The sequence below is a fragment of the Thalassospira sp. GO-4 genome (genome assembly GCF_023588965.1).
GTDB classification, from domain to species: domain Bacteria; phylum Pseudomonadota; class Alphaproteobacteria; order Rhodospirillales; family Thalassospiraceae; genus Thalassospira; species Thalassospira povalilytica.
In genome coordinates this window covers 1,383,015-1,498,357 of record NZ_CP097807.1, presented here as the reverse complement: position 1 = coordinate 1,498,357, position 115,343 = coordinate 1,383,015, and the positions used below count along the sequence as shown (strand labels likewise).

Genomic DNA, 115,343 nt, shown 5'->3' with positions numbered 1-115,343 from the left:
AGGGTAGTCACATTGTGGTGCCAAAGCTGTTTGATCATGATTATTGCTATATTTTCCAGAATGGCGACGGGCGCATTGTCTTTGCCATTCCCTATCAGGATGACTTTACCCTGATTGGCACCACCGATGTTGATTTCACCGGCGATCCGGCCAAGGTCAAAATTGATCAGAACGAAATCGATTATCTGTGCAAACTGGCCAGTGGCTATTTCAAAAAGCAGGTGGCATCCGACGATGTCGTCTGGACCTATTCCGGGGTGCGGCCGCTTTATGCCGGCAATGGCGAAAGTGAAAATGCATCCAAGGTGTCGCGTGACTATACCCTGAAACTCGAAGCCGATAGTGGTGCGGCCCCGGCCTTGCATGTTTTTGGCGGCAAAATCACCACCTATCGCAAGCTTGCCGAACATGCGCTTCAGATCATTACCCGCCAGCTTGGCACCCGCGATGCGCCCTGGACGGCCAAAGAACCGCTTCCGGGCGGGGATTTCCCCAATGCATCCTTTGATGATGCATTTGCCCATTATGCCAAACGATATGACTGGATGGATCACGGTTTGTTAAAGCGCCTGCTGCGCGCATATGGCACACGCATCGACATGATCATCGGTACTGCGACAAAGATCGATGATCTTGGTGTCTGTTACGGCCATGACCTGTATGAAGCCGAATTGCGCTATCTGATTGATCATGAATGGGTAAGCAAGATTGATGACCTGATCTGGCGGCGGTCCAAACTTGGCCTGCGTCTGTCTTCCGAACAGATTGCCGCGCTTGAAAACCGTCTGGCACAGATCGACGCCGATCCCAGGTCGGTCGCCGCCGAATAGGACGGGCTTTGAACGCGGATATCAGGACTGCGCGTTTGACAGTTCTTCACGCAATGTGTCGAGTAACGTGCGCAGTTCCTGTTTGCGGGCAGGCGTGATATCGCGCCAGTCCCGGTCATGGATCGCACCTTCAAGCGCATAAAGGTAGTTCAGGCTGATTTTCCTTTCACCGCCAAAGCGAAACAGCAGGCGGCGCGTGACTTCGACGATGCCGGTCGCGATAAGCTGATCGCGGTTTTCAATCCCGATTTCGCGCAGTTCACGTGACGATGTCGGACCGATATTGCGCATGGTTTTCCTTTGTTCGGGGTGGTGCGTGCACATCGCGTTGGGCATGTCTTCACTGGTCGTGCTGGCACCTGACAGTGTGAATAATCTGCTGTATGGTCGGTTTGTTTTCAACCGATTACCTTGACCGGTCCCCTGATGACAGCATTGTTCAAACCCGTTATCGCAAGTGCGATCCTGCTTCTTTTGACCATTCCGGTCGCAAAGGCCGCAGACGATTTTGTGCCGCTTGAAACCGGGGCAATGATGGTCGGGCTGGTTGGCGGTCTGGCACTTTTTCTGTACGGGATGGACCATCTGGCAAGCGCGCTCAAGACCCTTGCCGGGGCGCGGTTGCGATTTATCCTGTCGAAAATGACGCGCAACCGCTTTATGGCGGTGCTTTCGGGCGCACTGGTTACCGGTCTTGTCCAGTCGTCAAGTGTGACCACGGTTCTGGTGGTGGGCTTTGTGTCGGCGGGCCTGATGCCCTTTGCCCAGTCGATTGCCGTGATCATGGGGGCCAATGTCGGCAGTACCCTGACCGCGCAAATCATTGCCTTTCGGGTTGATGCGATTGCACCGCTGGTGATGGCCATCGGATTTGGACTGACCATGATGGCAACCCGCAAACGCGTTGCGATGGCGGGCAAGGCGATCCTTGGCACCGGGATGCTGTTTTTCGGCATGGGCATGATGAGCGATGCGATGGAACCGCTTCGCACCTATCCGCCCTTCATCGATCTGATGGCCGAGATGCAAAACCCGGTTCTGGCAATCATTGTTGCGGCATTCTTTACCGCCCTTGTTCAATCCAGTGCGGCAACCACGGGCATTATCATCGTTCTTGCCGGGCAGGGGCTTGTGACACTTGATGGCGGCATTGCCCTTATTTTCGGGGCGAATATCGGCACCTGTGTCACTGCACTGCTGGTGACAATCGGCAAGGGGCGCGATGCCCTGCGTACCGCCATCGGCCATGTTCTGTTCAATGTCGGCGGTGTTTTCTTGTGGCTGCCGTTTATTGCGCAATTGTCCGAATTTGTGACGGATATTTCATTTGCGACCAATGGCGGGCAAACCGATATCGCGCGCGAAATCGCCAATGCGCACAGCATTTTCAATATTGCCAATGTGATCCTTATGATCGCCTTTGTGCCATGGATCGCCCGTCTGATCGAAAAGATCGTGCCACCGGAAACGGTGATTGATCCGCCGCTTGATCCCAGCCCGAAATATCTGATGGCAGAAGTCACCAATACGCCGGCGGCCGCGATTGCGCTGTTGCGCAACGAGGTCATCCATATGGGCGACATCGTGACCGATGTGGTGCGCCGCGGGCGCGAAAACATGCGCAAGCCGACCAGCAAGAAATTGCAAAGAATTGCAGAACTTGACGACGGGGTGGACAGCCTGCAGGACGCGATTGCCCTGTTTGCCAGCAAAATGCGCCGATCCGAACTTTTGCCCGGTGAACTTGACCGGCTTCAGAACGAGCTTGAAGTCAGTAACCATCTTGAAGCGGTTGGCGATCTTGTCGCCGAGGAAATGGTCGAACTGGTTTCCGAACTGATGGATTTGCGCCAGATCCCGTCCGAAGAACGCCGCGCCCAGATCACGGAACTGTTTGAAATTGCCGAAAACTGTCTGAAACAGGCGCTGACCGCCTATTCGGGGGATGATATGGAAACCGCAAGGGCGGTTTTGGCCCGTGATCAGGAATTTGGCGCAAAGATGGAAGTGACATTGCACCGGATCAGCGATGCGATCGGACCGCGCGATGTCGATATCCGGTGTTATCGCATCAATGTTGCACTGGTTGAACGGATCAACCGGCTGTTTCAGCGGGCATGCCGCATCGCCCATGTCACGATTTCGGGGCTCGACGGGCACAAGGCTGCTGGCGATGATGGGCAATCACCGCCAACAGTCACATTGCCTGAAACATTCTGATCACGGTTTGGTCAGGGGCAAACCACCCGGTTACAGTTCCGGGCGTTCGATCGGCGGGGTGTCGATGTCCTTTTGCATGACCGTGACATCAAGCGCGCGATAGCCAAGATGGCGATAGAAATCCTGTGTCCTGCTGTTTTCCGAACGCACCATCAATTGCATGCGCCAGACGCCCTGATCGCGCAACCAGCCTTCGCCGATATCCATCAATTTGCGGCCAAGTCCCGATTTCTGAACGGACGGGGCAACCGCCAGATAATATACCCAGCCACGATGACCATCATGACCGGCCATCACCGAACCGATGATGTTATTGCTGTTATCTTCCCAGACGAAAAGTGTCGCGTCCGTTGCCTCGATCGCAAATCGCACATCCCATGCCGGCGGGTTATAGGGGCGATAAAGCCCGGTATCCTGCCAAAGCTGGGTAAGCGCGGGGATGTCTTCCAGGGTTGCGGTTCTCGGGGCGGTTTTGGGATTGGCTGCGGGGGCAGGTGTTTGGTTTGTTTGGGGCGTGGTTGTCATGGTGGTTCTTTCGGGGCGCAGTTTCTAATGGGCAACAATGGGGGCGTTATCAATGGCGGTCAAATGCAAAACCGTTACAGATCAATGTAAAAAAAGGAAACGCCCCCAAGGGGGAAACCTTGGGGGCGCTGGGGAAGTCCGGAGCATCGGTTGGGAATGAAGGCCCCGGACCGGGGTGGGGTCGTTATCTGCGTGCGGCTTAGCTGATCGGGCGGCCGGTCACGCTGCTGAGTTCCATTTCACGAACGATGTCGCCGGCCTGATTGGTTACGGTCGCGGTATAGGTGCCGCGCGGCGTTTCAGCCAGGCCGCCCAGTTTCAGTTCACCATTGCCAAACCGGATCACCATCGCACTGGCCAGAAGGTTCATCTGATCGGCGGTGAATTTGCGGTTGTAACGTTCGGCCTTGTCCGGGCGCGGCAACAATTTGCGCAAATCATGACGTTCATCACGGTCCATGCGCCCGGTTTTGGCATCAAACTTGACCACTTCGACCACGCCGCCTTGTGCATTGACTACAAGGACGTCGATCTTGCCCGGTTCTTCTGCCATCAGGGCATCACCGGTCTTAAGATCAATCGTGCCGGTTTTAAGCAGCATGGCATCAATCAGAATGCGCGCCTCGGCCGGGGTCAGGGGAACTGCGCGTTCGCGATTTTCGCGGTAGAATTTTCCACCTTTGCGATGATCACCGCGGTCGCCATCAAATTTGCCACCATGATGATCACCACCAAACATGGACCATTCACCGGGGCCACCATGGCCACCCTGACCAGCCTGGGCGGCGGCAATCGGGGTTGCGAGCACACCAGATGCGATCAGGACAGCTGCAAGTTTGAGTTTGTTGTTACGTTTCATCGTAAACCTCGTGTCGTTGGGGGATCGTTTGCTGAGGTCCGTTATCACCGATGATTGTCGCGAAATGATCCCCGGTAAACATCAAATTGGTCGCAAGATTTGCCAAAACCGGGAAATGCGACAATTTGATACAAATTGGCGTTTTTGCCCCAATTGCCAACGCGCTAAGGTAAGCTGAGAACACCGTTGCAATGACAGGACCGCATATGAGCGACCAGCCCCACATTCTTGTTGTCGATGACCACCGCGATATTCGCGATTTGCTGGGGCGTTATTTGCGTCAGCACGAATACCGGGTGTCGCTGGCATCGGACGGGCGCGAGTTGCGCAAGATGATGGCTGATGATGTTTCGCCTGATCTGATTGTTCTTGATCTGATGATGCCGGGCGAAGACGGGCTTAGCCTGTGCCGCTGGCTGCGTGAAAATTATGATGTGCCGGTGGTGATGTTGACGGCCCTTGGCGAAGAAACCGACCGGATCATCGGGCTTGAAATGGGGGCGGATGATTATCTGGCAAAGCCGTTCAATCCGCGTGAATTGCTGGCCCGGATCAAGGCGGTGATGCGCCGGGCGCAAAGTCTTCCTGTCGGGCGCAAGGGGCCGCTTCCGGGCGGTGAAGTACGGTTTGACCGCTGGGTTCTGGATCGTACACGGCACGAATTGCGCGATGCCAATGACGTGGTGCTGCCGCTGAGTGCCGGGGAATACGGGTTGCTGTGCGCCTTTGTCGAACATCCCAACATGGTGCTTAACCGGGATCAGTTGCTGGATCTGACGCGCGGGCGCGAAGCCGTACCGTTTGATCGCAGCATCGATAATCAGGTCAGTCGCCTGCGCAAGAAAATCGAGGCAGATGCAAAAAATCCGACCCTGATCAAAACGGTGTGGGGCGGCGGTTATATGTTCACCTGCGAGGTGGTCGAAAAATGACCAAGCGCCGCCTGCTTAAACGTCTTTGGCCGCAAAGCCTGACGGCACAGCTTGTCTGTCTGTTGCTGGGCGCGATCATTCTGACCCATATCGTGCTGGGCGTGATGCTGGCCGATGAACGTCGTGATGCGCTGGCATCGGAACGCCGGGGCAATGCACTGTCGCGTGTGGCGGCAATTTCACGCATTCTGACCACCACACCGCATGAAAACTGGCGTGATGTGCTGCGGGTTGCCCAGTCACCGCAAACCCGTTTGCGGCTGGTTGACGAAACCGGGGTTGTGGCCTCGGACGGGCATATTCCCGACAGCCTGACCAGCCGGTTGAATGAATTCCTTGCCACCGGTTCGGGAACGCAGGCACCTGTGCCCGCCCGGGTCGAAATCCTGACCGAAGACGAATGCTGGCGCGAACGCAAAACATTGCGCAACGCCAAGGAAGCCTTTCTTGATCAGAAACACGATCAGAACCCGGCACGTCCATCGGGCAAAAATGGCGATTATCATTTCCATGACGACCGCGCAGCCCCTTGGGAATTGCGCTATATGGAACGGTTTGACTGCCATGTCGCACCGGTGATGCAGATCGCCGTGCCGATTTTCACCGCGGTCGGATCAACGTCGGAAGACGGCATGATTGATGATGCCCCGACCACAACCGAACCCCCGCAAAACCGCCCGGAAAACGCCCGGCCGCAAGTCTGGCTTGAAGCGATGATTGGCGGGGTGATGCCTCCGCCCTGGTTTGTTTTTGACAATGTGTTGCGGGTTGCCTTGTCGGCCCTTGTCATTGCCGTGATCACATTCTTTATCACCCGGCGGATTTCCCGGTCCTGGGCGCTTTTGGCGCGTGCAGCCGATCGGGTGGGGCGCGGCGATTATCCCGAACCGGTGCCTGAAACCGGGCCGATTGAAATCCGGCGGGCGGCCAAGGCCTTCAATCGTATGACAGCGCGTCTCAAACGCTTTGTCGAGGATCGCACACGCATGCTTGCGGCGATTTCACATGATTTGCGTACACCGATTACGTCGCTTCGATTGCGGGCCGAATTCGTCGATGATCCTGAAAACCGGGCGCGGATCATTGAAACGCTTGATGAGATGGAGCAAATGGTCGAAGCCGCGATGGCCTTTGCGCGCGAGGAAACGGCAAACGAGGACACCCGCAAGATCGATATGACTGCACTTGTGGAATCCGCGGTCGAAGATCTGGCCGAAACCGGGCGGGCGATATCATTTGTCGGGGATGGGGCACCACGGGTTTATCCCTGTCGACCGCTATCGGTCAAACGGGCCTTTGGCAATCTGGTGTCCAATGCCCTGCGATTTGGCAAGCATGTCGAAGTGACCGTGTGTGATGCCGATGATGGCGGTTTATGGATTGAAATTGCCGATGACGGGCCGGGTATTCCGGTCGAAAAACGCGAACAGGTGTTTGAACCGTTCTTCCGGCTTGAAGAATCACGCAATCGTGACACTGGCGGTATCGGGCTTGGTCTGGCAATCGCGCGAACAGCGATCCGGGCCCATGGCGGGGAGATATATCTGGAAGATGCGCCAAAAGGTGGGCTTCTGGCCCGTATCTATCTGCCACCGGCCCGAACCGAAACCGGGGTGTAAATCACGATCGGGCAGCCGGTAATCCAAGCGGTTTCAGAGGGTTAAGAATTTTTGACAATTTGCCCTTGCGTTTTTAATGACCAATAGTCATTTGTGTGCCGGGAAATAGATTGTTTCCAAATCAATAATTGCGAATTGGCATTGCTGTTCTATGTAGGGTTTGCACTTGATCCAATGGCAAAGATGACGTCAGAGCCGTCAAAAGATGATAGGATGCTGTTCGTGCCCGCGATAAAACCGATGCATCCGGGCAAAACACGGCTTTGACGGCCGACAGGTTTCAAGCAGGTCGGATCAAACAGTTTGGCGATCAATCTGGCCTTTGGATGAAGTGCAACCCTGGCGATGCAAAAATAAGCGTGTAAACGGACGGAGCGAACAATGAACAATAACCAGCAGGATTCAGCGGTCGTGACGTCGCTGCCAGGGACCAATTCGGCCCAGGCTGCGCGCGGTTTTGTGCGTTCGGTCAATGACTGGCTGATGGAATGCGCGCTTGATGATACCGACATCAGCGAACTTCTTGCTGGTATGGTCAGTCGCCTTGTCGCATCGGGCATTCCGATTGACCGTGTCATGGTTGCTTTCAAAACGCTTCATCCCCTTTACGAAGGGGTTTCCTATATCTGGAACAAGGAAAGCGGTCAGGTCGAACGCTCAACCCATATGGGGGTTGGCGATCAGGATCAGGATTGGGCCGAAAGTCCGATGAAATGGATGCTTGATAACGATGTCAGCTTCATGCGCCGCCATCTGATCGGGCCAAGTTCGGTGATCGATTTCCCGGTTCTTGAAAGTTTCCGCCGCAATCGTGGTACGGACTATTACGCACTGATGACACCGTTTGTCACAGACCGCGACAGCACGCTTGATAGCAACCGTATCTTCATGACCTATCTTACGCGTCGACCCAGCGGTTTCTCGGACGAGGATCTGGCAATTTTGTCGGGCATCCAGCGCCGCTTTGCCGTGTCGTGCAAAATGCGGATCAACCACGAAGAAACCAGCACCATTCTTGAAACCTATCTGGGGTCTGATGCCGGTGCGCGGGTGCGCAACGGTCAGATCAAACTGGGTGACAGCACCAAAACCCGGGCGGTGATCTGGTTCTCGGACATGCGCAATTCGACCTCGATTGCCACCCATGTTGGCGATGATGCCTTTCTGGGGGAAATGAATGATTTCTTTTCCGCAACCGCGGGGGCGGTGCTTAAACATGGCGGGCAGGTGTTGCGCTATATCGGGGATGCGACCTTGGCGATTTTCCCCATCGGCGATGATGAAAACAATCTTGAAACAGCCTGTCTTGCGGCCCTTTATGCCGCCGCCGAAGCCCAGATCAATATCGATACCCTGAACGCCAAGCGCGAAGAAGAAGGCAAGCCGCCCTTTGATTACGGGCTGGGCATGCATGTCGGTGATGTGATTTACGGCAATGTCGGTGTGTCCGAACGCGTTGATTTCACCGTGGTCGGGCAGGCCGCCAACGAAGCCGCCCGGATCGAACAACTGACCAAGCAGCTTGGCAAACGTGTTCTGGTCAGTCAGACCGTCGCGCGGTTCATTTCCTGTCCGACACAGGAAATGGGGGCTTATGAACTGCAAGGAACCGGTGTCAGCGTCAAGCTGTTTGCCCCGGATTTCGCCGAGGCCTGCCACCGGATCGAATTGATGCGCGCGGGCTAGGCCCGCCCGAATGCGAACATGAAAAAGGCCGGTACATCAATGTGATGAACTGGCCTTTGTCTTTTTCCCCGGATGGAACGCTGTCAGGCAAGACTGTCGAAATCCTTCACAACGCTGCTTGCTGATTCACCGACATTGGAAAATGTCTTTTGGGCATCAGTTACCGCCTGTGTCGCAGCCTTGATGATATCGGCATAGGGCGACACTTCCTTTTTGACCAGCATCTGTTGCATGGCGACACCGGTCGTGGCGGATGCCATTGACATGATATTGCGCAAATAATCGGTGGAATCCTGAACCGCATAGGCCGCGGCTTGGGCGACTTTCTGATAGGCAACACCGTTTGCACCGGGAAATGCCCCGTTCAGAACCGCATGGTTTGTGGTGCCCACCGCCTGAACGATCTGGGGATTGAGTGCGGTGCTGAGCGGCGGGGTGTTGTTTGTGCTGCCTGAACCGCCCTTGTCAGAACTGTCACCCGCATCGCCCGATCCGCCGTCAGCGGATTTGTCGCCGGCGGATTTGTCGCCGGCGGCTTTTGCGCCGCCATTTTCGCCGGCGGGCGGATTTCCGTCCTTTTGGCTGTCCTGACCGGTATCGGCGTTTTTGTCGGCATCTGTGGTTTTGGATGCGTCGGGATTGGTGTTGTCGTCGTCTGCCATCATGAACCTCTTGCGGGGCGAATGAATGCGCCGTTGTTGTCACTAACCGTGGGCATCAGATCCTGCGGGCACCGATCAGGTGCCGCCGCCACCTTTGCCGCCCATGCCGCCGCCGGTACTGTCAAGGATCATGCGACACGCGCTTGATGTGACGGCATTGCCAATCTGTTGCAGCCCGCCCTGGGTTTGCATGGCGTTTTGCATCGACAGACTGATGGAATGGGCCATCGTCTGATACACAAGGCCCATGGCCTGTGCGGGCGCCTCGCCAAGGACCTTGACGTTGGTCTGTGTCACGGCGTCCGTGATTTGTGCATTTACAGGGGTGTTGTCTGCCATTTCACGCCCTCATGTTTGGACCGTTGCCTGGCCGCAGAAAGACCGGGCTGGTCAGGTGCCTAGCGGCGGGTTGCTGCCAAAATAACCAGAAGAGTCAACAAGGCGTCGGCGTTGTCAGACCGGCCAAGTTTGGCGGTGGCCTGGGCGCCGGCCATGGTATTGACCGAATAAAGCTGCATCACGCCCTGATTGGTGGCGGCCTGCGAACAGATCGATGCCTGTTGCTGGGCCTGCACCGCATTCTGGAACAGGATCGAAGTCGAATGTGCGGCACTTTGATAGATCGAGCCCATCGCATTGGCGGGTGCAGATCCAAGAACACTGACCGAGCTTTGGGTAACTGCATCGGTAATCTGACCGTTCACCGGGGTTGGAATAGCCATGATATCCTCCGAAAAGGCGGTCCGGGTGACCGCACATCTTTAGACGCGTAATGCGAAGTTTTGTGACCGGGTTCGAAAGCCTTTTTAAAAGGGGGCCTTGCGAAATGTCGGTTAGCCGGCCTGGGCTGTAATCAGCGCCACCAGTTTCGATGTGGCGGTATTGACGACCTGTTGCATGTTTCCCTGGGTCAGGGTGGCGTTTTCCATCGCAAGACCGGTTGCATGCGAATGCGATTGCAGGGCAATGGAAACCGCCTGTGCCGGGCTTTCGCCCAGAACCTTGACGTTGGTCTGGGTAATGGCATCGGTGATTTGCGGATTGACGATATCACTCATGGTACGTCCTCTTTTTATTCACCGGACTCCTGGGACTGTTCGTTTGTATCGTCCGAACCGTCTTCCCCGTCCTGGGTGCCGTTGCCAAGAAACATCCGGTCAAGATCGCCCCAGTCGGTTTCGTCATCCCAGAACGCGCTTTTCTTGGACGCGACGCCCTGTTGCTCAGGCGGCGGCAGCGGGCTTTCCCCACTCAGCTTTTGTTGTTGGGGTTCGGGCCCTTGCCCTGAAGCGCCTGTGTAAAAAAATTTGGTTTGCTGTCCTGTACGGACAGGGTGGCCTTGGCGCACTCCATCGTGGTTGCAAGGCTGGCAACGGCAAGCTGTTGCTGTTCATTGACCATATTGGCAAACAGGATGCCCTGTGCCTGGGCCTGCGACAGATAGGATTGCATTGCCCCCATTGCCGGACCATTGGCAATGACCGAGGTATTGGTCTGGGTGACGCTGTCGGTAATCTGTTCGTCGACTTCGTTGGGAGTGCTCATCACGGTGATCCTTACTGGTTACGACGATTCATCATCTGCATCACGCTTTGGGTCATGGTGGTCATGCCAATCATTGCGTTTTGCTTTTGGGCGGAAACCATGTTCGCCATCAAAATGTTCTGTGACTGGGTCTGACCAAGCATCGATTGCAGGGCGGCATAACCCGGCCCGGCCCCCAATGTTGCAACATTGGTCAGCGCGACACAGTCCGTGATCTGATCAGAAACAGCGCAGAGATGCTGTTCATCCGCAGCAGCCGTTTGGGTCTGCTGTGAACTGTCGCCGTCTTGCGCAGATGGTGTCGCTGGCATGTCCGTCTCCTTGGCTGGCGTAATTTGTACTTACCGGTATGACGTGCGAACGCCGACTTTGTGACAGAAAAAGCCCGGCAAGCTTGCGCATGCCGGGCGGGGTCGGCGGCGAAACCAATATGGAATTACGACACGGATGTTCCGGTCGTTGCTTTGAGTGCCGTCAAAAGCGACAGCATGTTGTCGGGCACGTCGCTTGCGGCCAGTTTCGAAGTTGCAACCGCACCAGCCATGGTGTCGACAGAATAAACCTGAATGACGCCCTGATTGGTGGCTGCCTGGGAAGAGATGCCGACCTGTTGCTGGGTACTGACGGCGTTCTCGTAGAGAATGCCATGAGAATGCGCCAGCGACTGGTAAAGCGAGCCCATGGCCATTGCCGGCGCATCGCCCAGAACCTTTACGTTGGCCTGGGTGACTGAGTCGGTAATCATGCCATTGACCGGAGTGTTATCAGCCATTGTGTATCTCCTGGTTGCCTAAAGAAGTGCCGGAAGGAAATTGACCCTCGCAACCGGCCCTTTCCGCATGTCTTGCGGTCAGACTTTTGACGGGGGCCGCGGGGTGTTGTGACGCAAAGCGCAGAAAAACTTGACGGGTCGGGCCGGTCTGGATCCCCAACGTAAATCGGGCGGTCGCTGATGGTTGCAACCGCCCGATTTAATGAAGACCTGCTTGGGGATACAGGGATTAGATATCAGCTTTTGACGGCCTGAAGCGCGGTCAGAAGCGAAAGCATGTTGTCGGGAACATCGCTTTTGGCAATCTTGGAGGTCGCAACCGAATCTGCCATCGTATCGACCGAATAGATCTGGATGACGCCCTGGTTGGTGGCGGCCTGCGAGGTGATGCCGATCTGCTGCTGTGCGCTGACGGCGTTTTCATAAAGAATGCCGGTGGAATGTGCGAGGGACTGGAAGATCGAGCCCATTGCCATTGCCGGGGCGTCGCCCAGAACTTTCACGTTAGCCTGGGTGACTGCATCAGTGATCTGACCATTGACCGGGGTCGGAATCGCCATTGTAAAGTCTCCTTCGTGTGCTTGTGCTGTGTGCTGCTTGCTGTTGTGATCTGACGGGGTTTCGCCGTCCCGTATTCAGTCTAAAGACGTTGGCCATATTGGGTTGTGACGCGTCTTTTCATTTTATCTGTTGTTTTTTGCATTCGATGATGCCCGGGGATGTCGGGGGATGCCCGGGGATACCAGGGGATGCCCGGCTGTGCCTTGTTGGCGCAGTCCGGGCCAGGACAGGCAGGCCGATTACTGGATGCCTGCCCCTCTGAGATGTTCGCGCGCCAACTGGACACGTTTGCGCACGGCGCAATTGCTTAGTCCCAATGCTTCGGCAATTTCGTCGTAACTGCGATCCTGGACGCACCGCATCAAAAGCGGTTTGCGCAGTTTTTCCTGCATTGCCATCAAGGCTGTTTCAAGCTGGTCAAGCTGTTCGCCAGCAAGGAATGATTCTTCGGGGCTTGGAATGACCGGGGCGGTCATCGGGGATGCCGGGGTATCGGCACTGCCGTGGGTTTCTTCGCGATATTCCGCCTTGCGCCGGTTCTGACGATGCAGATCGATGCAGGCGTTATGGACAATACGCGACAGCCATGCGCGATGGTTGCGGATTTCGTCCATGGAATCTTCGAATTTTGTCGATGCCTTGACCATTGCCTCGGACAGGGCGTCCTGAGCGTCATCCATATTGCCGGACATCAGTTTCAGGCATTGCTTCAAAAGACTGTCTTGCTGATCGATCCACAGCGGCCAGAAATTCGGTGCCGCGGGGCCTGTTTGCGGATCAAGTGCGGTTTCATGCGCACGGGTCGGATTGGGCCAGGCGGCGTTGCCGGTATCTTCTGACGGGATGTCTTGGGCAGGGGGATAGGTCGGGGTGTCCGGGGCTTGCGGCATATCGCGCATGCCCGGAACCGGCTGGCGCAGATCAGTGCTTTCCGGGGATGTCGGCAAAATGCCGTGCAAGACATCCATCGGTGACAGGCCGGACGTGTTGCCAAAACCCGGCAGGGCGCCTGCGATAATATCTTCCGGGCGTGGGCCGTTGCGGGATGGTTCGAGCCCCGGGAAACCGGCAAGCGGATTGAAATCCGCCGGATAGCCCGGAGGCGGGCTGTATCGATTGGTGGCCGGGGCGGATGCTGCCGGTTGGGGCGCATCGGACTGCACATTGTGCGATTGTGGGGGCGGGGTTTGGCCGTTTGAAAGGTCGGACCGGTTTTCCCCCGGCCGTTCGGATGGGGCCGCAAGATCAGAAGAAATGTGGGCTGCGTGCTGAATGATTGACGCCGCATCCAGTGCCAGGGAAGGGGTGCCTGAACTGTCTGAAAGGTTGCGGTCGGGCGGGGCCGGATTTCGGGTTCCTGCTTCGCTGTTTGTGCCAAGCAACGCGTCGGTAACCGCAAGCCTGCTAAGATAATCTTCGGCAATGCGGGCACGCTGGTCGGGTTTCAATCGCGACCAGATGGAAGTGACGTTATCGCCATCTTCCATCGCCTGGCTAAGAGTTTGATCAAGGCTTTGAACGAAATGCAGCTCGGCCTCTGTAAGGCCAGCCTCTTCCTGTTGGTTGTTTTTTTCGTTCTGCACTATGGACCCCTCCAGTTGATAGATTGCAACCATAGGCTGATTAAGTTGTGCGACGTTTATTATGACGTGATTTCTAAGTGATTGTGAATAAAAGTTATTGCACAATTTTAAGTTGTATCACGGCGCGTATCTTCACAGCCTGCTTCATTCGGGCCAAGAGAGTAGTCGTGCACGTAGTTTTTCTGACTGTGCTGTTGTTTTTCGGGATCTTTGCTTTGATCCGTACGCGTGCCGGTTCGGTCAGGATGCGATGGGCAGATGCCCATGGCGGTTCCCGACCTGTGCCGGATCAACCTGTTTTTGCAGGCTGTGAATTCCTGGGGCTTTCCTTGTCCCCGGCCGGTGGCGCCGGCTCGTTTGAATCCTGTGCGGGAAAAGCATTGGCAAGTGCCGTTTCGACCTTGTCGGAAAGCAGTTGCATCCTGAGATCGATTTCGCGTGTGATGATGTTGCGAATTTCCGTGGCGATATCGAACATGATCTGCTGATCGCCATGGTGGTTTGCCGATGATGTCATTTGCGGAGCACCTTGTGCTGGATAACCTGTTGGGTGCCCGCTGCCCGGACGCGGGGGCAACGGGGCGGTCACGCCCGATTTGACCTGTTCGGCGTGATTGGAAATCGTGTATCGCTGATCAAGAACCTGCTCGCGGGCGCGCTCGGCGGCCTGGGTCATGGCTTTCTGGGTGGCCAGATATTCCTGATTGAATGCCTTGCGCACAGCATCCTTACGATCGCTGGCGGTGGTAACATCCTTATGCGCCTGACCAGACATCAGGTGCCTCCCTTGGTGGAATTGTTCGGGGTGCTGCCTTTGGTGGTGCGCGACGATCCCTTGGTCGATGCCGAACCGTCCGATCCGGTATCCTCACCGGATGCCGGGGCATCCTGATCGGCCGATCCATCGGAGCTTGCGCCACCGGCTTTGGTTCCGCCGGTTTTGGCGGAGGCCGGTTTTGCCGGTGCGGTATCATCGGTGCTGGACGGCAGAACAAAGCCATACGTCGCCAGATCATCCTCGGTCGGGCTTGCGGCAACACCGGTCAGGCTGGTTTCAAGGCGTCCATTGCTGTTAGACACCATGCTTGCAGCCTTGCAGGCGGCATTGTCGCTTTGTGCCGCGCATGTCAGGATGGCGGTCGGCGTGCAGCTGCGCGTATCGGTCAGAAGCTGTGCGGTGACATTGAAACTTGTTTCCTGGTCATAGCGCACAAGGGTGACAAGGCTTGCGCCCTTGTCGCCTTCGCTGGGCGGGGTGATCTGGACCCAGAACGGAATGGTATAGTTCGGCCCGGCCAGGATGTTTCCCCCGACAATCGGGCTTGGCAAGGTTCCGGTATATTCAAACTGCACCGGGATCGGCGCACGGTCGGCAAAGATCAACCGGATCAGCGCAAGGTTGGGGGCGGCATCACCGGGGATTGAACCGACGGCCTGTTCGAGATGCAGGGCATAGGGGCCGCCGCTATAGACCGGGACTTCAGATGTTTGTGGCAGGGTGTCATCCTGTGCGGAGCTGTCAAACAAAAGCGCGCGCAATTGTGAGGGTACTGATGTCGGCACCGATACCGACAGTTCGGATTGCGCATCGGCAGACGGGCCGACATGCAATTTCCAGCTTTTGAGGCTTTCGGGGCTTTCATCGGCAATCAACCGTGCACCGATCGCGGTCTGGGCGGTCGTGCGGCCCGATGACATCGGGTACCCCTGTGCCATTGTGATGGTCCAGTCCGGGGTGTCGGCATCGCTGCTGGCATTCCCGTGCAGACTGGGCATGGCAGTTCTGAACATGTCATCGGCAATTACAGCCCCCTGAAGATCGGTTTTGCTCCCATCCTTATTGATGATGGTGACCCCCCACTGCGCTTGCGAGGTGCTTTCAGAAGAAGTTGTGCTGTCAAAGAAGGAGCTGCTCATTGCGGAGGCCTCGCTGTTTCCTGTTCTGCCGGTCGTCCGGGGGCTTTGTGCGGCTTGGGCGATGACGTGTGTCGGATCGGGTATGGCGCTGTTGAAATTCGGTTTTGGCGCGCCTGAACGGGGCGTGCCCGGCCCGTCGAACAGAAAACGCTGGATGATTTCAAAGGCGGTTTCACCGGGCTCGCTGATTTGGCCACTTTTCGGGGTGGCTGGCCGCGATGCTCCGCCGGGGCTGTTGACCGGGGGGCTGTCAATCAGGCCGAATTCCTGACAAAGGGCGGTCATGATATCGAGTGCGGCCTGCGGCTCGTTCAGTGGGCCGGGCTGGGGCGCAAACGAGGTCTCGGTGGGCTCCTTTAAGCCTTTTTCTGCCGCGGCGGGGCCTGCTTCGTGCAGATTGCTGCTGCCATCAGATGGGCTTGATGCGGATTTGGCCGGATCTGGTTTGGGCGCGTCACTGTCTGTCATGCATGCATTCCCCAGTGTTGCCCTTGTGGTGGATTTTGCGGCCGAAATGGCGGCCGAATTGACCACAAGGATTTAAACGGTTCCGTGCATTCAGACGTTCAAAGGGCGGGAATGTGAAAATATTGCCTCTGTACAATGGGGCGATACGGGGCTTTGAGGCGCAAATCCCGTCTGTAAAAGACCGCGAAAATTCACGAATGTCGCAAGCTTTTCAAAGCCCGGAAAACACAAAACCCGCCGAAAGTGCAGCAAGCTGTACCTTGGCGGGTCTTGGGTTTTACAAAATGGTGCTGGTGATAGGATTTGAACCTACGACCTACGCATTACGAATGCGCCGCTCTACCAGCTGAGCTACACCAGCACGATTCATTTTGTGGCGCGGAAAATACGGACAATCACCAAGCTTGGCAAGTGCTTTATTGTTCTTTTTCCCAACAAGCCATTTGGGCGCAGCCATGCCTTAAAATCAAACCGGCAATAGATAATATCACATTGACCGTACTGTAATTATGCGGCTTAGATGCGTGCTGTTGGAATTCATGCTTTGGGGGCAGGTTATGTGTCGTTGGCTCAGCTATGTTGGTGATCCGGTTTATCTTGAAAAGCTGGTGTTCGAGCCGCGCCATTCCCTTGTCGAACAAAGCCTTCATGCCGAACAGGCCAAAACGCCGACCAATGGCGACGGGTTTGGCATTGGCTGGTATGACGAACGCCCGACCCCCGGGCTTTATCGTGAAATTCTTCCGGCCTGGAATGATCCGAACCTGCGGTCGCTTGCCCATCACATCAAATCGGGGCTGTTTTTCGCCCATGTCCGGGCTTCGACCGGCACGCATACCAGCCGCACCAATTGCCATCCCTTTGCCCATGACAAATATCTGTTCATGCATAACGGCCAGATCGGCGATTACCCGCTGGTGCGCCGGTCGCTTGAAAACATGATCGAGGATGAATTCTATGCCGGCCGGCAGGGATCCACCGATAGCGAGCTGATCTTTTGCCTGATGTTGACGCTTGGTCTGAAAGAAGACCCGCACCGCGCGATCCGCCGCACCATCGAAGTCGTCGAAAATGAAATGAAGCTGCGCGGCGCCAGCGCCCCGTTCCGTTTCACCGCTTGTCTGTCAAACGGTAAAAGCGTCTGCGCCATCCGCCACGCCAGCGACGACAAACCGCCATCCCTTTACTGGCGCAAACGCGACGACCACGTCATTGTCGTATCCGAACCGCTTGATACCGATACTGAAAGCTGGGCCGCTGTCGCACCGAACCATACCCTTCATGTCGAAGGTGGTCTGGTGGTGAGCGAAGAAGCAACCATGGCGTGCCAATAAAGCAGCTTTGTTTCTGCGTCAGTTTACCACGACAATCTGAGACCGCGCTTTGACCAATGCACGTTGCAGGGCATCGCCGGGTGCGCTGTTGAGAAGTACCGTTTGAAAATCGCTGGCGTGGCCGTCACGGCACAGGGCTTTGCGGCCAACCTTTTTCTCGTCGATCATCAGGATCGCGTGATCGCAACAGCTGACAAGTGCGCGCCTTGCGCGGACTTCATCCATGTTGAAATCAAGCAAATCGCCGTCATCGGTCATGCCGCCGACACTGACAATCCCGTAATCGGCGCGAAGCCCGCCAAAGAAGTCAGCACTATCGGCTCCGATGATATCAAGATCACGGGTGCGGACCGTACCACCGGCAAGCCGAAGCGTGACATTGGGGGCGTTTTGCAAGGTCAGCACCACATGCAGGTTGTTGGTCAGTACGGTCAAATTGCGATGCGATGAAAGATGCTGGGCGGCGAGTTCGGCGGTGGTGCCGGTGCCAATCGCAATCGTGCAGCCCTCAGGGATCAGTTCGGCGATCTTGGCGGCAATCGCCATCTTGCCCGATCGGTTCCAGACTTCGCGCTTTTCATAGGCCGAGTTATCCGGATCAGGTGCGGGGCCCGCAAGGCCGTGACGGCGAAACACGCGCCCCTGTTCCTGCAGATCGCGCAAATCGGTGCGGATGGTCTGGACCGATACATTGAACCGGCGCGCCAATTCTTCGACCGCCATGAAGCCACAGGATTTCACAAGGGCGACGATACGGTCACGGCGACGGTCAAGCGGAACAGGATCTGGGATCTCGGACACGTTTATTTCTTTCGTTCGAAAGGCATGGTTTCGTTTGTGTTCCGAGTATAGACGGGCCTGAATGTAACTGAAAAGCCCGGTTTACCTGTTGAAACATTTAATTCTTGGTGTTGTCACACAACTGTTATCGAAATCCATATAGCTTCCGGATCGAAATGTTTTCGAACGAAACCTTCTTTCCGACTAGGGGATGCCGATCATGCGTAACGTTCTTCTTGCTGCTGTCGCGACTGCGGCGATGATGCTGCCGGTTGTTGGCCAGGCTGCGGAAAAGCTTGTTGTCTATACCAGCCAGCCCAACCAGGATGCCCAGACCACTGTTGATGCCTTTATGGCTGCCAACCCGGATATCGAAGTTGAGTGGGTCCGTGACGGTACCACCAAACTGATGGCGAAACTGCGCGCCGAGATCGCCGCAGGCGACCCGCGCCCGGATGTTCTTCTGATTGCCGATACGGTAACGCTGGAAGGCATGAAGCAGGAAGGCCTGCTGCAAGCGTACAAATCGCCGGAAGCCAAGGCCTATGAAGGCGCGCTTTATGATGCCGATGGCTACTACTATTCGACCAAGCTGATCACGACGGGCATTGTTTACAATACCGCAGCCAAGGCACCGAGCTCGTGGAAGGATCTTTCGGATGCATCGGCGAAAAACCAGATTGTCATGCCAAGCCCGCTTTATTCCGGTGCGGCCCTGATCCATCTTTCGACCCTGACCGAGAACAAGGATCTGGGTTGGGATTACTATCAGGCACTGGCCGCCAACGAAGCCCGCGCACAGGGCGGTAACGGTGGCGTCTTCAAGGCGGTTGCATCGGGTGAAAAACCGTACGGCGTGGTTGTTGATTTCCTTGCCATCCGTGGCAAAGCCAAAGGGTCGCCGGTTGATTTTGTCTTCCCGAAAGAAGGTGTGACCTATGTGACCGAGCCGGTCGCGATCATGAAAGACGCCAAGAACGTTGATGCCGCGCACAAGTTCGTTGATTTCGTTCTGTCCGATGCCGGTCAGAAACTTGTTCTTGATATGGGTTATATCCCGGCCCGTAACGACATGGCCCTGCCGGAAGGTTTCCCGGCGCGTAAGGACATCAAACTGATGGACTTCAACCCGGCCATCGCCCTTGAACAGGCTGAAGCGAACAAAAAGAAATTCGCTGATATCTTCGGGGCTGAGTAATGCAGGCAACAGGTCGCCTTCGCGGCGCTCTGCCTGGCATCATGACCAGATCCACAGGCAACCGGTCTTCGGACCGGTTGCTTTACTGGTTGCTGTTGCCGGTATTCGTGATTTCCATTCTGCCGATTGTCCGCCTGGCGTTTGAAGGCGTGTTTGTCGGTGGCGTGCCGTCGCTTGATTATTTCCGCGATGTTCTGGGATCGGGCGCAACATGGCAGGCAACCGCCAACAGCCTTTATACCGCAGGGCTTGGAACGATCATTTCGCTTTTGATCGGGGGGGCATTTGCCTTTCTGGTCGCACTGACCGATGTGCGCGCCAAGGCCGCACTGGTTTTCTGTTTCATGATCCCGATGATGATCCCGCCACAGATCACAGCCCTTGGCTGGGTGCAACTGACCGGGCCAAGCAGTGCGCTTTTAAATGCCTTTGGCATGGCACCCCCCATGGGATCGCCACAGCCGCTTTATTCCGCCGAGGGCATTGCGCTTTTGCTGGGTATCCAGCACGCATCGATCGTGTTTCTGACCCTGCGCGCCAATCTGCGCATGATCCCGCGTGAACAGATCGAAGCAGCCCGGCTTGCCGGTGCGCGCGGCGGGCGTTTGTGGTGGCAGATCATCCTGCCACTGACCAGCCCCGGGCTGATTGCCGGAACCGCGATGGCCTTTGTCACCGCACTTGGCAATTTTGGCATTCCGGCGATGCTGGGCATTCCGGCCAATTACCCGACATTGCCGACCCTGATCTATCAGAAACTGGCCGGGTTCGGCCCGTCGGTTCTGGGCGAAGTATCGGTTCTTGCCATGCTGATTGGCGCGATTGCCATTTGCGGTGTGGCCATTCACCACCGGCTGCTTGCCAACCGCGATTACCGTTTGATGGGGATGGTCGGACGTCCGCTTGATATCCGTCTGGGGGCGCGCCGTTCGTTGGTTGAAACCATCCTGTGGGCGGTTCTGATTGCAATTCTTGTCGTGCCGTTGATGGCGTTGATTGCAACCTCACTGGTGCCGGCCTTTGGCGTGAAGCTTGATTTCACCAATTTCAGCTTTGATGCCTTTAATCAGGTGCTGTTTGTGCAGCCATCAACCATCCGCGCATTCCATAACAGTTTCCTGTTGTCGGTGGGCGCGGCGGTGATGCTTGTTCTGGTGTGCTTGCCGCTGGCCTATCTGATGGTGCGCAAACCATCGAAACTGACCAAGCTGATCAATCTTCTGATCGAAGTGCCCTATGCGTTGCCCGGTGTGGTTCTGGCGATTGCGTGCATCTTGCTGTTCATCAAGATCCCGGTGATCGAAATCAGCCTGTATGGCACGCTTGGCATTATTTTCATCGCCTATCTGGCGCGCTTTCTTGTGATTGCGTTGCGCCCGGTGATGAACAGTTTCACCCAGCTTGACCCGGCCCTTGAAGAAGCAGCCCAAGCCTGCGGTGCCGGAATTGGCCGTCGCTTGCGCGATGTGTTGTTGCCCTTGGCCGCACCAAGCGCAGCAGCCGGGGCTTTGCTGGTTTTCCTGACTGCGTTTAACGAGCTGACTGTTTCGGCCCTTTTGTGGTCGGCGGGCAACGAGACGCTGGGTGTTTTGATTTTCAATCTTGATGACAGTGGCGACACCGTTCTGGCATCCGCCGTGGCGGTACTGGTCGTGCTGGTTGTGATCGCGTTGATGAGCTGTTTTCAGCTTGCATCGCGTCGTTTGCCCAAGGGAGTTGTGCCATGGCAGACATAAATCTTTCGCGCATTACCAAATGCTTTAGCGATTACCGTGCGCTTAATCAGGTGTCGCTTGACATTTCGGATGGGGAATTTGTTGCCCTGCTGGGACCATCGGGCTGTGGCAAGACCACGTTATTGCGATTGCTGGCCGGATTTGAAGAACCGGGCGAGGGGCAAATATCAATCGGCGGGCAGGTGGTTGCCGATCCGGCCAAGGGCGTGATGGTCAGTCCCGAGGACCGCAATCTTGGCATCGTATTTCAATCCTATGCCCTGTGGCCGCATATGTCGGTTGCGCGCAATGTCGGATATCCGCTTGAAGTGCGTGGCATGAACCGTGCAGATCGCGATCGCCGCATTGCCGAGGCACTTGATATCGTGGCCCTTGGCCCATATGCGGATCGCAGCCCCGCTGAACTTTCCGGCGGGCAACGGCAACGTGTGGCACTGGCACGGTGTCTGGTGATGGAACCGCGTGCGGTGTTGCTTGATGAGCCGCTGGCGAACCTTGATGTTCATTTGCGCGAAACCATGCAGCAGGCGTTTCTTGATTTCCATCGCCGTACCGGGGCAACGATGATTTACGTCACCCATGACCAGGCCGAAGCCATGGCAATGGCCGACCGGATCGCGGTGATGGACAAGGGCCATATTCGCCAGATGGCGGCCCCCGAAACCCTGTATCGCGAACCGGCCGATCGCATGGTCGCGGGCTTCGTCGGGGCGGGGTCGGTTTTGCCGATCACCGGGGTTGAGGTCGAAAATGGTGGCACATGTTCGGTGAAGCTTGGCGATACCCGCATTGCCGCACGCGTATGCCCGAAACTGGCCAGTAGCGGGCATATCAATGGGCAGGCGGGCCTTTGCCTGCGTCCCGAAGATGTCTGGGTCGAAGATGAGGCCCCCTTGCGCGGCAAGGTCGAGGATTGCGTTTATCTGGGCGGGCGGTTCCGGCTTTCGGTGCGCATCGATGATGAGCATACCCTGCCGGTCTATGCCAATCGTCGGGCACGGGTCGGGGAGCCGGTCGGGCTCAAGGTTGCCGATGGCTGGGTCTTTGACCGCCTTGCCGGTGAGGTCGCCTGATGTCAGCCCGGATGCGTGTTCTTTCCGGCCTTGGTGAAAAAGGCCCGGCCTGTTTGCGACTGGAATTCTTTAACCGGCGCTGGATGCTTGATTGCGGGGTTGGCCCCGAAAGTGATCAGGGATTTGATCCGGCCTGGCTGAATAAAGTTAACGCCGTTTTCATTACCCATGACCATATCGATCATATCGGTGCGGCCGAGGAAATTGTCGCGGCGGGACTGCCGATCTATTGCACCGAAGTCACCGCGCGTTCCTTGCCAAAGGGCGCGAAAGTCATTCCATTGCCGCCATGCGGGGAAATCCAGGTTGATGGGGTTACCGTCACCACCGGGCGCACCGGCCATTCGTTTGGCGGGGTGTGGCTGCATTTCGAACTGGGTGGCGGGGTGCTGTATTCCGGCGATTTCTGCCATGAGTCCGATTATTTCCTGTATGACACACCGCCCGATGCGGCGACCGTGATGCTTGATGCATCCTATGGCATGGAACAACTGACCCAGCAGGTCCGTATCGACAGTCTTCTGACCACCATGACCAAGCTTGACGGGCAGATACTGTTTCCCGTACCGCCCAGCGGCCGGGCCGCCGAAATGGCCTTGCTGTTTGAAAGCCATGGTCTGACCGACTGGTCGATGGATGATCGCTGTTACGGGCAGGTCAAGCAGGTGCTTGATACCCATGGTTCGGATTATGTGAATGGCGATGCGATCCGCCGTTTGCGCGGTCTTAAGGACAAGGCAAAGCATTTCAATCCGGATGCCAGATTGCTGTTGTGTCATGCGCCGTGCGCGACATTTGGCAAGTCGCGTGAACTGATTGATAAATGGCGTGATGCCGGACGGCTGGGATCAAGTGCGCATGTCATCTTTACCGGGTTCATGCCGATCGAGGCCCGCAAGATGGTTGAAAAAGGCCATGCGCATTTCCGGCGCTGGAACGTGCATCCATTGGCCGGGCACGTGATCGAGCTTGCCAATCAGTGCCACGCCATGCAGGTCGTGCCGCTTTTTACCAGCTGTCCCGAGGATTTTGGTCTTGTCGACGGGTTCGACGGGCGGCTACAGCTTGCTGATCGGTTCTATTTGTAATGGGTTGCGATCCATTTCGACGTTCAAACGGGTGATGCCTGACCATGATTTATGCTGCTGAAAAGTTCGATTTTCCGAAATTGCCGTTTGTGTTCATCCGGCACGGAGAAACCGATGCCAACCGCGCAGGGATCATTGCCGGATCGAATGAACCGCCGCTCAATGAAACCGGCCGCGAACAGGCCCTTGCCATTGCACCATTGATGGCACAGGCAAGCTGGCGCGCAGTTTATGTCAGCCCGCAAGACCGCGCACGCACAACCGCCAACCTTGTTCTGCCTGATTACGAGGCCAGGGTGCTTGACGGTTTGCGTGAACGTCATTGGGGCGATCTTGAAGGTCGCCCGATTGCCGAGCTGTGCCCGCGCTTTGACACCCCGCCCAATGGCGAAGGATTTGATGCCATGTGTCAGCGCGTTTCATTTGCCATGCAACAGGCACTGGCCGAAGTCAGCGACGAGCTCACGGTGATTGTTGCCCATTCCGGGGTGGCGCGCTGCATTCTTTACATGACCGGGTTTGAGGCCGACGGGCCGCGTGTGCCCAATGCCACCCCGATCCTGTTCCGTCCGGTCAAGTCCGGATGGGAATATGAAAATCTGACCGAAACCCTGATCAAGGAGATCTCCGCGTGAATATGGCACAGGCCGATGCGCACCAAACCCGCCCGAATTCAGATGATCTGCGCGATGCGGTGGTGTTTGACATGGATGGAACACTGGCGCATTTCGATGCCGATGAATTGGGGCATCTGGTTCATGGTGTGGAAAAACAGTGGGATGCGTTTTTTGATGCAATGGACCATGCTAAACCGATTGAAAATATCGAACGGCTGTTGCGCATTCTTCATGCTTCCGGGCATGCGATCGTAATCTGTTCTGGCCGCCCGGCGGGCTGGCAACACCGGTCCGAAGCCTGGCTTCGTGCCCATAATATCCCGTTTGACGGCATGTATCTGCGCCCCATCGATGCCGATCACCGCAGTGATGAGGAGGTCAAGGAAGATCTTCTGGCCCAAATCATTGCCGATGGGTTCAACCCGTGGCTGGTGGTGGATGATCGCAGGCGCGTTGTTGATAAATGGCGCGATATGGGCCTGACCTGTTTGCAATGCGCACCGGGTGATTTTTGAAAATCAGTATCTAATTCGACAATCAAAGTCGGCAAGAAGTTCTCTTTTTGGTTGTCGGTTTGATGAATATACAGTCTGCAGTGGTTGCAATTACAAATAAAATTTGTTAACTTGAAGATGACAGGCACGCGCCGGATTTTCCCCAAGTTGCCGACAGGCAGCAGCATTCAGAGCAATGTGGAACAGGGGCCGGGGGCCTGTCATTTTTTTGTTAGGTCGTTGATAAATGCTGTTTGATCTGCGTTTAGCCCACATTGATGAAGTTTCGGAATCAGTGTTAGGCCGCAGTTCAGTGTTCCATGACTGTCTGTGAGATATCTATTTTTCAGTAGCAGACTGTATCGTGGTTCGGTGTAGCCATAATAGTTTGGTTCAAGTGCTGCATATGTCGCACTAGTGACTACATCGGCTATCTGCAGCCCTGCTCGTTTTGAGTGGTTTTCAACAGATATATTGTCAGGCGATAATACTGACCAATTAATTGATCTTATCGGCCGTATGATTTCTTTTCCGTCACGCATGAGGGTTAGATATTCCTTCATGCTCTGATAGTCGGTGCCGCTTCGTCTGGAAAACGTTACGTGCAACTCGGCTCCATTTCTTCCCGACCGTTCTGAAAAATTGCTGCAAGCAGAGGTTACTCTCTCAAGCAAAAATCGGACAAGGTAATTGTATAGATGCCCTTTCTGCTTAAAGACTTCTTTCTTGGGGCTGTCGAGGATTGTTTCTTTCTTCGAGGCAATTACACAAATGCCTAAACGTTTTTTTGATAGGAAGTCACAGGCAAGAATCTTTTGTTCGTGTTGTAACTCACGAAAATGAAGTTCTTTTTTTCTTTTGCTGGGGAACTGTTCGCAAATTTCATTCCGCCAAGCAGGTAGTAAGACGTCATTCTCTTTGCGAACAACAGCGGCCCCGAGGCAAAGCCATCGTGATTGCCCTGAAGAACCTGGAGAGCGGAGTTTACCGAAACCTTCATCTCCAGCTTCGTCAATATATGCATGGAAAACTTCTTTCATGCATATATTTGAAGCAACTAATTGGAGATAAAGTCAAGTTTGGTTTTATGTTTAGTTGTTGTCGGTAGAGAACAGATGGCGGTAATCGCCATATCCTTCGGCCTCAAGATCATCCACGGTGACAAAGCGCAACGATGCCGAATTGATGCAATATCGCAATCCGCCACGATCACGTGGCCCATCGGGGAAGACATGACCCAGATGGCTGTCGCCATGTTTTGACCGGACTTCGATGCGGCGCATGCCGTGGGTATTGTCTTCGCGCGCGACGATATGGTCGCTTTCGACCGGTTTCACAAAACTGGGCCAGCCACAGCCGCTATCGAACTTGTCGTGCGATGTGAAAAGCGGTTCGCCCGATACGATATCGACATAAAGCCCGTCTTCCTTGTGATCCCAGAAATCATTGCGAAACGGCGGTTCGGTGCCGTTTTCCTGTGTCACGTGATATTGTTCCGGGGACAGATCGGCAATCGCATCCGGGTCTTTGTGATATTTGCTCATATTCGGTCACTTCACATCTTTGGTCGTCGGAGTGTTTGATTTGTTGTCCCCAAAGATGGTCGGATTATCGCGATTGTCCAGTGGCTTCACACCAATGTGACGGTCTGACAGGCCAAATTAGACTTAGCCCTGACACCATGGCTGGCGTTTGGTTTTGCCGTCATAGGGGCGGGCAAATCCGTTATCGATCAGTTCAAGATCAAGCGGGCTGCCATCAATGCGGACCGATGCCACCACGCGCCCGCCATAGCGTCCCCATTCCGGTTCGCAAAATTCAACGGCCTTGGCGGTTTTCAGGCGCTTGCGCGCATAATCGCGGGCCTGCTGGGCCAATTGTTTTTCACTTTCGCATTTGCCGCGAATTTCGGGCGTATCAACCCCGCGCACGCGCACCGACATATTGGCAATTTCGCCCGGAAGACCCGGAATGGCGACATAGATGGTGTCACCGTCATAGGCAAATTCGCCGCGATATTCCCGCAAAGGCCAGTCATAGCACGCAGCCTGTGCCATTGGTGCGAGCAGGGTGGTTGCGATCATCGCGGTCATGCCGATGATAGCATGGATGTGGTTGATCTTCAGGGCAGGGCGAAGGCGGGATTTGGTCATCAGATATCGCTTAGAGTTTCAGTCGGGACAGAATTTGGGCGGCGCGCTGTTGAACCGGGCCTTTACGAATTTCGATCAGTTCATGACCGCATTCGATATAGGCCTGGCACAGGCGGACATATGTTTTGACGCTTCTGGCGAAGTCCTGTGTCCGGATTTCGTCGGTATGATAAATTTCCGACCATGGCGGCAGGACAAAGACACAGCGCCGATAGCGATACATCTTGATCGTCCGCATCAGGGCCGCATCATCGGGCAGTTTTGCCAGCCGGCGATGGGCCAGAATATCGGGAAGTGCGCCGTCACAGAAAACGGTGCGCGGGTGGCATTCCATGCCGTTCTGCCAGGCGCGAATGGCCCGCCGGGTCATCAATCCGGCAAAGGCATCATCATCTTCGCCGGGCACGGCATTGCCGCCGCGTTCGCGCTGTTCGGCAATCAGCGGGCGCGCCACATCAGGGCAGATATCATAGCCCTGTGCATGAAGATATTCGATCAGGGTGGACTTGCCAGAACCGGGGCCCCCGGTAATGACAACAAGGTTGGACGTTATAGGCGTTTGCATTCGTGTTTGTCTCCGCGAGCAGGCCTTTTGGTCATGCTTTGCGGCGAGGTGATGGCAATATTGTTGTTGGTTTTTGATCCGCACAGGAGCCGTGCGGAATGCGCTTTTGACGGCGTTGGGGATGCTTGTCAACGCCAAAGGAAAAGCGTCGATCTTTCAATGAATTAGGGGTGGGGAAAACAATGACGGGTCTTCGGGCAGTCGGCCAGTGCCGCCTTTGAAAAAGTCAGGAGCAGCCTTCGACCAGGGTGATGGCCTCGTTCCCGGCATGGATTGCGGTTACAACCCCGTCTTCGTTGAACTCAAACCGGATGCCCCGTGATTTCGCAGCATCGGTCCACCATGTGACATAGCGCGCATCCGCACCCAGATATTCGTGTTCTTCCTCGACCAGTTCGGCATTGCCAAAGGCGGCATGAACGTCCTCGCGGGTCGATCCCAGTGAAATGCCCTGGGACGTGCGCACAAGACTGGTGGCCACATCATATTCATCGGCATAAAGCGAAACACGCGCAAGCTTGCCATCAAGTACCAGATAGCCAAGCCCCGACGGATCAAGATTGCGCTGAAGGAAGGTGCAATTTTCATCGTCACCGGCAATGAACTGATCAAGTTGCGGGCCAAGGGTCTTGCGCAATGTTGCCTGATCCCAGCCGATTTGCACCGGTCCGTATCCCTGTTCGGACAGGGGCGCCAGACGGGTGGCAATCGCATCTGAAATCACAAGTTCGATTGTTGCCGTATCCTGATCGACGGTGATTTTTGTCGGGGTCACGGTTTGATGCAGATGGATTTGTGACCAGGATGTGCCTTCGGGCCAGTCCTTGGGAAAGGCAAGGTTACTGGTCGGATCAAGACAGAGCTGGCTGGCGTTTGCCAGTATCCCCCGGTGACGGGCGCGAACCGGTGACGGAATTTCCATGCAGATGGTTTGCGGAACATCTTCAAGCCAGGAAACCGGATTTCCCGGCCCGTCGCAGATTTGCGGATCGGGGCGCATTTCACAATAGGACGGAACAATATTGTCCATGACGAAATCAAGCCGCATTGGGCCTTTGCCGACCGAACCGATCACGGCATCAAGTGCATCCTCGCTCGGTTCAAGCCATTGATAGGTGCTGATCGCCCACGCCGTTGTGCCGCGCAAATCCATCAGGGCAAAGGCCGGACCGTCTGATTGCGGCTCCTCATTGCCTGATGCCAGAACCGGCGATGCAGCAAGTGCAGCGCAGATTGCGATCAGGGCCCCGGGATTTCGTGTAATGCGCGGCATCTATGCTTCTCGATCAGAACGTATCTTGTTGTGTGACAGGAGTTTACGCGACTTTGACACATCCGCACAGCCATTAACCACAATCACTGTGTTGATATATCGCGCTGATTGGGGCGGGTGACAATATTGGTTTAACTGTTCGGCTTTTCGATCCGGGCCAGCACATGATCGGAAACAAGCTGGGCAGACGGGGATAACCGGTGGCCGCGGGCCGTGATCAGGCTATAGGGTTTGATTTCGATCATGCCGTCAAATGGCAATTCGGTAATCAGGCCGCCGCTTGAAAGCAGGCTTGTGACTTCTTCGGCCATTGGTGCAATGGCATCCGTATCGGCAAGGGTCGCGAGCGTCACCAGCAATGATGCCGAGTTCAGACTTGAATGGGGCAATGGCAGGTGGCGCGAAATAAACACATCCTCGATCGTGCGACGCATCAGGTTGCCCGGCGGGGGCAATATCCATTCAAATTTGGCAAGCCGGGCCAATGTGATCGGGGTTGTTGCATCCAGTAACGGATGACCGGTCCGCACCATCAGGCGGATTTTCTCGCTTCGGATTTCGCGGATATTGAACTGGCGCGGGTCCATATCTTCGGGGACACGCCCGATGACAAAATCATGATCGCCGGCCAGAAGATCCTTGATCAGCAAATTTGACGGACCAACGCTGACATGGGCTTCCAACAGGGAATTGACCGACTGGACACTGCGAATGGCGGGCACAACCAGATCGACAGCCGCGGCCGTCACCGCCCCGACAAAAACGGTGCCGCCGCCATGTTTGATGTCTTCGATTTCACGTTCGGCTTCGCGGATTTCAATCAGCATGCTGCGCGCACGCCGCGCAAGTGCACGCCCGGCATTGGTCATTTCAATGCCGCGCGGGCTGCGCACGCACAGCCGGGCTTCAAGGATGGTTTCCATTTCCGACAGCAACCGTGATGCCGCGGGCTGGGATGTTTTGAGCATGTCGGCAGCCAGACTGATTTGTCCGGTTTCCTCCATCGCGACGATCATGCGCAGGTGGCTGAGTTTCAGGCCACGCTGAAACAGGTTCCCGGACCTGAAAAGCAGGGATTTGGCAGAACTTAGCGGCTGGTTATTGCGAAACTCGGTCATGATGCGCCCCCTCTGTGCCGGGATTTTAGTATATCAATTTTGATATGCAAGTTTCGAAATTACTTATTTGATTGTTATGTTGAGGGTCTGAATAATGTCGCCGTGTCCTTTGGGAAATGGGATGCATTATCAATTGAAAACAAAGACACGACATATTCGGGCGAAATCTGCCTGGGAAAGTCGGGCACAAAAAAAATGGCTGATATGCTGTGTCTTGTAGGGAGGATAGCAATGAAACGTCTCAGTGCCGTAATGGCAGGGGTCGCCTTTGGCGCGGCCGCAATGATGAGCCCGATGATTTCCGGCGGCTATGCACATGCTGCTGACAAAGGCTATGTCGGGATCGCAATGCCGACCAAATCTTCGGCACGCTGGATTTCTGATGGCAATTCCATGGTCGAACAGTTTGAAGCCGCTGGCTATAAAACCGACCTTCAATATGCCGAAGACGACATTCCGAACCAGCTTTCCCAGATCGAAAACATGATCGTCAAAGGCGTTGATGTTCTGGTGATTGCGGCGATCGACGGTACCACTCTTTCGAATGCGCTGGAAAATGCCAAAGCAGCAGGGATCAAGGTCTTTGCCTATGACCGTCTGATCCGCGAAAGTGCGAATGTCGATTACTATTCCACGTTTGACAACTTCAAGGTCGGCGTTCAGCAGGCAACCTCGCTGGTCGATGGTCTGGCCGCTGCGGGTGAGCCGCCCTATAATGTCGAACTGTTCGGCGGATCGCCCGATGATAACAATGCCTACTTCTTCTATAACGGTGCGATGTCGGTTCTTCAGCCGCTGATCGACAGCGGCGATATCGTGATCAAATCCGGCCAGATGGGCATGGACAAGGTCGGCACCCTGCGCTGGGACGGTGCGGTTGCACAGGCCCGTATGGATAACCTTCTGTCGGCTTATTACACCGATGAACAGATTGATGGCGTTCTGTCGCCCTATGACGGTCTGTCGATCGGTATTCTGTCGTCACTCAAAGGTGTGGGTTACGGTTCGGGCGATATGAAAATGCCGGTCGTTTCCGGTCAGGATGCCGAACTGCCGTCGGTCAAATCGATCCTGGCAGGCGAACAGTATTCCACCATTTTCAAGGATACCCGCGAACTTGCACGTGTGACCGTTTCGATGGTTGATGATGTTCTTGCCGGTCGTGAGCCGACCATCAATGACACCAAAACCTATGACAACGGCGTCAAGGTTGTTCCTTCCTATCTGCTTGAGCCGGTGATGGTCGACAAGTCCAACTGGAAAGAAATCCTGGTTGGTTCGGGCTATTACACCGAAGACGAAGTAAAATAAGTCTGCAAATCTCGGTCGAACCCGGTGTGGTGCCGATGGCATCCCGCCGGGTTCCATCGTCTGAAAGACTGTCTTTGCACGGTGGCCGGGCGGCCGGTTTCAAAGGACGATTGCCCATAAGGCTGACCTTTGAAAGGGCCCGGGATTTTTCCTGAAATCCAGGACAACAAAGACCAAGTAGATAAAGGTGCTGTCAGTCCCGTGACAGCAGTGGGAGGACCGGATGGATACCATCCTGGAAATGAAGAACATCACCAAGACCTTTCCGGGTGTGAAGGCGCTGGATGATGTCAGCATCAAGGTTGAACGTGGTGAAATCCACGCGCTTTGCGGCGAAAACGGCGCGGGCAAATCGACCCTGATGAAGGTTCTGAGCGGGGTTTATCCGCATGGGACCTATGAAGGCGATATTCTTTATGATGGCGGCGTTCAGGCATTCAAGGATATCCGCGACAGCGAAGAGCGCGGCATCATCATCATTCACCAGGAACTGGCACTTGTGCCGTTGCTGTCGATTGCCGAAAACATCTTTCTGGGCAACGAAATTGCCGAAAATGGCGTGGTCAACTGGCCTGCGACCTTTGCGCGCACGGGCGAACTTCTTGCCAAGGTCGGGCTTAAGGAAAATCCGGCAACGCTGGTGACCAATATCGGTGTTGGCAAACAGCAGCTGGTTGAAATTGCCAAGGCGCTGTCCAAGAAGGTCAAGCTTCTGATCCTTGACGAGCCGACCGCCAGCTTGCAGGAAAATGACAGCCAGAAGCTTCTCGACCTGTTGCTGGAATTCAAGGCGCAGGGCATCACATCGATCCTGATTTCGCACAAGCTGAATGAGATCAATCGCGTTGCCGACCGCATCACGATCATTCGCGATGGCAAATCGATTTCAACCCTTGATGCGCGGGCCGGCACCATTACCGAAGACGATATCGTCAAGGACATGGTCGGGCGCGATATGGCGCACCGCTATCCCGAACGGACGCCAAATATCAGCACGGAAAAACTGATGGAGGTCCGCAACTGGTCGGCAACCCATCCGCTGCATCCCGAACGCAAGGTCGTCGATAATGTCAGCATTGACGTTGCAGCAGGCGAGGTTGTCGGGATTGCCGGGCTGATGGGGGCAGGACGCACCGAACTTGCCATGAGCATCTTTGGCAAATCCTATGGCACCGACATTTCGGGCGACGTTCTGATCAAGGGCAAACCTGTTGATGTATCGACCGTTGAAAAGGCGATTGCATCGGGGCTTGCTTATGTGACCGAAGACCGCAAGGAAATGGGTCTTATCCTTGATGAAAGCATCACCACCAACATCACATTGGCCAATCTGGGCGGGGTGTCGGAACGGGGGGTGCTCAATGACGGGGCCGAACGATCCGTTGCCGAGGATTACCGCAAGAAAATCAATATTCGCACGCCGAATGTCGGTCAGAAGGTCGTCAATCTTTCAGGCGGGAACCAGCAGAAGGTCGTTTTGTCAAAATGGCTGTTTGCCGCCCCCGAAGTCCTGATTCTGGACGAACCGACGCGCGGCATCGATGTCGGTGCGAAATACGAAATTTATACGATTATCAACCAGCTGGCAGCCGACGGTAAGGGGGTCATCATGATCTCGTCGGAAATGCCGGAGCTTCTGGGCATGTGCGATCGCATCTATGTGATGAACGAAGGTGAGATCAAAGGGCAGCTTGCAGCAAAGGATGCAAGCCAGGAAGCAATCATGCGCATGATCCTGAAAGCGTGAGGAACGGACAATGACGGATACGGATAACAAATCAATCGGCTACTATTTGCGCACCCATATTCGCGAATATGGAATGGTTGTTGCGCTGGTTGCCATTCTTGCTTTCTTCCAGGTTCTGACCGACGGCATCATGCTCAAACCGGTCAACCTGACCAACCTGTTCCTGCAAAACAGCTATATCATCATCATGGCTGTTGGCATGTTGCTGGTGATTGTCGGCGGGCATATTGACCTTTCGGTCGGATCGGTTGTCGGCTTTGTCGGCGCACTTGCCGCAGTGATGATTGTGAACTGGGACCTGCCGACGGCCTTTGTCATTCCGGCCTGTCTGGTGGTTGGTGCGATCATTGGTGCCGCCCAAGGCTATTGGGTGGCCTATTGGCGCATCCCGTCCTTTATCGTTACGCTTGCCGGGATGCTGGTATTCAAAGGCCTGACACTGGCCCTGCTTGGCGGGGCCTCGGTCGGTCCGTTCCCGTCCGAATTCCAGGCAATGTCTTCGGGCTTCCTGCCTGATATTTTTGACGGGTTTATCGAAGGCCGCTTTAACGTCTTTTCGATGACCATCGGTGTGGTGCTGGCGGCGTTGTTGCCGATCCTTGGTCTGCGTGCACGCGCCAAACAGGCAAAGTTTGCTGCGGTGGATGAACCGATGGCATTCTTTATTGTCAAACACGCGGTTGCGGGTTTGGCCATCCTGTTTGTTACCTATCTGCTGTCGACCTATCGCGGTTTGCCCAACATTCTGATCATCATGGCGCTTCTGATCGCGATTTTCACCTTTATCACCAATTCAACGACCCTGGGGCGTCGCATCTATGCACTGGGTGGCAATGAAAAGGCGGCAAAGCTTTCGGGTATCAATACCAAACGCCTGACCTTCTTTACCTTCGCCAATATGGGCATGCTGGCCGCCCTTGCCGGGCTGGTCTTTGCCGCGCGCCTGAATACGGCAACACCGAAAGCCGGTCTTGCATTCGAGCTTGATGTTATTGCCGCGGTCTTTATTGGTGGCGCGTCAATGTCGGGCGGTGTTGGCAAGGTGATCGGGGCTGTGGTTGGTGCACTGATCATGGGTGTCATGAATAACGGCATGTCGATCATCGGTGTCGGTATTGACTGGCAACAGGTGATCAAGGGTCTGGTGCTTCTCGCCGCTGTGATCTTTGATGTCTACAACAAGAACAAGGCCTAACTATACGATGACGCGGAACGGCATATTTCTGGATCATATCTGCCAGCAAGGCCGGCTGGTTGCCAGAATGTGTCGTTCTTTGTCCCCGATGCGGTTTTCCCGGCCGCATGTTTTCGGACCCGTCTCGATAATAAGTCAAAAAGGAATTCGGGCATGACGAAGTTCAAACCGGCACCATGGCCGCGCGTTTTGCGGTCACAAGAAGGTTGGTTCGGCGGAACCAGCAAGGACAATATCTATCACCGCAGCTGGATGAAGAACCAGGGTCTGCCCTCGGACCTGTTTGATGGTCGCCCGGTCATCGGGATTTGCAATACCTGGTCACAACTGACCCCGTGCAATGCCCATCTGCGCGATCTTGCCGAACGGGTCAAACATGGCATTTACGAAGCAGGCGGCCTGCCGCTTGAATTCCCGGTTTTCTCGGCCGGTGAAAGCACGCTGCGTCCGACGGCAATGATGTTCCGTAACCTTGCGGCCATGGATGTCGAGGAAGCCCTGCGTGGTACGCCACTTGACGGTGTGGTTCTGATGGTTGGCTGTGACAAGACGACGCCGTCGCTTCTGATGGGGGCGGCCAGTGTTGATATCCCGGCGATTGTTGTGACCGGTGGGCCGATGCTGAATGGCAAATGGCGCGGTCAGGATATCGGTTCGGGGACGTCGCTTTGGCAGCTGTCGGAGGACCGCAAGGCCGGCAAGATCAGCACCGAAGACTTCCTTGAAGCTGAAATCGCCATGTCGCGTTCGCCAGGATCGTGCAACACCATGGGCACCGCATCGACCATGGCCAGCATGGCCGAGGCCCTTGGCATGGCGCTTTCGGGGAATGCGGCCATTCCGGCTGTCGACAGCCGCCGCCGCGTGATGGCGCATATCACCGGACGTCGCATCGTTCAGATGGTCAAGGATGATCTGAAACCGTCCGACGTCATGACCAAGGAAGCGTTTGAAAACGCCATTCGTGTCAATGGTGCGATTGGCGGATCAACCAATGCGGTGATCCATTTGCTCGCCATTGCCGGACGTGTCGGCATTGACCTTACCCTTGATGACTGGGATCGCCTTGGCCGTGATATCCCAACCATTGTGAACCTTCAGCCATCGGGCAAATACCTGATGGAGGAATTCTTCTATGCCGGTGGTTTGCCGGTTGTGATCAAGGCCTTGGGCGAGGCGGGGATGCTTCACAATGATGCCCTGACGGTATCGGGCGAAACCATGTGGGATCAGGTCAAGGATGTCCGTAACTGGAACGATGATGTGATCCGCCCGTTTGACAAGGCGCTGACCGAAAGCGGTGGTATTGCCGTGGTCAAGGGCAACCTTGCCCCAAATGGGGCTGTGCTTAAACCGTCCGCGGCAACGCCGGCGCTTCTGACCCATCGTGGGCGTGCCGTGGTGTTTGAGGACATCGATGATTACAAGGCCAAGATCTATGACGAGAACCTTGATATCGATGAAACCTGCGTCATGGTTCTGAAAAATTGCGGCCCCAAAGGGTATCCGGGCATGGCCGAAGTCGGCAATATGGGCCTTCCGCCCAAAGTGCTGCGCAAGGGCATTACCGATATGGTGCGTATCTCTGATGCGCGGATGAGCGGCACGGCCTATGGCACGGTGGTCCTTCATACCTCGCCCGAGGCCGCAGCAGGCGGGCCGCTTGCCGTTGTGCAGAATGGCGACATGATCGAACTTGATGTGCCCAACCGCCGTCTGCATCTTGATATCAGTGACGAAGAACTGGCCAAGCGCCTCAAGGAATGGAAAAACACCATCCCGGTTCCCCAAAGCGGCTATGCATCACTGTATTACAAGTCTGTCATTGGTGCCGACCGCGGTGCCGACTTCGACTTCCTTGTCGGTCATCGTGGCAAGGAAATCCCCAAAGACAGTCACTAGGCATAACGGGGTTCATTTCCCCCGATAATCAAAGCCCGGTCGGCCCAAAGGTCGACCGGGTTTTCTTTTAAGATTACGGCAATGGCCAGATGATGCTGTTGGGCGCTTCACCGTCATGGGTGATCAGGAGCGTGCCGTCGACAAGTTCCCAATCCATGAAATAGGCACCGGTCACATCAATGACGGGGGTGGATTGCTGTGCCGGGGCAATCAGTCGGGCGCGTTGTGAATGTGCGCCTTGATGACACACCAGCAAGAAGGCGGTTGTGTCTTTGATACCGGGTTGCGTCAGGACAAAGATGCCGTCCTGATTGCAATTGTCATCGTCGCCTTCGCACATGAAACAACCAAGTTCTTCGGCAATTTCATCGCCAGTATTCCGGTCGCGAATGAACAGGGTCTGGGTACCCTGACTGGTGCGAAGTTCCCATTGGTAACGGGTGTGGGCGACCGTGACAGTTTGATCCGGAACTTGCCCCTGGCGACTGGATGCCCCATCCAGCACAAGTCCGTCCGTGTCCGCGTTTCCCTGATCAGCCTTCAGGGCAAGTGCGGCCGGGGAAAAAGCCAACACCGCACAGATCAGCAGACAGAAACGCCCGACGCGCTGGAATGAATGCATGGGGGATGCTCCAAGAAGCTTGATGCTTGGGTGTTTCAGGCAACTTGAAGCCCGGTGATGGATGTGATGGCTTTGGGCAGGTTTTCATAAGCCGTAACCACCGCATCGGCACTCAGTGAATTCGCACGGGTGGCATCGACTTCGAAGGCAACGGCGATGGCATGGATATCAGCCGCGCGGGCGGCGTTGACGTCGTTGGCGTGGTCGCCGACCATGATGGCGGTATCAGCGGAGCGGTCAAAACCAAGTTTGCCCAGCACAAATTCAAGGAAGCGTCCGTCGGGCTTTTTGACTTCAAATGAATTGCCACCGGCGATGACCGTAAACAGATCGGCGATGCCAAGTTTAGCCAGGATCGCCTTGCACGGGCCTTCGGGCTTGTTGGATGCCAGCGCGATGGTCCAGCCATCTGCTTTGAGTTGGCGCAGCACGGTTTCGGCATTTTCGTAAAGACGGGTATAGGCGTAATCGGTTTCAACATAGCGGTTGTTGAAGTCGATATTGAGTTCATCAAGTGTCGCGTCATCCGGCGTTTGACCGCGTGCGGCAAAGGCGCGCTTGGTCAGCATCCATGTGCCATCACCGAGCATCGCTTCAAGATCGTGACGGCCAAGTGCATCAAGCCCGTGGGCATCAAGCAGTCCATTCATTGCAACCAAAAGATCATCGACCCCGTCAATCAGGGTTCCGTCGAGATCAAACATAATGAATTTTGCCATTGGATTGGGGCTCCGATACGAGGGGATGACATTGTGGCGACAGATTCAGAGGACCTTAACCGAGTTGATGCCATTAACAAACGGTAACATCCGCTAACAGGCGGTAACAAAACGTGATTCTTTATGGGCTTTTGCCCGGATGGAATATGTTCTAAGACTTGCTGCAAATCAGATAGCCGTGCAGTCACAAGCGATCTGCGCGCAGCACGAACAGGGGATGCTGCACCAAAAATGCAGCAAGCGGATTGATAAATGTCACTTGAGTTAAGTGTTGTCGTTCTGGCCGCCGGTATGGGAACGCGCATGAAAAGCGCATTGCCCAAAGTCATGCACAAGGTTGCCGGCAAACCGATGGTCAATCACGTGATTGATACGGCGGCAAAGCTCAATGCCGGTAAAACCATGGTCGTGGTCGGACCGGACATGCCCAAACTGGTCGAAACGGTCGCCCCGCATCCGACTTTCGAGCAGACAGACCGTCTGGGAACGGCCCATGCCGTCCTGGCTGCGCGCGATGCCTTGGCGGGGCTTTCGGGCAATGTTCTTGTTCTTTATGCCGACAGTCCGCTTTTTACGGCTGAAACGCTTGAACGGCTTGTTGCCGCACGCGAAGCAGGTGATCACGCGGTTGCAGTACTTGGTTTCCGTCCCGAAGATCCGACCGGCTATGGCCGTTTGGTGACGGACGCAACATCGGGTGAACTTCTGGCGATTGTGGAAGACAAGGAATGTGACGCCGGTCAGCGTGCGATCAATTTCTGCAATTCCGGTGTGATGTGTTTCCGCGCCGAAGACATGCTTGCGACCCTTGAGGCGATTGATAACGCCAATGCCAAGGGTGAATATTACCTGACCGATGCGGTGGCGGTGGCCCGTGAAAGCGGGCATCGATGTGTCGCGGTTGAAGTCGACGAGGAAGAAACACTTGGCGTCAATTCTCGTACGCAGCTTTCGGTCGCCGAGGCCATCATGCAGGATCGCCTGCGCAAGGCCGCGATGGATGATGGGGCGACCCTGATTGATCCGGCGTCGGTTTTCCTCTGTGCAGATACCAAGCTTGGCCGTGATGTGATTGTTGAGCCGAATGTGGTTTTCGGTCCCGGAGTGACCGTTGGCGATAACGTCGTGATCAAGGCGTTCAGTCATCTTGAAAGCTGTGTCGTGGGCGATGCTGCTGATATCGGGCCTTATGCGCGGTTGCGTCCGGGGGCGGAAATCGGCGCGGGGGCCAAGGTTGGCAACTTTGTCGAGATCAAGAAGGCGGTTGTCGAAGACGGAGCCAAGGTCAATCACCTGAGCTATATCGGTGATGCCCGTGTCGGGGCCAAGGCCAATATCGGTGCCGGGACAATCACGTGCAATTATGACGGTTACCGCAAACAGCATACCGATATCGGGGCCGGTGCGTTTATCGGGTCAAACTCGGCCCTTGTGGCGCCGGTTGAAATTGGCGATGGCGCGATTGTCGGGGCGGGCAGCACAATTACCGGCAAGGTTGCGGCAGATGCCCTGACCCTGACCCGGGCAGAGCGGATTGAAAAGGCCGGATGGGCTGCGAAGTTTCGCGAAAAGATGCGCGCCCTGACCGGCAAGAAATAGACCGGCAGTCAGAATTTGAATGTGTCGTGCGCCGGTGCAGCCGGTGCATATGATATGACAAGCGATTTGAAGCAGGAACGTAACAAAAATGTGCGGCATTATCGGGATTATCGGCAAGGACAGCGTCAGCGAACGTATTCTGGAAGGCCTCAAACGCCTTGAATATCGCGGCTATGACAGTGCCGGGATTGCAACGCTGGTCAATGGCGATATTGAACGCCGCCGTGCGGAAGGCAAGCTGATCAATCTTGCCAGCCGTCTGGAACAAAGTCCGCTTGCCGGTGATGTCGGGATCGGTCATACCCGTTGGGCAACCCATGGTGTGCCGACCGAAAACAATGCCCATCCGCACACCGACGGCAAGGTTGCGGTTGTCCATAACGGCATCATTGAAAACTATCAGGATATCAAGGCGGAACTGTCGGCAAAGGGCCGTGTTTTTGCCACCGAAACCGATACCGAAGTTGTCGTCCATCTGGTGTCCGATTTCCTTGATCAGGGCAAATCACCGCGTGATGCGGTTGCCGCAACCCTGCACCGGATCGAAGGTGCCTTTGCGCTGGTGATCATGATTGCCGGGCATCATGATGTGATCTTTGGCGCACGTCGTGGAACGCCGCTTGCGGTTGGTTTGGGCGAAGGCGAGATGTATCTGGGATCGGATGCCATGGCACTGTCGCATCTGACCAACAAGCTGATTTACCTTGAAGAAGGCGACTGGGTCGAAATGACCCGTGACAGCGTTCAGGTCCGCGACGAAAATGATGTTGATGTCACCCGCGAGACCAAGCTGTCGGCCGTATCTGGCGCCATGATGGGCAAGGGTAATTACAATCACTTCATGCAGAAGGAAATCTTCGAACAGCCAGCCGTGATTGGCGATACCCTGCATGCCTTCATCAACCCGGCAACCCAGACGATCAAGCTGCCTGATATGCCGTTTTCGTTTGCCGATGCGACCCGTTTGACGATTGTTGCCTGTGGCACGTCATTCTATGCCGGTCTGGTGGCAAAACACTGGATCGAACGGTATGCCGGTCTTGGCGTTGATGTTGATGTAGCATCCGAGTTCCGCTATCGCTGTCCGCCGCTGCCAAAGGGTGGTGTTGCCCTGTTTATTTCGCAGTCTGGCGAGACGCTTGATACGCTGGCAGCCCTTCGCTATGCGAAATCCAAAGGCCAGAAAATCGTTTCCATCGTCAATGTGCCTGAAAGCACGATTGCGCGCGAAAGTGACGTGGTTCTTCTGACCTATGCTGGCCCGGAAATCGGCGTTGCCTCGACCAAGGCATTCACCACGCAGCTTACGGTTCTGGCATGCCTTGCCGTGACCATTGGCCGTGAAAACGGCACCCTTGCCAAGGACGAAGAAGCCGCCATCGTCAATGCGCTGACCGAAGTGCCCAAACATGCAGCCGAAGTCCTCCATCATGACGAGGCGCTTAAGAAGCTCGCACTTGATATCGCCGATGCCCGGGACGTTTTGTATCTCGGTCGCGGGCTTGGCTATCCGATTGCGATGGAAGGGGCGCTCAAGCTCAAGGAAATTTCCTATATCCACGCCGAAGGCTACGCCGCAGGAGAGATGAAGCACGGGCCGATTGCACTGATTGATCAATCGGTTCCGATCATTGTTATTGCCCCGTCTGACGAGCTGTTTGAAAAAACCGCATCAAACATGCAGGAAGCTGCGGCACGCGGTGGACGGGTGATCTTTATCTCGGACGGGCCAGGGCTTTCCAAGCTTGGCGATATGGCATCGGCAACGGTGGAGCTGCCAAAGGTCGCCGATTTCGTCGCCCCGATCCTTTATACCATCCCGGTTCAGATGCTGGCCTATCACGTTGCCGTCCACAAGGGCACGGACGTCGATCAACCCCGCAACCTTGCGAAATCGGTGACGGTTGAGTAAGCCGACTTTCACTAACAAGAATCATCAAGCCGGGTGCTCATGCGTCCGGCTTTTTTATTATGCCGCTTTTCGGTCGGCAAACTGATCAATGCGCTGTTGCACGTGAAAAATGGCATGAATGCGTTGGAAAGCGCCATCAAATTGACGGATTGACCCCGCAATACATTTGGCAAGCATTTCATAAATGATTGCAGTGTCTTGCACAGAATGACACGCAGCTTGCAGACAAAGAGTTCACAATGAGGATTATTGTAACAGGCGGTGCCGGGTTCATCGGTTCAGCGGTCTGTCGGTTTCTGGCCGGTCGCAATGACTGTGACATTCTCAATATCGATAAGTTGACCTACGCCGCCGATCTGTGCGGCCTTGAAGCAGTGTCCGAACAGGGAAATTATCGCTTCCGCAAAGAAGATATTTGCAACAAAGGCGCAATTGAAAAACTGTTTGCGGATTTTAGACCAACCGCCGTTATGCATCTCGCTGCTGAAAGTCATGTCGATCGCTCCATCGATGGCCCGGCCGCGTTTATACAGACCAATATCGTCGGCACTTTCACCCTGCTTGAAGTGGCACGCGCATATTTTGAAGGATTGACGCGATCCGAGCAGAACGCGTTCCGATTCCATCATGTATCCACAGACGAAGTTTACGGTGCTCTGGGGGATGAAGGTTACTTCACCGAAGAAACCGCCTATGCACCGAGCTCACCCTATTCGGCAAGTAAGGCAAGTTCTGATCATTTGGTGTACGCCTGGTATCAGACATATGGATTGCCGGTCCTGATCAGTAATTGCTCAAACAATTTTGGTCCTTATCAATTCCCGGAAAAGCTTATTCCTCTGATGACCATCAAGGCGTTGCAGGGCGAGAAGCTGCCAATTTACGGGAAGGGATTGAATATACGTGACTGGTTGCATGTCGATGACCATGCCGAAGCACTATTCACCATCCTGACCCGAGGCAGGGTCGGAGAGAAATACAATATAGGTGGATGCAACGAGATCAGAAATCTCGATCTTGTTCGCACCGTTTTTGAAACGGTTAGCCAGCTCAAGCAATCCGATGCACGTGTCGCGTTTGAGGATGTCGTGGAATTCGTCGAAGATCGACCGGGGCACGATTGGCGATATGCAATTGATCCGAGCAAAATGCGCGATGAACTGGGCTGGAGCCCCAAATACAGTTTTGAGACCGGATTACGTCAGACGGTGAGGTGGTATGTCGATCATCAATCCTGGTGGGAACCGTTTATAAAACGTCAAAATGCGCTTGATCGATCCGGCCTTGGTGTGGAGGTACGCGATGATTAGGGCACTTGTGTTCGGAGAGAACGGCCAGTTGGCAAAGTGTCTGGCGCAAGAACAGGCCAAAGTCGCAGATATTGAACTGATCTTCATCGGGCGTCGTATCTGCGACCTTGAATGTCCATCAGGCATTGCCGCCGCCATCGACAAAATACGTCCTGATCTGGTCATCAACGCAGCCGCCTATACCGGGGTTGATCTTGCCGAAAGCGATCATGATCGTGCAATTGCGGTCAATGAGACAGCTGTGCGGGTGATTTCGGAAACGACAGCAAAACAGGCAATTCCGGTCATTCATTTTTCGACGGACTATGTTTTTGATGGAAATGCCACAGAACCCTATATCGAGACGGATCGCATTGCACCGTTGAGCGTATATGGACAAACAAAATTTGCCGGGGAACAAGCGGTTCGTGATCTGAACCCAAAACATCTGATTTTCAGAACGTCGTGGCTCTATAGCCCGTTTGGCAAGAATTTCGTCAAAACGATGTGTCGCCTGTTGGCAGAGACCGATGAGGTCAAGGTTGTCGATGATCAAATAGGATGCCCGACCAGCGCATATGATCTTGCACGCATAGTCTTGCAGGTTTTACCGGTTGCAGTTGCAGACGCATTTCAGACACCTGGCACCTACCATGTGGTTTCGGACGAGCCAATAAGCTGGTGCGCATTTGCCCGTCGCATTCAGATCATCGGCGCGGATGTTTTCGGATTTGACTGGCCAGGGATTGATTGCCAGATGACGCCAGTCAGTTCGGATGAATTTCCGAGTGCGGCCAAGCGGCCGGCCTATTCCGCCCTGTCAAACAGGAAGGTCAAAGAAGTCTTTGGTGTCGATTTCCCGTCTTTGGATGAAAGCCTCGGACGGGTGCTGACCGATCTTGAGAAGGGTAACCTTCATGCGTAAGGGGATCATTCTGGCTGGTGGTAACGGAACCCGTTTGCATCCTTCAACGCTTGTGGTTTCAAAGCAACTGCAGCCGGTTTTTGACAAGCCGATGATTTATTATCCGCTGACTACCCTGATGTTGGCGGGGATCAGAGAAATTCTTGTCATCAGTACTCCTCGTGATGTGCCGCTGTTTAAGGAACTGTTGGGTGACGGAAGCCAATGGGGATTGAAACTGGAGTACGCGGTGCAAACTGAACCGCGCGGTTTGGCTGATGCCTTTATTGTCGGCGCAGACTTCATTGGAAATGATGATTGTTGCCTTATTCTTGGCGACAATATCTATTTCGGTCACGGGCTTACGGATTTGCTCGCCAATGCGATGGCACAGAAAGAAGGGGCAACCGTTTTTGCATATTTTGTGCAGGACCCCGAGCGTTATGGTGTTGTAGAGTTTGATCGGAATGGCGTTGCCCTGGATATCGAGGAAAAACCGGCAGAGCCAAAGTCCAACTATGCCGTTACCGGACTTTATTTCTACGATCAGGATGTTGTTGATATCGCGCGTTCCGTGAAGCCCTCTGCACGCGGTGAACTTGAAATCACAGACGTGAACAAGGCGTATCTCGAACGTGGTCAGCTTCGCGTGGAGAAAATGGGGCGCGGCTATGCCTGGCTTGATACGGGAACGCATGGTGCAATGCTTGATGCGGCAAACTTTGTCCGTACGGTAGAAAACCGTCAGAGCCTCAAGATTGCATGCCCGGAAGAAATAGCACTGCGCAGCGGCTTGATATCGGTCGATCAGTTTGAGAAGTTGATCGGATATTATGGTGTAAGCTCTTACAAAACCTATTTGCAGACGGTTCTCAAGACGCTCGACCAAATATGACCGGCCCTAAAAGGCCGGATCCTTTCGATATTCAGCAAATGTCATTGCTTCTGCATCTCTGGCGGAGAGCGTCACTTCGCTGGCATCAAATGGCCATTTGATCGCAAGGTCGATATCGTTCCACTTGATGGCACGTTCTGCCTCAGGTGCATAGGGTGCGGAGACTTTATAGGTAACTTCCGTGTCTGGTTCCAACGTTACGAAGCCATGGGCAAATCCTTTTGGCACGAAAATCTGGTTCCATTTTTTCGCACTGATTTCAACCGCAACCCATCTGCCGAACGTTGTTGAGTGCGCGCGAATATCAACGGAAACATCAAGAATACGACCACGCATAACACGAACCAGTTTGTCTTGTGCGAAGGGCGGACACTGATAATGCAGACCCCGCAGCACCCCTGTGTCACGTGACAGAGAGTGATTGTCCTGGACAAAAACTTCCTCGATTCCCGCAGCACGGAAAGCATTTTGGCTATAAGTTTCCGAAAAGAACCCGCGTTCGTCACCAAACTGCTTGGGGTAAAGAACCTTTACATCCGGAATTTCAAGGGCTTCAAACTTCATGGACTGGGCCTTATACAGAATTCAGCAACAATTCGGATGACGCGTAACAGACGAAATGGCTTATCGCATTTGCGCATTATGATAAAGATGCTGTTCATGCTGAAATTGCCATCAGGTATAAAAGAGAAAAAGTAACACCCTTAAAGCAAGCCTGTTCATGCGCACCAATGGTCATGCACGAAAATGAGTGGGCAACAACAGTGACGGAGAAACAAATGAAGTTTCGTTCGCACTATATGAGCATTGTGCTTCTGAGCTTGCTTTGCGCATGTGCAAGCCAGCAAAAGGGTGATGTCGCAACATCCGTACCGGTTTGCGCACAACAACTTTCCGATTTTGATCACGCTGTCGCCAGTCACGGCATTAGAAACGCGTCCACCAGTAAAGTGCCAGCGTTCCCGTTCTTGCGCGCAAATCGTAATTCGGTGCTGATGGGCAAACAGGTTGGCGCTGCGGTCGCAGGCGGGCAGGCGGCTGATGTGCTTTTTGCCGACTGGGTAGCACAAATGCGTGGGCTTGATCGTGCGGCGCGGGCATCGGAGTTTCGTAATCGTGGCGATGCGTCAATGTCATCACTTGCGCGTACTGAAGAGTGCGCAGATCAGATGGCGGCACAACTGGGTATGGCTGATTATCAAGCTTTGTCGAAGTCGGTTTTCGTTCCGGACGACTATCTTGATTTTCAGCGGATCGCCGGGTTTTACCCATTGACGGCTTTTGCAGCCCATTTTGGTTACGAGGGGTGGAAGCGCGACAATCTGGGCAGTTTTGACCTTGGACCGGATGCGTTGATTGGGCTTGGCGCATGGGAAAGCTATCAACTGTCCGGCCAAAACGATGGCGGGGCTGCGACCCTTGCCATAGAGGACATCAGAAAGGACGCATTTGGCCGGCTGGTTCCAACCGCGGTGGAGCTTGAAAATATCGCCCGGGCCTATGCGCCGGAATTTCGCGTCCGGGTACAGTCTGACAGCGACCGGATCGGCCATCCGTCACTATCGGCCAAAGGGGCGGTTGCGCATGTCGATATTGATCAGCCAACGATTTTCTATCGGCTTGGTCACACCTGGTTCAATGATCAATGGCATCCGCAAATCATTTATACCGTCTGGTTCCCGGAGCGCCCGGCACAGAGCATGTTTGACATTCTTGCCGGGCATCTTGATGCGCTGATCTGGCGGGTGACCCTTGATGAGAAGGGGGCGCCATTAATTGCCGATACCATTCATGGCTGTGGTTGTTATCACCTGTTTTTCCCAAGCCCGTCTTTGCACCGGATTGAAGCCCCCGAAGATGGCGACATCCGCGAAACGGCGGAAAGTCCGGCTGGTGCGGTGGCATCATCGGTTTTGGCCCGGCCGATTCTGTGGATCGATGCCGTCAGTCACTATCTGATGGCGGTCACGGCCCGTGATCAATATGAGGCACATCACACTGTTGCCTCAGCCCTTGTGGCAGAGCAGCAGCTTGGCAGTCTTGCACTTGGCGATGGGACAGGGTTTGCCAGCCTGTATGACGAAGACGGTTTCGTACCCGGCACCGAACGGTTGGAACGGTATATCTTGTGGCCGTTGGGGATTGATAAGCCCGGCGCCATGCGCCAGTGGGGGCATCATGCAACGGCCTTTGTCGGTCGACGCCATTTTGACGAGCCGGAATTGCTTGGACGTTATTTCGACCTGAAATGACCGATCCCGGTGCCGGACGTGAGGGCACACCCGAATGATAGGCCGCCGGGAACCCTGATCAGGGGGGGCATAAATATTTTTCAGCGATTCTGCTGTTGCCCATTGTGATCGGATGGGCACGTATTATTTTACGGCAAGGGGTTGTGTCGGTGATCGGAAAATGTTGTGATCACCACCCCGTCGCACATGGCGGTTTTTCGCGCGCCTCAAGCGGCCATAATTGCGCAAAAATCGTGACAGTTCTGCGTCTTTTTGCATCTTCCTATTGACTTTGAACAGGCACTTCAATAAATGCTGTTAGCACTCGCCGGGGGTGAGTGCTAATACGGGCTCATCCCGGTTAGTCGTAGTTTTAAACGAGCCTTAGCTTTAACACGGAGTTGTCTAAAATGAAGTTCCGTCCGCTGCATGATCGAGTACTGGTACGTCGTGTCGAGTCCGACACCAAGACTGCCGGTGGCATCATTATTCCGGATACCGCCAAAGAAAAACCGCAGGAAGGCGAAATCGTCGCTGTTGGTTCTGGCGTTCGCAAAGATGATGGCTCGGTCGTAGCCCTCGACGTCAAAGCAGGTGACAAAGTCCTGTTTGGCAAATGGTCGGGCACCGAAGTCAAGGTCGACGGCGAAGAGCTGCTGATCATGAAAGAGTCCGACATTATGGGCATCATGGAATAAGTCAGCCCTTTGGGTGACTTAAGTCCACGTTCATCCGTCTCATAGAGAGGAAAGAATATTATGGCTGCTAAAGAAGTAAAATTCTCCACCGACGCACGTTCCAAAATGCTGCGCGGTGTCGACATTCTCGCTGATGCCGTCAAAGTGACGCTCGGCCCGAAAGGTCGTAACGTTGTTATCGAAAAATCCTTTGGTGCGCCGCGCGTAACCAAGGACGGTGTTTCGGTCGCCAAAGAAATCGAACTGACCGACAAGTTCGAAAACATGGGCGCACAGATGGTTCGCGAAGTCGCGTCGAAAACCGCCGATCTGGCTGGTGACGGCACCACGACCGCAACCGTTCTGGCACAGGCAATCGTTCGTGAAGGCAACAAGTCCGTTGCTGCCGGCATGAACCCGATGGACCTGAAACGCGGTATCGACCTTGCAACCGCAAAAGTCATCGAATCCATCCAGAGCCGTGCACGTAAAGTTGCCGGTCGCGACGAAATCGCACAGGTTGGTAACATCTCTGCAAACGGTGACCGTGAAGTTGGCGAAATGATCGCCGAAGCCATGGAAAAAGTTGGCAACGAAGGTGTTATCACCGTTGAGGAAGCCAAAGGCCTGCACACCGAACTCGACGTTGTCGAAGGCATGCAGTTCGACCGTGGTTACCTGTCGCCGTACTTCGTAACCAACCCGGAGAAAATGGTCGCAGAAATGGATGCTCCGTACATCCTGCTGTTCGACAAGAAAATCTCCTCGCTTCAGCCGATCCTTCCGCTGCTTGAGTCGGTCGTTCAGTCCGGCAAGCCGCTTCTGATCATTGCTGAAGACATCGAAGGCGAAGCTCTGGCAACCCTGGTTGTCAACAAGCTGCGCGGTGGCCTGAAAATCGCTGCTGTTAAAGCTCCGGGCTTCGGCGACCGTCGTAAAGCAATGCTCGAAGATATCGCCATCCTTACCGGCGGTCAGGTTGTCTCCGAAGATCTCGGCATCAAGCTGGAAAACGTTTCGCTTGATATGCTCGGCACCGCGAAATCTGTCACCATCACCAAAGAAGAAACCACCATCGTTGATGGTGCCGGTGAGAAAGCACAGATCGAAGCACGTGTTGGTCAGATCCGCGCCCAGATCGAAGAAACCACCTCTGATTACGATCGTGAAAAACTGCAGGAACGTCTCGCGAAACTCGCTGGCGGCGTTGCAGTGATCAAAATCGGCGGCGCTTCGGAAATCGAAGTTAAAGAACGTAAAGACCGTGTTGACGATGCTCTGCACGCAACCCGCGCGGCTGTCGAAGAAGGCATCGTTGCTGGTGGTGGTACGGCTCTGCTGTACTCGGTCAAGGCGCTCGAAGGTCTCGAAGGTGAAAACCATGACCAGACCATCGGTGTTGACATCGTTCGCCGTGCCCTGCAGGCACCGGTTCGTCAGATTGCAACCAACGCTGGCGTAGACGGTGCGGTTGTTGCTGGCAAACTGCTTGAGCAGGACGACGTCGAGTTCGGTTATGACGCCCAGAAAGGCGAATACACCAACCTGATCAAAGCTGGCATCATCGACCCGGCCAAAGTTGTTCGTACTGCCCTGCAGGACGCAGCATCGGTCGCTGGTCTGCTGATCACCACCGAATGCATGATCGCTGAAAAGCCGGAAGACAAGTCGGCTGGCGGCGCACCTGACATGGGTGGCATGGGTGGTATGGGCGGCATGGGTGGCATGGGCTTCTAAGCCTTACACCTACCGACCTTGCACTACAGGAAGGGCTCCGCATTTGCGGGGCCCTTTTCTGTTGTGGCACTTCATATGTTCGCGACAAGACAGGCGCATGAATCTCGGTGCGTGATGCCGGGCTTGCACGCAGCATCTGGTCGGGTGGGGGGTAACGGACCTGTTCAAGGGGGCGTTTGCGATAGGGCGGGAAAATCCCGTTTGCTCAGGTCAACAGATCACAGTGCCGTGTCGCTCATGGTCTCGGGATCCGGGAAGCTGACATCGGTGGTACCCGGCGCGCGATATACCCGGTTTCGGCCGGTGTTCTTGGCCTGATAAAGGGCCCAGTCGGCACGTCTGAGCGTGATGTCGGGAAGTTCGCTGTCGCGATGGGCAGCAACACCGGCGCTGATGGTAATGTCGATGTGATGGCCATCCGCCAGGATCGGCTCGGCACAGACATTTTTCCGGATACGTTCGGCCACAGCTGCCCCGGCAGCGCAATCATTTTGCGGCAGCAAGATCACGAATTCTTCGCCGCCAAGCCGGAAGAACAGCTTTTCCTCTTCAAACCGCAGGGCGCGTGACGTGATATCGCATATACGTTTCAGAACAATGTCCCCGCAATCATGTCCGAACGTGTCGTTGACCTTTTTGAAGTGATCAATATCGAGCATCACCATGCAATAAGGCCGGTTCGTGCGCAGGGACAAGGCATGAACACGACGGGCATAATCCTCGAACGCGGTGCGGTTCAAAAGCCCGGTTAGCGGGTCATGGCGAGCCTTGAATTCAAGATCGATCCGTTTGAGTTTCTGATGGTGGATGTTCTTGAGCAGGCCGATCATCCGTTTGGGTTCGCGATTGCGGTCCCATTCAATGACCGACCCGCTGTGATGGAACCAGTTCCACTGATCTTCCGATCCGACATGCATGCGGACTTCTATTTCAAAGGCCGGTTTGTTGCCGCTGATATGTTCGGCGATGGCTGCATCGAATTGTTTGCGGTCATCGGCATGAATGCGGTCCTTGAAGCTGTCAAAGGTCAGGCAGACTTCGCCGTGATGGATTTCCATCAATCGGTACAGGTTATCGGAATAGTATCCCTGCTGCTTGGCGAAATCCCAGTCCCAAAGACCCTGGCCGGTGCTATCAAGGGCGAATTGCAGCCGCTTGTCGAGTTCAAGGCGCTTGCGTTCATTGCGGCGTTTGGTTTTGCGGTCAATGCGGATTTGCAAAAACAGAAACAGGGTCACGGCAATCACCACGCCCGATGCAATCAGCGCGGTCTGACGGGTGGTGTCATAGTTGCCCATGAAACTGTTGATCGGCACCTGCATGTAAATGGTGATCGGAAGACCATCAAGGTTCTTGCGCGCCAGCACAAAATCCCCAAACAGGGCAACCCCCCCCATATCGATCTTGTCGCTGTCGGCATTCAGATCCCAGAATGCTTCTTCCTGACGGGCGGAGAACCAGTCGGTGGTTCCGATATGGGGTGACTGGACTTCGGCCAGAAGATCATCGGTATTGAGGGTCGCAACCCGCATCCGTGAGCCGGCAAGGAACCGTTCAAGCGGCGTGTCCTCATACGGGTTTTCAATCGCCAGAAAGATCACTATCACGCCAAGAAACGTACCGTTCGGCGACCAGATGCCGCGTTCAACAGCAAGATATCCAGATTTCAGGCCAAGGGTCGATGTGGCGCGAAAGGCCGGTTCGATCCAGTCATCGCGATGGCGTGCAATGATTTCCGAAACCGGAAGGACGGTTTTATCAAAATCAAAAAATGTGAAGTCATGGGCAATCCTGCCCGCCGCATCAAGCAGGATATACCCGACCAGATTGTTGTCATCCTTGATCATGGTTGACAGATGACGTTCAAGATCAAAATCGGGAACAATCACTGCTTCGCGTGCTGCCATCAGCGCGGTGTTGTCAGCCTTGATCAGGATGCTTGAAAGATTGTCGCCATAGGTGGTGATGGCAAAGCCGGTGGTATCGATCGCACGCTGACGGGCGGTTTGCCGTTCTGAGACCGTCTGCCAGGCCATCAGGAACAACACGCCAAGGAGCAATCCGATCGACAAAAAGACGCTCAGGAACTGTTCGTCAAGGATGCGCCGCCAGCCGGGATATGTGGTTTTTGCCGGCATTACGGTTGTCCCGCGATCTGGGTCAGGGTGCGAACGGCAGATTGCGATATGCCTGCGGTCGCGGCGAGTTCCCCCTGATGGGCAAGCAGCACAAGGCGCTGCTTCTGGCGTTCAGCCATACCCGGGTCGGCAATGTCGATATTGTTTTGTGCCGCGGTAATCAGGGATGCCTGCTGGTGCGTGACCGCCAGTTTCCGGCCATCATCAACCATATCTTCCCAGACCCGAAAGATGATATCACGCGTTGCCGGTTTCAGCCGGGCCCAGACATCATGGGAAATCAGCGGCACATAAAACGGATAATAGGAATAGCTCAGAAACGCATGGGCAATGCCGTGCTTCCAAAGGGCGGCGCTGACCACGGTGCTGGTGGTGGTTAGAAGACCGTCTATTTCCTTGCGATCAAGGGCGTCAGGAACGTTGGGCCAGGGGATCAGCACAGGAATGGCCCCCATGGCCTTAAGCCGCAAGGCATTGCCTTCGCCCCCGGCATAGCGGATGCGCAATCCGCGAAGGTCCCCGAAATGATTGACCGCGACGTTGCGGGTAAAAATATGGGCCGGTCCCAGATCAAGCCAGCGTCCCAGAACCCGGACATTAAGGTTCTTTTCAAGGGACTGGTTCAATCGCGTTCCGAAATCGCCATCGACAATCTTGCGCACATCGGCAGAGCCAAGCCCCATGAAACTGGGTAATAAAAGCGCATTGAGGTCGGCCGAAAATCGACCAAGGTGCCAGATGCCCGGGGCGGCCATTGCAATCCGTCCGGTCGATAATGCCTCGGCGACGTCGCGGTCCTTGAAGGCCTTTGCCGAATGAATGACCCGAAACCTGTGTTCGGATATCTCGGCATTCAGGGTTGCGGCAAATTTCTGAAGGAAAATGGTTTGGAAATGATCGGCAGTGTTTTCGGTCGAAATCAGGATTTCGGCACTGCGCGCGCCAGTGACAGTCAGCGTCATGCAACAGGCGATAACAAGTGCGCGCAATACAGATTTCACGTTCCCGGTCCTTGGCAGAAATTGGCAGGCACCGTGTAAAAGGCGCGCTGTTTTGAATGATTTCAGAATGTTGCCAAAGTAGGGGAAAGGTCGGATAGGTAGCCTTGACCTACATCAAGAAAACCTATCCGATCGTCTAGTTTTTGCGGATGGGGCTTTACCCGACGGGGATCAGCCGAACAGTTTCTTCAGGCTGCGCGGTTGGCAGCGCAGATATTGCGGGGCTGCTTTGACTTCGGCGCCAAGGGTTGCCGCTGCATGCCATGGCCAGCGCGGATCATAGAGAATGCCGCGCGCAAGGGCGATGGCATCGGCCTGACCGGTAAAGGTGATGGCTTCGGCCTGTTCTGCTTCGGTAATCAGGCCGACAGCAATGGTGGTCATGCCGGTTTCGGCCTTGATGCGGGCCGCAAACGGGACCTGATAGTTCGGGCCAAGCGGGATTTTCTGATCAATATGCAGGCCACCGGAAGACACATCGATGAAGTCGCATCCGCGTGCTTCAAGAAGCTTTGCCAGTTCGACGCTTTGATCGATATCCCAGCCACCATCAACCCAGTCGGTTGCCGAAATACGGATGCCAAGCGGATAGTCGGTACCGACTTCGGCGCGAAGGGCGTCATAGACTTCAAGAACAAGACGGGTGCGGTTTTCAAACGATCCGCCATATTCGTCGTCACGCTTGTTGGCGTGCGGTGACAAAAACTGATGCAGCAGATATCCGTGTGCCGCGTGAATTTCAATCGCGTCAAAGCCGATGCGAATAGCGCGCTTGGCGCTTTCGACAAAGGCCTGCACGATTTCGGAAATCCGCGATTTGCTCAGGGCTTCGGGGATCGGGTCGCCATCACGGAAGGGAACAGCCGACGGTGCGCAAACCTGCCAGCCATTGGCATGGTCGGGATCAATGGCATGTCCACCAAGCCACGGCTTTTCACAGGATGCCTTGCGCCCGGCATGGGCCAGCTGAATGGCAATCGGCATGTCGGAATGGCTGCGCACAGCGGAAATGGTCTTGGCAAGGGCGGCTTCGGTTTCGTCATCCCAAAGTCCGACATCGCCATAGGTAATCCGGCCTTCCGGTTCGACGGCGGTTGCTTCGATGATCAGCAATCCCGCACCGGACTGGGCAAGGTTGCCCAGATGCATCGGGTGCCAGTCGGTGGTTTTGCCGTTATCTGCGGAATACTGGCACATCGGTGCGATGATTACGCGGTTATCAAGGGCAAGCTTGCCAAGTGACAGCGGTGAAAAAAGAGTACTCATGGATCATCCTTATCAGGGAGGTCGATCTTCGGACCGACAAACAATGCAAAGAAGCTAATCCGCCAAGCACGGGAGTGCCAGTCTCTGTTTTGGATTTTGTCAAAAATGACAGGCCGTTTAACGGGTTAGGTGGGGCGATCGGGGATGATACCGGGGACGCGATCAGGGCGGGCTGCAAAAAATATCAAAAAAATGTGCCGGCCCACTTGCGGAAAATTTCCTGTGCTCTATCTCAAGTTTGCAAAGGGGCATGGTGCCCCGATACGCGTCAAGGTTGCAGCCTGGTCTGGGCCGATGGCGCAAGAATACTCGTCTGTAACGGAGGGTAATTATGACTGGTCTTCAGACTCTTAATGGATCCGCACGTCGCCTTGCATCTGCACCGACCTATGGTGATCCTTTCTCGCTTATTTCCCGTGATTTTGATCGCATGATCGGTTCGATCTTTGGGGATCGCGTAACTGCGTCACAGGCTTTTGCCGATGACAAGGAAGCCGCAAAAACCCTTTTGAACCCGCGTATCGATGTTCACGAAACCGATGATCATATCGAACTGTCCGCCGAACTTCCCGGTGTGGAACAGGATGACGTTGATGTGTCGGTCCTTGAAGGTGTTCTGACCATCACAGGTGAAAAGAAATCCACCCGTGAATCAAACGAAGGTGCCCGCGTCATCGAACGCAGCTATGGCAGCTTCAAACGGTCGTTCCGCCTGAATGATACGATTGATGTTGATAACATTACCGCATCATTCAAGAACGGTGTTCTGGTCCTTACTCTCCCCAAAGTAGCGGAACAGAAACCCGAGCCGCGCAAGATTACTGTCAGCGGCTAAGTGTTGTCTCTCCTCCCTGAGAAGCTTTCCCTGTGTTGCCTGACGGGCGGTTTTTACCGCCCGTCTTTTTTTATCCGGCTCCTCACATGGTGACCGGGCTGCCCGTCTTCTGGTGTATCCACACTATCAAAGGAGACCTTGAGATGAGCAGCACACTTGGCGATCTGGCCAATGATTATGCGACGGCGTATAAGGCCGATCTTGCATCTTTTCGAACCGAAACCCAGACCGATCAGCTTTGCGCCATTGCCAGTCGTGTCGCACAAAGCTGCACCGCGGTCGAAACAGGTGGCAAAGAAGTGTCCGTCGCGCAAAGCGAAATTTCCGGCGCGATCATCATCGGCGAGGCGACGGCTAAAAAACTTGCCAAGGATGATGCGGCCTGGATCGCACGGCAGGCTGCTGTCAATCAGACAGAACTGCGCAAGAAGGCCGAAGAACAGCAGGCACGTGATCAGACACTTTTATCCAGTCTCAAAGACCTATCGGGAAAGCTGGTCGGTACAAACAAGACCGATAGCGGTTATGAGCAATCGGTCGAAGGATTTGAAGACACCCTTGCATCCGGTGCGCTGGTCGCATCCTGATCCGGTGTTACATTCTTTCTGGCGGGTCCGGACAGCATTGCCCGGACCAGTCATGTTTTTAGTTACGGGGTAGGCAGCGCCCTTTGGGTGTTGATCAGGTGGTTGTTCGTCAACCAGTTCCCGATGCGGTCGGCAAAGGCCTTGTTTTCGGTTGTTGCCCATTGGTTCTTTCTGAGTTCGAGATAGGTAAAAGTGCCGCCTGCATCATATCCCGCACCAGCCCAGTCACGGCGAACCCGTATGGCGGCGACGACGTCCTTATAGGGGACATTAAGAACCGCAAGTTCACGGGCATAAAGGTTCTGTCGCGCCATCTGGCGTTCGGTTGCCCCGAACCTGGCGGCATTGTTAAAGACGTTCTGCTGGATCGAATAAGTCGGGCACCAGTATCCCTGCAATCGTACACAATAAACCCATGTTTCGGCAGCCGGTTCCGCCTGACCGGGAACCTTGGGCGGGAAAAGGGCACCGATTTCATGCGTCCCCGAAAGGCACACGGCCGTGTAATGCGCAAGGTCCTGATCGCCTTTGCGATAGACAATGGCAGGCGTTGCCGGGGATGTGCCGCGGCGTGAAAAGCCATGACCAAAAATCTCGTCGGGGCTTCGTGTATCTCCGCGCCATGCATACAGGGCCCGGTTGCTTTGGGATGTGTTGCGTTTGAGGTCCGGTGGCACCCAAAGATAGTCGACATAGGCAAATGCAGAGCGTTCATTTGACAGCAAAGCCCAGAAATCATCCGCGCAATTCGTCCCGTAAACCTTTTGTGTCCGCCCGGAATTTTCGAGGTCCACATTCTCGATATAAAGCTCTATGCCGCCAATTCTCTCTGTTGTCATGACATGCCTCGTTTGATTCAGTGCGATGCATTCCGACGGAGAGACAATGAAACTGTGAGAAACCGGCGAACCGGTTCGGGCAAAAGCAAAAGGCCGGGTTTGTAATCAACCCGGCCTTGGAAATGTGATGTCGCTTGTAAGCGTGTGCTTATCCGGTTTTGCTATAACCGATCTTGTGATCGAGTGGCATTTCAAAAAGTCCGGTCGTATCAAACTGTTCAAGGGCCGATATCCATGGGACGAGATTGATATTCTGCGCCTTGATCCAGTCCGGGTTGTAGTAGGTGTCGCGATAACGATCCCCGCCATCGCACAGCAAGGTCACAACCGATCCGGTTTGCCCGGCCTTTTTCATTTCAGTGATCAGTGACAGGGTTGCAATCAGGTTGGTGCCTGTCGACCCGCCGCAGCGTCGGCCAAGATGCCGTTCGAGATAATGAAGTGCGGCAAAGCTTGCAGCATCTGGAATGCGATACATCCGGTCAACCACGGTCGGGTTGAAGCTGGGTTCGACGCGCGGGCGGCCAATGCCTTCGACCCTTGACCCTGTCGTTCCGGTGACCGAGCAGTCACCCGTTTCATATGCATCATAAAAGACCGAGTTTTCAGGATCGGCGACGCAGAGCTCGCACCCTTGGCCCAGTGTGCGCCCATACCGGATATAACGGCCAATGGTCGATGATGTGCCGCCCGTGCCGGCCCCGACCACAACCCAGCGCGGCACCGGATGGGGTTCGCGTTTGAGTTGGTCAAATATGCTTTCGGCGATGTTGTTGTTGCCGCGCCAGTCGGTTGCCCGCTCGGCAAAGGTGAACTGATCCATGTAGTGACCGTCAAGTTCACGGGCCAGACGCTGGGACTCTTCGTAAATCTGGCCACTGTGATCAACCAGATGACTTTCGCCGCCATAAAAGGCGATCTGATCGATCTTTTGCTGCGAGGTCGATTTCGGCATCACGGCAATGAAGCGCAAGCCAAGCAGACGGGCAAAATAGGCCTCTGATACGGCTGTTGACCCGCTTGATGCCTCGATAATCGGGGTGTCCCGGGTGATCCAGCCATTGCACAATCCATACAGAAACAGCGACCGCGCCAGACGGTGTTTCAGACTGCCCGACGGGTGGGTCGATTCATCTTTCAGATACAGCCCGATGCCATCAAGTTTTGGCAAATCAAGACGGATCAGATGTGTATCGGCAGAACGATTGAAATCAGCTTCGATCATGCTGATGGCGTCTGCCACCCATTGGCGGTCATATGTCATGTTGGTTCCTGACATCTGTTGAATCACGTGGTTTCGACCTGTGCGGATCGGCAATGGGCATCTGTGTAGGGGATTATAATACAAAAAACTACAGTGAAATTGTGTCGATACATTTCTGCAATTACCTGTTTTTTAGGAGATTGGGCTTGCTAACACTTTTTTCAAAGCTAACCTCTAGAATACAAGGTTCCCGATTCTTCCGACCTGACTGGATGGCCCGAAAATCATGGCTGATGACGACAAAGATCCGTTTTCCACACGACATGGTGCATCTGAAATCGGTGCGGCCTATGACGTGCCGGTGCGCGTTTCGACCGTGATTGGCAAAAGCCAGATCCAGGTTGCGCAATTGATGCGTTTGACCCGCGGTGCGGTGCTTGAACTTGATCGCAGGGTCGGGGAGCCGGTTGATATCTATGTCAATAACCGGCTTGTTGCGCGCGGCGAACTTGTCGTGGTTGACGAAAATCTGGGCGTGACCATCACAGAAGTCGTCAAGACCGGCACCATCATCGAGACCCATCACTAAAATTCTGACCGCAGCGTTATGAAGCAAACCCGCCGTTTCTCGGCTGATGGCGGGCATTTTGTCATGCGAAGGAACTTGTAAGGTTCGCAGGCGTTTATCCCTAAACCCCTTTTTAACCCCGCAGTCCGGCCACTGTCTGTTGTGGCAGTTGGCGAACTCATTCAGCCGAGGGCTATCTCATGATTAATCTTCTGACATCAGGCCTTCTGGCTCTGATCGGTCTGGCACTTTCTGTTGGTGGTGCCTGGCTGATTGCAGTCGGAGGGAGTTGGTATTACGCGCTTGCCGGGTTGGCATTCCTGTTGGCTGCGTATTTGTCCTTTGCCCGTAAACCGGTTTTGTTGCCGTTTTATGGTGCGTTTTTATTGGCAAGTCTGGCCTGGGCTGTTTGGGAAACCGGGTTTGACTGGTGGCAACTGGCCCCGCGTGGCGGGCTGATTGTGGTGATTGGTCTTTGGCTGATAACGCCGGTGTTTCGCAAAACACTTGTTGCTGCGCCAAAGGACAATGGATCGCCGGAAACAAATGCGAAGCGTTCCTTTGTCCTTGAAGGCAGCATCGTGATCGCCGTGATCGTTGCGGTCTATTCCATGCTGAACAATCCCAACGAAATCGAAGGCAATCTTCCGTCGGATGTAGTGGCGGAAAATCCGCAATTTGGCGGGACGGTCCCCGATGGTGACTGGCATCAATATGGCCGTACCCCGTATGGGCAGCGTTATTCGCCGCTTGATCAGATCACGACCGAAAATGTTGCATCACTCGAACAGGCATGGGTTTATCAGACCGGCGATTTAAAACGCGAAAGTGATGTGCCTGAAACAACCTATCAGGTGACCCCGCTTAAGGTGGGCGAGACGCTTTATCTTTGCACCCCGCATAGCTGGGCGATTGCGATTGACGCCAAAACCGGACAGGAAAAATGGACATTTGATCCGGGTGTTCCGGAAAATCCCGACCGCCAGCATCAGACCTGTCGCGGGGTGACCTATTACAAGGATCCGGCCACGACCGAAACCGGTCCCTGTACCGAACGGGTGTTTCTGCCGACATCGGATGCGCGTCTGATTGCGCTTGATGCCCGGACGGGCGAGGTATGCCCGTCATTTGGCGACGAAGGGACGGTGCATCTGGAAACCAATATGCCCTATAACCCGGCGGGGTATTATTATTCGACGTCGCCGCCGGTTGCTGCTGATGGCAAAATCATCATTGGCGGGGCCGTGAATGACAACTATTCGACCAAATCGCAATCGGGCGTCATTCGCGCATATGACATCAATACCGGCGCGTTGGTCTGGAACTGGGATTCCGGAAATCCGGAACAAACCGAACCGATCCCGGATGATCAGACCTATACCGCCAATTCACCCAACAGCTGGTCTGTTTCAAGTGCGGACGAGAAACTCGGCATGATCTATGTGCCGCTGGGGAACAAGGTTCCCGATCAGTTGGGCATGAACCGCGATGAAAATGTGGAAACCTATTCATCGTCGATTGTGGCGCTCAGCCTTGAAACGGGGCAGGTGCAGTGGGTGCGCCAGACGGTGCATCATGATCTTTGGGACATGGATGTGCCATCACAGCCAGCCTTGCTTGATATCACGACACCAGACGGGGAAACCGTTCCCGCACTGGTCGGTCCGACCAAACAGGGCGATATCTATGTTCTTGATCGTCGTACCGGCGATCCGATCATTCCGGTCACCGAGGTGCCGGCACCGGGTGGGGCCATTCCCGAAGATCACACAGCACCGACCCAACCGGTATCGGGGCTGACATTCATGCCCGAACCGCTGACGGGCAAGGATATGTGGGGCATTACCCTGTTTGATCAGCTGGCATGTCGTATTGCGTTCCATGGTTTGAAATATGAGGGTCGCTATACGCCGCCGTCGCTGGAAGGGACGCTTGTCTATCCCGGCAATTTCGGAACATTCAACTGGGGCAGTGTCGCCGTTGATCCCGAACGCCAGATCATGTTCGGCATGCCGACCTATCTTGCCTTTACATCGCGCCTGATCCCGCGTGATGCCGTTCCGCCGCGCGGCAGCGAAAAGGCCAGTGAAATGGGCATTAACCGAAATGAAGGTGCCCCTTATGCCGTGGAAATGGGGCCGTTCCTGTCGCCGCTTGGTATCCCGTGTCAGGCACCGCCGTGGGGCTATGTGGCCGGTGCTGATCTGCGCACGGGCGAGATCGCCTATAAGCATAAAAACGGCACGGTCGAAGACATGACCCCGCTACCCTTGCCGTTCGAAGTCGGTGTGCCGGGGATTGGTGGTCCGATCCTGACCAAGGGTGGTGTTGCCTTCCTTGGGGCCGCGGTTGACAACTATTTCCGTGCCTATGACGCCACCAATGGCAATCAGCTTTGGGAAGCCCGTCTTCCGGCGGGCGGTCAGTCAACACCGATGACCTATGAAACCGATGATGGCACGCAATATGTGCTGATCGTTGCCGGTGGTCACGGTTCGATTGGCACCAAGCCGGGCGATTATGTGATTGCCTACAAGCTTCCGAAATAGGATCACACGGGCACCTGTTTTGCAGGTGCCCGTTTCTTATGTGTCGTCAGTCGTGCCGGCAAGCACAAGCAGATCACTTACCAGGGCACTTCACCGGCAAGGCGTTTTTCGACCTCCTGAATTTCGTCGATGCTTAATCTTGGTTCCAGTGCGTCTATGGCCGACTGGGGATCAAGTGGTTCGGTCTCGTTTGCGCCTTCGGGAAAGGTCATTGGCCCGTTTGCGGAACGGCGCAGCCAGTAATAGGCATCGGCAAGATTTTGCGGCACACCCCAGCCACGTTCAAGCAATGCACCATACATGAACTGGGCGGCGTGATTGTTGGCCTTGGCGCCGATTTCAAAATAGTGGGCGGCTTCGATGAAGTTTTGCCGTGCGCCGCGTCCATGGAAATATTGTGTGCCGATCAAATAGGCCGCATCGCCGTTTCCCGGATCGGTTTTCAGCGCACGTTTGAAATATTCGGTGGCACGAAACTGGTCATAATGCAGGCCGTGGCCGTTAAAATAGAGAAGCCCGATATAATAGATCGCACCCCCGTGATTGGCGCGTGCGGCCTTTTTGAACCACTTTGCCGCGTTCTGATAGTCGGGTTGGCCAAGATTCCCGCGATAATACAGCAATCCCAGCGCATATTGCGCATAGGGATCATCCTTTTGCGCGGCCGATCGCCAGTAGTCATGGGCCTGTTCAAAATCACCGGACCGATAGGCATAGTAGCCGGTCTGGTAGTCGCGGCTCATTTGGCGCGCCTGTCCGGGGTGGGGGATGGCCGCAAAGCTTATGCCGATCAGGGCCGCAATCATCAGCCGTCTGACCAGCTTCAAGGCAGAAGGACGCACGTTCTTATCTTTGTCCGCTGTTATGAAGAAGGGTGTCAGGAATTGTTTTTAAACAGCGGAACGACCTTGCGCGCACGCTTTTCGATGGCCTCTAGCACGTTGCTGATATCGGAACTTTGTTTGATCCGCTCGCCACTGTGAAGCGCGAGATACTGGCCGGCATTCTTGTGTTCGCTGCCCAGTTTGATCACGGTGAAAAGCGGTGTTTCGTGTGTGGAACGAAAGATCGAAAACATTGCCATCCCGTCCAGATGGTCGATCGCATAATCGCGCCAGGCGCCGCTCGCAACCTGACGGGAATAGGTATTCATGAGCCGCATCAGTTCGGACCGGTCAAAATGCACAAAGCTTTTGGCTTTGCGGTATTTTGCCAAATCGAACAGTGTTCCCATGTGATTCTCCGGCAATGTGGTCGTCCGGCTGTTACAATCCGGGAACGGAAAATGACAGCCATATGACACGGTAGCGTGGATTGCCCTGCGTCTCAAGTTGCAATGGACAAAAACCGGTTCACACTATTTGTGACCGGTTTGATTATCCCAGATAATTCAGTGAATTATGCCCTAGAGGCTGCGCGAACGGGTCGGCGGCCAGTCAACGGTTTGTGCCCCTGTGTTATAGGGATCGGGCGTGCGATAGCAACTGACGGCGGCCAGGGTGCGATAGCAATAAAGCGGCGTTTCCGGTACCGGGTCCTTTTTGCAATAGGACTTGCCGTCAATTTTGCGGATGGTTGAGCAATCCTGACCGGTTGAAAGCGAAACCATATGGTCAATCAGGGTTTTGTCGGTGTTGATGATGCTGACAACGTCAAAGGCAAGATACCATTCCCCGCCGGTAAACAGGCTGGTCCCGACTACATCGGACATGGTGGTGCTACAGCCTGATACCCCGGTTCCAAGCAAAGTGGCAAACAACCCGGCCAGTATGCGCTGTCGAATGACGCGCTTGGCATCCTGTCGGTTTTGAACCTTTTGACGACGTTTCATGGTGTCTCCGTCCATCCACCGGGCAAATTTGACCGGTGACAGTGTGAAATCTGTTCCCTTGGATTTATCAAAGCAATCACTGTGCCGAATTGCCCAAAGGATGGATCATTTTTGTCATATGGGCGGTGTCGGGTTTGTTTTCAGGGGCTTTTTCCGGCATTGCTGCGCGATATGCCGGATCTGGCGCGCGGGCAAGTATTGGCGCACATTGGCGCAAGAGCGTCGATATCGTGCCGATGCGTGAGAATAATGGCGCTGGCAGGCAATTCTTACCGCTTTGGGGGATTAAATCGAAACCGCGCCGCGTTTTTGCCGCAAATTCGGTCTTTGTTACCCGAACATGGGGCTGACAAAGACGCCCGGATCGGGTTGAAAAACGGCAATGGGGCAAAATAATCGACCGAATGCCCGGATTGGCTTTGTGCAGACTTGACCCCTTGCGTGCTGGCGCGTTAAATCCTTGCCAGAATTAATTCAGATAAGCGGGCAGGTTGCCCGCTTTATTGTGACCGGATTGGAGCCGTTTTCGTGGTTGATATTTTCCAGGAAGTCGAAGAAGACCTGAAGCGCGAACGCACAGAAGAGCTGTGGCGCAAATACGGGAAATATGTCATCGGCACTGCTGCTGTGATTGTTTTGGGTGTTGCCGGGCGTGAAGGCTGGAAAACCTATGAACACAGCACCAGCATCGAAAATGGTACCCGCCTTGCCAATGCTGTTGAACTGGCAAATGCCGGTGAAGACAAGCAGGATGCGGCCCTTGAGGCGCTTGATGCGATCATCGCAGAAGGCAATGCCGGTTTTGTTGCATTGGGCCATTTCCAGAAAGCGGCTGTTTATTTGCGCGCTGGGGCGACCCCGTCGGCTGTGAACGAACTTGAAGCGGTTGCCGGCAATTCCGACATTGACCAGGTTTATCGTGATCTGGCTGTTGTTCAGATTGCCATGAACAGCGCCAATGAAAGCAATGCCCAGGAACTGATCACACGGCTTGAGCCGGTCGCGGTTCCGGAAAACACCTGGTATTACTCGGCGCGCGAAATGATTGCGCTGCTGCATATTGCCGCGGGTGAAATCGATGCGGCCAAGCCGCTTCTGACCGAAATTGCCGACGATAACGAAGCACCGTCAGGCATGCGCGCACGGGCAAGTGAACTTCTCAAGGCCGTTGGTGCCTAACTGCGACCAGCAAGGTTGGCCGGGTTTCCCGGCCACCGTGATGACAGCTTGAATCAGGGGAAACGGTTTTGACCACACGCGGTATTAAGTCACTTCTGTGCGTTATGGGGATGACGGGCCTTTTGGCCGGGTGTTCGGGTTGGCTTGGCGGCACCGAAGAACCGCCATTGCCCGGGGAACGCATTTCGGTACTGGCCCTGCAAAGCACGGTTCAACCTGATATCGATCTGTCTGATCAGCGTGTTGTTCTTCCGGAACCCGAACCGATGGTCGACTGGCCTCAGAATGGCGGCATTCCAAGCCATGCCTTGCATCATGTCGGTCTGGACAATGATGTTCTCAAGCAGGACTGGTCGATTGATATCGGCGAAGGGTCGATGGATGACAACCTTCTGCTTAATCAGGCAATCATTGCACGTGGCGTGATCTTTACCATTGATGCCAGTGCGGAAGTCCGTGCCTTTGCGGCCAATTCGGGAAAACGAATCTGGTCGCTTGAACTGGCACCGGAAGACGAAGAAGACAGCACGCTTCTGGGCGGTGGTCTGGCCTATGAGGGCGGCATTATCTATGCCACCACCGGCTTTGCCGAAATCATTGCCATTGATGCGCCAAGTGCCACGGTTCTGTGGCGCACCCAGGTCAGCGCCCCGATGCGGTCTGCGCCGACCGTCCGTGGTGGTCGTGTCTTTGCCATCACTGTTGATAACCAGACCATCGCGCTCAATGCCTTGACCGGGGAAACGCTTTGGAACCATCGCGGTGCGGCCGAAGGTGCGGCCTTTATCGGTGGTGCCAGCCCTGCGGTGGATCAGGGCGTTGTGATTTCGGCCTATTCGACCGGCGAGATGTATGCGCTGCGTGTGGAAAACGGTCAGGTGATCTGGTCTGATGCTCTTGCCGGGGCCGGGCGCACCGATGCCGTTTCGGCAATCGCTGATATCCGCGGTCTTCCGGTGATTGATAATGACCTTGTGATTGCCACAAGCAACTCGGGCCTGACGGTTGCGATTGACCTTCGTACCGGCTATCGCGTCTGGGAACTTGAGGCCGGTGGCATCCAGTCACCATGGGTGGCCGGCGATTACGTATACCTGCTAACCAATACAAATGATCTGATTGCCTTGCGTCGGAAGACCGGACAGGTTAAATGGGTGACGGTTCTGCCACGTTTTGTCGATCCCGAAGACCAGGAAGAGCCGATTGTCTGGACAGGTCCGGTACTGGTCGGTGACAGGTTGATCGTAGGTAACGAGCAGGGCGAAGTAATGACTGTTTCCCCTTATAGCGGTGACATTCTCGGCAAGGATGAACTTTCCGGGCCGATCACATTGCCGCCTTCGGTTGCGGGTGACAGCCTTTACTTCCTGACTGCGGATGCCGATCTAATCGCATATCGCTGATCAGTCAGTTCGAACATTAGGCAAGGTTTCCTTGCAGGATTTGCGATGCGCCGAGGGCAGTGAAAGCCGTCGGCGCATAACGCCTTTTATAACGAGAGTCTGAAAGTCAGATGTCGCTTAAAGTTGCCATTATCGGTCGCCCCAATGTCGGGAAGTCGACCCTGTTTAACCGTCTGGTCGGCAAAAAGCTGGCCCTGGTGGACGATCAGCCCGGGGTCACCCGTGACCGCCGCTATGGCAAGGCACGTCTGGGCGATATGTCTTTTGACGTGATCGATACCGCCGGTCTGGAAGAAGCATTCGATGATTCCGTCGAAGGCATGATGCGCCAGCAAAGTGAAAAAGCGTTCGAGGAATGCGATGTTGCGCTGTTCCTGATCGATGCGCGTGCGGGACTGACCCCGCTTGACAACCACTTTGCCGACTGGCTGCGCAAACGCCACAAGCCGGTTTACGTCATTGCCAACAAACACGAAGGCAAGGACCAGGATCCCGGCCTTTACGAGGCCTATGGCCTTGGTCTTGGCGATGTCGCCCCGATCTCGGCCGAGCATGGTCTCGGCATCGAGCTTCTGTATGACATTCTTGAACCGCATTGGGACGAATGGAAACACCGTCAGCGCGTTGCCAAGCAACATGCCCGCGAAGCTGCCATCGAGGCATTGGAAGATGCCGCACAGGAAGCTGATGACGATGTCGATGATTTGATTGATCCCGATGGCTTTGCCGATGACGAGGGCGAAGTATTCCCGTCCTATGAAATCGAATTCAGCGAAGATGACGAAGACGAAGATGGCGAACTGATCGTCGAAGGGGCGCGCGATAACTCCAAAATCCAGCTGGCCATCGTCGGCCGCCCGAATGCCGGTAAATCGACCCTTCTGAACCAGTTGCTGGGTGAAGAACGTGTCATGACCGGGCCGCAGGCCGGTTTGACCCGTGACTCGATCGCGGTCGACTGGTCCTATGAAGGGCGTCCGATCCGTCTGGTCGATACAGCCGGGATGCGCCGCAAGAAGAAGATTGATGACCGCGTTGAAAAGCTGTCGGTTGCCGATACCCTTCGCGTGATCCGCTATGCCCAGGTCGTTGTTTTGATGCTTGATGCGACCAACACGCTTGATAAACAGGATCTGACGATTGCGCGCATGGTGCTTGAAGAAGGCCGTGCATTGATCATTGCGGTCAACAAGTGGGATGCGATCAAGGACAAGGCAGGCGTCATGCAGGAACTGCGTGACAAGCTTGACGTGTCCTTTGCCCAGGCCAAAGGCATTCCGGTCCTGACCTTCTCGGCGCTGACCGGGCGTGGTACCGATCGTCTGATGCCGACAGTTCTTGATATCCACGATATCTGGAGCCGCCGCATCCCGACATCACAGCTGAACCGCTGGCTTGAAGCAACCACCGAACGCCATTTGCCGCCGGTCATTTCCGGGCGTCGTATCCGTCTGCGTTACATGACCCAGGCGAAATCGCGTCCGCCAAGCTTCTTTATCAACTGCTCCAAGGCGGCCGAACTGCCCGAAAGCTATACGCGTTATCTGATCAATGGTTTGCGCGAAGATTTCGATATGCCGGGCGTTCCGATCCGTATCTATCTGCGCAGCAGTGACAACCCCTATGCCAACAAGAAAAAGAAACGCTAGTTTCCGGATTTCTTGTCCCAGAACGACCAAAGCCGCCCTTGATCATCAGGGGCGGCTTTTTGCTGCGTTTTTGGCGGGCGTCATGCGGTTTGATGCATCTGCCCTATAGATCAGTTTTGCGGGATCGACGGGCCGTTATCAATGATGTCACGGATATGGTCGGGCAGGTCATCCTCGGTAAAGCGTTCCTGGATTTCGCCGTCCTGAACAAAGGCAAAAATATCGGCGATGTCCTGACCGGAAAAATCAATCTGATATCCGAGATCGGCCTGTTGAAGATGGAGCATCTGCTCGGCCCCGCGCCACATGCTGGCAAAAAATTCAAACGGCTCACGCGCGATATTCATGTTCGACGCATCAAGACTTGGGCCGATATTACCGCCTACACTGTTGACGGAATGACAGACAACACAGCCGCGTTCGGCAAACAGGTCCTTGCCGCGTGCCGCATTCATTTCAGGCAATGTAATGGACGCGCCATTATGGTCGGTTGCGCGCGCATCATCGACGGTGCTGATGGTGATGACAGCCCCGATGGCAACGGCAATCGCAACAGTGCCCAAGGATGGAATAAAGCGGAAATTCAAGGCCTGTGTCATCGGCGTCCCTATGTCAGATAAGTGTCTGCTGGGGGCACATGCTATCGGTCCTTGGTACTCAAGCGCAATGGCTTGATGTCGTGGACATAAAAATTGTTTTGAAAATCTGCATTCCGCAACAGGAACACAAAAAAAGGGCCCGTTCGGGGCCCTTTGTCGGTGCGGTATGTGGAATGCTTAATACGCGTTGACCACTTCGCCATGTTTGGTGCAGCTGGCCTCTGCCAGATCGACAAACACATCGGTGATGCTGTCGGGCGTGGGCAGCGTTTCGGGATCTTCACCCGGATAGGCTTCTGCACGCATCTTGGTGCGGATACGACCGGGATTGATCAGATTGACGCGGACCTTGCTTTCCTCAAGCTCCTGGGCATAGGACAGCACAAGGGCTTCAAGCGCGGCCTTGGTGGCGGCATAAAGCCCCCAGAAGGCACGACCCTTGGCCGAGGCGTTCGAGGTCACGAAAATCGCGCGCCCGGCATCAGAAAGCTGCAACAGCTTGTCGACCGTGCGGATCAGGCGGAAATTCGACGTAACGTTGGTTGCGACCGTATTGTCGAAAACCTGGGTATCGATGTGGCCGACCGGGGCGATTTCGCCCAGAAGACCCGCATTGCCAACCACGATATCAAGCTTGCCGAACCGTTCATAAATGGTCGGGCCGATGGCATCGACCTTTTCGAACATGGTCAGATCAAGCGGCAGCAAGCTGATCTTGCCGCCGGCATCGGTGATTTCGTCGCTGAGTTCTTCAAGCGCGCCGACATTGCGACCAATCGCAATGACCTGCGCGCCTTCGGCAGCAAAACGTTTGGCAACCGCGTAACCGATCCCGTGCGAGGCACCGGTAATCAGTGCCACGCGTCCTTCAAGGCGCTTTGTATCGGTCATGCAGACTGCCTTTCGACCAGCTGGCTCAGCTTGCGGTCCTTGTTTTCGGCATTGTGATCGGTAAGCCGGATCGGATAATCGCCGGTAAAGCACGCATCACAGAATGCCGGGCTGTCATTGTCACGGCCCGGAAGACCGGTCGCACGATACAGACCGTCAATGGTGACAAAGGCAAGGCTGTCGACACCGATGATCTTGGCCATGCTTTCGATGTCGTGATTTGCCGCCATCAGTTTGTCTTTGGACGGGGTATCAACACCATAGAAGCACGGGTTGGTCGTGGGCGGGCTTGTGATGCGCATATGCACTTCTGCCGCACCGGCCTGACGGACCAGATCAACGATCTTGGTCGAAGTCGTACCACGCACGATCGAGTCATCGACCAGAATAACGCGCTTGCCCTTAAGCTTGCCGGGGTTGGCGTTATGTTTCAGCTTCACGCCAAGATGGCGGATCTGATCGGTCGGTTCGATAAAGGTACGGCCGACATAATGGTTACGGATGATGCCCAGTTCGAACGGAATGCCGCTTTCCTCGGCGTACCCCAATGCGGACGGAACACCGGAATCCGGGATCGGCACGACAACGTCGGCTTCGATTGCGGACTCACGGGCCAGTTCACGACCGATATTCTTGCGCACGTCATAGACGCTTGTGCCTTCGACGATGCTGTCGGGGCGGGCGAAATAGACATGCTCGAAAATGCAGAAGCGCGATTTGACCGGTTTGAACGGCTTTATCGACCGCAGGCCGTCTTCGGTAATTTCGACGATTTCGCCCGGTTCGACGTCGCGGATGAATTCCGCGCCAACGATATCAAGGCCGACCGTTTCCGACGACAGGATATAGGCATCATTGAGCTTGCCCAGAACCAGCGGACGAACACCAAGCGGGTCACGGACACCGATCAGTTTCTTTTGTGTCATGACGACCAGCGAATAGGCGCCTTCGACCTGACGGACCGCATCGATCAGACGATCGACGATCTTCTCGTACAGGCTGGTGGCAATCAGATGAATGAAGGTTTCCGTATCCGAGGTCGACTGGAAGATCGAACCGCGCTTGACCAGACGATCACGCACCGCAAGCGAGTTGGTCAGGTTACCGTTATGGGCAATCGCCAATCCACCGAATTCGAAATCGGCAAAAAGCGGCTGCACGTTGCGAAGCCCCTTGCCGCCAGCTGTCGAATAGCGGACATGGCCAACAGCACGGTGGCCGGGAAGGCTTTTGATCACATCTTCGGAGCCAAAGATATCGCCAACCTGGCCCGAGGCCCGATGAGCGGGAAAATCTTCGCCGTCATAGGAAACAATACCGGCGGCTTCCTGTCCGCGGTGTTGCAATGCATGAAGGCCAAGGGCCGTCAGTGCAGCAGCATCCGGGGTACCAAAAACGCCAAAGACGCCACATTCTTCACGTAGCTTGTCGTCATCAAATGGATTGGTGGTCAGCATGAGTGGGTTCCGCTCTCTCGCCGGTGGCGCACGGACAACGTAATTTTACGAAACCCACACGCCTCACTCGTTAGTGGTCGCCTCGATCAGGCGATCCAAATCATCGCGCGAGGGCCTTGTATACCCGTTTAGGGGCGCGGGTCCAGTCCCTTTTGGTTCCGGACCAAGAAGTTGACGATAGGTTTGCTCGTTTGCATCGGCCCGACGCTGTGCGCGCTCAAGCTCTTGGGCGGTGGTATCGAAAATTTCGTCAGGAGCCATGCGCATAATAAGGAACGCGCCTTCTTCCAGAACCGGGCGGGTCCGGGCATCGCGCACCCAGTCGGGTTGCGAATCTGCGGGCAGCAGCCAGGACAGGGCCAAAAAGCCGATACAAACGATCAGCGCGCCGCGCAACAGACCGAATACAAAGCCAAGGGTGCTATCAAGACTATCAAGTCCGGAATTCTGAACCGCCCGTCCGATGCGGCCGCTCAGGAACGAGAAAATCAGAAACGTAATCAGAAAAAGACCAACCCCGGTTGCCAGATCGGCAATCAGTTCGGACGGGATCAGATCACGGACATAGGGCCGCGCAATTGGATAGCCATAAAGCGCGCACAAACCCGCACCCAACCATCCCATCATCGACAGGATTTCATGGATGAAACCACGGAAAAACGCAAACACCCCCGACACAAGCAGGATACCGACAACAATCAGGTCAAACACATCGCGTGCGCCAAGATCGGGGAGGGCAGAGAAATCCATCAGTTCGTAAACCTTGTAAGTCAGTCGGTCCGGGTGTGTTCGGGATCAGGTCACATATCGCAAAGTGCGTTTAATACATGCCTTCGCGCGGGCGCACCTTGTCGCGGACATCGTCGCCGAATAGGTTTACCAAATCCTGAAGATGACCGATTTCAGTCTGGTTCAGACCCTTGATCGACAGCTTCTTCTTGCCCTGGGTGCCGTTCTTGGGGGTATAGGCATTGCCAAAGCCAAGTTTGGTGGCTTCTTTCAATCGCGATTCGAGCTGCCCGACCGGGCGCACTTCACCCGAAAGCCCGATTTCCCCGACAATAACCGTTTCGGCCGGAACCGGTGCATCGGCAACAGCCGAAATCAGGGCGGCAGCAACCGCCATGTCAGCAGCAGGTTCACCAACCCGCAAACCACCGGCAACGTTCAGATAGACGTCAAACTGACTAAGCGGCAGGCCGCACCGCGCATCCAGCACGGCAAGGATCATGTTCATGCGTGCAGAATCCCAGCCAACAACCGCACGACGCGGTGTCGCAAGGGCCGATTGGGCGACAAGGGCCTGGATTTCGACCAGCATCGGGCGGGTGCCTTCAAGCCCGGCAAACACCGCCGTACCACTGACCGGCGCTTCGCGGTCGGCAAGGAAAAGCGCAGACGGGTTGGGAACTTCGACAAGGCCGGCATCACCCATTTCAAACACACCGATTTCATCGGTCGCGCCAAAACGGTTTTTGACCGCGCGCAGGATGCGGAACTGATGGCCGCGTTCGCCTTCGAAATACAGAACCGTATCGACCATATGTTCAAGAACACGGGGGCCTGCGATCTGGCCTTCCTTGGTGACGTGACCGACCAGAAGGACCGCAAATCCCTTGCGCTTGGCAAGGCGGATCAGTTCAAGCGCGCAGGCGCGAACCTGTGATACGGTGCCGGGTGCACTATCAAGGGTGTCGGCATACATGGTCTGGATCGAGTCAATGACCACGACGTCATGGCTGCTGGCTTCAAGGGTTGTGATGATATCACGCAGACTGGTGGCCGCGGCAAAATCGACCTTGGATTTTTCAAGTCCCAGACGGGCTGCGCGCATGCGGACCTGATCGACCGCTTCCTCGCCCGAGATATAGGCGCATTTGTTTTTGGCAGCCATCGCGCCGACGGCCTGAAGCAGGATGGTGGATTTGCCAATCCCCGGATCCCCGCCAACCAAAAGGGCCGATCCCGGAACAAGCCCCCCGCCACAGGCGCGATCAAGTTCGGCAATGCCGCTTATGATGCGTTTGGGGCTGGCGCTTTCGCCTTCAAGGGCGACGAATTCGATGGTCTTGCCCTTCGCACCGCCGGCAATGCCGCCTGCTGCCTTGGGGCCGCTTTCGACGCGTTCTTCTTCGATGCTGTTCCATTCCCCGCATCCGTCACAACGACCGGTCCATTTGCGGTATTCCGCACCACAGTTCTGACAGATGAAACGGCTTTGGGTTTTGGCCACAGAATGCTCCGCAGATCAAAGAAAAGAAATGTCTGTAAAGGCGATTGCTGTCGCGTGCGACAGGATCAAAGATGCTTGAGATCAAGTTCAAGCGGACCTTCGATATCACCGGCAACGAATTGTTGCAAATAGGGGTTATCGGCAGTGTCGATTTCCGAAACAGGGCCATCCCAGATGATCTTGCCCTGATAAAGCATCGCGACCCGGTCGGCAATTTTGCGCGCACTTGCCATATCATGGGTAATGGTCATCGCACTGGCGCCCAGTTCGCGGGTGCATTTGACGATCAGATCATTGATCACATCCCCCATGATCGGATCGATACCGGTCGTGGGTTCGTCAAAGAACAGGATTTCCGGTTCTGTCGCGATGGCACGCGCCAGTCCGACGCGCTTTTGCATGCCGCCCGAAAGCGATGCCGGGGACATATTGGCGACGTCCGATCCCAGTCCGACATCTTCGAGACGGGCAATGGCAACGTCGCGCGCATCGCGCGGCTTCATGCCACGGCCCTCGATCAGGCCAAAGGCCACATTTTCCCAGACCGAAAGGGAATCAAAAAGGGCAGCGCCCTGAAACAGCATCCCGGTTTTGGCAAGCATCGCATCGCGTTCGGCCTGACTGGCGTTAGTCATTTCAATGCCATCGACCGTGATCGATCCCTGGTCCGGGGTCAGGAGGCCCAGAACACATTTCAGCGTTACCGACTTTCCGGTGCCCGATCCGCCGATAATGGCAACCGATTCCCCCGGGGCAACGTCAAGATCGACGCCCTGAAGAACCTTTTTCGGGCCGAATGCCTTGTGGACATTACGCAGTGATATCTTGGCGGGATTGCTCATGATGCGGTCCGGCCCTTAACGCGTAAAGAACAGTTCGGTGACGATATAGTTCGAAATCAGGATCAGGATGGAGCTTGAAACAACCGCATTGGTCGTCGCCTGACCGACACCCTGTGCACCGCCACGCGAATGATAGCCGTGATAGCAGCCCATCAGCGTGATGATAAAGCCGAATACGGCGGCCTTCACCAGACCGGAAATCACATCAAGCTGTTCAAGATACTGGAACGTATTGCGGATATAGGACCCGTCATTAAAGCCAAGTTTGTTGACCCCGACCAGATATCCGCCAAGCACCCCGATGATATCGCCGATCAGAACAAGCACGGGCAGGGTAACCAGACCCGCGACAACGCGCGGAACCACCAGATATTTGAACGGATTGGTCGAAAGCGTGACCAATGCGTCGATCTGTTCGGTAACGCGCATGGTACCGATTTCAGCTGCAATCGCCGCACCGACACGGCCCGCAACCATAAGACCGGCCAGAACCGGTCCCAGTTCGCGGGTCATGGAAATGACAACCACGGTGGCAACCGCACTTTCGGCTGAAAAGCGCGAGAACCCCGAATAGGATTGCAGGGCAAGAACCATCCCGGCAAACAGGGTGGTCATGGCGACAACCGGCAAAGAGAAATAGCCGATTTCACGCATCTGTTTGAAGATCAGGCGAAAATAGATCGGCGGGGTGACCATGTGGCCAATTGTCCGACCTGCAAACACCGTCACGCGACCAACAAGGGCCAAAAAGGTCAAAAAGATATGCCCAACCGGCGCAAAGATCGGCATCTGTACTTCGAAGTCCCCTGTTATCGGCCCGCCAAGATTGTATTGTCCGGTGGTTCGGCCAGTTTTTATGGATCAGCTTTCTGTATAAACCCGCCGATAGCGATGTCCAAGCGAAGTTAGAATTTCATAACCGATTGTACCAGCAGCAGATGCGACATCGTCAACCGTCATCTTGTCATCAAGAAGCGATACCATGTCGCCAGCCTTAAGCGGCTTGCCCGGAAGGTCGGTGATATCAACCGTGATCGCATCCATCGAAACCCGCCCGACATAGGGAACGGCATGCCCCTTGATCAGAAGTTTGCCCGAATTCGAAAGCGACCGCAGCCAGCCATCGGCATAGCCGACAGCAATGGTTGCGATTTTTGTTTTGCGTTTTGCCTGCCAGGATGCGCCGTAACCGACGGTTTGCGGTTCATCAATATCACGTACCTGCAAGACCTTGGCCTTGAGGGTAACGACTGACCGCATCGGGTTGGTGGTTTCCGGCGTCGGGTTGCCGCCCCAAAGTGCAAAGCCCGGACGGCAGAATTCAAGATGATATTCGTTGTCACGGAAGATCGCCGATGAATTGCAGAAACCGCGCGGTGCCGGGGGCAGGCGACGATACCATTTCATGAACAGGTCATACTGTTCCTTGGTGATCGGGTTTCCGGCCTCGTCGGCGGCGACCGGATGGGTCATGTAACCGGCTTTTTCAAACCCGTACAGAAGCGATGAATAACGGTCGACCAGATGGCTGACATCAAGCGGCGTCAGGCCAAGGCGGCTCATGCCGGTATCAAGATGGATGAATGCCGGGGCAGGGCGTTCATATTCCCGGCACAGATTGGACCAGCGTTCGATCTGTTCGAGATCATTGAGCACCGGGATCACGTCATTTTCGATGAAGAATTCTTCGTCACCGGGCAACACACCGTTCAGAACGGCAATCCGTCCGCCGCCGCGCAGAACCGGGAACAGTTCGGCTGCTTCGTTGGCCTGTGCCACGAAGAACAATCGGCATCCCTGCTTTTTCAGGACCGGAACGATGGTGTTGGCGCCAAGACCATAGGCATCCGCCTTTACCACGGCACCACAGGTGCGCCCGGTATAGCGTTTGGTCAGACGTTGATAGTTGTCGGCAACTGCTTTCAAATTGATCTGCAGTTCCGCGCACTCGGCAGCACGGCCGACGGCGGGAAGAACGGTCATTCGTAATACCCCGTGGAATCCGTTTACGGATGGGCGCTGGCCCAAACCCTATTCATATTCTTCTTCAGTGTGATCAAGATCGCCAAACTTGGTGTAGTTCCCGTCAAAGAACAGGCGCACGTTGCCCACCGGGCCGTGACGCTGCTTGGCAACGATTACCTCTGCGGTGTTGTAAACATGGTTCAAACGTTCCTGCCACTGCGCATAGCGTTCACCGAACTTGTCGGTGGCTTCTTCCGGGCGCTGGGCCGGTTCGGCACGTTCGAGATAATATTGTTCGCGGTAAATGAACATCACGACGTCGGCGTCCTGCTCGATCGAGCCGGATTCACGCAAGTCAGAAAGCTGCGGGCGTTTGTCGTCACGCTGTTCAACCGCACGCGAAAGCTGTGACAGGGCCAGGACCGGAACTTCAAGCTCCTTGGCAATGGCCTTGAGCATACGGGTAATTTCCGAGACTTCCTGCACACGGCCATCGCCGCGGAAGTTGGTCGGCGGTGCCAGAAGCTGGAGGTAATCGACGACGATCATGGCAAGGCCGTGCTGACGCTTTAGTCGGCGGCAACGGGTTCGTAGCGTCGATACCGGCAGGGCCGGCGTATCGTCGATATAAAGCGGAACGGTGTTGAGTTCCTGGGTTGCCAAAAGCAGCCGTTCGAAATCCTGTTCGTTAAGGTCACCACGGCGCATGTTATCGCCCGAGACCTCGGCTGCCTGCGACAGCAGACGACCGGCCAGCTGCTCTGCCGCCATCTCAAGGGAGAATACGGCAACCGCACCGGTACGGGTTTCATCGCGGGTGTCTTCGCCCGCCAGCCGGTTCTGATGGGATGCAATCGCCGCGTTGAAGGCCACGTTCATGGCAAGGGCGGTTTTACCCATCGACGGACGACCGGCAAGGATCAGCAAGTCGGACGGGTGCAAACCGCCAAGCTTGCGGTCAATGTCACGCAAGCCCGTGGTCACGCCAACAACGCGCCCGGCGTTCTTATAGGCGTGATCGATATTCTCATAGGCCTTGGCAAGGGCCGGGCCAAAGGCAACAAAGCCCGATTCCGCGGCCCCTGCAGTCGCCAGCGAGAACAGTTTCTGTTCGGCTTTTTCGATCTGGGTGGTGGCGTCGGTATCGAGTTCGTATTTATAGGCCTCGTTGACCACATCTTCGCCAAGCTCGATCAGCTCGCGGCGCAGATACAGGTCATAGATCAGTTTGCCGTAATCCCCGGCATTGATCACGGAAACAAGGTTGTTTGACAGTTCGGCCAGATATTGCGCGCCGCCGATTTCTGCCAGTTCCTCGTCCTGTTTGAAATAGGCCTTGAGCGTAACCGGGTTGGCAAGCTGACCACGTTCGATCAGTTTGCCACAGGCCTCGAAAATGCGGCCATGGCGCCCGTCTGCGAAATGTTCCGGGCGCAGGATATCCGACACGCGCTCATAGGCGGCGTTGTTGTTCAGGATTGCGCCAAGAAGGGCGGCCTCTGCCTCGAAGTTATGGGGAGCCATACGTTCGAGCACCATATCGGCGTCGTCGCCGTGGTTCATATCCAGAGGAGCAAAAAGGGCATCAAGATTGGGATCTGTCATGGGCGGAAAAGGTATCAGTCATCCGGTTGGTCGCAAAGAGTTAATCGGTATAACTCATAGCCGGTATTCCGCAAGCGCAGAGGTCGTACATCCGACAGGTTTTTGAAAGTGCACTCAAAATCCGGTCCGGGCGCTGTCGGGGCATAAGGAGACCAAAAGAAAACGGCACGTCCTTGCGGACATGCCGTTTCCCGAATGGTCTTGGAAGAAAACCCGCAATTAAGCGTTGGTTTCTTCTTCGCCTTCAGCAGCTTCGTCAGCAAGCTCAGCCGGAACTTCTTCTTCGAAGAGTTCTTCTGCAGCTTCCAGAGCTTCTTCTGCTTCTGCTTCCTCGATGGTGCCAAGAACAGCGGCGCCTTTACGGAGCTGCTCTTCTGCATCTTCTTCGGAACGTGCAACGTTGGCGGTTACTTCGATAGCAACTTCCGGGTGCAGGTTTATTTTGACCTGGTGCAGACCAAGGGTCTTGATCGGCTGATCAAGAACGACCTGGGTACGGGCAACAGTGAAACCAGCTTCGGTAACTGCGGTCGCGATGTCGCGTGCGGTAACCGAACCGTAAAGCTGACCGACGTCGGATGCCTGACGAACGAGGGTAACAGCAAGTTCACCCATCTTCTCGGCAACCGCTTCGGCTTCTTTGCGGCGTTCCAGGTTGTCAGCTTCGAGCTGTGCTTTCTGTGCTTCGAACACAGAAAGGTTTGCTTTGGTTGCACGAAGGGCCATGCCCTGCGGCAGCAAGCGGTTGCGGGCGTGGCCCGGCTTGACGGAGACTACGTCACCCATCTGACCGAGTTTTTCTACCCGCTGGAGCAGAATAACTTCCATCACCGATCCTCCTCATTGCTACGGGTCATCGGTTCTTTCCCCCGCAGCCTGATTAAATGCTCAACAATTCCAAGTCCGGTGATCGCAATAAACGACCAGCTGGACAGAACCGCGACGATGTAAAACACCGTCAGTATCATACGTTTTTGCGGCCATCGGGCTGCCTGCCCATGCACCAGCGCCAATCCCTGAAACAGGAACGGCACTGCCAGCACCACCGCGACGTTTCGCGCCACATAGGCCAGGGATCCATCGGCAAAGCCGACCGTAAACCCGGCCAGGGCGAACGCAAACAGTGACCAGCCAGGCAAGGCGAAAGACGCCATTTTCGGTGTCGGACGCAGGTTTTTGCCTGCGCGCACCAGAATTGCCTGTGCGATTGCAGCATTGGCGAACAGCATCAAAAGCCAGCTCACCGCAGCAATCGCCGGGAAGTAAACCTGGAACATGCCAATCAGACCCTGAACATCGGATGTCATAGGGACACCCATTTCCGAGTACATCTGGCTCAGGAACCTTGCGATAAGATCCTGAATGTCCAGACCTTCCGCCGACAGGGTCCCGGTAATGAAGATCATTACCGTTGCGACCATGACGGCCATGGCACTGACGACAATTCCGGACGGCAGAAAGGCAAGATTGCCATTTTCATCTTTCCGGATGACCAGCGCCATGCGGGTCAACAACATCGCCGGTCCGGCAAACACGATCACAAAGACCGTGAAAGGCAGCAGTCCCCCAAAAAGAACAAGGGCACTGCATGCGGCAATTGCCGCAACCAGCAGGCGTTTGGGTCCCTGCCAAAGTCCCGTCAGGAACAAAGGCAAATGCCCGAAATATGAGAGCAAAAGAGCAAGCGGATTTCCTGATAGGACCAACAGGAACAGAACGGCACTGCCAAGTCCTGAACCAATTGCTATGAGGGTATCACGTTGCATCATTTACTCCCGGCCGAGACCGCAAAAGGGTCTCTTGCCGACTGCCTCAGACCTGGTCTGCGTAAGGCAGCAGCGCCAGGAAGCGTGCACGTTTGATGGCTTTTGCCAGTTCGCGCTGCTTCTTGGCCGAAACCGCAGTGATACGGCTCGGAACGATTTTGCCGCGTTCGGAAACGAAACGCTGCAGCAGTTTGACATCTTTGTAGTCGATCTTCGGCGCATCATCACCCGAGAACGGGCAGGTTTTGCGACGACGGAAAAACAGACGACGTCCAGCCATGATTATATCTCCTCGCTATCTGTTAGCCGTGCTGACGGGGACCGCCACGGCGATTACCGCCACGACCGCCGCGCTCGTCGCGGTTACGCAGAATGGCAGACTGTTCTTCTTCGAACTCGTCAACCTTGACAGTCATCTGACGCAGAACGTCTTCGTTCAGGCGCATCTGACGCTCATATTCCGCGATCACATCTTTTTCAGCTTCGATCTGGAAGAGAGTATAGTGGCCTTTGCGGTTCTTTTTGACACGGTATGCCAGGGAACGCAGACCCCAATATTCGGTTTTAGCGATCTTGCCACCGAGACCTTCGATGGTCTGGGTCAGCTTTTCGTTCAGGCTTTCGACCTGTGCAGTCGAGAAGTCCTGACGTGCGATAAACACGCTTTCGTACTTGCTCATAATACTCCTAATCACTCCTTGTGGCTTATCTCTTCCTGACATGACCTCATGTCATGCAGGCATAGCCGGGCAATCCCGGCAAGGAGCCGTGAGACGGCGGAATATACACTTTTCGCCCATTAGTGCAACGCCAAATGCAAGTTTTCCACAGTCGGGCGTATGGGTGCCGAAATCGGTGCGACGCGTTGATTTGTCTTGGCCCGGACCCGTTCGGGGGTGTTGTGCCAGTGTTGCGCTTTCCTGAGGGCCGATATGCGTGAACTGGTTCACACTTGAAACAAAAAGTTCAAGAGAGTAGGCCTTTTGACATATGTCGGGCCGGTAACCCACGCGACCTGTTGGTCATTTCTGTTCAACCACAGGGATGGTCGATCTGTTCGGGGCGCGTGATGCACTCCTTGAATGCCGGTTCGTGAACCTTGTCTCAATACTTGTGGTTAGTGATGGTAGAACCTTCTATTGATGCGGCGTCTTCACGCCGTGCATCGTTGCTCAATTTATGTTTGCTGGCGCTGTGCGTCGGAATTGTCACCGGATATGGTGCCGTTGCCTTTCGCGCACTGGTAGCACTGATCCATAACATCGCCTTTTTCGGTGTCTTTTCGATCGATTACGACGCGAACCTTCTGACCGAGCCGAGCAACTGGGGCCCGTTGGTCATTCTGGTGCCGGTTCTTGGCGGTATGCTGGTTGTGTTTCTTGTGAATAACTTCGCGCCCGAGGCCAAAGGCCACGGTGTGCCCGAGGTGATGAACGCCATTTATTTCGAACAGGGCCGTATTCGCCCGACGGTGGCGTTGGTCAAGTCGGTTGCATCTTCGTTGTCTATCGGGACCGGCGCGTCTGTCGGGCGCGAAGGTCCGATCATTCAGGTCGGCTCGGCGCTTGGATCAAGTATCGCGCAGATGTTCAAGCTTCAGACCGGGCAGCGCATCACCCTTCTTGCCGCCGGGGCCGGGGCCGGGATTGCTGCAACCTTCAACACGCCACTTGGGGCGGTGCTGTTTGCGATTGAACTGATGATGCCCGAAGTTTCGACGCGAACCTTCCTTCCGGTGGTGATTGCAACCGGGGCTGCGACCTATATCGGGCGGATATCGTTCGGGTTGGCGCCGGCCTTTGAGGTGCCGCTTGCCGCTGTTCCGCAAGTTTCGGCAATCGATCTTCAGGCACTTGTTGTCTATGTCATTCTTGGTGTTTTGTGCGGCATTGCCGCCTGGATGCTGATCCGTTCGATGCTGATTACCGGGGCGTTCTTTAAAAAGATGCCGGGCAATGACTATACCCGTCATGCGGTCGGAATGCTGTCAGTCGGCATTCTGATGTATGTGCTGCTGCTGACGGGCGGCAACTATTATATCGACGGTGTCGGCTATGGCACGATCCAGCATATCCTGCGCGGGACAATGACATCCTTGCCGCTGCTGGTGGTTCTGTTCTTTGCCAAGCTGTATGCGACATCGGTCAGTATCGGTTCCGGCGCATCGGGCGGGGTGTTTTCGCCGTCCCTGTTTGTCGGCGCGACCCTTGGTGCGGCGTGCGGTGTTGTCGGCAACATGATCTTCCCAGATGCGGGGATTACCCCGGTCGAGTTTGCCCTGGTTGGCATGGGCGGTGTTGTTGCCGCGGGTACCGGTGCGGCGATGACGGCGATCATCATGATTTTCGAGATGACGCGTGACTATAATATAATAGTGCCGCTGATTGTGGCGGTGGCGATCGCGCTTGGCTTCCGTCGCATGATCATCAGCGAGACGATCTATACGTCAAAATTGGTGCTGCGCGGACGTCATATTCCCAAGGAACGCCACAGCAACATGTTCATGGTCCATCCGGTGCGCGAGGTCATGACCACCAAACAGCTTTATGCCGATGCCGCACTTCGGGTTTTGGAAGTTATCGACAAGGTCGGTCCGTCGCCGGAACCCAACCCGATGATCGTCATCGAAGGGGACCGGATCGCCGGTGTGATCCCGGATGTGACCGCGCTGTTTTCGGTGGCCGGTGACAAGGGTAACAAGGCGCTCAAGGAACTGATTGGCGAGGACTTTGTTGTCGTGGTCGATGACATGAACATGTATGACGTCATCAAGCGCATGGAACGCCGCAAGGCCCGGGCCGCTGTTGTGGTCAAACCATGTCGTGGCGTGCCCCGCCAGGATGATGTTTGCGGCGTGATCACGAAATCCCACATCGCCGATAGCGTGGTGTCGAGCATGCAGCACTATATCGGCTAGGCCTTGGCGGTCGCAGTTGCGATTGTGCAATGCATGATAGGCAATCCTTCAAGAAAGGCAGCAAACATGTCATACATGGTTGCTGCCTTTTGACTTGAAATCATGAATTTCCGTGCCACCTTGTTGGCGAGGTTCGCACGCGATGAGTAAAAAACCGTATCTGTTCTTGACAGTGGAGGCGGGCACGCTATCAAGGGTGGCTCGATTTTGAGGGGCCGACATACGGCGCAGCCTTCGCATAAGCTTACAAAGGTATATTTGAGATAATGACACGCGCACTCGTTTTCCCCGGTCAGGGGTCGCAAGCGGTAGGTATGGGCAAGGAACTGGCAGATGCATTTCCGGTTGCCCGCGAAGTTTTCCAGGAAGTTGATGACGCGCTTTCACAGAAGCTCAGCGCATTGATGTTCGAAGGACCGGAAAACGAACTGACCCTGACGGAGAACGCGCAGCCGGCCCTGATGGCTGTCAGCCTTGCCGTTACCCGTGTTCTTGAAAAGGAAGGCGGTTTTACGCTGACCGACAAGTGCGATCTGGTTGCCGGTCATTCGCTTGGTGAATATTCCGCCCTTGCTGCTGCGGGCACCTTTGCCATTGCGGATGCGGCCCGTCTTCTGAAAATCCGTGGCCAGGCCATGCAGGCTGCCGTGCCGGTCGGTGTTGGCGCGATGGCGGCCCTTCTGGGCCTTGATTATGCCGATGCGGTTGCCGTTGCCGAAGAAGCCGCACAGGGTGATGTCTGCACGGCGGCAAACGACAATGCAAATGGTCAGGTCGTTGTGTCGGGCCACAAGGCCGCGGTTGAACGCGCTATTGAAATCGCCAAGGAAAAGGGCGCGAAACGCGCCGTCCTGCTGCCGGTTTCCGCACCGTTCCATTGCCCGCTGATGCAGCCCGCCGCGGATCGTATGGCCGAGGCGCTTGGAACTGTGGCGATGAATGCACCGGCAAAACCGGTTGTTGCAAACGTCACAGCAGAAAAAACTGACAATCCGGAAACCATTCGTAAACTCCTTGTGGAGCAGGTTTGCGGCACAGTGCGTTGGCGTGAGTCGGTTCTTTACATGAAAGAACAGGGCATTACCGAGCTGGTCGAGATCGGCGCAGGCAAGGTTCTGACTGGCATGGTCCGTCGTATTGATCGTGATCTGAGCGGCACCGCCGTCAATGGTCCGGCAGATATCGAAGCATTCCTCGGCGCGCTTTGATCGCGTTCCGGGAAAAGACGAACCCAAAAGGGAAAGAAAGTTAATGTTTGATCTTGCAGGCAAAACAGCACTGGTAACCGGTGCGACCGGCGGTATCGGCGGTGAAATCGCCAAGGTTCTGGCAGCTGCCGGTGCAAAAGTTGCCTTGTCGGGCACCCGTCAGGAACGCCTCGAAGCAGTCGCATCCGAGATCGGCGACAATGCTGTTGTGGTTCCGGCGAACCTTTCGGATTCCGCATCTGTTGATGGTCTGATCAAGAATGCCGAAGAGGCCCTTGGTGGTCAGCTTGATATTCTGGTCAACAATGCGGGCATTACGCGCGACCAGCTTGCCATGCGTCTGAAAGACGAAGACTGGCAGGCGGTTCTTGATGTCAACCTGACGTCTGCTTTCAAGCTTGCGCGCAATTCGCTGCGCGGCATGATGAAACGCCGTCACGGCCGTATCATCAACATCACCTCGATTGTCGGTGTTACCGGTAACCCGGGGCAGACCAACTATGCCGCTGCCAAGGCCGGCATGATCGGCTGGTCGAAGTCGCTGGCACAGGAAGTTGCCGCGCGCGGGATCACGGTGAACTGTGTTGCGCCTGGTTTCATTACCACGGCAATGACCGAAGAACTCGGAGACGCCCAGAAAGAGAAGCTTTTGGGTGGCATTCCGGCAGGTCGCATGGGCGACAGCAAAGAGATCGCAGCAGCGGTTCTGTATCTCGCAAGTGACGAAGCAGCTTATGTCACGGGACAGACCTTGCATGTGAACGGCGGAATGGCGATGATTTAACCCGTTGCGGGTTGCCTTCTTTTCTGTTTAAAAGGGGCCGCTATACCAAATATTGAAATCGGCAATTGTATGTTGTCGGTTTCCGGTTCCCGGGAGGTCCTTCAATAGGGGGAGTAAACGGGCACCACGTGAACACTAACTGACAGAAAACCTATTGAAGGATTTGAGCTATGAGTGATGTCGCAGATCGCGTGAAGAAGATCGTTGTCGAGCACCTCGGTGTTGAAGAAGACAAGGTCACTGAAAACGCAAGCTTCATCGACGATCTTGGCGCAGATAGCCTGGACACCGTCGAGCTGGTTATGGCGTTTGAAGAAGAATTCGGTTGCGAGATTCCGGACGACGCGGCTGAAAAGATTCTGACCGTCAAAGACGCGATCGACTTCATCGAAAAGGCGAACGGCTAATCTTGCCGTGAGACATGGGCGCCGGAGGGCATCCTCAGGCGCCCTTTTCGTCTTTGCTGGATTCATAAAATAAAGGCGTAATGCGGGATGAGACGCGTAGTTGTTACCGGACTTGGTGCTGTAACGCCGCTTGCTAGCGGTGCTCAGATCACTTGGCAGAAACTGCTGAACAGCCAATCCGGCATCAAGGGCATCGATACTTTCGATGTGTCCGATATCCCTGCCAAAATCGCAGGCCTCGTGCCGCGCGGTGAGGGTGAAGGACTGTTCAACGCGGAAGATCATGTCTCGATCAAAGACATGAAGAAAATGGACGATTTCATCGTCTATGGTATTGCCGCAGCAGATCAGGCACTCGCTGACTCGGGCTGGAAACCGGAAACCGACGAAGATCAGGAAGCCACCGGCGTTCTGATTGGTTCGGGTATCGGTGGTCTGCCGAAAATTGCGGATGCTTCGGATCTTGTGAATAACGGCAAGACCCGCCGTGTCAGTCCGTTCTTCATTCCGTCCTGCCTGATCAACCTGGTTTCTGGTCAGGTTTCGATCAAACACGGTCTTAAAGGCCCGAACCATGCTGTCGTGACCGCATGTTCGACCGGTGCGCACGCCATTGGCGATGCATCGCGCATGATCATGCTTGGCGATGCCGACGTCATGGTGGCCGGTGGTGCAGAAGCTGCTGTTTGCCGTCTTGGCATGGCTGGTTTTGCTGCTGCCCGTGCTCTTTCGACCGGTTACAACGACACCCCGACCGAAGCATCCCGTCCGTGGGATGAAGGCCGTGACGGTTTTGTCATGGGCGAAGGTGCCGGCTGTGTCGTTCTTGAAGAATACGAACATGCCAAAGCACGTGGTGCGAAGATTTATGCAGAAGTTGGCGGCTATGGCATGTCCGGCGATGCATATCACATCACCGCACCGGCAGAAGACGGCAATGGTGGTTTCCGCTCCATGCGTAATGCGCTTCGCAACGCTGGTGTGAACCCGGAAGACGTCGACTATGTCAACGCACATGGTACGTCGACTCCGCTGGGCGATGAAATCGAACTGGGTGCGGTCAAGCGCCTGTTTGGTGATCACGCAACCAAGCTGTCGATGTCTTCGACCAAATCGGCAACCGGCCACCTTCTGGGGGCTGCGGGTGCGATTGAAGCAGTGTTCTCGATCCTTGCGATCCATGAAGGTGTCGTTCCGCCGACCCTGAACCTGCGTAATCCGTCCGAAGCCTGCAAGGGGATCGATCTGGTTCCGCTTGAAGCCAAACAGCGCAAGGTCAATGTTGCCCTGTCGAACTCGTTCGGCTTTGGTGGCACCAATGCCTCGCTGGTTTTCAAGGCGTTTAAATAGCCGAGCCTCGGGAGTTTTCCCTTGAAGCGTTTTCTGCTTTTACTTGGCTTGCTTATCATCACCGCCGCGCTCACCATTGGTGGGGCGGCGGTGTATGTTTATGTGCAATACACATCGCCAAGCAAACTGGCACAAGGCCGCGACATCATTATCCCGCAGGGGACCGGTGTGCGCGGTATCGCCGAAATTTTCCGTCGCGAACATATTGTTGATGAACCGCTGATCTTTCTGGCGGGGGTACGCGTCAGCGGGCTGGACCGGTCATTACGTGCTGGCGAATATCATTTCCCCGAACGGGTCAGTCCGCGTCAGGCGGCCGAAATCCTTGCTTCGGGTGAAACCGTCAAACGGTTTGTAACCATTCCCGAAGGCCTTCGGTCCGGCGAGATTGTTGAACGTATCAATCTGGTGGATGGCCTGACCGGCGAAATCACCGACATACCCAGCGACGGTACCCTTCTGCCCGAGACCTATCAGTTCTCGTACGGGGATTCCAAACAAAGCATCCTTGATCGCATGCGCGCAGCTCATGACGAAATGGTCGAACAGCTTTGGCCGGGGCGTGACCCCGACTTGCCGTTTGATACGGTCGAAGAGGCACTGGTTCTTGCATCCATTGTTGAACGGGAAACCGGGGTAGCCGCCGAACGCGCCCGGGTTGCGGGGGTATTTGTCAATCGGTTGCGCATCAATATGCGGTTGCAGTCCGATCCGACGGTTGCCTATGCCATCAGCCCCGACAAACGTCTGGAGCGTGCCCTGACGCGTCAGGATCTTCGGTTTGAAAGCCCCTATAACACCTATGTTACCGGGGGACTGCCGCCATCACCGATCACCAATCCCGGACGCGAAGCGTTTTATGCGGTTCTGCATCCGGCAGAGACAAAAGAACTTTACTTTGTTGCCGATGGCACCGGGGGGCATGCGTTTGCCCATACCCTTAAGGAACATAATCGCAATGTCGCGAAATGGCGGCGTATCCGCGATGCCCAATAGGGCTGGGTGCCTGCGCTAGAAGTCAAACGTAACGGATAAGTGAAGAGGCTGCCAGATCATTGGCAGCCTTTTGTGTTTCGGTGGAGCAGATGTTATTCGCCGGTTGCGTTCTGATCTGGTGCGGATGCCTTGCGCGGCACACGGTTGGCCACCAGATCCATGAGCCATTGCGGCGTCATTTTCAGAAGGCCGATAATGATGTTCATCTGCCAGGGGAAGGCAATCATCCCGCGGTTTCGTTCTAGCCCGCGCGCGATCTTTCGTGCGGCTTTGTCGGCCTGCATGAAGAACGGCATGGGAAAGTCATTGGCATCGGTGATGCGGCTTTTGACAAAGCCCGGACAAATGACATTTACCTTGATGCCGGTTGGCGCAAGTGCCCCGCGCAATCCTTCGCCATAGACACGGATTGCGGCTTTGCTGGCGCAATAGGCCGGGGCTGATGGCAACCCGCGCCAGGACGCCTGGGACGCGACCAGTGCGATCTGTCCGCGTCCGCGAACGCGCATGACGTCAATCGCCGGATCAATGGTATTGAGAACCCCGGCAACATTGGTGGCAAAGATGTCTCTGACCTGTTCGGGGCTTTCGCCAAGACCGCCGGTCCCTGCTGAAATCCCGGCATTGGCGATGACAAGGCTGAGCGGGGCCAGTTCATCACAATGCGTGACATAGGCAGTCATGGTTTCGCGATTGGTGACATCAAGAACATCGGCATAAACATTGGCCCCGGCTGCGCGACATTCGTTTTCAACAAGCCGCAAGCGCGTTTCATCCCGACCGCTGATAAACAGGGTTACGCCGGTGCGGGCAAATTGTCTGGCAAGTGCGGCACCGATGCCGGAACTGGCACCGGTAATCAGAATGGCGTGATACTGAAAGGACATGGTTGCTCGTATGCGGTTCTGAAATACAGTTTGTCGAATTTTGCGGACCATGATGCAGCAATAGGGCAGCATTATGAAATACGGGCATTTTGATCCCATATTGCAGTTATCAACGTGCCTTGAAACCTTGGCCCTTGGCGCGGTAAAGGGCAAACGTTATAAACGCGCAAACATGAAATCATACTGGATGGGAATATGACCGTATCAAGCATGACCGGCTTTGCCCGCACCGACGGTGCAGCGGAAGGTTTCGGCTGGACCTGGGAATTGCGCAGCGTCAATGGCAAGGGCCTTGATGTCCGTGTCCGTTTGAATGGCGGGTTTGAACGGCTTGAAGCCAAGGTGCGCGATGCGGTGTCCAAACGTTTCAAGCGCGGCAATATTGGTGTCACCCTTAATGTCGTTCGGGCATCGGACAGCGGATCCTATGCTGTAAACCGTGAACTTCTTGCCGAATTGATTGCCATCGCCGAAGAATTCGACAATACCAGCAGCCTGTCGGCCGGAACCATCGCTGATCTGATGAATGTGCGTGGCGTTCTTGAGGCAATCGAACCACAGGAAGACGAGGCAACCCGTGACGCGCGCGACGATGCCGTGCTTTCAAGCCTTGCCGATGCAATTGATCAGATGGCAGCCCATCGTGCGGAAGAAGGCGAAAAGCTTGATGCCATGCTGCGCGGACATGTTGACAATATCGAAGCCACGGTGACGCGGGCGGAAAGCTGTGCGGCTGCACGGGGGGACGCCATTCGTGAACGTCTCAAGCGACAGGTTGAAGAATTGCTCGATGCCGGAAAGTTCGAACCCGAACGCCTGCATCAGGAAGCAGCCCTGCTTGCGACCAAGGCCGATATCCGCGAAGAGATCGATCGTCTGAAAGCACATATTTCGGCAGCACGTGACATGATGACCAAAGGCGGTTCTATCGGCCGCAAGCTTGACTTCCTGTGTCAGGAATTCAACCGCGAAGCCAATACGCTTTGCTCAAAAGCCAATGATATCGAACTGACCAATTGCGGCATGGAGCTGAAAGTGATCATTGATCAGCTCCGTGAGCAGGTCCAGAACGTCGAATAAGCGGGCAGGGAAGGAATTCAAAATGACCGATCCACATAACCGTCGTGGTGTGATGCTGGTTTTCTGTGCTCCGTCCGGTGCCGGCAAGACAACCATTACCCGTCAGCTGCTTGAAAAAGATGACCGGATCTCGCTTTCGGTATCTGCAACCACGCGCGACGCCCGTCTGGGCGAAGAGGAAGGAAAGCATTATTTCTTCAAGTCGGTTGATGCCTTCAAGCATATGATTGCTGATGATGAATTGCTGGAATGGGCGGAAGTGTTCGGCAATTATTACGGTACCCCGAAGGCCCCGGTCGAAAAGGCTCTTTCTGACGGGCATGACGTGCTGTTTGATATCGACTGGCAAGGTGCGCGCCAGCTGCGTGACAAGGGCGGTGCGGACGTGGTTTCGGTCTTTATCCTTCCGCCGTCTTCGGCCGAGCTTGAACGCCGTTTGCGTGATCGCGGACAGGATGCCGACGACGTCATCATGAAGCGCATGGCCAAGGCCGGCGCAGAAATCAGTCATTGGGAAGAATTCGACTATGTCCTGATCAATGATGATCTGGAACGTTGTCTTGCCGATGTGCAGCATATTATCGGTGCCGAGCGGATCAAACGCGGCCGTCAAACCGGCTTGCCAAGCTTCGTCAAAAAGCTTCTGACCGACTGATCAACTGATATCGCAAATGAAAAATGGCCGCTTTACGAAGCGGCCATTTCATCATGGACCTGTGTCAGGCGGACAAAGTCCGCGACGCTGAGTTCTTCGGCCCGAGCCGTCTCGGTGATTCCGGCCTTGTCGAGCAATTCACCAACATTGATGTTCAGGGTTTTCAGGCTGGCGCGCAGCATTTTACGGCGCTGGCCAAATGCGGCCTGGGTGATTTTGGCAAGACTTGCAAGGTTGATTTCAGCCCCCCGGTCGGCTTTGGGGCGCAGTTGCACGACCGCGGATGTGACCTTGGGCGGTGGTGTGAATGCACTGCGATGAACATCAAACAGGATGTCACAGTCACACAGATATTGGCACAGGACCGATAACCGGCCATAGGCCTTGCTTTTGGGGCCCGCGACAACGCGTTCGGCGACTTCCTTCTGGAACATCAGGGTCAGGCTGGCGAATTGGTCGATCTGCATCAGCCAGCCCAGCAAAAGCTGTGTGCCAACATTGTATGGCAGGTTGGCGACAATCTTGCGCGGGGCCGGGCCAAGCTTGGTGACGTCTACGTCCAGTGCATCACCATCAATGACGTGCAGGGCGCCGGGATAGTGGTTGCTGATTTGCTCCAGAACCGGTTGGCAACGCGGATCGCGTTCAATTACGGTCAGATTTTTTGCGCCATGGAACAGCAACGCACGTGTCAGGCCGCCTGGACCCGGACCGATTTCAATGACGGTTGCGTCCTCAAGCGGGGCCGCTGCACGGGCAATACGCCCGGTCAGGTTCAAGTCAAACAGGAAGTTCTGCCCGAATTTCTTTTGTGCCGACAAGCCATGCGTTGCAATGACTTCACGAAGCGGCGGCAGGCCGTCATTGGCCAGTTTTCCAGTAGTATCGTTATCTTCTGACACGTGGGTCAGGCTCCTGTCAGGCGTTTATGTGCCATGTCCGCAGCCATTTTAAGGGCTGCTATCAGGCTATCGGGGCGGGCGATGCCTTTCCCGGCGATGTCCAACGCCGTGCCGTGGTCTGGCGATGTTCTGATAAATGGCAATCCCAGCGTGACATTTACACCACCATGAAAATCAAGTGTCTTGACCGGGATCAGGGCCTGGTCATGGTAGGGGCACAATGCAACGTCATAATTCTCGCGGGCTTCATCATGGAACATGGTATCTGCGGGCAGGGGGCCAATAACGTCCAATCCCTGCTTGCGCAATGCGTTGATGGCGGGCTCGATAATTGTTTGTTCTTCGCTGCCCATCGATCCGTTTTCACCGGCATGCGGGTTAAGCCCGGCAATTGCCAGACGCGGCATTTCAATGCCGAAATCGCGTTGCAAGGCCGTTGCTGTAATCTCGCATTGTTCAATGATGCCGTCCGACGTCAGCTGTTTGGGGACGTCGCTCAGCGCGATATGGATGGTCAGTGGAACAACGCGAAGCTTTGAATTGGCCAGCATCATGACCGGAACGGTTCCCGGTCCTGCCAGTTCGGCAAGGAATTCCGTATGACCGGGATGTTTGAACCCGGCTTCATAGAGCGCACTTTTCTGAATGGGGTTGGTTACAACGCCACAGGCCGAACCATCTTCACACAGCTTTACCGCGCGGGTGATGCTCTCGATCACCACAGTTGCGGTGTTTGCCGATGCAGTACCCGATATCGGCATGGCATCGCATTCATCAAGTGCCAGAACGGGCAGGGCATTGTCAAAAACGGTGATTGCTTCTGAGATGTCCGAAACAACTTTGATCGGAACATTTTCGCCCAGCTGCTTTACCGCATGATCAAGGATTGTGATCGGTGACAGGACACAGAATGGTGACAGGCTTTCATCTTTGCGGCGCAGCCATGCCTTGAGGCAAAGCTCTGGCCCGATGCCGCCAGGCTCACCGATGGTAAGTGCAATCGGTGCGATTTTGCTCATTCTGTTCCTGCCTTTGCACGATCACATACGGATGTCGATAAAGGCCTGTCGACGCAATTCACGCAGCTTGCGACGTGCCAGGATATCAAGACGTTCCATCATGAGACGGTTTTCGATGTCCTTGCGATCGGGCAGATTGCTTTCTTCGGTTTTATTGCAAATCATCACCAGCAGGGCACCGCCATCGACCTGAACAATATTGGATGGCTGACCAGGTTGAAGATTGGTGATCGCCTGGGCCACCGGTCCGGACAGTTCGTTGGGGGAAATGCCCTTCATTTCGCCGCTCATCTCGGAGCCAAGGTCTACCGCGACATTTGCCAATGCCTGACAACTGTTTGCGGTTTCCTGCGTGTTGCGCAGAACTGCAACTTTGGCGTCAATCTGCTCTTTTGGCATGGATTGAGACAGGGGAACAAACAGCTGATAAAGGTCAAGCCTCACATCGGTAATTGCCCCTGCATCACCGACACGACGGTCGAGAAGCTTGATGATATAATATCCGCGAATGGTCTGGATCGGGGCACTGACATTGCCCGGTTCAAGCTGGTTTACAGCCTGCTGCAGATCACCTGCGAGTTCGCCGGCATATAGCCAGCCAAGATCACCACCATTTGCCGCACTTGCACTTGCAGAAAACTGACGCGCCAGGGCACTGAAGTCGGCTCCTTGTTGCAACGCGCCAAGAACTTCCTGTGCGGTTTGATACACGCGTGTACTGTCTTGCGGATTGTCTACCGGAAGAAAGATTTCCTGAACGCGATTTCGCGGCTTTCCCTGGTTGTTGATAATGCGCTGAAGGTTTTCGTCAATTTCTGCTTCGGAAATCTCAACCTGACTGCGCATGGAACCCAACAGCCGTTGCCAGGCAACCTGCGGACGGATCTGGTTTTCAATTGTGCCCGGCGCGATGCCGCGCTGCTCGAGAAATGCATCAAGCGTCCCGTCGGGCAGGCCTGCATTTTGCTCGATCAGTGTTTTGCCACGGGTGATATCGGCCTCGGTTACTTCGATGCCGCGGCGCTCTGCCTCCTGCAACTGCAAGGTTTCGTTGATCAACTGCTGCAGAATTTGCGGCGCGATCTCGTTGCTTTTTTCCGGGGTCATCCGGATGTTGGATGAAACCGCAACAAGCTTGATACGTTCAACCAGATCAATGATTGAAATCGGATCATCATTCACGACCGCAGCGACGCCGACCGGCGATTGCGCCTTTGCCGGGGCCGCCATTGCCAACAGGGCAATCGCGCCAACGACAGCACAGATATTTGATATTTTGAAAATCCAAACTTTCGAAATCATGTTTTCTTACAATCCGGTTGCGGAGGCAACTTCACCCAGCGTTTTGAAGACCAGGCGGAACAGGAATTCGTCAGATTCACCAAGATCCTGATCCTGATAGAAGGTGCGACGTATCCGTCCATCAAAGATGAAGCATTCATCTTCATACACAAAGCCGACACCATATTCCAAGGGGTCCGACTGGTCTATGTCGTAGCGACCATATGCCATACCCGACCAGTAGTCCGAAAACTGTCGATCGGCCCTAAAATATAACTCTTCGCGTTCGTTGAACTCTTCGCTACCTGCATCATCTGTGAAGTGAACATATGTCGTATTCACGCGGAGCGTCTCAACTGAACCAGCAGTTAATGCAACCTGATTGCGACGGGCGGAGAAGTCGTCCTTATCCAAGCGGTAGCGATAGGTCAGGTCAAGATATCGGTTCGGCGCGACAGTCAGGCGGCCAACATAGTCCGAGAGCTGTTCGTCAAGTCCCGATCCTTCTGCGAATGTATCATTTTCGGCTGCACGGTAACTTTGTCCGAACATTGCACTTGTGTAGCCACCGGTTGGCCCATAGAGCCCCCATTCGAGACCATAACTGGCGCGAAAGCCATCTTCGGCACGGTCTATCCCACCAAACCGGTCATGGGCAAACAGATTGATGTCGTCAAGTTCGAAGGACTGGGAGTCCTCGTTGGGAATCTCTTCCGGGTTGCCGCCGTTTGGCGACCAGGCCGCCATCGCAACTGGCGTGATGACCTGATGATATGCACCTTGATCGCTGACAAACGGCATGCGCCAGTCAATCGCGGCCAAAGGAAGCATCCGTCCTGTGTATCCGCTATAGTCGTCTTTGTTGTCACGTTCCACGTCAGAGACCATATAGCTGTCGCCGCGCACAGACAGGCTGAGCTTCGTTACATCACCCAAAGTGCCAACATGTGGAAGTTCCCAACCGACCTTTGCTGAAGCGCGGTGCGAGTCAGCCCCGTCTTCACGCGTCAAGGAAAGACCATCAACATCAAGCGTCGTGATGCTTCCATATTTGGCAGGGGCTGTTTGCCCGTGGAATTGCATATGCGGCAGGACGATCGGTGTTGTGTCCCTGTCATCTCCAGATTTAAGGCCCTGGAAATAATACCCGTCAACACGGGTGTAGCTTGCGCCCCGGAAACCCTCCGTAAACAGGTTTGAGGTAAGCACCGAAGGCGAGTAAAACCCATAGCGTGACAGGTATGTCTTCTCACTGGCCTGCTCTGCGTCAAAGCCCCAGCGCCAGGTCGGGTCGATGTCAAAACGCCCTTCGGCGTCAATGTGACCTTGCCAATCATCATTGCTGTCCTGGGTAACGCTTCCGATTGCTTCGAGTTCGCCTGCATCAAAGCGTTGGCGATACTCGGTTGCCAGCAGTGCACCTTCATCCAGTGTATAGGTCGGTGTGAAGGTCATATCCTTGCTTTTGTCAATCGCCCAGTAATAGGGCTGACTGAAATAGGATCCGACATAGCTTGTGCTGCCAAAGGATGGCGCCAGAAGTCCCGATTGCCGTTTTACAGTAGGGTCCGGATGTTGCATGTAGGGGGTGTAAAACACTGGAACGCCAGCGAATTCAAGTCGGGCATCTTCGTATTCAACGGTCTTGTTTTCGGCATCGTGAAGCACACGGGCCGCACGGATACGCCACAATGGCGTTCCTGCCGTGCCGTCATCATCGTCGCAAACCTTGCACGGGGAATAGACCGCTTTGGCGATTTCCGTAAAATTACCGGCACTGCGTCGCGCACCGGTACCTGCCAGGCGGGTATTTTCATCAAGAAGAACATAGATATCTTTGACAATGCCGTTCTTGAAATCGCCACTGAGCTCCACATAGCTGGCAAAGGTTACTTCACCCGTCGGCTCTGTAATGCTGACATTGCCAGAAGCCGTCAGAACGTCCTGACTGCGATCATAACTGACCGTATCGGCAAGAAGGATGCGTCCCTCGCGTGAAATTTCGACATTACCGCGCGCAGTAACAGTTTGCAGCTCTCGGTTATAATCAACTTCATCGGCGCTAAACAGGATGGCAGGTGCTTCCAGATCAGATTGTTGTGCATTGATATCCTGGGCTTGTGCCGACGGAATACCGAACTGGCCCCCAAAAAGCACAATGCCACATCCCAGTATTGTACTGGTTGCCAGTCTTTTTATCATTCCCCCCGCAATGGCCATCTGACTAGCCATCCTCAAGATGTAGCAATGTTGAAACCCCGAGTAACAAAGAAATACCGGCGGGTGCCCAGGCTGACAAAATTGGTGGAATTCCGCCAGAAACGCCCAAAGCTGAAATGACGTCGGTACAGAAATACAAGATGAAGCCGGTTGTCACCCCACCACCGATAACAAGGGATGCCCGTCTGCGTCGAGAAAATTTAAGACAGAACGCCGCCGCAATGAGAACCATCGCACATAGCAAAAGCGGGCGCGACAGCAGGCTATGGAAGTGAATGCGGTGGCGTGTGGCGTTGAAACCGGCACGTTCCAGCAAATTGATGAATGGCTTGAGATCCCAGAACGACATGGTTTCAGGTGAGGCAAAGCTGTCCTGGATTTTGCGCGCCGTCAGGTTGGTCGGAAGCTTCATGCTTTCGGTAAACTGGCTGGCCTGACCGGGCGTAAAGGTCCAGGCATCATAAAAATGCCAGGTGCCCGGTTCAAGAACGGCACGTGCAGCGTCGATCCGGGTGGTGAAATCATCGGAATTCTGAAAGCGGAAGATTGTTACATTGCGTAGGTCAATCTGGTCATCCTGCTGGCTGCGCACCGCGCGCGCATAAATGACCGCCTGACCATCCTGCGTGCCCTGGCGCAACCAAAGCCCGCTTGAAGACAAATTCATCACGCTGACATTGTTCTGCAAATAGCGCGCTTCGAGCATTTCGTATCGCTGCAACAGGATTGAAGATAACGGATTGAGGGCCGCAACCTGAATAGAGCCAAGGATCAACGCGCAAAGAATGGGTGGCAGCAAAAATTGCCAGGCAGAAACCCCGGCTGCGCGCGTGACGACCAGTTCCTGATTCCCTGTCAGCTTCCAGAACGAGAACATTGATCCGAACAAAACCGCAAATGGCAGAACCTTTTCCGTCATAAAGGGAATTCTGCTGGTCGCCATCTGAACAACAATGCCGACAGTGGCATCGGGTTTTCCGCCAGCCCGTCTGAGAAGTTCGATCGTATCACCAATCAGGATCAGACCGATCAAGAGTGCCAGAACGGCCAGAATAGAAAACAGTACATGCTTTCCGAAATACCATGTAAGGGTCGGTGACAGTCTCATGCTTCTGCCTCTTCAGCGATCGCGCGTTTGGCACGGATCTGAGGCCCGCGGAATGTCCAGTACAAGCCCAAAATAATCGGCAGAAACGCGTTGGCATACATCAGCGGGATCAAGGCGGAATTCTTGGCCGCAAGGTTTTTCATCGCAATGCCAAGCGCTTGACAAAGAACCATGACACCAATCGCAATCAACAGACGACCGGTCTGGCCCCGCCGCGAGAAACTGCTTGATACCAGAACAGCAAGCGCAATGCTTGCAAATGCGATCGCGTTTAGGGGCGAAATCAACCTGTCATGCCCTTCGGCCCGAAAGGCCCCGATATCGTTTGATGCAATGTCTGGTGGCGTGCCGGTAAGAAGGTTGAAAACACCGCGTTCACGCGCCTCGCGATAACGCAATGTCGGGTCTTCTGCGCTATGGGCGATATCAACCGCATAGCGGTCAAAATACAGGATCGACATCGTGCCGTCTTCGGCGTTGACTTCCTGCCGATTGCCATCAAGCAGCACAATGCGCGGCCCTTCATCGGTTCGCAACAGCGCACCGTGCTTTGCCATCATAGTTGTCTGCTGGTCGGGGTCGCGGGAATCGTGGACCAGAATACCAAGCAACTCGTTGTCGCGACCAACTTCGCGCACATAAACGGTCAGACCATCAAGATCGGTAAAGCTCCCCTCCTGCAACAACACCGACGAAAAGTCATTGCGGATCGAGAATTGCAGTTCCTTGAACTGCTGATAGCTGTAGGGAAGGTAAAACAATGTCAGGAAATAACAAACACCCGTCGACAGCAGCGCAACAATCAGCGCCGGCTTTGCCAGCGCCCATTGGTTAAGGCCGGCTGATCGCATAATGATCAGTTCGCGATCCTGGATAAGTTTGTTGTAGGTAAAGACAATAACGAAAAACAACGAAATCGGAATGATGATCGTCAAAAAGCTCGGCAGCAGCAAAGATGTCAGCTGCAAAAACACCGAGATCGACAGACCCCGGTTCACAATCATTTCGACAAAACGCAGGCTTTGCGACAGCCAAATGACACAGAGAAGCCCCAGTGTCACAAACACCATCATAATCAGCTGCTGTTTAAGCATATATCGGGTTAAGCGATTCATCGGGCGGATTATAGAGAAGCAATCAAAAACCGAAACAGGAAATTATCGCCAAATTGGGACAAACCGTACGGAATTTCCGAATGTTGGCGTTTGCAGAAGCATCAAAGCTGTGGGGCAGGGCGTGTATTAGAAATGTCTGCGCCATCGTCGTCTTATTGCAACGATGGCGCAGCACAATCTCGGCAAAGAGTTTGTCAAAATAGTGGCTGGGTTTCGTGCAATTCTGCCCGGCGGCTATTTTCAATCTGGGTTGCCATAAATGCTGCTTCAGGAAGCAACTGTTCAAAGAAGAACCTGCATGTAGCGATCTTGCGTGCGCCAAAATCGGAAGAAATATCTGCTTTGGCCGCGGCTGTCATGGATCTTAGCATCAGCCAGCCAGATACGCAAAGAGCCGCCTGTCGCAAATAAGGGGTCGCCAGAACCTGCATCATCCGGTCATCGGTGCTGCACCGTTCAATGATTGTTGCGGTGCTGAGCTCAAGCGCCTTGATCGCATGTTCAAGGGCCGTTGCCGCATCCCGAACGTCATGATCGCCTTCGGAGCCGGAATGGCGAGGTTCAGAGATGGTTTTCCGGATATCGGTTATCAGCGCTGCAAGTGCAGCCGCGTTGTCGCGCAACACCTTACGCCCGATGAAATCGAGAGACTGAATGCCGTTCGTACCTTCATAGATCGGTGCGATGCGGGCATCACGAAGATGCTGGGCTGCGCCGGTTTCCTCGATAAAACCCATGCCGCCATGAACCTGAACGCCGAGCGACGCATTATCGACCCCAAGATCCGTCGACCATGCCTTGACCAGCGGGATCAGCAGATCTGCCCGCGCCTGCGCGGCAGCTTTGGTTGTCGGGTCGTCAAGGTGATGGGCCAGATCAAGCTGGGCAGCGGCATAAAGTGACAATGCGCGTGCTGCTTCGGTCGAGGATCGCATGCGCATCAGCATGCGCTGGACATCGCCATGAACAATGATCGGTGCATCTTCGCCGGTTTTCGGATCGCGCCCCTGTTTGCGGGTAAGGGCATAATCAAGTGCCTGCTGATAGGCACGTTCCGAGATCGCGACACCTTGCTGTCCAACTGCCAGACGCGCGTTGTTCATCATCGTGAACATATAGGCAAGACCCTTGCCTTCTTCGCCAACAAGATAGCCGGTTGCACCACCATTGTCGCCAAATGACAGAACCGCCGTCGGGCTGGCATGGATGCCAAGCTTGTGTTCAAGGGACACACAATGAACATCGTTGCGCGTGGCGATTTCACCGGTCTCGCTAACCAGAAACTTTGGAACAATGAAAAGCGAGATGCCCTTGACCCCGGCGGGTGCATCGGGTGTGCGCGCCAGAACAAGATGAACGATATTTTCCGTCATCTCGTGATCGCCATAGGTAATAAAAATCTTTTGTCCACTAATGGCATAACTGCCGTCGTCCTTGGGAACGGCGATACTGCGCACTTTCGAAAGATCGGAACCCGCCTGCGGTTCGGTCAGGTTCATCGTCCCGGTCCATTCGCCGCTGATCATGCGTGACAGGTAAAGCGATCGCTGGGTATCCGATCCGTGCGCAATAAGTGCCTCGATCGCACCGGCCGTCAGCATCGGGCAAAGCGCAAATGCCATGTTTGATGCCTGCCACATCTCCGCGACAGCCGCGCCGAGCAGGATCGGAAGCCCCATGCCGCCTTCTGATTCCGGGGCAGATATGCCTTGCCATCCGCCTTCACAGAACTGGGTATAGGCATCCGTCCAGCCAGAAGCGGTTTGAACTTTGCCATTGGCAAGAAGCTTGGCACCTTCCTGATCGCCTATGCGATTTAACGGCGCAAGTACTGATGCCGCAAATTTGGCAGCTTCTTCGAGAATGGCGTCAACAAGATCGGAACTTGTTTCGGAAAAAGCCGGTAATCCGGCAACGGTTTCAAGACCGATGACATCGTGGATGAGAAACCGGAAATCGGAAACCGGTGGCGTAAAATCGCTCATGAAAAAAGACGTCTCCCTGAAATGTGAGCCGCCCGCTCGGAACAGTCGACTTTTTGCCGACTTTGATTGTTTGGAACAGCATAACGGTGCATTGCACCAAGATCGAGTCTGTTTCAGCACGGCTATCTGTTTTCTGACTTCGACATTGGTTTAAGGGCGAAATGCGTTTGCCACTGGCAAATGGACAAAATGCTTCCGATATGAGAAGTCACCCTATATTGATCGGGATTGATCGGGATGTTAGCTGAATCCTCGGGTAATTCGGTCTCGAGGGGTCGCCAAGCGTATAAAGGCAGGCTAGACTTGCCCCAGTCGAGACGCATTCGCATTGCAATATTGGCAATATGGAATACCTATAGTCGCCAGACATGCATGTGAATTGTATCCGGAAGACAAGTTAACAGGACAGGAGTGGGCTTTTGCTGCGTAAAGGATTATTGCCAATTTTGTTTGCGGTGCTGATTTCGTTTGCCGGAACAAGGTTGGTCGCCTGTGCCGGGCCCGCCTGGCCAAGTGACGAAGAACGCAGATTCCTTGATGCTTATCGCGACAGCGTGACTGCTGGTGCGACTGACGAACAATTTGCCCATGCCGACAAACTGTATGTCGAAGCACTTCAGGTTCTTTCCGAAACCTATGTCGAGAAAATCGACCGTGCTGCCTTTGTCGAAAACAGCATCGCGATGCTTGATGAAATCGACACCGAAGACAAATCGCCGACCGGCATTGTCGGGGCGGTTCTTGATGACAGTTTGCACAACCTGGATCCGCACAGCGCCTATATGACAGATGACATGTTCCGTCGGCTTCAGGAAAGCACCGAAGGAAGCTTTGCCGGTGTCGGCATTGTGATCGCTCTTGATGATGACAAGCGTATCCGGATTGTTTCCCCGATCGATGACACGCCGGCCGCGCGTGCCGGGTTGCGCCCCGATGACCGCATCACTCATATCGACGGGTATCAGATGAAAGGCGAACCGATTTCCGAGGCCGTGCGCAGAATGCGCGGGCGGGTTGGTGATCCGGTTACACTGACCATCATGCGCGTCGAAGACAGTTTTGATGTAACTGTCAAACGTGCACGGATCGAAGTCCCGTCGGTCAGTGCCGCGATCATTGACCAGGATATCGGTTACATCCGGGTATCGCGGTTTGATGCGACCACCCTGGACCAGACACAGGAATATCTGTCTGAACTGGAAGACAAGATCGCCAAGCCGCGCGGCATAATTGTTGATTTGCGACGCAACCCGGGCGGGTTGCTTGATAGCGCGGCGGACATTGCCGATCAATTCCTGACCGATGGGCTGATCGTTGCCACCGAAGGCCGTGGAGAGCGCAAATTGCGCAGCTATGAAGCAGACCGGGCGGACTTCTTTGACAAGGTCCCGATGGCCATTCTGCTGGATCGCGGGTCGGCTTCCGGTGCGGAGCTGATGGCAGCTGCCCTTCGTGAAAACGGGCGCGGCGTGATTATCGGGGAACGTTCATTCGGAAAGGGATCGATGCAGCGGATCATGCCGCTGACGTCGGGCGGTGGACTTAAAATCACCACCGGCTATTACACCACGCCGGAAAACCATATTGTTCAGGGTAACGGCGTTATCCCGGACATCGAAGTCAATCGTGCCGATGCCGAAGAATTCGAACGCGAAATCGATCTGGCCAATGCCTTGCCCGCCCGCCGACGTGATCCGCGTCAGTCGCTGGCAAAGCTTGATGCCAAAAGCTGTGAACAGGACATCGCAATAACCCGCCTTGGCAAAAGCAGCCGGGACAATCTCGAAGACCAGACAGAAGACGCTGACAATCCTTATCGGGATTCTGTTCTGGAATGTGCTGTCGGGTATTTCAATGATGGTCCGCTTGCCGCATATCGCAATCAGGTCGAACCGCTGTTGCGTGCCGGTCTGTAGGACCAGATACCGTATAGAAAACAAAAAAAGCGCGACCAATGCAGGTCGCGCTTTTTTCTTGTTTGGTCGGATGCTGTTACCCGCGGGCAAGCAGATCAATCAGGCTTGAAGTATCCCAGCGATTGCCGCCGCGTTCCTGCACCTGGGCATAGAACTGATCGACAAGTGCGGTAACCGGCAGGCGGGCGCCATTGCGTTTGGATTCTTCAAGGCAAATGCCAAGGTCCTTGCGCATCCAGTCAACGGCAAAGCCAAAATCAAACTTGTTCTGAACCATCGTGCTGCCACGGTTTTCCATCTGCCAGCTGCCAGCCGCACCCTTGGAAATGACATCAAGAACCTTTTCCATATCAAGGCCGGCCTTGACGCCGAAATTGACACCTTCGGAAAGACCCTGGACCAGACCGGCGATGCAAATCTGGTTGACCATTTTGGTCAGCTGACCAGCACCGCTTTCGCCCATCAGCTGGCAGGAGCGCGCAAAGGCATCAATCACCGGCGCTGCGCGATCAAATGCATCCTGATCGCCACCACACATGACGGTAAGAACGCCGTTTTCTGCCCCGGCCTGACCACCAGATACCGGCGCATCAATAAAGGAAATGCCTTGTGCCTTGGCCGCAGCATAGAGTTCGCGTGCGACATCTGCCGATGCGGTGGTGTTGTCGATCAGGACCGCACCTTTGTCCATGCCGGCAAACATGCCGCCATCGCCAAGCATGACACTGCGAAGATCATCGTCATTGCCAACGCACGAAAATACGAATTCCGCGCCCTTGGCCGCTTCGGCCGGGGTCGGGGCAGACGATCCGCCATATTCGGAAACCCATTTTTCGGCCTTGGCAGCCGTACGGTTATAAACAGTTACGTCGTGACCTGCTTTTTGCAGGTGACCGGCCATCGGGTATCCCATGACACCGAGACCGATAAATGCACATTTGGCCATTGTTTGCCTCCCAGATACAGATGGGCACCAGTAAAGGTTGCGGGGCGGGCAATGTCAATGAAGGCAAATGTCACCACGACAATGTTTTCACGATCTGGAAGACCAGCGTCATTTTACGGGGTTAGTCCTCGTCGAGTTCTTCGGCGACGCTGTGGATGATGCGGCGGTCATAAATCAGAATTTCCGGCCGTTTCCCGGGATAATCAAACTGCGACAGATAAAAACGCATGGCGTTGATGCGCGCGCGTTTCTTGTCATCGGACTTAACAATGACCCATGGGCTGTCGGTGGTTGACGTATGGAAAAACATGTCGCGTTTGGCCTCGGTATAGGAGTCCCAAAGGTTTTGGGATGCCAGATCGACTGGGCTGAGTTTCCATTGTTTGAGCGGATCATTCTTGCGCTGTTGAAAGCGTCTTGCCTGTTCCTTTTTGCTGACCGAGAAATAAAACTTGGTCATGTGGATGTTTGACCGGATCAGCATTCTTTCGAGTTCGGGAACCGATTGCAGAAATTCGCTGACTTCGAACATGCTGCAAAAGCCCATGACCCTTTCGACCATGGCGCGGTTATACCAGGACCGGTCAAACAGTGCTATTTCACCGCCGCTTGGCAGATGTTCGATGTAACGCTGGAAATACCACTGGGTCAGTTCGCGATCATTGGGTTTGCTCAAGGCAACAATCCGTGCGCCACGCGGATTAAGATGTTCGGTAAACCGTTTGATGGTGCCACCTTTGCCCGCAGCATCGCGGCCTTCAAAAATGATCAGGGATTTCAGATTTTCGGCCTTGATCCAGTTTTGCAATTTCAAAAGTTCGATATGAAGCGGCGCGATCAGTTCAAGATATTGCTTTCCGTGCATCTTTTTTGCCCGTGCCGCGGGATCGGGATTGATGTCAGGCGGTAAATCATCGGCGATGGCATTGGCGATCCCGTTACGATCCGATGGCTGGTCATCCAGACGGTCCATGGTCATGTTTTCGGAATCCAGCAAGAACCTGTCCTTGGTTTCGGTATCAAGTTGTGACAGCGCCGATGACCTGTTGGCTGCCGACCGGCTTTTGCCTGTGCGGCGTGTGGCCTTTGTCAGCAGTTCAGACGTGCCGTTCTTTTTCTTTCCGGATGATTTTTTGCCCGCATTCATTGTCAAACTTTCACACTGTATGAAGGGTATGTTGGAAGCAGTGCGAGATTAATCAATCATTTGCAATGAACTGGATCAATTCGACCCGATGATGAAAATGCCCGACCGATAGGGGGGCGGTCGGGCAGGCGGATTGCAAGTTGTGCAGGTGACGCGAAGGGGGAGCCTGTTTTGGATATGAAAGCCGTGGGGCGGCACCAAAACAGGTTCCTTAATGATCAGATGTGATCAAAGCAGATTGAAAGAGCGCCGGTATTCTTCTTCGGCGTCGGCACGTGTCAGACCGATATCAAGGAGTTGCGCATCCGTCAGGGACAAAAGTGTCCGGCGTTGACGACGAATGGCAACGAAACGCGCATAACGATCTGCCAATATGTTGATCAGGCCCGGGATGTGGTGCAAACGCCGCGTGATGGTGATGGTGATGGTCGAAAGCGTGTGCCGGGCGGTTTGTTGTGGCTCCTGGGATGTCGGAGCAGGGCAAGCCGTGTAAGCCATGATCTTCTCCATGGGTTAATATTGCTAATGCAATGTTTGCTGTGAAACCCATATTGCGGCTATGATTGACGATCGACAAACGACTATTTCTGATCAATTGGATTAGTTGATCTAATCCATAGCCGGAGAAGCCCGATGCGGCTGCCACCCCTGCAATCCTTGCGCGCCTTTGATGCCGCCGCCCGACATCTGAGTTTCACCAAGGCGGCCGAGGAACTTTTCGTTACCCAGGGGGCGATCAGTCAGCAGGTGCGTCAGCTCGAAGAATACCTTGGGTTCAAGCTGTTTCATCGTCTGCCGCGCCAGATTTACCTGACCGAGGAAGGTGCGCAGCTTGCCCATGCGACGACCGCCGGGTTTTCACGCATCTCGGATGAAATTGAACGTCTGATGCTGGTCGAGGAGGCTGGTGTTGTCACCGTTAGTGTCCTGCAAAGCTTTGCGGTTAAATGGCTGGTGCCCAGGCTTGGATATTTCCGCGAAGCTTATCCTGATATTGATGTGCGCATTCACGCCGATGACCGGATGGTTGATTTGCGGACCGAGGGCATTGATCTGGCCGTGCGGTTCGGGAATGGCAAATATCCCAACCTGCATTGTGAAATGCTGATGCGTGACGAGTCTTTTCCGGTTTGTAGCCCGGCTTATCTTGCAAATAACCCGGCCTTGCAAAGTCCCAAGGATATGGTCGGTCACCAGTTGTTGCATGATGCGACGGCGGTGATGGATCATCCCCATGCTGCCGATTGGGAATTCTGGCTTGATGGTGTCGGGGTAAGTGGTGTCGATGTCAGTCGCGGCCTGCGGTTCAATTCCGGTGATATGGTTATACAGGCAGCCTTGATGGGGCAGGGGATCGGAATGGCGCGCACAAGTCTTGCTGCCCTTGATCTTAAGGCCGGGAACCTTGTCCGGCCATTCCCGCAAACCGTGGCATCGAGTGCGGCCTATTATCTGGTCTATCCCGAAGAACATATGCGCCGCCCGCGCGTGCAGGCCTTTGTCAGCTGGCTTAAAAACGAGGTCGCGGCAACACTTCGTGAAATTGATGATGACGGGGCGATAGCACCGGAATAGAGCCGGTTAACGCAATCTAGATCAGGCCCAGATCACGCAATTCATCGGCCATATCATCCGGCAGAGCTTCCGAACCGCCACCCTGTTTGTCGTCGGGTGGGCATTTATCCTCGGTCAGATAGCGCCATCCCTGGAATGCGCGATGCGGATAGGGGCGGGTATCGATTAGTTCGGGATCAAGAACGATGCGGCAATATTTGACGCCTTCTTCGTTGGTGAATTCTTCCAGATCAATAACGCGCTGACGGCAACGGATAGCGCCTTTGAACACCCAATAGATTGATCCGCCATTCAGAATCTCATCCCGGCGCTTTGGTGTCATGCGGGTGGTATGGAACACCCGGCCATAAGCCGATTGAAACCATGTCTGCCATTCACGCAAACCTTCGGGGGTTTCTGTTCCGACACTGAGTTTAATGATGTGAAGGGGCATATGCAGGGCTTCTGTTCGGGCGTTTGATCGCGGGGATATGTTCTGTGTTCTGACCTAGAGCGACTGGCTTTTGCGGTCAAGGGTGGAATAATAAAACACATAAAATTGTGTAATTAAGTCTATTTAACAAAAAAACTTGACCAATTTAGATCAATCAGCCAAATTCTTGTGCAGAAAAGGTCCCGCCAAAGGACCAAACCCGAGAGATTTAAAGGCTGAGAGAACCGAATGTCCCTGCAAGTTGTCACGGCAAACCGTCTGGGTGACGGGTTGGTGGTGTTCCTGACCGCAGATGGTGGTTGGAGCGAAAACATCGACGATGCCCGTATTGCTGAAGGCAAGGAAGCCGCTGATGCGCTTCTGGCCGAGGCAAGTGCCCCCGAACTCGACGTTGTAATCGTCGGGCCGTATCTGATTGATGTCGAACAGCAGGACGGTGGACTGGTTCCGACAAAATACCGTGAAGTTCTGCGCACCAAAGGTCCAAGCGTTCGCGAAGACCTTGGTTATCAGGCGGTATAAGGAGAGACCCCATGTATCGTTACGACGATTTTGACCGCCAACTTGTCCAGGAACGCACTGAACAGTTCCGCGAACAGGTAAAACGCCGTCTGGCTGGTGACATTACCGAAGAACAATTCCGCCCGCTGCGTTTGATGAACGGTGTTTATCTTCAGCTGCACGCTTATATGCTGCGCGTTGCCATCCCGTATGGCACGCTGCGCGCCGATCAGCTCCGCGAGCTTGGCGGCATTGCCCGCAAATATGACAAGGGCTATGGCCATTTCACCACGCGCCAGAACATTCAGTATAACTGGCCGAAGCTTGATGAAATCCCGGATGCGTTGCTTGATCTTGCCAATGTCGAGATGCATGCCATCCAGACGTCAGGCAACTGCATTCGTAACACCACAACCGATCAGTATGCCGGTGCCGCGGCCGATGAAATCGAAGATCCGCGTCCCTATTGCGAACTGATCCGTCAGTGGTCGACATTCCACCCGGAATTCACCTATCTGCCGCGTAAATTCAAAATTGCCGTCACCGGTTCACCCAATGACCGTGCAGCGGTCAAGGTGCACGATATCGGCCTTCGCATGCATCAGAACGATGCAGGCGAGACCGGCTTTGAAGTCATCGTTGGTGGTGGCCTTGGCCGTACGCCGTTTGTCGGCAAGACCATCCGTGATTTCATCGGCAAGAACGACCTGTTCTCGTATCTCGAGGCGATCCTGCGCGTTTATAACCGTTTCGGCCGTCGTGATAACAAGTACAAGGCGCGTATCAAAATCCTCGTTCACGAGGAAGGTATCGAAAAAATCCGCGATCTGGTCGAAGAAGAATGGGCGCAGATCAAGGACGGTTCGCTTCGTGTTGGCGATGAAGAAATTGCGCATTACATCGCGCAGTTCACCCCGCCTGCTTTCGAAGCCCTGTCGGATGATGATGCCGATTTTGAAGTCCATAAGGCTGCAAACCGTCGCTTCTTTAACTGGGTACGTTCGAACGTTATCGCCCATAAACAGCCGGGCTATGCGATTGCCAACGTATCATTGAAGCCGATTGGCGGTATTCCGGGTGATGCAACCGATACCCAGATGGAACTGGTTGCCGATCTTTCGGAAAAATACAGCTTTGGCGACGTCCGTGTGACCCATGAACAGAACCTTGTTCTGCCGCATGTGAAAAAGGCCGACCTGTTTGCCCTGTGGACTGCCCTTGATGCAGCTGGTCTTGGTACGGCAAACCTTGGTTATGTCACCGATATCATTTCCTGCCCGGGCCTTGATTATTGCGCACTGGCAACCGCCCGTTCGATCCCGCTGTCACAGCGTATCTCCGAACGGTTTGGCGATCTTGAACGTCAGCACGATATTGGCGAACTCAAGATCAAGATTTCCGGCTGCATCAATGCCTGCGGGCATCACCATGTTGGTCATATCGGCATTCTTGGCCTCGATAAGCGCGGCAAGGAATTCTATCAGATCACCCTTGGTGGCGATGCCAGTCAGGATGCGGCGATTGGCAAGATTGCCGGTGCCGGTTTCTCCGAGGCCGAGGTGGTTGATGCCATCGAAAGTCTGGTGACCAAATATATTGATATCCGCGAAAGCGGTGAACGTTTCATCGACACCTATCGTCGTGTCGGCATGGACCCGTTCAAGGAGGTGCTTTATGGCGATCGTTAAGAATGACAGCGTGATCGAACAGGATTGGATCACCGTTGACGCCGAAGGCGACCTGCCATCCAGCGATGAAAACCTGATCGTGCCGCTGGCACGGTTCAAGGAAGAACGCGACAACCTTTTGGGCCGTAATGGTGGTTTGGGCGTGCAGCTTAATCCCGGTGATGCGCCCGAAGATTTGGCTGATGATCTTGATCGTCTGTCGATCATTACGGTCAATTTCCCGGCCTATACCGATGGTCGTGGGTATTCGTATGGTCGTGTCCTGCGTGAACGGATGGGGTTCAAGGGCGAATTGCGCGCCATTGGCGACGTCCTGCGTGACCAGATCCTTTATATGCATCGTTGCGGCTTTGATTCCTATGAACTCAATGTTGATGGCGAAACCGCCTTGACCAAGGTCCGCGCCGCATTGAAGGAAATGACGGTCTATTATCAGCCGACCGGTGACGGCCGCGTCACGGCCCAGTCCCTGCGCGAACGTCGTCGCGCTGCGCTGGATCAGAAAGCATCATGATTTCGGGCCCTGTGGCCTGATAATCATACCGAACAGACAGGGCCGTGTGGCTCTGGCGCAAGGGCACCCGATCGGGTGCCCTTTCTTTTTGTTCTTTTATGTCTGGTGGTTAGGTGGCCGGATCATTTGGTCGATTGCAGCTTGCCATGCGGATACAACCTGTAATATGTGACATTGTTCACACAAAATCCGACGCAAGCCTTTGCTTTTCTTATATTTAAATAAGCCCAGTCTATGTCGGGCGACTTGGCGATAGGAGCGCTTCATGATCGCGGCATTTAACAATCTGAAAATATCGGCAAAGGTGTTTGGTGGCTTTGGGGCCATCCTTGTCCTTTTGGCGGGCGTCTCCATGATCGGGGTGCTGTCGATTGGCAGTGTGGGGGATGATTTTGTGCGCTATCGACAGGTCGCATTGCAATCCAACCAGGCCGGCCGTGTGCAGGCCAACCTTCTCGAAGCACGGGTTGCTGTAAAAGATTACCTGCTGACCGGAAATGCCCAGTCCGCCCAGCGGGTCAAGGACCGCCTTGCCGCGACTTCTGCACTCAATGATGAGCTGGCGGCGCTTTTGACAGAAGATGACCGCAAGGAAGATGCGCGTCTGGCGGGCGAGAACCTTAAAATCTATTCCGAAGCGTTTGACAGGCTGGTGGCATTGCCGGCTGGCGATCCGGCGCGCGCAGATATCGTGACCAATACCCTTGACCGTATTGGTCCGATTGTCGCCAAGGAACTTGAAGAACTGAAACTTGATGTCAAAGCCGAACAGGATGAAATCGGACCGCGTGCAACGGCGGCGGCCGAACAGTCGGTCATCATCAGCGAAGTCCTTTCGGGATTTGCCATCATACTCGGGATTGCAGCGGCATGGTTCATCGGTGCGGGCATCTCGGCTCCGATCCGCAAGATCACCGATGCGATGAATGATCTTGCCGGTGGCAACAAGCAGGTTGAAATTCCCGGTCAGGATCGCCGCGACGAAATCGGCAATATGTCCAAGGCGGTTCTGGTCTTTAAACAGAACATGATCCGGGCTGATGAACTGGCCGCCCAGGAGGCCGAGGCCGTCAAGGTCCGCGAACAGCGTGCCCGGAAAATCAGTGAACTGACAACCGGCTTTGATGCGGATATCTCGGTGGTTCTGAAAACCCTGGCGTCAGCCGCAACCGAAATGCAGGCAACCGCAACCGGCATGAGCAGCACGGCCGAGGAAACCAGTCGCCAGTCGGGCATTGTTGCCGCGGCTGCCGAACAGGCATCAACCAATGTTCAGACCGTGGCCAGTGCCACCGAAGAACTCAGCGCGTCGATTGCTGAAATCAATCAGCAGGTCAATCAGTCCACGGCAGTAGCCCATCGCGCGGTCGAGGATGCGGAAAAAACCAACGCACAGGTGCGCGGTCTTGCCGAAGCCGCCCAGAAGATCGGCGATGTTGTCGGCCTGATCAGCGACATCGCGGAACAGACCAATCTTCTGGCCCTGAACGCCACGATCGAGGCCGCCCGTGCCGGCGATGCGGGCAAAGGTTTTGCCGTTGTCGCCGCAGAGGTCAAAAACCTTGCGACCGCAACATCGCGGGCGACCGAGGATATCACAGCCCAGATCACCGGCATTCAGAATGAAACCAATGGTGCGGTGAATGCGATTGCCTCGATCTCGACGACGATTGCCGAGATCAGCGAAATCTCGGCAGCAATTGCAAGTGCCGTCGAACAACAGGGGGCTGCGACCCTTGAGATCACCCGAAATGTGCAGGAGGCATCGGTTGGGACATCCGAAGTCACCACCAATATTGTCAGCGTGAATGAAGCAGCCGATTCAACCGGTACCGCGGCCGAGCAGGTTCTCAGTGCCGCAGCAGAATTGTCCAAGGAGTCTGAAAACCTGCGCAGCAAGGTCGAGCAGTTCCTGAATTCTGTACGGGCAGCCTAGGCAAGATCAGACGGCGTAAGGGTCATCAAAAGACAGGGGCCCTTCGCCGTTTCATATTCCCGCCCGGCCTTGAAACCGATGGCTTCATAACACCGGATGGCGCGTTCGTTTTCGGGGTCCGGGTCAATGCCGATCATTGGCGCACCGCGTTCAAACAGCATGCGGGCCAGCGTTTTCAAAAACATCTGGCCATGCCCGCATCCCATCATGTCAGGCACCCCGATAAACGCATCAAGACAGCGTGTCTGGGCGGGCAGGGGATCAAAATGCGCCTGTGGCCATTGATGGGCATCGTAATGCTGGGCAAAGGCAAAGGGCCGATTGCGGTATGACACAATCAATGTCGCCATTTCGGCCAGTTCGACATCTTCGGTGATCAGTTCAATCTGTTCAACCGGATCGCCCCACCAGCGGATAACTTCGGGGACATGCAACCAGCGTCCAATCATTGGCAGATCATTTGGGGTGGCCCGTCGGAAGCTGTAATTTGACGGGCCCATTCATTATTCCCCGGAAGTTTGCCGCTTTGCCGCAAAGGCCAGATTGACCTTCGAAGCACTTGATCTTCCTATCTGATCACAAATCCAGCTTCCTGTCTCGGCAAGCTTTTCAAGATCGATACCGGTCTCAATGCAAAGGCCGTTCAGCATATAGACAACGTCTTCGGTCGCGACATTGCCACTGGCGCCTTTGGCATAGGGGCAGCCGCCAAGACCGGCCACCGAACTGTCGATGGTGGCAACTCCCATCTGAAGAACCGCCAGCAAGTTTGCCAGTGCCTGACCATAGGTGTCATGGAAGTGCGCGGCCAGTTTTTCGACCGGGACATGTTTGGCGACTGCATCAATCATCGCCTGTGCCTTGGTCGGGGTGCCCGTTCCAATAGTGTCGCCCAGACTGATTTCATAGCACCCCATGTCATAAAGGGCCTTGGAAACCTCGGCGACTTTTGCAGGGGCGATATCGCCTTCATACGGGCAACCCAAAACGCAGGACACATAGCCGCGGACAGCAAGGCCGGCCGCGCGGGCGGCATCCGTTACCGGGCGAAAACGATCGAGGCTTTCGGCAATCGAACAATTGATATTCTTTTGCGAGAAACTTTCCGATGCCGCGCCAAATACCGCAACCTCGGTCGCGCCGCTGGCGATGGCGGCTTCCAGCCCCTTAAGGTTCGGGGCCAGCACCGGATAGGTCACGCCATGCTTGCGGGTGATCTGTGCCATGACCTCGGAGGCATCGGCCATTTGCGGCACCCATTTCGGGCTGACAAAGGCGGTGGCCTCGATCACCGATAGTCCGGCATCATTCAGCCGGTTGATCAGTTCAACCTTGGTGGCGGTCGCAACCATGGTCTTTTCGTTCTGAAGCCCGTCGCGCGGACCGACTTCAACGATTTTCACATGGTTTGGCAGATCGGAAATCGCGGCCATTACTGGGCCTCCTCAATCGCGATCAGTTCGGCACCATCATCAACCTGATCGCCGACGGCAAAGAACACTTCCTTGACCGTGCCCGAAACGGGGGCGGAAATGGTGTGTTCCATTTTCATCGCTTCCATGACGACAAGCTTGTCCCCGGCGGTTACGGTCTGGCCGGGTTCTGCCATCACGGCGATGATTTTACCGGGCATCGGGGCGGTCAGACCGCCACCGGCACCTTCGTTGCCACCGGCTGCTGCCAGCGGATCAAAGATATCAAGACGATCAACGCGACCGGTGCGGAATATTGTCATACGATTGCCATCGCGCAGGACCGTGGCCCGTTTGCGGACATTATCAAGTTTGGCAACAATCGCGCCGTTTTCATCATAATCGGCAGACGCGATGATAGCGCTACCATCGGGCATATCGATGACATAGCCGCTGTAGCGGTAATGGACTTTGACCGCGATGTCCGATCCTTCGTGACGCAGGATCAGGTCATGGTGGTTATCGTCATTCAGACGGAAACCGGCCGTGCTGTTCCAGGGCGAATAGGGATCGTTGCTTTGGGCGGCATGTGCTGCGGCCTCGGCATCGCGGGTCAGCAGGATATCAAGGGCGGCAAATGCCAGGGCCTCGTTATCGGGTGTTGCCGGTGCCGGGATCAGGTCATCCTGATAATGCGGGATAAAGCCGGTTTCGACTTCGCCGCGTTCAAAGGCCGGATGACGGGCAATATTGCCAAGGAAACCGGTATTGGTAGTGACCCCGACGATCTGAACATCATCAAGGGCCGATGCCATACGGCGCAGCGCCGATTTGCGATCGACATCCCAGGTGATCAGCTTGGCGATCATCGGGTCATAATGGATCGAAACTTCACCACCTTCATACACGCCGGTATCGAAGCGGACATGGTCGGTTTCACGCGGCATGCGCATATGCACAAGCTTGCCGGTGGCCGGAAGGAAATCGTTCTGCGGGTCTTCGGCATAGATGCGAACTTCGAACGAATGGCCGTTGATCGACAGTTCTTCCTGCGCCTTGGGCAATTTTTCACCATCAGCAACGCGAAGCTGCCATTCCACCAGATCCTCGCCGGTGATTTTTTCGGTCACCGGATGTTCGACCTGAAGGCGGGTGTTCATTTCCATGAAATAGAAACTGCCCGATGCATCAAGAAGGAATTCAACCGTACCGGCCCCCTGATAACCGATGGCCTTGGCGGCATCAACGGCGGCCTGACCCATCTGGGCGCGGAGTTCCTGGCTCATGCCCGGGGCAGGGGCTTCTTCTATCACTTTCTGGTGGCGACGCTGAAGCGAACAGTCACGTTCAAACAGGTAAACCGCGTTGCCGTGGCTGTCGGCAAAGACCTGAATTTCGACGTGGCGCGGTTTGACAATCAGCTTTTCAATCAGGCAATGGTCATCGCCAAAGCTGCTTGCGGCTTCGCGTTTGCAGCTGATCAGGGCGTCCTTGAAGTCGGATGCCTTTTCAACGGCGCGCATGCCCTTGCCGCCACCACCGGCCGATGCCTTGATCAGAACCGGATAACCGATTTTATCGGCCTCGGCAGCCAAAAGGTCGGGGTCCTGATCTTCACCGTGATAGCCGGGGACAAGCGGCACACCCGCCTTGTCCATGATTTTCTTGGCTTCGGATTTGGAGCCCATTGCACGGATGGCACTTGCCGGTGGTCCGACAAAGACGCAACCGGCTTTTTCAAGCGCGTCGGCAAAACCGGCATTTTCCGACAGGAACCCATAGCCCGGATGAACCGCATCGGCACCTGATTGTGCAATGACTTCAAGCAGACGGTCGGTGCGCAGATAGCTGTCCTTTGGGGCGGGGGCGCCAATGTGATAGGCCTCGTCAGCATGTTTGACATGCAGCGCATTGGCGTCCGCATCGGAATAAACGGCAACGGTTGCAATACCCATGCGACGGGCGGTCTTGATCACGCGGCAGGCAATTTCACCGCGGTTGGCGATCAGTAATTTACGCGGCATTATTTCTTGCTCCAGTTCGCGGGACGTTTTTCCAGAAAGGCACCAACACCTTCGCGGCCTTCATCGCAGGCACGCTGATCGGCGATGCGGTGCGCGGTATCGTCAATGACGGCGTCCGAAATCGGCTTGTTGGCAACCGCATAGATCAGGTCCTTGGCGGCATGCATGGCAGCCGGGCCATTGGCCAGCAGAATATTTGCCATTTCATCGCCGCGCGCAGCCAGTTCATCACCCGCGACGATTTCATGCACCAGTCCGATCTGTTTGGCGGTTTCGGCGTTGAACCGTTCGGCGCTCAGGAAATAACGGCGGGCCTGATTAACCCCGATGGCCTCGACCACATAGGGTGAAATCACCGCCGGGATCAGGCCAAGCTTGACCTCGGACAGGCAGAAACTTGCCCGATCAGATGCAATCACGATGTCACAGCACGCGGCCAGGCCGACCCCGCCGCCAAAGGCAGCCCCGTTGACCAGCGCGATGGTTGGTTTTGACGCAAAGTTCAAAACCTTCATCAGTTTGGCAAGTGCCCGTGAATCGGCAAGGTTTTCGCCGTGGCTATATCCCGCCATGCGCTTCATCCAGTTCAGGTCCGCACCGGCCGAAAAGCTTTTGCCAGCCCCGGTCAGAATGATGACGCGGACAAGTGGATCGGCATCAAGGGTTTCGATCTTGCCGGTCAGATCCGCGATCAGAACATCATCAAACGCATTGTGAATGTCCGGGCGGTTCAACGTGATGGTTGCGACACCGTTTGGCGCAATTTCGCAGATGGCGGCATCAGTCATGTTATTGCTGTTGACATTGGTCATGACGGCCTCACATTCTGAAGACGCCAAACCGGGTTTCTTCGACCGGTTTGTTAAGGGCTGCCGACAGGCCAAGGCCAAGAACCATGCGGGTGTCAGCCGGATCAATCACGCCATCATCCCACAGACGCGCCGACGCGTAATAGGGGTGGCCCTGTTCTTCGTATTGGTCGCGGATCGGGGCCTTGAAGGCTTCCTGTTCTGCTTCGGGCCATGTTTCACCGCGCTTTTCGGCTGCATCGGCACGAATTTGGGTCAGAACATTTGCTGCCTGTTCGCCACCCATCACCGAGATGCGGGCATTTGGCCACATCCACAGGAAGCGCGGGCTATAGGCGCGCCCGCACATGCCATAGTTGCCAGCCCCGAACGATCCACCGATCAGGACGGTGAATTTCGGCACATTAGCGGTGGCAACGGCGGTCACAAGCTTTGCCCCATCCTTGGCAATGCCGCCGCTTTCATATTTGCGGCCGATCATAAAGCCGGTGATGTTTTGCAGGAACACCAGCGGAATGCCGCGCTGAGCGCACAGTTCGATGAAATGCGCCCCTTTAAGGGCGCTTTCGGAAAACAGGATGCCGTTATTGGCAATGATCCCGACCGGATAGCCAAAGATACGGGCAAAGCCGGTAACAAGGGTCGTGCCGTACTGGGCCTTGAATTCATCGAATTCCGAACCGTCGACGATGCGCGCGATGATTTCGCGCACGTCATAGGGTTTCTTGGTGTCGGTCGGCACCACGCCATAAATCTCGCGCGGGTCGTAGGCCGGCGCGCGTGGCTCGGTCAAGGTCAGGCCGGGGTTTTTTGTCCAGTTCAGGTTTTTGACAATGTCGCGCGCAATCGACAGTGCGTGATTGTCGTCCTGTGCGTAATGGTCGGTAACACCCGATGTTTTGCAATGAACGTCTGCACCGCCAAGGTCCTCGGCCGAAACGACTTCGCCGGTCGCGGCCTTCACCAGCGGCGGACCACCGAGGAAAATCGTGCCCTGTTTGCGAACGATGATGCTTTCATCGGACATGGCGGGGACATAGGCACCACCCGCCGTACAGGACCCCATGACCACGGCGATCTGCGGGATGCCCTTGGACGACATGGTGGCCTGATTAAAGAAGATGCGCCCGAAATGGTCGCGATCCGGGAATACATCATCCTGACGGGGCAGGTTGGCACCGCCGCTATCGACCAGATAGATGCAGGGCAGATTGTTTTCGAGTGCAATTTCCTGGGCGCGAAGGTGCTTTTTGACGGTCATCGGGTAATAGGAGCCACCCTTGACGGTCGCATCGTTGGCGACAATGACGCATTCAACACCCGACACCCGGCCAATGCCGGTAATGATGCCGGCGGCCGGGACATCTTCGTCCCCATACATGCCATGTGCGGCAAGTTGGGAAAGTTCAAGAAATGGCGATCCGATATCAAGAAGCTGGCGAATACGTTCACGCGGCAAAAGCTTTCCGCGGCTGGTATGACGTTCGCGCGCGCGTTCCCCGCCGCCAAGTTTGACTGCGGCGATCTGTTCACGCAGGTCGGCCACCAGTTTTTCCATGTGTTCGGCATTGTTGCGGAATTCTTCCGAGCGGGAATTCACCGCAGATTTCAGTACCGTCATTGTCCGTCTGCACCGTTTGTTATGGGCAATCCGTCGCCCGATGGGTTGGCGTTCATGAGGTTGTTATGGGGTAAGTTTACGTAAGCGTCAATATTAAATCGGTATTTTAGTACCGGAATTGTATATATACAATGCGTACACCGGTTATCCGCAGTTTTCTGCGGGTTTTTGGTTTGTTATTACATTGCGCTGCAATGATGAAGTTTGGTCCGCCATATCAATGTTGCCCCGGATTTTGCAAAATCCAGTGGTGACGGGGCCAATTTTAAATCGGGAAATTCGGGTGGGCTGGATTAACTGTCGCTCGTGCTTCGGCGCAGTGAAATCCACTGTTCAAGCTGATCGAGGCGATCGTTCCCGAAAAACGGCTCGTCCTCATAGAAGAAGAACGGGGATCCGAACGCCCCCATGGCGATGGCTTCGTCGGTTATTTCGCGGGTGCGCTGTTTCCAGCGCGGCGATTCGACGGCCTGGCGCATTTCACCGGGATTGATTGAATGGCGGGTGGCAGCGGCAAAGACATTTTCCGGATTGGCCATATCAAGCCCGTCGGCGAAATAGCCGCGATAGATATCCTTGGCAAAGCGGCGCGCCAGTGATGGTGAGCGTGATTCAAGCCAGTAAAATGCACGCGTCGGTACCAGCGCAGAATAGGGGAAGTTTTGCGGAATGTTGAACGGTGTGCCTTGCAGGCGTGCACAGCGTTCCATGTCATGGCGGAAATATTTGCCACGAATCGGTTGGCTCAGAAGCGGACTTTGCCCGGTTTGCTTAAACGCAGCACCGATCATGAAGGGACGCCAGATGACCGTAACGCCAACCCGCGATTCGAATTCTTCCATCCGCTCGGCAGCGAGGTAACCATAGGGTGAGGAGAAATCGAAATAGAAGCTGACTTCGGACATATTCCTGCACCTGATCTGTTTGCTTTGTTTTGGGCAATAACCAACCCAAACAGGTTTTCATCCTGTTTGTCTTTATTCGATAGTGCGGCATTAAGCTATTGCAAAACAACCAAAAAACAGCAGATCAGGGGATCGTGATGCCCGGGCGGACTTTTACTTCTTCCATCACGACATATGTATGAGTCTGGCTGACGCCCTGAACCGAGGACAGCCGTTCAAGGAACTCGCGATAGGCATACATGTCTTCAACCCGAAGTTTGGCAAGATAATCAAATCCGCCCGCCACCATGTGGCATTCCTCGATTTCCGGCAGCTTGCGGATGGCTGCGGCAAAGACATCAAAAACATCCGGGGTTGTACGGTCCAGGGTGATTTCGACGAACACAACCAGCGACTGGTTCAGCTTGCGCGGGTCAAGCGTTGCCATATAGCCGGTGATAAACCCGTGCTGTTCAAGGCGGCGCACGCGTTCAAGGCACGGCGTCGGGCTAAGATTGACGCGACGGGACAGCTCGACATTGGACATGCGTCCGTCATTTTGAAGTTCACGCAGGATCTGCTTGTCGATCTTGTCGAGACTCTTTTGGTTCTTCTGCATATCGAATGTCTTACCAGTGTTTGTGACTACACAAAGGCGAATTGTTTGGATGATATATCGTATTTTACGGAAAAATGGCAGCACATTTTTAGGGTGAAATACTAATGTCTGAGGCCATAGAGGTGCCATCAGGCTCAAAAAGCAGTGCTTTGTGCTGTTTTGCGACCCGTCAAAGTCAATAATACCAGGGAGAGGTCGAACGACATGTTCCGCGCTGAATTGCCCCAACCCAACGATATCCGCCAGCAGATCCGTGATGCGTATCGCGCGGACGAAGAAGCCGCCGTCGAACGTCTGATCGAAAAGGCGCGCCTGTCCCCCGAACAGACCGCGCGCGTTCAGTCACGCGCCTATCAGCTGGTTGCCAATGTTCGCAAGGCCGACAATGGCAAAAGCGGCATTGATGCGTTGCTCCATGAATATGAATTGTCGAGCAAGGAAGGCGTCATTCTGATGTGTCTGGCCGAAGCATTGCTGCGCGTGCCAGATGCCGTTACCGCCGATAAACTTATTCAGGACAAACTGTTTGATGCGGATTGGCAAAGCCATCTGGGCCATTCCGACAGTTTCTTTGTCAATGCGTCGACCTGGGGGCTGATGCTGACCGGGAAGGTCATCAAGTTCGGCAAGGCGGAAAAGGCCGATCCGG

General features: G+C 55.0%; 110 protein-coding genes and 1 tRNA gene (2 of these 111 cut by a window edge). 46 read left to right on the top strand and 65 right to left on the bottom strand.

All coding sequences use genetic code 11. The features are described 5' to 3' along the window. Positions 1–830: the 3' portion of a glycerol-3-phosphate dehydrogenase gene (gene glpD / locus M9H61_RS07130; protein WP_250284158.1), read on the top strand. 715 nt of this gene lie to the left of the window's left edge; the window shows 830 of its 1,545 coding nt (coding positions 716–1,545); the start codon falls outside the window, past its left edge; the stop codon is at positions 828–830. A gap of 21 nt (positions 831–851) precedes the next feature. On the opposite strand, the gene M9H61_RS07125 is transcribed toward glpD, so the two are convergent. After that, complete coding sequence (locus M9H61_RS07125; protein WP_250284157.1) at positions 852–1,121, bottom strand: TfoX/Sxy family DNA transformation protein; 270 nt, start codon at positions 1,119–1,121, stop codon at positions 852–854. 135 nt (positions 1,122–1,256) lie between these two features. On the opposite strand from M9H61_RS07125, the gene M9H61_RS07120 reads away from it, so the two are divergent. After that, positions 1,257–3,050: a Na/Pi cotransporter family protein gene (locus tag M9H61_RS07120; RefSeq protein WP_250284156.1), complete on the top strand. Its 1,794-nt coding sequence runs from the start codon at positions 1,257–1,259 to the stop codon at positions 3,048–3,050. Positions 3,051–3,080: 30 nt separating this feature from the next. On the opposite strand, the gene M9H61_RS07115 is transcribed toward M9H61_RS07120, so the two are convergent. Both M9H61_RS07115 and M9H61_RS07110 read right to left on the bottom strand, forming a co-directional pair. Then, positions 3,081–3,575 carry a GNAT family acetyltransferase gene (locus M9H61_RS07115; RefSeq protein WP_250284154.1) on the bottom strand — a complete coding sequence of 165 codons (495 nt, stop codon included), beginning with the start codon at positions 3,573–3,575 and terminating at the stop codon, positions 3,081–3,083. 199 nt (positions 3,576–3,774) lie between these two features. Beyond that, entirely contained in the window at positions 3,775–4,434 is a 660-nt protein-coding gene (locus M9H61_RS07110) for a hypothetical protein (protein WP_250284151.1), read from the bottom strand. A 206-nt stretch (positions 4,435–4,640) separates the two neighbouring features. On the opposite strand from M9H61_RS07110, the gene M9H61_RS07105 reads away from it, so the two are divergent. From M9H61_RS07105 to M9H61_RS07095, 3 genes are all read left to right on the top strand, one after another. After that, the gene (locus tag M9H61_RS07105) at positions 4,641–5,366 is read left to right on the top strand and encodes a response regulator (protein WP_068518677.1); all 726 of its coding nucleotides are present in this window, start codon (positions 4,641–4,643) and stop codon (positions 5,364–5,366) included. Then, complete coding sequence (locus tag M9H61_RS07100) at positions 5,363–6,985, top strand: ATP-binding protein (protein ID WP_250284149.1); 1,623 nt, start codon at positions 5,363–5,365, stop codon at positions 6,983–6,985. Before M9H61_RS07105 ends, M9H61_RS07100 begins: the two co-directional genes overlap by 4 nt. Before the next feature lie 381 nt (positions 6,986–7,366). Then, entirely contained in the window at positions 7,367–8,671 is a 1,305-nt protein-coding gene (locus tag M9H61_RS07095; RefSeq protein ID WP_114113552.1) for an adenylate/guanylate cyclase domain-containing protein, read from the top strand. Between the two features lie 83 nt (positions 8,672–8,754). Here M9H61_RS07095 and M9H61_RS07090 read toward each other — a convergent pair whose 3' ends face one another. The 12 genes from M9H61_RS07090 to M9H61_RS07035 form a co-directional block, all read right to left on the bottom strand. Beyond that, positions 8,755–9,333, bottom strand: coding sequence for a hypothetical protein (locus M9H61_RS07090; protein ID WP_250284147.1), 579 nt, complete (start codon positions 9,331–9,333; stop codon positions 8,755–8,757). A gap of 75 nt (positions 9,334–9,408) precedes the next feature. Next, positions 9,409–9,672, bottom strand: coding sequence for a RebB family R body protein (locus M9H61_RS07085; protein WP_068518673.1), 264 nt, complete (start codon positions 9,670–9,672; stop codon positions 9,409–9,411). Between the two features lie 59 nt (positions 9,673–9,731). After that, positions 9,732–10,055 (bottom strand): RebB family R body protein, encoded by a 324-nt coding sequence (locus M9H61_RS07080; RefSeq protein WP_068518672.1) that lies wholly within the window; start codon positions 10,053–10,055, stop codon positions 9,732–9,734. Between the two features lie 111 nt (positions 10,056–10,166). Next, complete coding sequence (locus M9H61_RS07075; RefSeq protein WP_068518671.1) at positions 10,167–10,391, bottom strand: RebB family R body protein; 225 nt, start codon at positions 10,389–10,391, stop codon at positions 10,167–10,169. Between the two features lie 193 nt (positions 10,392–10,584). Next, positions 10,585–10,878: a RebB family R body protein gene (locus tag M9H61_RS07070; RefSeq protein WP_068518670.1), complete on the bottom strand. Its 294-nt coding sequence runs from the start codon at positions 10,876–10,878 to the stop codon at positions 10,585–10,587. A gap of 11 nt (positions 10,879–10,889) precedes the next feature. Next, positions 10,890–11,189 carry a RebB family R body protein gene (locus M9H61_RS07065; protein ID WP_068518669.1) on the bottom strand — a complete coding sequence of 100 codons (300 nt, stop codon included), beginning with the start codon at positions 11,187–11,189 and terminating at the stop codon, positions 10,890–10,892. Positions 11,190–11,314: 125 nt separating this feature from the next. After that, positions 11,315–11,650 carry a RebB family R body protein gene (locus tag M9H61_RS07060; protein WP_068518668.1) on the bottom strand — a complete coding sequence of 112 codons (336 nt, stop codon included), beginning with the start codon at positions 11,648–11,650 and terminating at the stop codon, positions 11,315–11,317. 236 nt (positions 11,651–11,886) lie between these two features. After that, positions 11,887–12,210, bottom strand: a complete 324-nt coding sequence (locus tag M9H61_RS07055; RefSeq protein WP_068518667.1) for a RebB family R body protein — start codon at positions 12,208–12,210, stop codon at positions 11,887–11,889. Between the two features lie 240 nt (positions 12,211–12,450). Beyond that, positions 12,451–13,794 carry an RNA polymerase sigma factor gene (locus M9H61_RS07050; RefSeq protein WP_250284145.1) on the bottom strand — a complete coding sequence of 448 codons (1,344 nt, stop codon included), beginning with the start codon at positions 13,792–13,794 and terminating at the stop codon, positions 12,451–12,453. Between the two features lie 289 nt (positions 13,795–14,083). Continuing rightward, a complete protein-coding gene (locus M9H61_RS07045) occupies positions 14,084–14,569 on the bottom strand; it encodes a hypothetical protein (RefSeq protein ID WP_068518665.1) in 486 nt (161 codons plus the stop codon). Then, on the bottom strand, positions 14,569–16,179 hold the full coding sequence (locus M9H61_RS07040; protein ID WP_250284143.1) for a hypothetical protein: 1,611 nt from the start codon (positions 16,177–16,179) through the stop codon (positions 14,569–14,571). The genes M9H61_RS07045 and M9H61_RS07040 overlap by 1 nt, the downstream gene beginning before the upstream one ends. A gap of 285 nt (positions 16,180–16,464) precedes the next feature. After that, positions 16,465–16,540, bottom strand: a tRNA-Thr gene (locus M9H61_RS07035). Between the two features lie 196 nt (positions 16,541–16,736). Between M9H61_RS07035 and M9H61_RS07030 the strand changes: the two genes are divergently transcribed. Further along, the gene (locus M9H61_RS07030; protein ID WP_250284140.1) at positions 16,737–17,513 is read left to right on the top strand and encodes a class II glutamine amidotransferase; all 777 of its coding nucleotides are present in this window, start codon (positions 16,737–16,739) and stop codon (positions 17,511–17,513) included. A gap of 18 nt (positions 17,514–17,531) precedes the next feature. Here the strand turns inward: M9H61_RS07030 and M9H61_RS07025 are convergent, their stop codons facing one another. Continuing rightward, positions 17,532–18,314, bottom strand: a complete 783-nt coding sequence (locus tag M9H61_RS07025) for a DeoR/GlpR family DNA-binding transcription regulator (protein ID WP_228196645.1) — start codon at positions 18,312–18,314, stop codon at positions 17,532–17,534. A gap of 199 nt (positions 18,315–18,513) precedes the next feature. On the opposite strand from M9H61_RS07025, the gene M9H61_RS07020 reads away from it, so the two are divergent. From M9H61_RS07020 to M9H61_RS06995, 6 genes are read left to right on the top strand one after another with little or no spacing between them, the layout of a single operon-like run. Next, positions 18,514–19,491 carry an ABC transporter substrate-binding protein gene (locus M9H61_RS07020; protein ID WP_250284138.1) on the top strand — a complete coding sequence of 326 codons (978 nt, stop codon included), beginning with the start codon at positions 18,514–18,516 and terminating at the stop codon, positions 19,489–19,491. A gap of 41 nt (positions 19,492–19,532) precedes the next feature. After that, positions 19,533–21,227 (top strand): iron ABC transporter permease, encoded by a 1,695-nt coding sequence (locus M9H61_RS07015; RefSeq protein ID WP_250284136.1) that lies wholly within the window; start codon positions 19,533–19,535, stop codon positions 21,225–21,227. Then, positions 21,215–22,300, top strand: a complete 1,086-nt coding sequence (locus tag M9H61_RS07010) for an ABC transporter ATP-binding protein (protein WP_250284133.1) — start codon at positions 21,215–21,217, stop codon at positions 22,298–22,300. Before M9H61_RS07015 ends, M9H61_RS07010 begins: the two co-directional genes overlap by 13 nt. Then, on the top strand, positions 22,300–23,388 hold the full coding sequence (locus M9H61_RS07005; RefSeq protein WP_114113558.1) for an MBL fold metallo-hydrolase: 1,089 nt from the start codon (positions 22,300–22,302) through the stop codon (positions 23,386–23,388). Before M9H61_RS07010 ends, M9H61_RS07005 begins: the two co-directional genes overlap by 1 nt. Before the next feature lie 44 nt (positions 23,389–23,432). Continuing rightward, the gene (locus M9H61_RS07000) at positions 23,433–24,023 is read left to right on the top strand and encodes a histidine phosphatase family protein (protein ID WP_250284131.1); all 591 of its coding nucleotides are present in this window, start codon (positions 23,433–23,435) and stop codon (positions 24,021–24,023) included. Positions 24,024–24,025: 2 nt separating this feature from the next. Continuing rightward, the gene (locus M9H61_RS06995) at positions 24,026–24,520 is read left to right on the top strand and encodes a polynucleotide kinase (protein WP_250285033.1); all 495 of its coding nucleotides are present in this window, start codon (positions 24,026–24,028) and stop codon (positions 24,518–24,520) included. A gap of 200 nt (positions 24,521–24,720) precedes the next feature. On the opposite strand, the gene M9H61_RS06990 is transcribed toward M9H61_RS06995, so the two are convergent. The 6 genes from M9H61_RS06990 to M9H61_RS06965 all read right to left on the bottom strand — a co-directional run bounded on the left by M9H61_RS06990 (position 24,721) and on the right by M9H61_RS06965 (position 29,608). Next, positions 24,721–25,539 (bottom strand): DUF3800 domain-containing protein, encoded by an 819-nt coding sequence (locus M9H61_RS06990; RefSeq protein ID WP_250284129.1) that lies wholly within the window; start codon positions 25,537–25,539, stop codon positions 24,721–24,723. Positions 25,540–25,590: 51 nt separating this feature from the next. Further along, a complete protein-coding gene (gene msrB / locus M9H61_RS06985; RefSeq protein ID WP_250284128.1) occupies positions 25,591–26,043 on the bottom strand; it encodes a peptide-methionine (R)-S-oxide reductase MsrB in 453 nt (150 codons plus the stop codon). Between the two features lie 123 nt (positions 26,044–26,166). Continuing rightward, a complete protein-coding gene (locus M9H61_RS06980) occupies positions 26,167–26,652 on the bottom strand; it encodes a thermonuclease family protein (RefSeq protein ID WP_250284126.1) in 486 nt (161 codons plus the stop codon). Positions 26,653–26,662: 10 nt separating this feature from the next. Further along, positions 26,663–27,217, bottom strand: coding sequence for an AAA family ATPase (locus tag M9H61_RS06975; RefSeq protein ID WP_068518656.1), 555 nt, complete (start codon positions 27,215–27,217; stop codon positions 26,663–26,665). Positions 27,218–27,443: 226 nt separating this feature from the next. Then, positions 27,444–28,490 (bottom strand): hypothetical protein, encoded by a 1,047-nt coding sequence (locus M9H61_RS06970; RefSeq protein WP_250284123.1) that lies wholly within the window; start codon positions 28,488–28,490, stop codon positions 27,444–27,446. 131 nt (positions 28,491–28,621) lie between these two features. After that, positions 28,622–29,608: a LysR family transcriptional regulator gene (locus M9H61_RS06965; protein WP_068518654.1), complete on the bottom strand. Its 987-nt coding sequence runs from the start codon at positions 29,606–29,608 to the stop codon at positions 28,622–28,624. Between the two features lie 231 nt (positions 29,609–29,839). Between M9H61_RS06965 and chvE the strand changes: the two genes are divergently transcribed. The 4 genes from chvE (at position 29,840) to araD (ending at position 35,763) form a co-directional block, all read left to right on the top strand. Then, a complete protein-coding gene (gene chvE / locus M9H61_RS06960; protein WP_068518653.1) occupies positions 29,840–30,919 on the top strand; it encodes a multiple monosaccharide ABC transporter substrate-binding protein in 1,080 nt (359 codons plus the stop codon). 223 nt (positions 30,920–31,142) lie between these two features. Continuing rightward, entirely contained in the window at positions 31,143–32,666 is a 1,524-nt protein-coding gene (gene mmsA, locus M9H61_RS06955; protein WP_068518652.1) for a multiple monosaccharide ABC transporter ATP-binding protein, read from the top strand. Between the two features lie 10 nt (positions 32,667–32,676). Then, entirely contained in the window at positions 32,677–33,861 is a 1,185-nt protein-coding gene (gene mmsB / locus M9H61_RS06950; RefSeq protein ID WP_250284122.1) for a multiple monosaccharide ABC transporter permease, read from the top strand. A gap of 153 nt (positions 33,862–34,014) precedes the next feature. Beyond that, the gene (gene araD / locus M9H61_RS06945; RefSeq protein WP_068518650.1) at positions 34,015–35,763 is read left to right on the top strand and encodes an L-arabinonate dehydratase; all 1,749 of its coding nucleotides are present in this window, start codon (positions 34,015–34,017) and stop codon (positions 35,761–35,763) included. A gap of 73 nt (positions 35,764–35,836) precedes the next feature. Here the strand turns inward: araD and M9H61_RS06940 are convergent, their stop codons facing one another. After that, positions 35,837–36,385 (bottom strand): hypothetical protein, encoded by a 549-nt coding sequence (locus tag M9H61_RS06940; protein ID WP_250284120.1) that lies wholly within the window; start codon positions 36,383–36,385, stop codon positions 35,837–35,839. A gap of 35 nt (positions 36,386–36,420) precedes the next feature. Further along, positions 36,421–37,104 carry an HAD-IA family hydrolase gene (locus M9H61_RS06935; protein ID WP_250284118.1) on the bottom strand — a complete coding sequence of 228 codons (684 nt, stop codon included), beginning with the start codon at positions 37,102–37,104 and terminating at the stop codon, positions 36,421–36,423. Between the two features lie 252 nt (positions 37,105–37,356). On the opposite strand from M9H61_RS06935, the gene glmU reads away from it, so the two are divergent. From glmU to rfbA, 5 genes are all read left to right on the top strand, one after another. Further along, a complete protein-coding gene (gene glmU, locus M9H61_RS06930) occupies positions 37,357–38,703 on the top strand; it encodes a bifunctional UDP-N-acetylglucosamine diphosphorylase/glucosamine-1-phosphate N-acetyltransferase GlmU (RefSeq protein WP_250284116.1) in 1,347 nt (448 codons plus the stop codon). Positions 38,704–38,791: 88 nt separating this feature from the next. Then, entirely contained in the window at positions 38,792–40,615 is a 1,824-nt protein-coding gene (glmS, locus tag M9H61_RS06925) for a glutamine--fructose-6-phosphate transaminase (isomerizing) (protein ID WP_250284114.1), read from the top strand. Positions 40,616–40,854: 239 nt separating this feature from the next. Then, on the top strand, positions 40,855–41,925 hold the full coding sequence (gene rfbB / locus M9H61_RS06920; protein ID WP_250284113.1) for a dTDP-glucose 4,6-dehydratase: 1,071 nt from the start codon (positions 40,855–40,857) through the stop codon (positions 41,923–41,925). Beyond that, entirely contained in the window at positions 41,918–42,829 is a 912-nt protein-coding gene (rfbD, locus tag M9H61_RS06915) for a dTDP-4-dehydrorhamnose reductase (protein WP_250284111.1), read from the top strand. Before rfbB ends, rfbD begins: the two co-directional genes overlap by 8 nt. Next, positions 42,822–43,703: a glucose-1-phosphate thymidylyltransferase RfbA gene (rfbA, locus tag M9H61_RS06910; RefSeq protein WP_250284110.1), complete on the top strand. Its 882-nt coding sequence runs from the start codon at positions 42,822–42,824 to the stop codon at positions 43,701–43,703. Before rfbD ends, rfbA begins: the two co-directional genes overlap by 8 nt. 6 nt (positions 43,704–43,709) lie before the next feature. Here rfbA and rfbC read toward each other — a convergent pair whose 3' ends face one another. Next, the gene (gene rfbC, locus M9H61_RS06905) at positions 43,710–44,267 is read right to left on the bottom strand and encodes a dTDP-4-dehydrorhamnose 3,5-epimerase (RefSeq protein WP_250284108.1); all 558 of its coding nucleotides are present in this window, start codon (positions 44,265–44,267) and stop codon (positions 43,710–43,712) included. A 215-nt stretch (positions 44,268–44,482) separates the two neighbouring features. Between rfbC and M9H61_RS06900 the strand changes: the two genes are divergently transcribed. The 3 genes from M9H61_RS06900 to groL all read left to right on the top strand — a co-directional run bounded on the left by M9H61_RS06900 (position 44,483) and on the right by groL (position 48,348). Then, positions 44,483–45,955, top strand: coding sequence for a hypothetical protein (locus tag M9H61_RS06900; protein WP_250284106.1), 1,473 nt, complete (start codon positions 44,483–44,485; stop codon positions 45,953–45,955). 389 nt (positions 45,956–46,344) lie between these two features. Beyond that, positions 46,345–46,632, top strand: a complete 288-nt coding sequence (gene groES, locus M9H61_RS06895; RefSeq protein WP_068518636.1) for a co-chaperone GroES — start codon at positions 46,345–46,347, stop codon at positions 46,630–46,632. Between the two features lie 60 nt (positions 46,633–46,692). Continuing rightward, complete coding sequence (gene groL / locus M9H61_RS06890) at positions 46,693–48,348, top strand: chaperonin GroEL (RefSeq protein WP_068518635.1); 1,656 nt, start codon at positions 46,693–46,695, stop codon at positions 48,346–48,348. 218 nt (positions 48,349–48,566) lie between these two features. Here the strand turns inward: groL and M9H61_RS06885 are convergent, their stop codons facing one another. From M9H61_RS06885 to M9H61_RS06875, 3 genes are all read right to left on the bottom strand, one after another. Then, a complete protein-coding gene (locus M9H61_RS06885; protein ID WP_250284103.1) occupies positions 48,567–50,486 on the bottom strand; it encodes a sensor domain-containing diguanylate cyclase in 1,920 nt (639 codons plus the stop codon). Further along, entirely contained in the window at positions 50,486–51,487 is a 1,002-nt protein-coding gene (gene dctP, locus M9H61_RS06880; protein ID WP_250284101.1) for a TRAP transporter substrate-binding protein DctP, read from the bottom strand. The genes M9H61_RS06885 and dctP overlap by 1 nt, the downstream gene beginning before the upstream one ends. Positions 51,488–51,658: 171 nt before the next feature. Next, a complete protein-coding gene (locus M9H61_RS06875) occupies positions 51,659–52,753 on the bottom strand; it encodes an NADH:flavin oxidoreductase/NADH oxidase (protein ID WP_068518632.1) in 1,095 nt (364 codons plus the stop codon). Between the two features lie 331 nt (positions 52,754–53,084). Here M9H61_RS06875 and M9H61_RS06870 point away from each other — a divergent pair, with 331 nt between their 5' ends. Both M9H61_RS06870 and M9H61_RS06865 read left to right on the top strand, forming a co-directional pair. Then, the gene (locus tag M9H61_RS06870) at positions 53,085–53,588 is read left to right on the top strand and encodes an Hsp20/alpha crystallin family protein (protein WP_206928422.1); all 504 of its coding nucleotides are present in this window, start codon (positions 53,085–53,087) and stop codon (positions 53,586–53,588) included. 143 nt (positions 53,589–53,731) lie between these two features. Continuing rightward, positions 53,732–54,175, top strand: a complete 444-nt coding sequence (locus M9H61_RS06865; RefSeq protein ID WP_114113577.1) for a hypothetical protein — start codon at positions 53,732–53,734, stop codon at positions 54,173–54,175. 62 nt (positions 54,176–54,237) lie between these two features. Here the strand turns inward: M9H61_RS06865 and M9H61_RS06860 are convergent, their stop codons facing one another. Then, positions 54,238–55,014 carry an efflux RND transporter permease subunit gene (locus M9H61_RS06860; RefSeq protein WP_250284098.1) on the bottom strand — a complete coding sequence of 259 codons (777 nt, stop codon included), beginning with the start codon at positions 55,012–55,014 and terminating at the stop codon, positions 54,238–54,240. Between the two features lie 148 nt (positions 55,015–55,162). Next, complete coding sequence (locus tag M9H61_RS06855; protein ID WP_250284096.1) at positions 55,163–56,278, bottom strand: PLP-dependent cysteine synthase family protein; 1,116 nt, start codon at positions 56,276–56,278, stop codon at positions 55,163–55,165. A gap of 226 nt (positions 56,279–56,504) precedes the next feature. Here M9H61_RS06855 and fliN point away from each other — a divergent pair, with 226 nt between their 5' ends. Together fliN and M9H61_RS06845 are read left to right on the top strand one after the other, a co-directional pair. Next, positions 56,505–56,807 (top strand): flagellar motor switch protein FliN, encoded by a 303-nt coding sequence (gene fliN / locus M9H61_RS06850; RefSeq protein WP_068518627.1) that lies wholly within the window; start codon positions 56,505–56,507, stop codon positions 56,805–56,807. Between the two features lie 179 nt (positions 56,808–56,986). Further along, entirely contained in the window at positions 56,987–59,335 is a 2,349-nt protein-coding gene (locus tag M9H61_RS06845; protein ID WP_250284094.1) for a glucose/quinate/shikimate family membrane-bound PQQ-dependent dehydrogenase, read from the top strand. Positions 59,336–59,412: 77 nt separating this feature from the next. On the opposite strand, the gene M9H61_RS06840 is transcribed toward M9H61_RS06845, so the two are convergent. The 3 genes from M9H61_RS06840 to M9H61_RS06830 all read right to left on the bottom strand — a co-directional run bounded on the left by M9H61_RS06840 (position 59,413) and on the right by M9H61_RS06830 (position 61,166). Further along, complete coding sequence (locus M9H61_RS06840) at positions 59,413–60,177, bottom strand: tetratricopeptide repeat protein (protein WP_250284092.1); 765 nt, start codon at positions 60,175–60,177, stop codon at positions 59,413–59,415. Between the two features lie 35 nt (positions 60,178–60,212). Beyond that, complete coding sequence (locus tag M9H61_RS06835; protein WP_068518625.1) at positions 60,213–60,569, bottom strand: DUF2794 domain-containing protein; 357 nt, start codon at positions 60,567–60,569, stop codon at positions 60,213–60,215. Between the two features lie 171 nt (positions 60,570–60,740). Next, positions 60,741–61,166 carry a hypothetical protein gene (locus tag M9H61_RS06830; protein ID WP_068518624.1) on the bottom strand — a complete coding sequence of 142 codons (426 nt, stop codon included), beginning with the start codon at positions 61,164–61,166 and terminating at the stop codon, positions 60,741–60,743. A gap of 528 nt (positions 61,167–61,694) precedes the next feature. Between M9H61_RS06830 and M9H61_RS06825 the strand changes: the two genes are divergently transcribed. The 3 genes from M9H61_RS06825 (at position 61,695) to der (ending at position 65,397) form a co-directional block, all read left to right on the top strand. Beyond that, positions 61,695–62,345, top strand: a complete 651-nt coding sequence (locus tag M9H61_RS06825) for a tetratricopeptide repeat protein (protein ID WP_250284090.1) — start codon at positions 61,695–61,697, stop codon at positions 62,343–62,345. 68 nt (positions 62,346–62,413) lie between these two features. Further along, positions 62,414–63,748 carry a PQQ-like beta-propeller repeat protein gene (locus M9H61_RS06820; RefSeq protein ID WP_228196610.1) on the top strand — a complete coding sequence of 445 codons (1,335 nt, stop codon included), beginning with the start codon at positions 62,414–62,416 and terminating at the stop codon, positions 63,746–63,748. A gap of 110 nt (positions 63,749–63,858) precedes the next feature. After that, entirely contained in the window at positions 63,859–65,397 is a 1,539-nt protein-coding gene (der, locus tag M9H61_RS06815; protein ID WP_068518621.1) for a ribosome biogenesis GTPase Der, read from the top strand. Between the two features lie 110 nt (positions 65,398–65,507). Here der and M9H61_RS06810 read toward each other — a convergent pair whose 3' ends face one another. From M9H61_RS06810 to rpsF, 13 genes are all read right to left on the bottom strand, one after another. Next, a complete protein-coding gene (locus tag M9H61_RS06810; protein ID WP_233433144.1) occupies positions 65,508–65,996 on the bottom strand; it encodes a c-type cytochrome in 489 nt (162 codons plus the stop codon). A 177-nt stretch (positions 65,997–66,173) separates the two neighbouring features. Further along, entirely contained in the window at positions 66,174–66,887 is a 714-nt protein-coding gene (locus tag M9H61_RS06805; RefSeq protein ID WP_101247715.1) for an SDR family NAD(P)-dependent oxidoreductase, read from the bottom strand. Further along, positions 66,884–68,344, bottom strand: coding sequence for an amidophosphoribosyltransferase (gene purF / locus M9H61_RS06800; protein ID WP_068518619.1), 1,461 nt, complete (start codon positions 68,342–68,344; stop codon positions 66,884–66,886). Before purF ends, M9H61_RS06805 begins: the two co-directional genes overlap by 4 nt. 63 nt (positions 68,345–68,407) lie before the next feature. Next, positions 68,408–69,094, bottom strand: coding sequence for a CvpA family protein (locus M9H61_RS06795; protein ID WP_068518618.1), 687 nt, complete (start codon positions 69,092–69,094; stop codon positions 68,408–68,410). Positions 69,095–69,164: 70 nt separating this feature from the next. Further along, entirely contained in the window at positions 69,165–70,577 is a 1,413-nt protein-coding gene (radA, locus tag M9H61_RS06790) for a DNA repair protein RadA (protein ID WP_068518617.1), read from the bottom strand. A gap of 65 nt (positions 70,578–70,642) precedes the next feature. Beyond that, entirely contained in the window at positions 70,643–71,419 is a 777-nt protein-coding gene (locus M9H61_RS06785; RefSeq protein ID WP_250284088.1) for an ABC transporter ATP-binding protein, read from the bottom strand. A gap of 15 nt (positions 71,420–71,434) precedes the next feature. Next, a complete protein-coding gene (locus tag M9H61_RS06780) occupies positions 71,435–72,208 on the bottom strand; it encodes an ABC transporter permease (RefSeq protein ID WP_068518615.1) in 774 nt (257 codons plus the stop codon). Between the two features lie 72 nt (positions 72,209–72,280). Further along, positions 72,281–73,402 carry an alanine racemase gene (gene alr, locus M9H61_RS06775; protein WP_068518614.1) on the bottom strand — a complete coding sequence of 374 codons (1,122 nt, stop codon included), beginning with the start codon at positions 73,400–73,402 and terminating at the stop codon, positions 72,281–72,283. Between the two features lie 48 nt (positions 73,403–73,450). After that, positions 73,451–74,989 (bottom strand): replicative DNA helicase, encoded by a 1,539-nt coding sequence (locus M9H61_RS06770; protein ID WP_068518613.1) that lies wholly within the window; start codon positions 74,987–74,989, stop codon positions 73,451–73,453. 219 nt (positions 74,990–75,208) lie between these two features. Next, positions 75,209–75,817 (bottom strand): 50S ribosomal protein L9, encoded by a 609-nt coding sequence (gene rplI / locus M9H61_RS06765; protein ID WP_068518612.1) that lies wholly within the window; start codon positions 75,815–75,817, stop codon positions 75,209–75,211. Further along, on the bottom strand, positions 75,817–76,755 hold the full coding sequence (locus tag M9H61_RS06760) for a DUF2232 domain-containing protein (RefSeq protein WP_068518739.1): 939 nt from the start codon (positions 76,753–76,755) through the stop codon (positions 75,817–75,819). The genes rplI and M9H61_RS06760 overlap by 1 nt, the downstream gene beginning before the upstream one ends. Positions 76,756–76,801: 46 nt before the next feature. After that, entirely contained in the window at positions 76,802–77,041 is a 240-nt protein-coding gene (rpsR, locus tag M9H61_RS06755; protein WP_197460813.1) for a 30S ribosomal protein S18, read from the bottom strand. A gap of 16 nt (positions 77,042–77,057) precedes the next feature. Beyond that, positions 77,058–77,435: a 30S ribosomal protein S6 gene (gene rpsF / locus M9H61_RS06750; protein ID WP_068518611.1), complete on the bottom strand. Its 378-nt coding sequence runs from the start codon at positions 77,433–77,435 to the stop codon at positions 77,058–77,060. Between the two features lie 443 nt (positions 77,436–77,878). On the opposite strand from rpsF, the gene M9H61_RS06745 reads away from it, so the two are divergent. From M9H61_RS06745 to mltG, 6 genes are all read left to right on the top strand, one after another. Further along, entirely contained in the window at positions 77,879–79,672 is a 1,794-nt protein-coding gene (locus M9H61_RS06745; RefSeq protein WP_250284086.1) for a chloride channel protein, read from the top strand. 266 nt (positions 79,673–79,938) lie between these two features. After that, positions 79,939–80,880 carry an ACP S-malonyltransferase gene (fabD, locus tag M9H61_RS06740; RefSeq protein ID WP_068518609.1) on the top strand — a complete coding sequence of 314 codons (942 nt, stop codon included), beginning with the start codon at positions 79,939–79,941 and terminating at the stop codon, positions 80,878–80,880. A gap of 43 nt (positions 80,881–80,923) precedes the next feature. Next, the gene (gene fabG, locus M9H61_RS06735; RefSeq protein ID WP_101247709.1) at positions 80,924–81,664 is read left to right on the top strand and encodes a 3-oxoacyl-[acyl-carrier-protein] reductase; all 741 of its coding nucleotides are present in this window, start codon (positions 80,924–80,926) and stop codon (positions 81,662–81,664) included. A 170-nt stretch (positions 81,665–81,834) separates the two neighbouring features. Continuing rightward, entirely contained in the window at positions 81,835–82,071 is a 237-nt protein-coding gene (locus M9H61_RS06730) for an acyl carrier protein (RefSeq protein ID WP_007090351.1), read from the top strand. Positions 82,072–82,158: 87 nt separating this feature from the next. Further along, positions 82,159–83,421 (top strand): beta-ketoacyl-ACP synthase II, encoded by a 1,263-nt coding sequence (gene fabF, locus M9H61_RS06725; RefSeq protein ID WP_068518607.1) that lies wholly within the window; start codon positions 82,159–82,161, stop codon positions 83,419–83,421. A gap of 21 nt (positions 83,422–83,442) precedes the next feature. Continuing rightward, positions 83,443–84,417, top strand: a complete 975-nt coding sequence (gene mltG / locus M9H61_RS06720; RefSeq protein ID WP_206928427.1) for an endolytic transglycosylase MltG — start codon at positions 83,443–83,445, stop codon at positions 84,415–84,417. 92 nt (positions 84,418–84,509) lie between these two features. On the opposite strand, the gene M9H61_RS06715 is transcribed toward mltG, so the two are convergent. Beyond that, positions 84,510–85,304 carry an SDR family NAD(P)-dependent oxidoreductase gene (locus M9H61_RS06715; RefSeq protein WP_101247707.1) on the bottom strand — a complete coding sequence of 265 codons (795 nt, stop codon included), beginning with the start codon at positions 85,302–85,304 and terminating at the stop codon, positions 84,510–84,512. 195 nt (positions 85,305–85,499) lie between these two features. Between M9H61_RS06715 and M9H61_RS06710 the strand changes: the two genes are divergently transcribed. Together M9H61_RS06710 and gmk are read left to right on the top strand one after the other, a co-directional pair. Beyond that, positions 85,500–86,384, top strand: coding sequence for a YicC/YloC family endoribonuclease (locus M9H61_RS06710; RefSeq protein ID WP_250284085.1), 885 nt, complete (start codon positions 85,500–85,502; stop codon positions 86,382–86,384). Between the two features lie 22 nt (positions 86,385–86,406). Next, the gene (gene gmk / locus M9H61_RS06705) at positions 86,407–87,039 is read left to right on the top strand and encodes a guanylate kinase (RefSeq protein ID WP_250284083.1); all 633 of its coding nucleotides are present in this window, start codon (positions 86,407–86,409) and stop codon (positions 87,037–87,039) included. A 32-nt stretch (positions 87,040–87,071) separates the two neighbouring features. Here the strand turns inward: gmk and rsmA are convergent, their stop codons facing one another. The 7 genes from rsmA to M9H61_RS06670 all read right to left on the bottom strand — a co-directional run bounded on the left by rsmA (position 87,072) and on the right by M9H61_RS06670 (position 96,669). After that, the gene (rsmA, locus tag M9H61_RS06700; protein ID WP_250284081.1) at positions 87,072–87,941 is read right to left on the bottom strand and encodes a 16S rRNA (adenine(1518)-N(6)/adenine(1519)-N(6))-dimethyltransferase RsmA; all 870 of its coding nucleotides are present in this window, start codon (positions 87,939–87,941) and stop codon (positions 87,072–87,074) included. A gap of 5 nt (positions 87,942–87,946) precedes the next feature. Beyond that, a complete protein-coding gene (gene pdxA, locus M9H61_RS06695; protein WP_250284079.1) occupies positions 87,947–88,960 on the bottom strand; it encodes a 4-hydroxythreonine-4-phosphate dehydrogenase PdxA in 1,014 nt (337 codons plus the stop codon). Positions 88,961–88,981: 21 nt separating this feature from the next. Continuing rightward, the gene (locus M9H61_RS06690; protein WP_250284077.1) at positions 88,982–90,262 is read right to left on the bottom strand and encodes a peptidylprolyl isomerase; all 1,281 of its coding nucleotides are present in this window, start codon (positions 90,260–90,262) and stop codon (positions 88,982–88,984) included. Between the two features lie 6 nt (positions 90,263–90,268). Continuing rightward, positions 90,269–92,398: an LPS-assembly protein LptD gene (locus M9H61_RS06685; protein WP_250284075.1), complete on the bottom strand. Its 2,130-nt coding sequence runs from the start codon at positions 92,396–92,398 to the stop codon at positions 90,269–90,271. Between the two features lie 67 nt (positions 92,399–92,465). Next, positions 92,466–93,569, bottom strand: a complete 1,104-nt coding sequence (lptG, locus tag M9H61_RS06680) for an LPS export ABC transporter permease LptG (protein WP_101247701.1) — start codon at positions 93,567–93,569, stop codon at positions 92,466–92,468. Beyond that, a complete protein-coding gene (gene lptF, locus M9H61_RS06675) occupies positions 93,566–94,684 on the bottom strand; it encodes an LPS export ABC transporter permease LptF (RefSeq protein WP_228196595.1) in 1,119 nt (372 codons plus the stop codon). The genes lptG and lptF overlap by 4 nt, the downstream gene beginning before the upstream one ends. Before the next feature lie 194 nt (positions 94,685–94,878). After that, positions 94,879–96,669 carry an acyl-CoA dehydrogenase gene (locus M9H61_RS06670; RefSeq protein ID WP_250284073.1) on the bottom strand — a complete coding sequence of 597 codons (1,791 nt, stop codon included), beginning with the start codon at positions 96,667–96,669 and terminating at the stop codon, positions 94,879–94,881. 419 nt (positions 96,670–97,088) lie between these two features. Here M9H61_RS06670 and M9H61_RS06665 point away from each other — a divergent pair, with 419 nt between their 5' ends. Further along, complete coding sequence (locus tag M9H61_RS06665; protein WP_233433141.1) at positions 97,089–98,585, top strand: S41 family peptidase; 1,497 nt, start codon at positions 97,089–97,091, stop codon at positions 98,583–98,585. A 76-nt stretch (positions 98,586–98,661) separates the two neighbouring features. Here M9H61_RS06665 and M9H61_RS06660 read toward each other — a convergent pair whose 3' ends face one another. From M9H61_RS06660 to M9H61_RS06650, 3 genes are all read right to left on the bottom strand, one after another. Beyond that, on the bottom strand, positions 98,662–99,531 hold the full coding sequence (locus tag M9H61_RS06660) for an NAD(P)-dependent oxidoreductase (protein WP_114113591.1): 870 nt from the start codon (positions 99,529–99,531) through the stop codon (positions 98,662–98,664). A gap of 121 nt (positions 99,532–99,652) precedes the next feature. Continuing rightward, positions 99,653–100,678 carry a polyphosphate kinase 2 gene (ppk2, locus tag M9H61_RS06655; protein WP_250284072.1) on the bottom strand — a complete coding sequence of 342 codons (1,026 nt, stop codon included), beginning with the start codon at positions 100,676–100,678 and terminating at the stop codon, positions 99,653–99,655. A 228-nt stretch (positions 100,679–100,906) separates the two neighbouring features. Next, on the bottom strand, positions 100,907–101,176 hold the full coding sequence (locus M9H61_RS06650; RefSeq protein ID WP_250284068.1) for a DUF1127 domain-containing protein: 270 nt from the start codon (positions 101,174–101,176) through the stop codon (positions 100,907–100,909). Positions 101,177–101,311: 135 nt separating this feature from the next. Here M9H61_RS06650 and M9H61_RS06645 point away from each other — a divergent pair, with 135 nt between their 5' ends. Next, positions 101,312–102,253 (top strand): transcriptional regulator GcvA, encoded by a 942-nt coding sequence (locus tag M9H61_RS06645; protein ID WP_250284066.1) that lies wholly within the window; start codon positions 101,312–101,314, stop codon positions 102,251–102,253. A 16-nt stretch (positions 102,254–102,269) separates the two neighbouring features. Here M9H61_RS06645 and M9H61_RS06640 read toward each other — a convergent pair whose 3' ends face one another. Further along, positions 102,270–102,686: a DUF1489 family protein gene (locus M9H61_RS06640; protein WP_250284064.1), complete on the bottom strand. Its 417-nt coding sequence runs from the start codon at positions 102,684–102,686 to the stop codon at positions 102,270–102,272. Between the two features lie 228 nt (positions 102,687–102,914). On the opposite strand from M9H61_RS06640, the gene M9H61_RS06635 reads away from it, so the two are divergent. The 4 genes from M9H61_RS06635 (at position 102,915) to M9H61_RS06620 (ending at position 107,325) form a co-directional block, all read left to right on the top strand. Next, positions 102,915–103,208 (top strand): DUF2849 domain-containing protein, encoded by a 294-nt coding sequence (locus M9H61_RS06635; RefSeq protein ID WP_114103507.1) that lies wholly within the window; start codon positions 102,915–102,917, stop codon positions 103,206–103,208. A gap of 11 nt (positions 103,209–103,219) precedes the next feature. Further along, positions 103,220–104,875 carry a nitrite/sulfite reductase gene (locus tag M9H61_RS06630; RefSeq protein ID WP_114103506.1) on the top strand — a complete coding sequence of 552 codons (1,656 nt, stop codon included), beginning with the start codon at positions 103,220–103,222 and terminating at the stop codon, positions 104,873–104,875. Next, positions 104,862–105,389, top strand: a complete 528-nt coding sequence (locus tag M9H61_RS06625) for a DUF934 domain-containing protein (protein WP_250284062.1) — start codon at positions 104,862–104,864, stop codon at positions 105,387–105,389. Before M9H61_RS06630 ends, M9H61_RS06625 begins: the two co-directional genes overlap by 14 nt. 265 nt (positions 105,390–105,654) lie before the next feature. Next, complete coding sequence (locus M9H61_RS06620; protein ID WP_250284060.1) at positions 105,655–107,325, top strand: methyl-accepting chemotaxis protein; 1,671 nt, start codon at positions 105,655–105,657, stop codon at positions 107,323–107,325. Here the strand turns inward: M9H61_RS06620 and M9H61_RS06615 are convergent. The 7 genes from M9H61_RS06615 to M9H61_RS06585 all read right to left on the bottom strand — a co-directional run bounded on the left by M9H61_RS06615 (position 107,322) and on the right by M9H61_RS06585 (position 114,694). Next, positions 107,322–107,774, bottom strand: a complete 453-nt coding sequence (locus M9H61_RS06615; protein WP_250284058.1) for a GNAT family N-acetyltransferase — start codon at positions 107,772–107,774, stop codon at positions 107,322–107,324. The genes M9H61_RS06620 and M9H61_RS06615 overlap by 4 nt on opposite strands. A 54-nt stretch (positions 107,775–107,828) precedes the next feature. Continuing rightward, complete coding sequence (locus M9H61_RS06610) at positions 107,829–108,758, bottom strand: hydroxymethylglutaryl-CoA lyase (protein WP_250284056.1); 930 nt, start codon at positions 108,756–108,758, stop codon at positions 107,829–107,831. After that, the gene (locus tag M9H61_RS06605; protein ID WP_250284054.1) at positions 108,758–110,761 is read right to left on the bottom strand and encodes an acetyl/propionyl/methylcrotonyl-CoA carboxylase subunit alpha; all 2,004 of its coding nucleotides are present in this window, start codon (positions 110,759–110,761) and stop codon (positions 108,758–108,760) included. Before M9H61_RS06605 ends, M9H61_RS06610 begins: the two co-directional genes overlap by 1 nt. Then, positions 110,761–111,573, bottom strand: a complete 813-nt coding sequence (locus M9H61_RS06600) for an enoyl-CoA hydratase/isomerase family protein (protein ID WP_250284052.1) — start codon at positions 111,571–111,573, stop codon at positions 110,761–110,763. The genes M9H61_RS06605 and M9H61_RS06600 overlap by 1 nt, the downstream gene beginning before the upstream one ends. Before the next feature lie 7 nt (positions 111,574–111,580). Further along, complete coding sequence (locus tag M9H61_RS06595; protein WP_206928440.1) at positions 111,581–113,191, bottom strand: carboxyl transferase domain-containing protein; 1,611 nt, start codon at positions 113,189–113,191, stop codon at positions 111,581–111,583. 293 nt (positions 113,192–113,484) lie between these two features. After that, positions 113,485–114,096: a 2-hydroxychromene-2-carboxylate isomerase gene (locus tag M9H61_RS06590; protein WP_068518582.1), complete on the bottom strand. Its 612-nt coding sequence runs from the start codon at positions 114,094–114,096 to the stop codon at positions 113,485–113,487. Positions 114,097–114,220: 124 nt separating this feature from the next. After that, the gene (locus tag M9H61_RS06585; protein WP_068518581.1) at positions 114,221–114,694 is read right to left on the bottom strand and encodes an Lrp/AsnC ligand binding domain-containing protein; all 474 of its coding nucleotides are present in this window, start codon (positions 114,692–114,694) and stop codon (positions 114,221–114,223) included. A gap of 204 nt (positions 114,695–114,898) precedes the next feature. Here M9H61_RS06585 and putA point away from each other — a divergent pair, with 204 nt between their 5' ends. Continuing rightward, positions 114,899–115,343, top strand: the start of a protein-coding gene (gene putA / locus M9H61_RS06580; RefSeq protein ID WP_250284049.1) for a bifunctional proline dehydrogenase/L-glutamate gamma-semialdehyde dehydrogenase PutA. It continues 3,359 nt past the right edge of the window; 445 of the gene's 3,804 nt are visible here — the first part of the coding sequence; the start codon lies at positions 114,899–114,901; the stop codon falls past the right edge of the window.

Coding starts and splice junctions, on each gene's coding strand:
- M9H61_RS06745 (WP_250284086.1), top strand. CDS start 77,879: ATGGTAGAACCTTCTATTGATGCGGCGTCTTCACGCCGTGCATCGTTG.
- M9H61_RS06785 (WP_250284088.1), bottom strand. CDS start 71,419: ATGAGCAATCCCGCCAAGATATCACTGCGTAATGTCCACAAGGCATTC.
- M9H61_RS06690 (WP_250284077.1), bottom strand. CDS start 90,262: ATGATTTCGAAAGTTTGGATTTTCAAAATATCAAATATCTGTGCTGTC.
- M9H61_RS06865 (WP_114113577.1), top strand. CDS start 53,732: ATGAGCAGCACACTTGGCGATCTGGCCAATGATTATGCGACGGCGTAT.
- M9H61_RS06780 (WP_068518615.1), bottom strand. CDS start 72,208: ATGCCGATCTTTGCGCCGGTTGGGCATATCTTTTTGACCTTTTTGGCC.
- M9H61_RS07065 (WP_068518669.1), bottom strand. CDS start 11,189: ATGCCAGCGACACCATCTGCGCAAGACGGCGACAGTTCACAGCAGACC.
- M9H61_RS07095 (WP_114113552.1), top strand. CDS start 7,367: ATGAACAATAACCAGCAGGATTCAGCGGTCGTGACGTCGCTGCCAGGG.
- M9H61_RS06620 (WP_250284060.1), top strand. CDS start 105,655: ATGATCGCGGCATTTAACAATCTGAAAATATCGGCAAAGGTGTTTGGT.
- M9H61_RS06600 (WP_250284052.1), bottom strand. CDS start 111,573: ATGACCAATGTCAACAGCAATAACATGACTGATGCCGCCATCTGCGAA.
- groL (WP_068518635.1), top strand. CDS start 46,693: ATGGCTGCTAAAGAAGTAAAATTCTCCACCGACGCACGTTCCAAAATG.
- M9H61_RS07110 (WP_250284151.1), bottom strand. CDS start 4,434: ATGAAACGTAACAACAAACTCAAACTTGCAGCTGTCCTGATCGCATCT.
- M9H61_RS06795 (WP_068518618.1), bottom strand. CDS start 69,094: ATGGATTTCTCTGCCCTCCCCGATCTTGGCGCACGCGATGTGTTTGAC.
- M9H61_RS06805 (WP_101247715.1), bottom strand. CDS start 66,887: ATGACCGATACAAAGCGCCTTGAAGGACGCGTGGCACTGATTACCGGT.
- M9H61_RS07020 (WP_250284138.1), top strand. CDS start 18,514: ATGCGTAACGTTCTTCTTGCTGCTGTCGCGACTGCGGCGATGATGCTG.
- M9H61_RS06835 (WP_068518625.1), bottom strand. CDS start 60,569: ATGGGAACACTGTTCGATTTGGCAAAATACCGCAAAGCCAAAAGCTTT.
- M9H61_RS07105 (WP_068518677.1), top strand. CDS start 4,641: ATGAGCGACCAGCCCCACATTCTTGTTGTCGATGACCACCGCGATATT.
- M9H61_RS07070 (WP_068518670.1), bottom strand. CDS start 10,878: ATGAGCACTCCCAACGAAGTCGACGAACAGATTACCGACAGCGTCACC.
- M9H61_RS06610 (WP_250284056.1), bottom strand. CDS start 108,758: ATGGCCGCGATTTCCGATCTGCCAAACCATGTGAAAATCGTTGAAGTC.
- M9H61_RS06710 (WP_250284085.1), top strand. CDS start 85,500: ATGACCGTATCAAGCATGACCGGCTTTGCCCGCACCGACGGTGCAGCG.
- M9H61_RS06760 (WP_068518739.1), bottom strand. CDS start 76,755: ATGCAACGTGATACCCTCATAGCAATTGGTTCAGGACTTGGCAGTGCC.
- M9H61_RS06585 (WP_068518581.1), bottom strand. CDS start 114,694: ATGCAGAAGAACCAAAAGAGTCTCGACAAGATCGACAAGCAGATCCTG.
- alr (WP_068518614.1), bottom strand. CDS start 73,402: ATGACCGTTCTTCCCGCCGTCGGCCGTGCTGCCGAGTGCGCGGAACTG.
- M9H61_RS06965 (WP_068518654.1), bottom strand. CDS start 29,608: ATGACCGAGTTTCGCAATAACCAGCCGCTAAGTTCTGCCAAATCCCTG.
- rfbD (WP_250284111.1), top strand. CDS start 41,918: ATGATTAGGGCACTTGTGTTCGGAGAGAACGGCCAGTTGGCAAAGTGT.
- der (WP_068518621.1), top strand. CDS start 63,859: ATGTCGCTTAAAGTTGCCATTATCGGTCGCCCCAATGTCGGGAAGTCG.
- M9H61_RS06860 (WP_250284098.1), bottom strand. CDS start 55,014: ATGACAACAGAGAGAATTGGCGGCATAGAGCTTTATATCGAGAATGTG.
- M9H61_RS06940 (WP_250284120.1), bottom strand. CDS start 36,385: ATGCATTCATTCCAGCGCGTCGGGCGTTTCTGTCTGCTGATCTGTGCG.
- M9H61_RS07085 (WP_068518673.1), bottom strand. CDS start 9,672: ATGGCAGACAACACCCCTGTAAATGCACAAATCACGGACGCCGTGACA.
- M9H61_RS06970 (WP_250284123.1), bottom strand. CDS start 28,490: ATGCCGCGCATTACACGAAATCCCGGGGCCCTGATCGCAATCTGCGCT.
- M9H61_RS07005 (WP_114113558.1), top strand. CDS start 22,300: ATGTCAGCCCGGATGCGTGTTCTTTCCGGCCTTGGTGAAAAAGGCCCG.
- M9H61_RS07090 (WP_250284147.1), bottom strand. CDS start 9,333: ATGGCAGACGACGACAACACCAATCCCGACGCATCCAAAACCACAGAT.
- glmS (WP_250284114.1), top strand. CDS start 38,792: ATGTGCGGCATTATCGGGATTATCGGCAAGGACAGCGTCAGCGAACGT.
- araD (WP_068518650.1), top strand. CDS start 34,015: ATGACGAAGTTCAAACCGGCACCATGGCCGCGCGTTTTGCGGTCACAA.
- M9H61_RS06845 (WP_250284094.1), top strand. CDS start 56,987: ATGATTAATCTTCTGACATCAGGCCTTCTGGCTCTGATCGGTCTGGCA.
- M9H61_RS06990 (WP_250284129.1), bottom strand. CDS start 25,539: ATGAAAGAAGTTTTCCATGCATATATTGACGAAGCTGGAGATGAAGGT.
- M9H61_RS06855 (WP_250284096.1), bottom strand. CDS start 56,278: ATGACATATGACCGCCAATGGGTGGCAGACGCCATCAGCATGATCGAA.
- msrB (WP_250284128.1), bottom strand. CDS start 26,043: ATGAGCAAATATCACAAAGACCCGGATGCGATTGCCGATCTGTCCCCG.
- M9H61_RS07120 (WP_250284156.1), top strand. CDS start 1,257: ATGACAGCATTGTTCAAACCCGTTATCGCAAGTGCGATCCTGCTTCTT.
- lptG (WP_101247701.1), bottom strand. CDS start 93,569: ATGAGACTGTCACCGACCCTTACATGGTATTTCGGAAAGCATGTACTG.
- lptF (WP_228196595.1), bottom strand. CDS start 94,684: ATGAATCGCTTAACCCGATATATGCTTAAACAGCAGCTGATTATGATG.
- rfbA (WP_250284110.1), top strand. CDS start 42,822: ATGCGTAAGGGGATCATTCTGGCTGGTGGTAACGGAACCCGTTTGCAT.
- M9H61_RS06650 (WP_250284068.1), bottom strand. CDS start 101,176: ATGGCTTACACGGCTTGCCCTGCTCCGACATCCCAGGAGCCACAACAA.
- M9H61_RS07100 (WP_250284149.1), top strand. CDS start 5,363: ATGACCAAGCGCCGCCTGCTTAAACGTCTTTGGCCGCAAAGCCTGACG.
- glmU (WP_250284116.1), top strand. CDS start 37,357: ATGTCACTTGAGTTAAGTGTTGTCGTTCTGGCCGCCGGTATGGGAACG.
- M9H61_RS06645 (WP_250284066.1), top strand. CDS start 101,312: ATGCGGCTGCCACCCCTGCAATCCTTGCGCGCCTTTGATGCCGCCGCC.
- M9H61_RS07010 (WP_250284133.1), top strand. CDS start 21,215: ATGGCAGACATAAATCTTTCGCGCATTACCAAATGCTTTAGCGATTAC.
- M9H61_RS07045 (WP_068518665.1), bottom strand. CDS start 14,569: ATGTCTGGTCAGGCGCATAAGGATGTTACCACCGCCAGCGATCGTAAG.
- M9H61_RS06875 (WP_068518632.1), bottom strand. CDS start 52,753: ATGAGTACTCTTTTTTCACCGCTGTCACTTGGCAAGCTTGCCCTTGAT.
- purF (WP_068518619.1), bottom strand. CDS start 68,344: ATGCTGACCACCAATCCATTTGATGACGACAAGCTACGTGAAGAATGT.
- fliN (WP_068518627.1), top strand. CDS start 56,505: ATGGCTGATGACGACAAAGATCCGTTTTCCACACGACATGGTGCATCT.
- fabG (WP_101247709.1), top strand. CDS start 80,924: ATGTTTGATCTTGCAGGCAAAACAGCACTGGTAACCGGTGCGACCGGC.
- M9H61_RS06635 (WP_114103507.1), top strand. CDS start 102,915: ATGTCCCTGCAAGTTGTCACGGCAAACCGTCTGGGTGACGGGTTGGTG.
- fabF (WP_068518607.1), top strand. CDS start 82,159: ATGAGACGCGTAGTTGTTACCGGACTTGGTGCTGTAACGCCGCTTGCT.
- M9H61_RS06935 (WP_250284118.1), bottom strand. CDS start 37,104: ATGGCAAAATTCATTATGTTTGATCTCGACGGAACCCTGATTGACGGG.
- M9H61_RS06640 (WP_250284064.1), bottom strand. CDS start 102,686: ATGCCCCTTCACATCATTAAACTCAGTGTCGGAACAGAAACCCCCGAA.
- ppk2 (WP_250284072.1), bottom strand. CDS start 100,678: ATGAATGCGGGCAAAAAATCATCCGGAAAGAAAAAGAACGGCACGTCT.
- M9H61_RS07075 (WP_068518671.1), bottom strand. CDS start 10,391: ATGAGTGATATCGTCAATCCGCAAATCACCGATGCCATTACCCAGACC.
- mmsB (WP_250284122.1), top strand. CDS start 32,677: ATGACGGATACGGATAACAAATCAATCGGCTACTATTTGCGCACCCAT.
- M9H61_RS06670 (WP_250284073.1), bottom strand. CDS start 96,669: ATGAGCGATTTTACGCCACCGGTTTCCGATTTCCGGTTTCTCATCCAC.
- groES (WP_068518636.1), top strand. CDS start 46,345: ATGAAGTTCCGTCCGCTGCATGATCGAGTACTGGTACGTCGTGTCGAG.
- M9H61_RS06870 (WP_206928422.1), top strand. CDS start 53,085: ATGACTGGTCTTCAGACTCTTAATGGATCCGCACGTCGCCTTGCATCT.
- M9H61_RS06995 (WP_250285033.1), top strand. CDS start 24,026: ATGGCACAGGCCGATGCGCACCAAACCCGCCCGAATTCAGATGATCTG.
- M9H61_RS06980 (WP_250284126.1), bottom strand. CDS start 26,652: ATGACCAAATCCCGCCTTCGCCCTGCCCTGAAGATCAACCACATCCAT.
- rplI (WP_068518612.1), bottom strand. CDS start 75,817: ATGGAAGTTATTCTGCTCCAGCGGGTAGAAAAACTCGGTCAGATGGGT.
- rfbC (WP_250284108.1), bottom strand. CDS start 44,267: ATGAAGTTTGAAGCCCTTGAAATTCCGGATGTAAAGGTTCTTTACCCC.
- M9H61_RS07015 (WP_250284136.1), top strand. CDS start 19,533: ATGACCAGATCCACAGGCAACCGGTCTTCGGACCGGTTGCTTTACTGG.
- M9H61_RS06660 (WP_114113591.1), bottom strand. CDS start 99,531: ATGGCCAAATGTGCATTTATCGGTCTCGGTGTCATGGGATACCCGATG.
- M9H61_RS06605 (WP_250284054.1), bottom strand. CDS start 110,761: ATGCCGCGTAAATTACTGATCGCCAACCGCGGTGAAATTGCCTGCCGC.
- M9H61_RS06830 (WP_068518624.1), bottom strand. CDS start 61,166: ATGAAACGTCGTCAAAAGGTTCAAAACCGACAGGATGCCAAGCGCGTC.
- rfbB (WP_250284113.1), top strand. CDS start 40,855: ATGAGGATTATTGTAACAGGCGGTGCCGGGTTCATCGGTTCAGCGGTC.
- M9H61_RS06590 (WP_068518582.1), bottom strand. CDS start 114,096: ATGTCCGAAGTCAGCTTCTATTTCGATTTCTCCTCACCCTATGGTTAC.
- M9H61_RS07000 (WP_250284131.1), top strand. CDS start 23,433: ATGATTTATGCTGCTGAAAAGTTCGATTTTCCGAAATTGCCGTTTGTG.
- M9H61_RS06770 (WP_068518613.1), bottom strand. CDS start 74,989: ATGACAGATCCCAATCTTGATGCCCTTTTTGCTCCTCTGGATATGAAC.
- M9H61_RS06730 (WP_007090351.1), top strand. CDS start 81,835: ATGAGTGATGTCGCAGATCGCGTGAAGAAGATCGTTGTCGAGCACCTC.
- gmk (WP_250284083.1), top strand. CDS start 86,407: ATGACCGATCCACATAACCGTCGTGGTGTGATGCTGGTTTTCTGTGCT.
- M9H61_RS07060 (WP_068518668.1), bottom strand. CDS start 11,650: ATGGCTGATAACACTCCGGTCAATGGCATGATTACCGACTCAGTCACC.
- M9H61_RS06810 (WP_233433144.1), bottom strand. CDS start 65,996: ATGACACAGGCCTTGAATTTCCGCTTTATTCCATCCTTGGGCACTGTT.
- rpsF (WP_068518611.1), bottom strand. CDS start 77,435: ATGAGCAAGTACGAAAGCGTGTTTATCGCACGTCAGGACTTCTCGACT.
- pdxA (WP_250284079.1), bottom strand. CDS start 88,960: ATGAGCAAAATCGCACCGATTGCACTTACCATCGGTGAGCCTGGCGGC.
- M9H61_RS06625 (WP_250284062.1), top strand. CDS start 104,862: ATGGCGATCGTTAAGAATGACAGCGTGATCGAACAGGATTGGATCACC.
- M9H61_RS06975 (WP_068518656.1), bottom strand. CDS start 27,217: ATGCAAACGCCTATAACGTCCAACCTTGTTGTCATTACCGGGGGCCCC.
- M9H61_RS07055 (WP_068518667.1), bottom strand. CDS start 12,210: ATGGCGATTCCGACCCCGGTCAATGGTCAGATCACTGATGCAGTCACC.
- M9H61_RS06715 (WP_101247707.1), bottom strand. CDS start 85,304: ATGTCCTTTCAGTATCACGCCATTCTGATTACCGGTGCCAGTTCCGGC.
- mmsA (WP_068518652.1), top strand. CDS start 31,143: ATGGATACCATCCTGGAAATGAAGAACATCACCAAGACCTTTCCGGGT.
- M9H61_RS07040 (WP_250284143.1), bottom strand. CDS start 16,179: ATGACAGACAGTGACGCGCCCAAACCAGATCCGGCCAAATCCGCATCA.
- M9H61_RS06885 (WP_250284103.1), bottom strand. CDS start 50,486: ATGCCGGCAAAAACCACATATCCCGGCTGGCGGCGCATCCTTGACGAA.
- M9H61_RS06900 (WP_250284106.1), top strand. CDS start 44,483: ATGAAGTTTCGTTCGCACTATATGAGCATTGTGCTTCTGAGCTTGCTT.
- chvE (WP_068518653.1), top strand. CDS start 29,840: ATGAAACGTCTCAGTGCCGTAATGGCAGGGGTCGCCTTTGGCGCGGCC.
- M9H61_RS06630 (WP_114103506.1), top strand. CDS start 103,220: ATGTATCGTTACGACGATTTTGACCGCCAACTTGTCCAGGAACGCACT.
- M9H61_RS06595 (WP_206928440.1), bottom strand. CDS start 113,191: ATGACGGTACTGAAATCTGCGGTGAATTCCCGCTCGGAAGAATTCCGC.
- fabD (WP_068518609.1), top strand. CDS start 79,939: ATGACACGCGCACTCGTTTTCCCCGGTCAGGGGTCGCAAGCGGTAGGT.
- M9H61_RS06615 (WP_250284058.1), bottom strand. CDS start 107,774: ATGATTGGACGCTGGTTGCATGTCCCCGAAGTTATCCGCTGGTGGGGC.
- M9H61_RS07115 (WP_250284154.1), bottom strand. CDS start 3,575: ATGACAACCACGCCCCAAACAAACCAAACACCTGCCCCCGCAGCCAAT.
- M9H61_RS07080 (WP_068518672.1), bottom strand. CDS start 10,055: ATGGCTATTCCAACCCCGGTGAACGGTCAGATTACCGATGCAGTTACC.
- M9H61_RS07030 (WP_250284140.1), top strand. CDS start 16,737: ATGTGTCGTTGGCTCAGCTATGTTGGTGATCCGGTTTATCTTGAAAAG.
- M9H61_RS07125 (WP_250284157.1), bottom strand. CDS start 1,121: ATGCGCAATATCGGTCCGACATCGTCACGTGAACTGCGCGAAATCGGG.